We start from the raw sequence: 89,507 nt of genomic DNA, 5'->3' as shown, positions 1-89,507 counted from the left end.
GGCTCCTGGACCCCCCAGGCCGCCACCGAGGCCAACCCCTTCGCCGGCAAGGCCAACAGCGGCGCCACCTGGACCAACGACATCAGCCACGGCGAACTGATCCGCACCAGCGCCGACCAGACCATGACCGTCGACCCCTGCAACCTGCAACTGCTCTACCAGGGCCGCAGCCCCAGCTCCGGCGGCGACTACGGCCTGCTGCCCTACCGCCCCGGCCTGCTGACCCTCCAGCGCTGACACCCCAGCGGCTGACACCCCAGCGCTGACATCTCGACGCTGACGGCGTGGCCCCGGGCCCGGCTCCTTCCCGGCCGGGCCCGGGGCCACCGGGCGAACCGGGCCCTGGGCACGAGGTCTGGGAGCATCGACGTGCCCAGGGCCCTACGACCGCCCTGGCACGCGCGCCGCCGCCCCGCGTCCCGTGGCTAGACTGCCGCCATGACCGCGGAGTCGTCCCCCCTCACCATCGCGCAGCTCGCCGAGCTGGCGGGCGTTTCCACCGCGACGGTCTCCAAGGTCGTGAACGGCCGTTCCGAGGTGTCCTCCCAGACCCGCGCCGCCGTGGAGGAGCTCATCCGCAGGCACGGCTACCGGCGCCAGCGCCGCCGCTCCACGCCGACCGCCCTGGTGGAGCTGGTCTTCCACGCGCTGGAAGGCGACTACCCGGCCGAGATCACCAAGGGCGTGGCGCGGGTCGCCCGCGAGCACGACCTCACGGTGGGGATAGCCGACCTGCACCGCGACCGCGCCGCCGCGGACACCTGGCTGGAGGGCGTGCTGCGGCGCCGCCCGAGCGGCGTGATCGCCGTGTTCTCCGGCCTGACCGAGACCCAGCACGAGCACCTCGCCCGCCGCGAGATCCCGCTGGTCCTGCTGGACCCGGCCGACGTCCCCGCCCGGGGCATCCCGTCGGTCGGCGCCGGCAACTGGAACGGCGGCCTCGCGGCCACCCGCCACCTCCTGGAGCTCGGCCACCGCCGCATCGCCATCATCACCGGGCCCGACTCCGCGCTGCCCAGCCGGGCCCGGCTCGACGGCTACCGCACGGCCCTCGACCTGGCCGGCGTGCCCGTCGCCCCGGAGCTGATCGACCGGGGCGACTTCCTCATCGAGGGCGGCCAGGCCGCGGCGCACCGGCTGCTGAGCCTGCCCGACCGGCCGACCGCGATCTTCGCCACCAACGACGGCCAGGCCGTCGGTGTCTACCACGCGGCCCGCCGGCTCGGCCTGCGCGTCCCCGACGACCTCAGCGTGGTCGGCTTCGACGACATGCCGTCGGTGCGCTGGACCATCCCCCCGCTGACCACCGTCCGCCAGCCCCTCACCGAGATGGCCGCCGCGGCGACCTCGATGCTGCTGACCCTGGCCCAGGGCGAGCCGCTGCCGCAGAGCCGCGTCGAGCTGGCCACCGAGCTCGTCGTCCGCGACAGCACCGCGCCTCCCCCGTAGCTCACCCCTTCAGGCTGCTCAGAGCGGCGGCGGGGTCGTCGGTGATCTCGATCACCCGGCGGGCGTCGTAGTTGCGGCTCACCCCGACCGAGGCGATGAGCTCGCGCGGGACGCGCACGTCGACGTACGCGCCATAGCGGATGCGCAGCTCCTCCGCGGTCACGACATGGGGCCGGGTGGCGGACGCCGCCCCGAGCGCCAGCACGAACAGGAGCTGGTAGACGTCGGCCGCCATGACGACGGCACGCAGGCCGGCCGTGGCGCCCGAGACCGCCAGCATCCCCTCCAGGGCGACGCCCTGCACGATCACGGCGAACGACAACATCAGCAGCAGCGGCCGCTGGCTCCTCGCGTACGCCAGGGCGGTACCGCCCGGCGGCACCCCGTCCTGGCGCCGCCTCACCCACAGGGCGAAGCCGGCCAGGTTCGTGCGCTCCGCTCTCATGAGCATGCGCACCGGGAGCGGCACCAGCGCGTCGGTGACCGTCCTCAGCGCCTCCCCCGGCGCGGCGCCGCCCTCGCGAGCGGCCCTGAACAGCCGGTAGGCGTGCAGGTGGCCCAGGGCGGACAGCGGCGCGACCACCGCCGCGGCCACCACCGCCGCAGGCGTGGGCGTCACTCCTCCCGCGACCATCGACAGGGCGGCGAGCAGGTCCAGGACCGCCACCGCCATCAGGCCGTCACGGGGAAGGCTGATCCGCATGCTCCGGTCCTTCCGTCGGAGGAGGGTCATGAAGATCATAGGCAGTGGTCGCCGCCCGCCACGCGGGGCACCCCTCGCAGGCCGTTCCTAGGGTTCGGAGACCTCCTGGAGGAGCGGGCGGAGGGCGGTACGCAGGTGGTCGAGGGCGCCGCGGTACAGCTGGGGGCCCACCGAGACCCGGGCCACGCCGATCGCCCGGAGCTCGTCCAGCGACCCGCGTCCCAGCGCGAGACCGGCGTTCACCGGCCCGCCCGCCTCGGCGACGATGGCCCGTAGGTCCTCCGGCCCGGCTCCGGCGGGGAACACGCAGTCGGCGCCGGCCGCCAGGTACGCCCCGGCCCTGCGGATCGCGTCGGCGCGCCTGCGGTCCCCGGGCAGCGGCGAGGTGGGGAAGAAGGAGTCGATCCGGGCGTTGACCACCAGCGGCACCCCGATCCGGCCGGCGGCCTCGCGCATCCGCGCGAGGTAGGCGGCACGGACGTCCACGTCGACGAGGCCGCCGTTGACGTGGTCGCTGTCCTCGATGTTGCAGCCTGCGGCGCCGATCCCGACCAGGAGCTGGACCAGCTCCTCCGGGGCCATCCCGTAACCGGCCTCGGCGTCCACCGTGACCGGCACGGCGACGGAGGCCGCGATGCGCCGGGCGACGAACATCATGTCCCCGATCGGGGCGCCCTCGCCGTCGTCGTGGCCCAGGGCGGCGGCGATCGCGTTGCTGGCGGTCGCGACCACCGGGAAACCCGCCTCGACGACGGCGCGGGCGCTGCCCACGTCCCAGGCGTTGGGCAGCACCAGCGGAGCGCCCGGGACGTGCAGCGCGCGCAGCAGCTCCGCCTTGTCCCTCAGGCCGGACCTGTCCGCCCGGTGTGTCGTGGCGGCCTCCACCGGCGGGGGCGCGGCGTGGCCGGCGCCGGGGATCACGGCGTTCTTGTCCTCGAGCGACGATCCGCTCATGTGCGTCCTCCAGAGGTGATGATCTTCTTCCAAGCCCGGCCGGACGGCCCGGCCGGGTCGCCGTCCCGATGTGCTCGGGCGATCCGTGGTCCTAGGCGCGATCCGTGGTCCTAGGCGCGGTCCGTGGTCCTAGGCGCGATCCGCGACCTCGGGCCGCGGGTTGCGGGGCGGGACCGGCGCCGGAGCGGCGCCCGGCCGGCCGGGCAGCACGAACCCGGCGATCAGCGCCCCGCCGGCCAGGACCGCGCTCAGGACGAGGGCGGCGGTGAAGCCGTCGGTGAACCGCTGCGGCGTGCCGAGGCCGCCCGCGGCGGAGAAGGCCGCCACCAGCGCGGCCACCCCGAACGCGCCGCCGAGCTGGCGGAGCGTGCTGTAGGCGCCGGAAGCCTTGCCCATGTCGGCCGGGGCGACGGCGCCGAGCACCGCGCTCTGCGTGGCGGGGATCCCGGCGGCGACGCCCGCGCCCGACAACACCAGCGGGAGGATCAGCTGCCGGTAGTCCCCGTGCGGCGACGCCACGGCGGCGATCCACAGCATGGCCCCTCCGTGCAGGACCATCCCGGCGACGAGGAAGGGCCGCTCGCCGAAACGGGAGATCAGCGCGCCCGCCAGCCGCGGGACCAGGACCGTCATGGCCCCCCACGGCATCAGCTGCAACCCCGCCACCAGCGGCCGGGAGCCGAGGCCGACCTGAAGGAACTGCGCCATGTAGTAGAGCGAGCCGAAGGTGGAGGCCCACAGCAGGAAGATCGCCACGTTCCCGGCGGAGAACGCGCGGGAGGCGAACAGGCGCATCGGCAACATCGGCTCGGCCCGCCGCCGCTCGACCACCACGAAGGCCACGACGAGCGCCACGCCCGCCACGAGCGGGACGGCTTCCGTCCTGACCAGCCCGAAGACCAGGGCGAACGCCGCCCCGGTGCCCAGCAGCAGGCCGGGCACGTCGATCCGGACCCGCGCGCCACGGCTCTCGCTCATCAGGCGCACGACCGCGAGGATCAGGACCGCGACGATCGGCACGTTCAGCCAGAAGATCCACCGCCAGGACAGCCCGTCCGCGATCGCGCCGCCCAGCAGCGGGCCGACCGGGACCGACGTGCCCACCACCGCGGTGAACGTCCCCAGAGCCCTGGCCCGCCCCTCGGGCGGGACGGCCCCGCCCAGCAGCGCCAGCGCCAGCGGCATCACCGCGGCCGCGCCCGCGCCCTGCACGGCACGGGCGGCGATCAGCCAGCCGGCGTCCGGCGCGAGCGCGCACCACACCGAGGCGGCGCCGAAGACCGCCAGCCCGACGGCGAACAGCCGCCTGCGGCCGAACCGGTCGCCCAGCGCGGACGCGGTCAGCATGAGGACCGCGAAACTCAGGGTGTAGGCGTTGACCATCCATTCGAGCTGCTCGCCGGAGGCGCCCAGCCCGGCCCTGATGGACGTCAGGGCGGTGGACACCACGGTCGCGTCCAGCCCGACCAGGAGCGCGGCCACGGACGTCAGCCCGAGGACCCATCGTGAGGTGCTTGTTCGGTTCATACCGGATCAGGACACCGGCCGGTCCAGGATCGGACCGTTCCTTCCGCGGGCCGGCTGGTGTCATAACAGGGAAAGAGGTGTCACAACAGGGAAGGATGGGGGCCACCTCGTGTCCGACATCGTCCAACCGCGCGTCGACGACGCGTTCGCCGAGCTCATCGAGCCTTACCGGAAGGAGCTGCGCCTGCACTGCTACCGCATCGTCGGCTCGCTCGCCGACGCCGACGACCTGGTGCAGGAGACCCTGCTCGCGGCCTGGCGCGGCCGGGAGAGCTTCGAAGGCCGCGCGTCGCTGCGCGGCTGGCTGTACCGGATCGCGACCAACCGCAGCCTGAACGCCCTGCGTGACCGGGCCCGCCGCCCCCAGGAGGCCGCCCGGCTGCCCGAGCCCACGCGGCTGGGCGAGCCGCTCTGGCTCGAACCGTACCCCGACAGCCTGCTGGAGGACGCGCTCACCGCGCCCCCAGGCCCCGAGGTCCGCTACGAGGAGCGCGAGAGCGTCAGCCTGGCGTTCACCGTCCTGCTCCAGCGCCTGCCGCCCCGCCAGCGGGCCGCCGTCGTGCTCTGCGACGTCCTCGGTTTCCGGCCGGGCGAGGCCGCGGAGATGCTGGACAGCACGCCCACCGCGGTGAAGGGGCTGCTGCAACGGGCCCGCGGCGCCCTGGAGACGAGCTGGGAAGGGGCTTCCGCGCCGCGCTCGCCCCGCGAGCGCGAGCTGGCGGGCCTGTTCGTCAACGCCCTGGAAGCCGGGGACATCGACGGGATCGTCTCGCTGCTGACCGACGACGCGTGGCTGACCATGCCGCCCGAGCCCTACGAGTACCAGGGTCCGGTCGCGATCGGCGACTTCCTGCGGTACACGCAGGACCGCCGGGGCGTCGCGCTGCGTGCCGTGCCCACGCGCGCCAACGGGCAACCGGCCTTCGGGTGTTACCTGCCGGTCCAGGAGGCCGCGATCGCCCGGGCGTACGGGCTGCTGGTGCTCACCACCACCGGGGAGGGGATCTCGGCGATCACGTGGTTCCGCGACTCGAGCATCTTCCCCTACTTCGGCCTGCCCCGGTCCCTGTGAGGAAGGACGGCCGCCGGCGGCTCCTCGCGGCGGGCCGGGGTCAGCCCCGCGTGACGGACGCGAGGAGCGCCAGCTTGTCGGCGCTGTCGGTGCCGGGGTCCGGGTGGAGGACGACGAGCGTCCGGCCCGGCGTGCCGCTGACGGCCAGCCGCTCCCGGTTCAGCCACAGGCTCCCGACCTGGGGGTGGTCGAGGTGCTTGGGGGTGCCGTGGCAGGTGTTGACGTCGTGGCGGGCCCAGAGCCGGCTGAAGAGCGGGCTGGCCAGGGAGAGCTCGCCGACCAGCTCGATGAACCGGGGGTCGTCCGTGTCGGTGCCGACCGACGCGCGGAAGCCGGCGACCATGCCCTGCGCGGCGTCCCGCCAGTCCGGGTAGAGGGCCTGCTCGGCGGGGTCGAGGAACACGTCCCGCAGGCGGTTGCGCCCCGCCGCGAGCCGCGGTGACAGGGCGGTCGCCGGCGCGTTGGCGGCGAGGACGTCGAAGTAGCGGCCCTCCACGTACGCGGGCAGCGCGAGCGTGCCGACGAGCTTGGCGACGCCCGGCGGGACGGTCTCCTTACGGGGCCGCCGCCGGCGCCGCCGGGGTTCTCCGGCTCCGAGGCGCAGCAGGTAGGCCGTGGCGTCGTCGTCGAGCCGCAGCACGCGGGCGAGGGATTCGAGGACCTGTGCCGAGGGATTGCGGTCGCGGCCCTGCTCCAGGCGCAGGTAGTAGTCGGCGCTGATGCCGGCGAGCATCGCGACCTCCTCCCGGCGCAGGCCCGGCACCCGCCGCACGCCCGTGGAGGGGATGCCGGCCTGCTCGGGGGTGACCAGCTCCCGGCGGGCGCGTACGTAGTCGCCGAGAAGGTTGGTCGCGCCGCTCAGGTCCCCGCTCATGCCCCCGCTCATGTCCCCACGGTAACCGGCGCGCCTTCGCCCGTGCCTGGTCCTGTCACCCCCAGGATCGCGGGGGCTCTGGCCCGGCCGGCGGGCGGGCGGGAACCTCGCTGCCGAGAGCGAGGAGTCACACATGTCAACATATTTGCTGGTACACGGGGCCTGGCACAGCGGGCAGTGCTGGGAGCGGGTGGTCCCGCCGCTGGCCTCGGCCGGGCACCGGGTGCTCGCGCCGTCACTGACCGGCTTCGGCGACAGGGCGCACCTGCTCGGCCCCGAGGTGGGACTGGACACGCACGTGGACGACGTCGTCGGCCTGATCACCGAGAAGGACCTCACCGACGTGATCCTGGTGGGCCACAGCTACGCCGGGCTGGTCGTCTCCTCGGCCGCCGAGCGCGTCCCCGGCCGCGTCGCCCAGCTGGTCTACCTCGACGCGATGGTCCCCGAGGACGGCGAGAACGCGCTGGACGTGCAGCCCGTGACGCAGGCCCTCATCGACCGCGCCGCCGGGTCCGGGACCGGCTGGCGGATCCCGCCGATGCCCGAGCTGCCGCCGCCCCTGGGCCTGTTCGGGGTCACAGAACCGGCGGACGTGGCCTGGCTGCGGGCGATGCTGTCCGACCAGCCGGTGCTCTGCTTCCAGCAGCGGGTCCGGCTGGCCGATCCGGCCGCACGGGCGATCCCGCGCGCGCACATCCACTGCGTCGGCGCCGTGCCGGAGGGCATCGAGCGGCGGCCGGTCCCGGCGACGCAGCCCAACGGCGACCCGTCGCGGGTGTGGGAGCTGGAGACGGGGCACGACTGCATGATCACCATGCCGGACGAGCTGGCCGAGCTGCTGCTCAAGCTCGCCTGACCCGCCGCCCGGGCGCGCGGGCGCGCGGGCCTGTGGGCGCGCGGGCCTGTGGGCGCGCGGGCCTGTGGGCGCGCGGGCGTGTGGGCGCCCGGACGCCCGGACGCCCGGACGCCCGGACGCCCGGGCGCGGGGTCTCGCCGGGAGGTGTCAGCCGACCACCGCGTCGTCGCCGGTGCCCACGCCGATGCCGGCCAGGCCGTCGCGCGTCCATCGCGGGGTGATGTCGGCCTCGAAGCGGTGCCGGTCCACGACGCGTCCCGTGCGGGCGTCGAGCTTGACGAGCGTCGTCGCGTCCTCGGCGACGTAGGTGTCCACGCCGTCCGTCAGCACGGTGCCGTCCCCCTCCCCGCTCAGGGCACGGCGCCAGGCGGTGCGGCCGTCGGCGATCCGGTAGGCGGCCACTTCGGTCCTCGATCGCACGGTCACCAGCTCGTCCGACACCCCCATCGCCTCCCCGTAGGGGTTGTCCCTGAGCCCCGCCGACGGGACGCGCCAGAGGACCTTCCCGTCCTGGACCCCGCGGACGACCAGAGCGCCGCCGTCGTCCACCGACGCCAGGCGGTCGGCGCCGAGCGCGACGTTCGCCTCCGCGCCCGCGCAGTCCTGGAAGACGAGCACGGTCTCGCCCGCGCTGCGGACCGAGCCGAGGACGGGGTCTCCTGTGCGGCAGGAAGCGGACGAGGCAGACGGGTGGGACCAGCGGGTCGTCCCCGTCCAGCCGTTCTCGTACCGCCAGGCCGTGGATCCGTCCGTGATCCGCTCTCCGAGCAGTCCTTCGCCACGCAGGCCCCACCACGAGCTCACCGCCACATCGCCGTATACCTCGGCCGCGAAGGAAGCTCTACCGACGACGTCGATCGACGGCGTCCCCCACCCCGCCGGACGCCAGGGATAGGAGGAGTCCCCCATCCGCGTCATGGTCTCGCCCGGCCGGCCGACGAGGGCGAGCAGCAGGAGGCTGACGACGGCGCAGGACACGAGATGGATCGACCGCATGAGCCCCAGCATGGCCCGCCGGCCGCCCGGACCGCCAGCGCGCAGGCCGCGAACCCGGCTCCCAGGAGGCTGGAGCCCGCCCAGCCCCAGGCGGCGAAGGCGGCGGTGGTGGCGGCCGCGCCGAGGGCGGAGCCGAGCGAGTAGAAGACCATGTAACCGCCGATGACGGCGCTGGTGCGCTCCGGGTACGCGGCGGTGAGCAGGTGCTGGTTGCTCACGTGGACGGCCTGCACGGCGAGGTCGAGCACCACGATCCCGGCGGCGAGGAGCCAGAGCGACCGCGGTAGCTGCGCGATCGCCGCCCACGACAGGACGAGCAGGGCGAGCGCGGCGCGGGTGACCCGGCTCGCGCGTCCCGCGTCCGCCCACCGCCCCGCGCGGGCCGCCCCGAGCGCGCCGGCGAGCCCCGCGAGGCCGAACAGCCCGATCTGGCTCTCGCCCAGCCGCCAGGGCGGGCCCGCCAGCGGCAGGGACAACCCACTCCACAAGCTTCCGAACGAGGCGAACAGGAAGAACGCGATGAGCCCGCGCGTCAGGAAGAGCCGCTGCCCGAGCAGCCCGCCGAGCGGGACGGCCACCACCCTCCGCCGGCCCGCCGGCGGGCGGGGGCGCTCCTCGGGCGCCAGGAAGGCCGGTACGAGGGCCGCGAACGCGAGGGACAGCACCGCGAGCACCGCGTAGACGCCGCGCCAGCCCCACACCTCGGCGAGCGCGCCGGTGACGACCCGCGCGCCCAGGATGCCGGCCACGACGCCCGAGGTCACCACGCCGATGGTCCGCCCGCGCTCGGCGGGCGGCGAGACCGACGCGGCGTAGGCCACCGCGGTCTGCACCACGACCGCGAACATCCCGGCCACCGCGAACCCCGCGAACGCCACCCACGCGACCGGCGCCGAGGCCACCAGGACCAGCCCCGACGCGGTGACCGCCAGGTGGGCGGCGATGAGCCTGCGCCGGTCGGCCACGTCGCCGAGCGGCACCAGCAGCACCAGCCCCGCCAGGTAGCCGAGCTGACCGGTGGCGACGATCCACCCGCTGAGCCGCGCCGGCACGCCGAGATCGCGCGCCATCGGCTCCAGCACCGGCTGCGCGGCGTAGACGCTCGCCACCGCCACCCCGCACACCACCGCCAGCAGCGCCCGCCGCCACGCGTCCATCGCACTCACCTCGATCAGTAGCAAATCGCAACCGTTTGACCGTACGGCATAATGGTTTCAATCCGCAACCGATCGGGAGGCGTCATGTCGCGCGGCACGAACCCCGGCTGGACCGACCCGGAGTGCCCAGTCGCCCGCACGCTCGACCTCGTCGGCGACAGGTGGAGCCTGCTCGTCGTCCGCGACGCGATGGACGGGGCGCGGTCGTTCAACGAGTTCCAGCGGCGCACCGGCATCGCCCGCAACATCCTCACCGACCGCCTGCGCAAGCTGGTCGCCCACGGGCTCCTCGCCCAGCGCACCGCGCCCTCGGGCCGCCGCCGGGAGTACGTGCTCACCGACGCCGGCCGCGACCTCTTCCCCGTCATCCTCACCCTGCGCCAATGGGGCGAGCGGCACGCCTTCGACCCCGGCGAGGCCCACTCCGTCCTCGTCGACAGGAACGGCGTCCCGGTGCCGGCCCTCGCGCCGACCGGCGCCGACGGCACCCGCCTCGACACCGACACCACCCGCGTGCGCAGGCCCGCGGGCCAGCCCCAGGACCCTGATCTTCAGGCTTCCTGAAGGTACGGTAGGAATGTGGTCATGAGACTCTCCCAGATCCCCGTCCCGGGCTCCCCGGCCGCCACCGCCGCGCGCGAGGTGGCCGCCGCCTACTGCCCTCCCTCGCTGTACAACCACTCGGTCCGCTCCTACCTGTGGGCCGCCGCGTACGGGGCCGAGCACGGCATCGCCTTCGACGAGGAGCTGCTGTACGTGGCCGCGGTGCTGCACGACCTCGGGCTGGTGAAGGAGTTCGACAGCCACGCGGTGCCGTTCGAGGAGGCGGGCGGCCACGTGGCCTGGGTGTTCGCGGCCGGGGCCGGCTGGCCGGTCGAGCGGCGCGAGCGCGTGGCGCAGGTGATCGTGCGCCACATGTGGGACGCCGTGGACGTGGCCGAGGACCCCGAGGGGCACCTGCTGGAGCTGTCCACCGGCATCGACATCTCCGGGCGCCGGGCCGAGGAGATCCCCGCGGGCCTGCGGGCCGAGGTGCTGGAGGCGTATCCCCGGCTGGGCCTCGCCGCCGAGTTCGCCGCCTGCTTCGAGAGCCAGGCCGCCCGGAAGCCGGACGGCCGCGCCGCCCGGTCCGTCCGCGCCGGGCTCGCCGCCCGCCTCGCCGCCAACCCGCTCGAAACCGACAGCCCACTCGAAACCGCCGGCCCGCTCGAAACCGGCAGCCCGCTCGAAACCGACAGCCCGCTCGAAGCCGACAGCCCGCTCGAAGCCGGCGGCGGGGGCGTGCCGCGGCCGGGGAAGGAGCTCTCCTGACCGCGGATGCGCGAGGGCGTGTTCGAGGAGCAGCGGCCCCGGCTGTCCGCCCTGGCCTACCGGCTGCTCGGCTCGGCCGCCGAGATGGGCCTGCAGGCGGGCGACGCGGTGGCCGAGCTGGTGTCCGGACGGGACCCGCGGCCGGCGTGCGGTAGCGTCGCATTCGTCGCCGGCTTGTCGGACGCGGAATCGGAGGTGATCACGGTGCATCGGATCTTGTGACAGCCCCAATCCGGGGCTTCACGGAGCCGAAAGGTGACCGTATGAGCAAGACCGACAAGACCCGGCCCTGGTGGGTGCGGATGGCCGACGCGCCGATGGTGACCTGCGTGCCCGAGCACGATCACCGCTTCGGGCCGTGCACGCTGCCCGACGAGATCACCGCCGACAGCGCGTCCGTCAACCGGCGGACGAGCGGCTGCCACTGGCGCGCCACCGCCTCCTACGTGTTCGACTGTGGTGGCGTCGGCGGGGGCCGGGAGTGGTACCGCTTCCGGCGCCAGGACCGCCGCCGCAGCCGTCACCAGGCGCGCCGGGAACTGCGTGCCTGGCTCACCGCTCGCGGCGAGGGCTGAGGGAACAGGGAAGAGGAGCTACCGCCGGACCGCACGGGTCAGGCGGTCTCCCGCTCCGTCGATCTCCCCGGCGCCCCGCTGTCCCGGTGTCAGTGGCCGGCCGCCTGGAGCCGGTGCTCCTCCTCGGCGGTCCGCACGTCGTACGCGGAGCGGGCGGTGGAGATCTCCTGCTGGTGGTCCTCCGTCCAGAGCACCAGCGACTTGATCACCTCGTGCAGCGAGATGCCGAGCGGGGTCAGCGCGTACTCCACCCGGGGCGGCACCGTCGGATAGACGGTCCGATTGATCAGCCCGTCCCGCTCCAGGTGGCGCAGGGTGACCGTGAGCATGCGCTGGCTCACGCCGTCCACGGTGCGGCGCAGCTCGGAGAAGCGCATGGTCCTGCGGTCGAGGAGGGCGATCACCAGCAGCGACCACTTGTCGGCGACGCGGTCGAGGATCTGCCGCACGTCGCAGTCGGCCCGGACGTCCCACTGCCTGGCCTCGTCCTCGTCGGTCCCCGTGCACTGGCCCGGTGCCCTTGATGTGCCGTCTTCCATAGCTCCCAATGGTGACGCACGATTCCTTCGTTACCAAACAGAACCAGCCGTGCGGCACCGTCCGACGGGATGGCCACCCTGCCGGAGAAGCCCGCACCCGCCTCCGCCGCGCCCCCCCGGCCGGTCCGTACGACCCGCTGTCCGGCCTGGTCGTCGGCGGTTCCCGTGCGGTAACCCGGTGCCTTTGAAGTGCCTTCTTCCCTAGCTCTTCACGGTGACGCAAGATTCCTTCGTTACCAAACGGAACCATTGGAGAGCTCCTGTGTCGACCACCGTCCCATCCCCCGCTACCTCGCTGCGCCTGACACCACGGGCGTGGGGGATGTTGTTCGTCCTGTGCGGGGCGATCTTCCTGGAGGGCATCAACGTCGCCATGCTCAACGTGGCGCTGCCCGCCATCCGGGCCGACCTCGGCCTGTCCACCGGCGAGCTGCAATGGGTGATCAGCGCCTACGTCCTGGGCTACGGCGGGTTCATGCTGGTCGGCGGCCGGGCGGCCGACCTGTTCGGCCGCCGCCGCATGTTCCTGGCCTGGCTGGCGGTCTTCCTCGTCGTCTCGGCGCTGGGCGGCATGGCCGGCGAGGGCTGGACGCTCATCGCCGCCCGCTTCGTGGCCGGCGTCGCCGCGGCGGTCATGACCCCGGCCGGACTGTCGATCATCACCACCGGCTTCGCGGAAGGGCCGCAGCGCAACCAGGCGCTGCTGATCTACTCCGGCACCGCGGCGGGCGGCTTCTCCCTCGGGCTGGTGCTCGGCGGCCTGCTGGCGGCCGTGAACTGGCGGCTGGTGCTCTTCGCGCCCGCCGTCCTGGCGCTGGTCATCCTCGTGCTGGCCGTGCCGCTGATCCCCGCCACCCCGCGCGAACGCTCCCACGACCGGCACGTGGACGTGCTCGGCGCGGTCACCATCACCGCCGCCATCATGCTGCTGGTGCTCGGCGTCGAGCGGGCCTCCCATACGAGCGCCGGCTGGACGGCCGCCACCATCGCCGCGGGGCTCGTCCTCATCGCCCTGTTCGTCGTGATCGAGCGCAGGTCCGCCGCTCCGCTCCTGCGACTGGGCCTCCTGCGCTCGGCGCCCCTGGTCCGGGCGAACCTGGCCGGCCTGCTGTTCGCCGGGGCGTTCTTCGGCTTCCAGTTCATCGCGGTCCTCTACCTGCAGGAGCTGCGCGGCTGGAGCTCGCTGCAGACCAGCCTGGCCATGCTGGCCGTCGGCGCGGACGCCGTCCTCGCCCCGACCCTCACCCCCCGGCTGGTCAACCGGTTCGGCAACGCGAAGGTCATCCTGGCGGGGCTGCTCCTGGCCGTGCTGTCCTACGCGCTGTTCCTGCCCATCGCCGCGGACACCGTCTACCTCGCCATGTTCCCCACCATGATCATCCTCGGGGTGGCGTTCGCCCTCGCCTACGGGCCGCTGACCATCGTCGCCACCGACGGCGTGGCGGAGAGCGAGCAGGGGGTGGCCGGCGGGCTGCTGTACACCTCCTTCCAGTTCGGCGCCGCGCTCGGGCTCGCCGCCAGCACCGCCGTCATCGTCGCCACGACGGCCGGCGCCACCGCGGCCGGCATGCTCGACGGCTATCGCGCCGCCCTGGCCGTGCCCATCGCCGCCGCCGTCCTGGCCGCCGCCGTCAGCGCCCTCGGCCTGCGGAAGGAGCCGGTCCGATGAGCGCCGTCACGGTGAGGTCCTTCGCGGAGATCGAGCGGGAGTTCAACACCTTCATCGGCGCCATCGGGTACGCCACCATGGTCACCGTCGATGCCAGGAACCGCCCCCGCACCCGCGTCCTCATCCCCGTCTGGGAGAGCGTGGACGGGCGGCCGCTCGGCTGGCTGGCCACCTACCGGACCCCCGTCAAGGCGGCCCACCTGGCCGGCAACCCGCACACCTCCTTCTCCTACTGGAGACCGGGCAACAACTCGGTCGCCATCGACGCCGTGGCCACCTGGGCCGCCGAGCCGGAGGTCAAGAGCCACGTCTGGGAGCTGTACCGCGCCACCAGCCCGCGCGGGGCCGGCTACGACCTCGGCAACTTCTGGCGCTCGCCCGCCGACCCCAAGCTGCACGTCCTCCGCCTCGACCCCTGGCGCGTGCAGGTGATCCGCGGCATGGACCTGCGCAGCCGGATCTGGACGGCCCCGCGCGAGTGAGACCGGCCCCGGTACGGTGACGCGGGGGCCGGGCGGGCAGGGCCCCTCCGTCATGGTCCGGGCCGGGCGGACTGCTGCAGGCGCAGCGCGAGCCGCGTGCGATCGCGCAGCCCGTACTTGCGCAGCAGGCTCGTGACGTGGTTCTTGACCGTGCCCTCGGCGATGAGCAGCCGCTCGGCGATCTGCTTGTTCGTGGCCCCCGTCCCGATCAGCCGGGCCACCTGCGCCTCCCTGGCCGACAGTTGCTCCGGCTCCGGCGGCTCGCCGTACGGCACCGGCGCGGCCGTACGGCGGAGCTCGGCGACCAGCCGGGCGGCTATCGGGGAGGCCAGCACCGTCTCGCCCCGCCCCGCCCGCCGGATGGCCTCCACCAGCTCCTCCGGGGTGCAGTCCTTGAGCAGGTACCCCACGGCGCCGGCCCGCAACGCGCCGAAGACGTAGCCGTCCTCGTCGAAGGTGCTGAGCACGAGGGAGGCCACCGCCGGATGGCGGGCCGACAACGAGGCGATCAGCTCGACGCCGTCCATCCGCGGCATCCGCGCGTCCACCAGCGCCACGTCCGGACGGCACCGCCCGGCCACCCGCAGGGCCTCGTGCCCGTCGGCGGCCTCGCCCACGACCTCGATGCCGTCCTCGATCTCCAGCATCTTGCGCAGCCCCTGGCGGATGAGCTCCTGGTCGTCGGCCAGCAGAACCCGCACCGTCCTCATGTGTCCGTCCTCACGAGTCCGTCCTCACGAGTCCGCGCTCACGAGTCCGCCTCCACGCCGACCGGCAGCTCCGCGCGTACCTCGAACCCGCCGCCCGCGCGGTCGCCCGCGACGAGGGTGCCGCCCACCGCCCGGGCCCGCTCGGCGAGCGAGCTGAGGCCGAAGCCGCCGCGCGCCTCGCGGTCGCGGCCCCCTCCGTCGTCGGCGACCGTCAGGACCACCCGGCCGCCGAGGAAGGCGAGGCGGCCCTGTACCCGGCGGGCGCCGGCGTGCCGGACCGCGTTGGCCAGCCCCTCCTGCAGCACCCGGTACAGCACCAGCTCCACCTCGGGGTGCAGCGGCACCTCCTCGCCCACCACCTCGAAGGAGACCCCGAGACCCGTGCCGTCGAACGAGGACGCCAGCTGCTGCAGCGCCGTGCTGCCGACATGCGCGTCGAGCGCCAGCGGGCGCAACGCCCGGACCCAGCGCCGGGCCTCGGTCAGCGCCTGGCGCGTGAGGTCCTTGGCCTGGCGCACCTCGTCCCAGGCGGCCTCCGGGCGCCGGTCGCGGAACCGCTCGGCGTTCTCCAGGCACATCTTGATCACCGTCAGGTGGTGGCCGAGGGAGTCGTGCATCTCCGCGCCCATCCGCGCCCGCTCCCGCGCGACCGTCAGCTCCCTGATCCGGGCCAGCAGCCGCTGCGCCTCCTCACGCCTGCGCCGTGCCTCCAGCACAGCGGAGGTCATGCCCAGGACGAAGACGGCGAACACCACGATGGCCACGGTCTGCTCGACGGCGTCGAGGATCCCCTGCCCGTACAGCTTCACGACCGAGACGAACACCGTGCAGCACAGGAAGCCGATGATCAGCGCGGCCGTCCGCACGCCGTGGACGAACGCCAGGTGGGCCACGGCGATGAGGGTGAGCAGCTGGTGGATCTCGTCCGAGCCGGCCGGGCCCAGGGTCAACGTCGCCACCACGAACACCACGCCCGCCCACCCCCGCCACCCGCGGGCGGGCCGCCACGGCAGCACCGGCCACAACGCGCCCACCAGGGCCAGGTTGACGCCGAACAGCGCGCCCTGCACGGCGGAGGGCGCGGGGGTGCCGAGCCGCGCGAGATAGGCCGTCGCGGTGGCCGCGAGCACCACCCAGAACACGACGCTCAGCAGGGGCGGCGCCCCAGTGCCACGCGACCCGGCCAGGAAGGGCGAGACAGACGGACCGGACATCGGGCGGGGCATCGGGCGGGGCATCGGGCGGGGCGACACGGTGTGACCCTAGCCTTCCCGCGCCGCCGCCGTGATCCTCCCCGAGACCCATGACGAACGTCATGCCAGGTTCCTGCCACGGACCGATGCCCGGCGACGGCCGGCTTCCTACCGTGGCGTCATGAAAGCCACCCATCCGGTCCTGGCCGTGTCGGTCACCGTCGCCGCCACGTTCGCGCAGGTGATCATCGGTACCGCCCCCGTGGTGCTGCTGCTCGACCAGGATCACGCCCTGTACCGGCCCCTCGGCATGATCGGCATCACGCTGGCCTCGCTCGGGCTGGTCCATCTCATCCGCCGCTTCCTCACCCGCCGGCCGTGGCGGGGCGTGGGCCTGACCATGTCCTGGCGCGCTCCGCTCCAGCTCCTGACGGGCACGCTCGTCGGCGTGGCCGCGGCCTCCGCCGCGAGCGCCCTGTCGGTGGCGCTCGGCGTGACCTCCTGGCAGCCCTGGGAATCGGTCGCGCCGGAGCTGGCGTACCTGCCGCTCTCGATCGCCTTCGCCCTGCTCAGCCAGGCGTTCCCGGAGGAGCTGCTGTGGCGGGGGCACCTGTTCGACACACTCTCCGCCCGGCTGGCGCCGGCGACGGTGCTGGCCGTGGTCTCGGTGGGCTTCGGCGCCCTGCACATCCTCTCCCAGAGCCCGGCCGACACCCCCGTCGAGCGCGGGCTGTACGTGCTCCAGGCGACCGCGCTCGGCTTCGCCTGCACGGCGGCACGAGTCCGGACCGGCGCCTTGTGGATGGCGGTGGGGGTGCACACCGGCCTACACGTCAACGGGATGGTGCTGCCCACCCAGACCACCGGCTACGGGACGCAGCTGCTCATCGTGACCGCCACGTTCGGCGTCACCGGCCTGCTCCTCCTGGGCGGCCGGCGGCGGAGCGTCATGGCAGCCGCCGGCGACGCGCCGTCCAGGGACCGGAGCACCCCTTCCGGCCGGCCTGCCTCCGACGGCATTGTTTCGCCGCCTGACCAGGGGTGCCGAACAATCCCGCCGCCGCCACGATCCTGATGACGGACGACGCCGCGCCGGCCTCGTCCCCCTTCCGACGAGAGGACGCGCCCCATGCGAAGAATGATCACCCTTCTGGCCGGCACCACGCTGGCCGGCAGCCTCCTGGCGGCCCCGGCACAGGCGGCTCCCTCACAGGCGGCTCCCTCACAGGCGGCCACCGGATCGGTCGCCGCCGGATCGGTCGTCGAGCTGAGGAACGTGGCCACCGGCATGTGCCTGGCCATCGGCCGCGGCGAGGCGCGCAAGGGCAAGTCCGCCATCCAGTGGCCCTGCATCCACAGCCCGGCGCAACGATGGGTGATGTCGTCCGAGGGATACCTGGTCAACATGGCGACCGGCATGTGCCTGGCCATCGGCCGCGGCGAGGCGCGCAAGGGCAGGCCCGCCATCCAGTGGCCGTGCAACGGCGGGTGGGCGCAGCGCTGGAAGCCGAAGCGGATGTTCCGGGTCAGGGGCGTCCCGGAGGACGAGTTCCGGGCGTACCACTTCATGAACGGCGCGACCCAGATGTGCCTGGCCATCGGCCGCGGCGAGGCACGCAAGGGCAAGTCCGCCATCCAGTGGCCGTGCAACAAGGCGGCGAGCGCGCAGGCCTGGCGGATCACCAAGATCGGCTAGCGTCCCGCCCGGTCCTGATGAAGGCCGGCCTGCCCGGACCCCTTACGGCCCTGACCGTGAGGCAAGGCCAAGAGCACCCATAAGGCAGGTTCCTCGCCTCCACCTCAGGAAATAACTCATTGTAGCGAGTCGATAACTCCAGGCGACCAGGGAGGAGGCGTCGGACCTTGTCCCCCGGCACCCCCGACGACCACTGGCACCTGGTCGCGCGCCGACATGGTCGTGACCGGCGCCGAGGGCGCCACCCTCACGTACGCCGCCGATCCCGGCGAAACGGGGCTGCGGCCCGGCGCCTCCACGGGCCGGGCCGTCCATCTCGGCCTCCGGCCGGGCGGCGGCGGGCGAAGCCCGGTCGGCGGGTTCCGCTTCTCCGGCCGCGACCGCAGGACCGGGATCACGCCCGTGGTCCGGGAATGACCCCGCGGGGCAGCGGCTCCCCCGCCGTCAACGGGCACGGCGTGCCGGCCGAGGTCGCCGCGCCGCCCATCGGCACCTGGCGCTGCCGCGACGACGGCCTGTACCGCGAGATCCAGGCGCTCCGGGCGCAGGTGCGGCCCTTCGAGGCCCATCCGCCCCGCGCGCCGGCCGGCGGGGAACGGCCACCGGCCTGACTGTCCCCGCCAGGAGGCGGGCCGATGGGCGCGCCCGCCGTTTCCAGAGCCGGCGGCCGCCATCGGCCCGCCGATCCGCCCGCGACCGCGGATCGGGCGGCTCACCCGATGGTGCACGAGCCGGCCTTGGAGGACCCGTCCCACGGCGGCCGTCGCCGAGGACGCGGACACCACCGCGACGGGCGCGCGTACCCGGCTCATCCGCGACGGGGAGAGGCGGATCCGGCTCCCGCAGGGCAGCCCGGGGACCGTTACCGGGGACAGGCGGACGTTCACTCTGGAAGCCGAGCCCGTGCGGCCAGGGCGGCGGAGCGCGGACGGCGCGGGGTCCGGGCGGCGGCGTCACAGGGGCGCGTACCGCGCCGCGTACTCCCGGGACGGCGGGATCGGCGTGATCACGTCCACCAGGACGCCGTTCGGGTCGGCGACGATGAAGTGGCGCTGGCCGAAGTCCTCGTCGCGCAGCGCCAGCTCCGGCCTCAGCCCCTCGCGGACGACCAGCCGCTCCCACTCGGCGTCGACGTCGGCGACCTCGAAGTTGATCAGCAGCCCCGCCACCGGCCGGCGGTGGGCGGCGGGCAGCGTCGGGTGCTCGTGGTCGAGCAGGGCCAGCTCGTACGGCCCGCGCCGCAGGCTCACGTACCAGTCGGCCTCGAAGGCCACCTCGTAACCGAACAACCGGACGTAGAAATCCTTCGAGGCCGCCAGGTCGGCCGTGCACACCACCGGGTACACGCTGCTCAGCTCCATGCGCTCCGCCTCCTCCTCCGCAGTTCACATACCGACGGTATGCGAGGGTACGCTATTTGAGATACCATCGGTATGTCAAAGGGGACACGGTGACGAGGACGGGGACCAGGACGGAGCAGAAGGAGCGCACCCGCCGCACCCTGCTCGCCACGGGCAGGCGCCTGTTCGCGACCAGGGGCTATGCCGGGGTGGGGGTGGCGGAGATCGTCCGCGAGTCCGGCGTCACCAAAGGCGCCCTCTACCACCACTTCAGCGGCGGCAAGACCGACCTCTTCCGGGCCGTGCTGGAGGACGTGCACCGCGAGGTGGCCGGCCGGGTGGCCGCGGCGGCCGAGGCGGAGGGCGACCCGTGGGCGCGGCTCAAGGCGGGGTGCGCGGCGTTCGTCGCGGCCGGCGCCGACCCGGAGGTGCAGCGGATCATGCTGATCGACGGCCCCGCGGTGCTCGGCTGGAACGAGTGGCGCGCGCTCGACGAGGCCGCCGCCTTCCAGCACCTGACCGAGGCCCTGTCCGCCCTGGTCGCGGACGGCACCATCCCCGCCCAGCCGGTCGCGCCGCTGGCCCGCCTGCTGTCGGGGGCGATGAACGAGGCCGCGCTGTGGCTGGCGCAGTCCGCCCCGGCCGACCTGGCGGGCACTCAGGCGGCGCTGTCCCGCCTCCTCGACGCGCTACGCGCCTGACCGAACACCCTCCCCACCGGCGCGCGCGGCCCCGGCTTCCGCGCCGGTCCGCGCGAGCAGGCGCAGCGCGTCCGCCGAGCCGGGGTCGTTCGGGGTGTAGACCTCCAGCCGGTGATCGGGACTGTCGGGCTGCAACCAGACCTGGTAGTCGACGCTCAGGGCGCCGACCGTGGGATGGCGCAGGTGCATCGTCCCGACGGTGCAGTCGGAGACCTCCCCGGCGGCCCACATCCCGGTGAACTCGTCGCTGCGCATCGTGAGCTCGCCGATCAGCTCCGCCAGGCGCGCGTCGGTGGGGAACCGGCCCGCGGTGAGCCGGAGGTAGGCGACGTGGATGCGGGCCAGCTCCTCCCAGTTGCGGTGCAGGTCGCGGGTGAGCGGGTCCAGGAAGAACATCCGCGGCACGGACGGGCGGCCGTCCGGCCGCCAGGGCGCGTCGAAGGGAAGGTGCTCGGCGAACAGCGCGTGACCCGTGCGGTTCCACGCCAGCACGTCGCCCCGGCGGCCGAGAACCAGCGCCGGGGTCGAGTCCGCCAGGTTCTCCAGGAGCGCGAGCACCCGGGGGTGGGGCTCCTCCACGGGCGGCGCGGACAGGCGCGGGCTGGCCGGCCGCCTGGCCAGGTTGTGCAGGTGGGCGGTCTCCACCGGGTCCAGCCGCAACACCCGGGCCAGGGCGTCGAGCACCTGCGCGGAGGCGGTGCCCGCCTGGTCCTGCTCCAGCCGCGTGTAGTAGCCGGCGCTCACCCCCGCCAGGTGGGCCAGCTCCTCGCGGCGCAGGCCGGGAACCCGGCGCGCGGTCCCGAAGGTACGCAGCCCGGCCTGCTCGGGCGTGATCCGGTCGCGGCGGCTCTTCAGAAATGCCCCAAGTCCTTCCACGGCTTCGAGCGTAAGGCGCGCCGCACGCGCGTGGGTGCACCTGTCAGGTGCACCCACGGCAGGGGGATGGCTCGATGGGCCCGTCCCGGTGGAGGGTCGGCACCATGTCTCGACAGCTCACGTATCAGGCGCCGGGCCTGCGTGCCTGGCTCGGCCTGCTGGTGGTCCTGGGGCCCGTCCTGCTGGTCTCCATGGACGGATCGATCCTGTTCCTGGCGATGCCGCGGATCAGCCGGGCCCTCACGCCTACCGCCGACCAGGCCCTGTGGATCCTCGACGTCTACGGCTTCGCCGTCGGCTCGCTGCTGATCGCCTTCGGCAACGTCGGCGACCGGTACGGCAGACTGCGGCTGCTGATGACCGGCGCGGCGGTGTTCGGGGCCGGCTCGGCGGCGGCGGCGTTCGCCCCGGGCCCGGAGCTGCTGATCGTCGCCCGCGCGCTGATGGGGGTGGCGGGCGCGACCCTGCTGCCGTCGGGGCTGGCGGTGCTCAGCGAGCTGTTCCCCGATCCGCGGCTGCGGGCCCGGGCCATCGGTGTCTTCGCCGCCACGTTCGCGGCGGGGTTCGCGATCGGGCCGGTGGCCGGTGGCGTCCTGCTGGAGCGGTTCTGGTGGGGCGCGGTCTTCCTGATCAACCTGCCGGTGGTCGGGCTGTTCCTGGTTCTGGCGCCGTTCCTCCTCAGGGAGGTGCGCGCGGCCCGCGCGGGCCGGATCGACGTGCCCAGCGTGGTGAGCTCGGCGGCCGGGCTGCTGCTCGCGGTCTACGCGCTCAAGCGCGCCGCCGCCGAGGGGCCGGAGCCGGTCCCGCTGCTGCTGGGGGCCGTGGGGGCGGCTCTGCTGGCGTGGTTCGTCCTCAGGCAGCGGAGCCTGCCGCACCCGCTGATCGACCTCTCGCTCTTCCGCGACCGGGTGTTCGCGGTGTCGGTCGTCACCGGGCTGCTGCCCCTGGCGGCGTGGTCGGCGACGGCCTACCTGGCGGGCGTCTACCTGCAGTCCGTCCTCGGCCTGCCGGTCCTGGACGCGGCGCTGCTCGCGCTGCCGGGCGCCGCCGTGCTGACCGTCACCTGCGTCGTCACGCCCTTCGTGGTGGACAGGATCGGGAAGCGGGCGGCCCTCGTCACCTGCCACCTGTCCATCGCGGGCGGCCTGCTCCTGCTGCTCCCCGCGTCGGCCGCGGCCGGCGGGGCCGGCTGGTACGTCGCCTCCACGGTCGTCACCGGCGTCGGCTACGGCATCTGCTTCAGCGTCGTCGCCGACACCGCCGTGGGCGCGGTCCCCCCGGACCGGGCCGGCGCGGCGGGCGCCATCGCCGAGACCAGCAACGAGATCGGCAACGCCCTCGGCATCGCGCTCCTGGGCTCGCTGGCCGTCGTGGTGTTCCGGCTGTGGGGACCGGACGCGGCCCCCACGCTGGAGGAGACCCTCCAGCTCCCGGCTCTCGCGCCCGCGGTCGCGGCCGAGGCGAGGGCGGCCTTCGTCACGGGCCTGCACGCGGTCGCCGTGGTGGCGGGCTCGCTCCACCTGGCGCTGGGCCTGCTCGCCCTCCGCCTGCTCCCCCGGCCGCGCGCGGCGGGTCAGCGGTCATGACCGCCGTACGGGGTCCCGCCGCGCGGGCCGGGATCACCTCGTCAGTGGCGCTGCTTCTCGTAGGCGTCGATGGCCTTGCCCAGCTTGGCGAACTTCTCGGTGAACCAGACGTTCTCGGCGCCCGACGTCGGGCGGTCGGCGTCGACGTACTGGTAGCCGAGGTTGGAGAAGACGGCGACGACGTAGCTGCGGCCGCCCTTGCCGGACAGGGCCTTGACGATGCCCGCCTCGGCGCCGGAGTTGTTGACCCAGCCGTTCTTGTGGGCGTACGTCACCTCGGCCGCGCTGTCGCAGGGCCGCACGTCGTGACCGTAGGAGATCCCCTGGCCGGGGATGGTCACGGTGCCGTCGGCGGCGATCCAGCGCGGCGGCGTGAGCTGCGGGATGCCCTGGGCGGGATAGCTCGCGCCGCACCAGTTGGTGGTGGATAGGGCGATGTTCATGCCCTGCTCGGCCAGCTTGCCCGTGAAGAACGCGCGGGAGGCGGGGCTCAGGGCGGCGGCGGTGACCGCCGTGCCGGCGGGCGTGCGCCAGAGGACGCCCTGGCCGCCGTTGACCAGCATGAGCAGCTTGGCCGTGTCCAGAGAGGTCATGGTGACCGGGTTGCCCCAGCGGGCGCCGTTGGCCGGGTTGGTGTTCTTCAGCTGCAACGTCTCCAGGCCCAGGTCCTGGAAGGTCTGGTTGAGCCCGTCGACCGCGCCGCGGTCGTGCAGCAGCTTGACCAGGGCGCAGGTGGCGGCGTTGGAGGACCAGGTGAGCGAGGCGTCGAGGTAGTCGCGGACGGTGTCGCTGCCGGCCGGGCCGCACAGCGAGCTGACCGTCGTCGGCTGGTAGTCATAGGTGTCGTCGAGGGCCAGCTCGCCCCGGTCCACCAGGCGCAGCACGCCGAAGGCCACCATCAGCTTCAGCACGGACGCCGGGTAGGGGGACATGAAGTCGAGGGGGGCGTTCTCGCGGCCGGGGAGGATGTCGATGGTGCCCTGCGCCTTGTTGGCGTACCAGCCGGCGTCGTCCCACTGCCGCCAGCGCACGGCGGTGGTGTGCAGGTCGCGGTCCACCGGGACGATCTTCCCGTCGGGGTACTGCGGGCTCATCAGCACGGTGCCGGAGGAGACGGGCCGGCCGAGCCGGTCGAGCTCGATGACGGTCAGGTCGATCTGCGGCTGCTGCGCGATCGGCTCGGCCGCGGCGGCCGCGGCACGCAGCTCGGCCTGCTTCGGCGGCGGCGCCGCCTCCTTCTCGACGTCGCCGGCCCGCAGCGCGTTCAGCTCGGCCGCGGTCGCCGGCGGGGCGGTGTCGAGGACCTGCTCGAACGCTAACCGGTCGAGGGTCTGCCGCAGGTGCCGCGCGAGGCCGGTGCCCTCCTCGGCGGCGGCCGCCGGGGAGGGCGCGGCGAGACCGCTCAGCAGGACGACGCCGGCGGCCATGCCACCAAGGATCTGACTACGTCTCCGATTTCTTGTAAAGATCACTTGCCCACCTTAGCCAGCGCGGGTATCCGCGGCGCGGCTCGCGGGCGGGTGGCATGGATCACACTTCGACCGCGGTCAGCGCGGTGATGGCCGGCGGCTTCGTGGCAGGGCCCCTCCTGGACGGGCGGACGTGCGGACGGCCGCGGCGCCGGACGCGAGGGCCGTGCTCGCCGCGACGGCCGACCGGCTGGCCGCCCGCCCGGAAGCAGATCATCATCGACCTGTGACGCGGGCGGGCCCCTGAGCCGGGGCCCCGCCCGCGCGGGTCAGGCGCCGGCGCTGTCGAGGCGGCCGAGCTGCTGATCGGTGAGCTTGACGTCGAGGGCCGGCAGCGCCGCCTCGTACTGCTGGAGGGTGCGCGGCCCGATCAGCGGCACGATCGTCGGCGAGGTCTGGTGCATCAGCCAGGCGAGGACCAGCGCGTTCGGGGTCACGCCGACCTCGGCGGCCACCTCGGCGACCGCGGCCAGCCGGGCCTCGGCATCCGGCCCCTGGTACGGGTTCATCGCCGCGTGGCCCTGCCGCTTGGCCGGATCGTCGTAGATGCCCTTGAGGATCGGGGAGTACGCCACGAGGGTCAGGTCGTCGTGCGTCTCCAGGTAGTCGAGCTGCTCGTCGTCCACGATGGAGAGGTGCCGGAGCCCGGCGCGGCGCCGCAGGTAGGAGTGCTGCTGCTGGAGCGCGACCGGCGCCGGCCAGCCGTGCTCGGCGCACAGCCGCCGGATCCGCTCCAGCCGCCAGGTACGCACGTTGGACCAGCCGATGTAGCGGACCTTGCCCGCCTGGACGATGCCGGCCAGCGCCTCCAGCGTCTCCTCCAGCGGCGTGGCCCGGTCGTCCACGTGCACGTAGTACAGGTCGACGTGGTCGGTGCCGAGCCGGCGCAGGCTGCCGTCGATCGCGTCCCGCAGCGTCTTCGCCCCGGCCCCGACGAAGTTCCGGTACGCGGCGTCCCAGTCGGGCCGGCCGTCGGCCCAGACCGCGTCCAGGTCGCGGACGACGGCGCTGCCCTTGGTGGCCAGGAACACCTGGTCCCGGCGCCCGGTCCTGGCCAGCCAGCGGCCGATCAGTTCCTCGCTCTCCCCGCCGTGGCTGCCCTGGTTCTCCCACCAGCAGTAGCAGTCGGCGGTGTCCAGGAAGGTGCCGCCGGCCTCCGCGTACCGGTCCAGAATCGTGACGGCCTCGTCCTCCGGCGTGACGGTGCCCATGATCATGCAACCCAGGGCGAGCTGGCTGACCTGCTCGCCGGTGCGGCCAAGCTGCACGGTCCTCACGTGTCTTCTCCTGTCGTCGGTGGTGTTCAGCCCACGCCGCCGACGCTAGGAGGTGGAGCGCGCTCCAGGTCAAGGCGGCCCGCCCGAACGTCCGGACGTCACCGGCCCGGGGGCGGAGGCCGCCGGATCGCGGCGACGTCGAGCTCCAGCGTCACCGTCCTGCTGACCAGGCCGGCGGCGGCGGACCAGTTCACGCCCCAGTCCTTGCGGTCGATCGTGGCGCGGCCCGTGAAGAGGACCCGCGGGCCGCTCGCCGGGCCGGGCTCGACGCCGGCCAGTTCGAGGTCCACGGTGACCGGGCGGGTCACGCCGCGCATGGTCAGGTCGCCGGTGAGCGCGAAGGCGGTCCCGCCGGTCCGCCGCACCTGGCCGGAGGTGAAGGTGATGACGGGGTGGCTGCCCAGGGCGAGGTACTTGCCGCGCAGGTGCGCGTCGCGCCTGGGGTTGCCGGTCCGGATGCTGCCGGCCTGGATGGTGAGCTCGACGCGCGACCTGGACGGGTCGGCGCCGTCGAGGTGCGCGCCTCCCTCGAACGCGTCGAACCGGCCGCGTACCTCGGGGCCGATGGTGTGCCGGGCGACGAAGCCGATCCGGCTGCGGGCCGGGTCGAGGACGTAGTCGCCGGTCAGGTCGCCGGGCAGGTCGCCGGGCATGGTCGAATCGTCGGACACGGTCATGTCCCGATCAGAGCTCCGGACCGGCGGCCGACGGCGAGCCCGCGAGCGGAGTGGTGTCGAGGTACCGGATCTCGTAGACGCGCTCGGCGAACCTCCAGCCCTCGGGGGTACGCCGGTAGCGGTCGTGGTAGAGGGCGTGGTTGAGGTACGAGCCGCCGTCACGCAACCGGCCGAACTCCTGGACGTAGGACCGGCCGCTCGCGGTGTCGCCGTCGAGCTGGACGGTGCCGGGATGGACGTTCTGCACGAAGAACTCCCAGAGCCCCTGCCCCCACTCGACCCCGGCGCGGATCGCGCCGCGCCCGACGAACTCCCTGTCGATGTGCGGCCAGCGCATGACGCCGTCCGGGGTGAACAACGATTCGACGCGATCGAAGTCGCGCATCATCACCGCGTCGGTGAGTTCGCCGCGCAACGCCTCGATCTCGACACGATCGGCGATCACCTGCATGTCACTCATCGGTCTTTCCCGCCTTGTCGATGGATGTCCTGGCCGGTCCAGCTTCCAGGCGGCTCAGCGGTGGAACAATGGAGGATTCACCGGGCCATCCATAACATGGGGGTTATCAGTGGAGCTGAGGGACATCGAGATCTTCCTGACGCTCGCCGAGGAGCTGCACTTCGGCCGCACCGCCGAACGGCTCCACGTGTCCCAGGCCCGCGTCAGCCAGGCGATCAGCAAGCAGGAGCGCCGCCTCGGCGTGGCGCTGTTCGACCGCACCAGCCGGCAGGTGGCCCTGACCCCGATCGGCCGGCGCCTCCGCGAGGACCTGCGACAGGCCTACGACCTGCTCCAGGAGGGCCTCGCCCGCGCGGAGGCGGCCGGCCTGGCCGCCGCCCGGACCGTGCGGCTGGGCGTCTTCGGCCACGCCGGACACGTGCTCCGCCCCCTCGTCGAGGCGTTCCGCGCCCGGCACGGCGGCGAGATCCAGTTCAGCGAGGTCACCGGCGGCAATCCGTTCGCCGCGCTGCGTGCCGGGGAGGCCGACGCGCACGCGCTGTGGCTGCCGGTGGCCGAGCCCGACCTCACGGTCGGTCCCACCGTGCTCGTCAGCGGGCGGGTGCTGGCGGTGGCCGCCGGCCATCCGCTGGCCGGCCGCGGCAGCGCGTCCCTGGAGGACCTGGCCGACAACCACGTGGTCGATCTCGGCCCCGGTGCGCCCGAGTACTGGGTGGCGTCCATGGCCCCCACCCGCACGCCGCTCGGCCGCCGCGTCCCGCGCGGGCCCGCCGCGCGCACGTTCCACGAGATCATGGCCCTGGTCGCGGCGGGGCAGTGCGTCCACCCGCTGGGCGAGATCGCGGCCCGCTACAACAGCCCGCCCGGCATCGTCTTCCTGCCGCTCCGCGACGCCCCGGCGCTGCACTTCGCCCTGGTGTGGCGGTCGAATACCGACAATCCCGCCCTGCGCGCCCTGGTCAGGACCGCCGCCGCCCTCGGCCCGGTCACCCTGGACCGGGCTTCGTGATCATGCGGCCTCGCCGCGGGCGATGAAGAGGCTCATGCCGGTGAAGTCGAGGGTGACGTTGTAGGGCTTGTAGAAGCAGTGGAAGAAGGCGGCCGGCACGTCGAACCCCAAGGCGGCGAGCTCGGCCTGCGGGTGGTTCTCGCAGTAGATCCCCCTGGCGACGGCGTCACCGAGCCGGAGCTCCTTCGGGTAGCAGGGATAGGTGACGGCCGGATGGCTGTGGGCGAACGTGCCGATCGGGCGGTCGTAGTCGGTACGGATCCCCAGCCGCTCGGCCGTGTCCCCGAACACGACCGCGGCCGACTCGCCCCTGCCGCCCAGGTTCACGCCCACCACGCGCGAGCCGGAGCCGGCGACGCTGCCCCTGCTGTGAAGGTACTGCTCGCGGGCCAGCCACAGCGGCAGGGGCTCGGCGCCCGCCCGCGCGGCGGCGGCGCGCGCCTCGCCGGCCGCCTCGGGGGTGCGGCGGCGCAGGATCAGCGAGCGGCCCGCGTAGTCGAAGGTGGTCAGCAGGTGGTAGAAGACCCACGTGCCGATCATGCCGTCGCTGTCGGTGTCGACGTCCCCGCCCGCCTCCGTCGCCGACCAGCCCACGGGGACGTTGCGCAGCTCGATGCCGCCCAGCCTGAAGGACTCCAGGATCCCGTAGTGCGCCCAGATCGTCCCGCCCTCGAAGTCGATCTTCTGGCTGGCGACCGGGCTCAGGCCCGCCTCCCTGGCCACCGTGGAGGTCAGGCCCAGGTTCGGGGCGCCGGTGTAGAAGGTGAAGCGCTTCGGCGGCCCGCCGTTGACCGACACCTCCACCAGCGGCATCGGGTCCACCTGCAGCCAGGGCAGCCGCGCGGTGTCGCCGTGCACCTGGTACGCCTCGCCGCGGACCGCCGCGAACCACCTGGCGTAGGCGTCCTCGCCGGCCGCCCGCCAGTGCGGCACGGACCGGGCGAACTCGTCCTGCCGGATGTAGCAGTCGGCCAGGAGGTGGTGGGCGTCCTTGTCGCCGGGGGCCAGCTCGATGGCCTTTTTGAGGTACCTCTCCGCGTCGGGGAACCGGTTGGCCAGCAGCGCCACGTAGCCGCGCTGGCGCGCCGCGCGCGCGTTGGCGGGGTCCGTCCGCAGGATCTCCTCGTACGCGCGGCCGGCCTGCTCGAACCTCCCGGCCCTGAACAGCGCGTCCGCCTCACCGCCGCCGGACAGCGCCCTGGCCGCCCCGCCCAGCAGCGGCGCGGCCGCGGCCGCCCCGGCCAGCACCGCGGCGCCCCGCACCACCGAACGCCGGTCCCATTCCCCGTCGCGTGCCAATGCCTTCTCCTTCGCCTGGTCGCCCTCGCCGGCGGTCCGGCCGCCGACCCCCACCACTGTCGGGCAGCGGTGTCCCCGCACCGTCCGCGCCGCGTCATGGTCGTGTCACGGCCGGCGCGGGGGGCGTCCCGGCGCGAGGCGGCGTCAGATGTGGTCCTTGCTCGCGTTCCAGTTGCAGATGGGATAGCTGGAGCCGTGGACGGAGCTGAAGTTGGCGACGGACATCCACCCGTACGTGCGGGTGCCCTTGACCCGCCCGTACACCCACAGGTTGCCGTGGTTGTTCTTCCGCCAGCAGTTGAAGTAGAGCACCTGGCCCCTGTACATGCGCCTGACGTTGCAATCGTTGATCTTGGGCTTGTTCTTGAGGTTGAACGACCCCTTCATCACGCCGTAGCCGTCGTCCAGGTTCGGGCCCCGCTCCGGGATCGAGATGCACGGGTCGGCGGCCTGGACGGTCTGGGCGGCCTGGGCGGCAGGGGCGCTGGTCAGGGCCAGCCCTGCGACCGCGCCGACGGTGGCGAGCACCGCCGCGGCCCTGCTCGCCGGGCGCACCCGCGAGGGGGAGCCCACCTCGGAGGTGCCGGCAACGGTGGTCTTGGTCGGACGTACCCGCATGGCTGTCGCTTCCTTTCGCGAGATCGACGGGCACCGTGTCGCACGGTGCGCCGGTGACGCTAGGCCGCGCGGGTTGAGACCGTGTTGAGGATCTGTTGGGTCAGGCGGGCGGGGGTTGCCTGAGCCCCTGGAGCAGGAGGCCGATCAGCCGGCGGGGGTTGTAGCGCGGTTCGCTGTCGCCGCCGATGCACAGGTTGCCGATGCCGCGCATCAGCTCGTAGGGCTGGATGCCCGGCCTGATGTCGCCGGCCTCGGCCGCGGCGTCGAGCAGGCGCCCGCACACGGGCTCCAGGCGCTCCAGGAAGTAGGTGTGCAGGGCGGCGAAGCGGCTGCTGTCGGACTGCAGGGCGTCGGCGAGCCCGTGCTTGGTGACCAGGAAGTCCGCGAACAGGTCGACCCACTGGCGGAGCGCCTCGAACGGGGAGCCGGCACTGGCCAGCAGGTCGGGCCCGGCCTTCGCGCACGCCTCGATCTGGTGGCGGTAGACGGCGGTGATCAGGTCGGCCCGGGTCGGGAAGTGCCGGTAGATCGTCCCCATCCCGACGCCCGCCCTGGCCGCGATCTGGCGGATCGGCGCGTCGACGCCCGAGGTGACGAAGACCTCGGCGGCGGCGGCGAGCAGCGCCTGCTGGTTGCGCACCGCGTCGGCCCGCTTGGTGCGGGCCGGCGTCCTGCCTGGTGGGGTCTCGGCGGGCACAGGGGTCCTCTCGTCCGCGGTTGACAAAACGGAACAACGATCCGAATATAAGTGGAGCAACGTTCCGCTCAGATTAGCCGAGCCGGGACGCGCCCGCCAATCCGCCTGCCGCCACCCGGCCACCGCCGGCCCGCGGCACGGCCGCAGAAGGGAATCCCCTCACATCATGAGCGCCTCCACCGACACCGCCCCCGCGCCGGTCCTGTCGTACGCCCCCGTCGTCCTGCCCGTGCCCGGACGCCCCGTGGACCTCCAGGTCCGCGTCTCGGTGCCCGCGACCGGCACCGGCCTGCCCGTCGTCCTGCTCTCCCACGGGCACGGCGGCAGCAACAACCTCTCCTCGATGAACGGGTACGCTCCCATCGCCAACCTCTGGGCGGCGGCCGGGTTCGCCGTCCTCCAGCCCACCCACCTCAGCTCCCGCACCCTCGCCGGCCGCCTGGCCGGCGCGCCCGGAGCCCCCTTCTTCTGGCGCTCGCGCGCCGAGGACATGAGCCACCTCCTGGACCGGCTCGGCGAGATCGAGAAGGCTGTGCCGCGGCTCGCCGGGCGCCTCGACCACGGCAAGGTCGCGGTCGCCGGGCACTCGCTCGGCGGCCACACCGCCGCCCTGCTGCTCGGCGCCCGGATCACCGATCCCGACACCGGGCAGGAGGCGAGCCTCGTCGAGCCCCGGATCACGGCCGGCGTGCTGCTGGCCGCGCCGGGCAGGGGCGGCGACATCCTCAACGGGTGGATGGCCGAGCAGGTGCCGTTCTTCCACACCACCGACTTCTCCACGATGACCACGCCCGCGCTCGTGGTCGCCGGCGACCAGGACGACTCCCGGCACTTCACCGACGTCGGCCCCGGCTGGCACGCCGACCCCTACCACCTCGCCCCCGCCCCCAAGACCCTGCTCACGCTGTTCGGCGCCGACCACCTCCTCGGCGGCATCAGCGGCTACGACGCCAAGGAGGCCCCCGACGACGACCCGGCGATGGTCGCGGCCCTCGGCCGCCTCACCGCGGCCTACCTGCGCAGCCGGTTCGAGCCCGGCGACGGCTCCTGGCAGGCGGCCTGCCGGGAGCTGACGCAGGGGAACGACCCGGTGGGACGCGTCGAGTCCAAGTAACCCGCCGCGCGACGGGGCGGGGACACGGGGCGGGGGTACGCGGCACGCACGGCCGCACGCACGGCCGCACGCACGGCCGCACGCACGGCCTCAGGCGTCGCCGCCGGTGGCTTCCAGCATCTCCGCGAAGCGCCGGCCCGGCGCCGGGTCGATGCCGAAGCGCTCGGCGTAGCGTTCGTGGATCTCCCTCCACGGCTCGCTCGCGTCCCGTTCGGAGAGGTGCCGGCCGGCGAGGTGCTGCTCGAGCCGCGCGAGATAGGTGTGCCAGCCGGTCGCCACCTGCGCCGCGAGCGCGCGGTCGCCGAAGACGTGGGTGAAGACCAGCCGGCAGCCGCCCTCACGGGCCGAGAGCTCGAAGCTGTACTGCTCGCCGCCGAAGGTCCAGGCCAGCCGGTGGGGCGCGGCGACCTCCGTCACCTCGCCGGTCGCGCCGTAGGCGTCGAGGATCTCGCCCTCGGCCGGCGTCCACTCGACGGCCGCGGGAAACCAGCGCTCCAGTTCCGCCGGCGTGCTGATCGCCCGCCACACGCGTTCGACCGAATGGGAGAGCGTGCGCTCGAAGCGCAGTGCCGGGCGGCCGTCGATCGTCTCCAGGGTGCCCTCGGTCATGGGTTCTCGTCCAGGTGCCGTTCGAGGGTGTCGAGGGTCCGCGACCAGAGCACGCGGTAGGGCGCGAGCCACTGGTCGACGTCGGCGAGGGGGCCCGGGCGCAGCGCGTACAGGCGGCGCTTGCCGTCCGCGCGCACCGCGACGAGCCCGGCCTCGCGCAGCACCTTGAGGTGCTTGGACACCCCGGGCTGGCTGAGGTCGAGCCGCTCCACCAGGTCGCCGGCGGAGCGCTCGCCGTCACGCAGCAGGTCGAGAATCTGCCTGCGGTGCGGCTCGGCCAGAGCAGCGAAGGCACTCATGCCTTTACATTACCATGCGGCAATATGATCTGCGCCGGCCCCGGGCGATCATTCCTGGCCGGCGCTCAGGGCCTCCGCGAAGCGCCGGCCCGGTGCCGGATCGACGCCGAAACGCTCGGCGTAGCGTTCGTGCGTCTCCGCCCACCCCTGGTGCGCCTCCTCTTCGGACAGGTGCCCGCCGGCGAGGTGGCGGTCGAGCCGCGAGAGGTAGGTGTGCCATCCGGTGGCCGTCTGCGCCGCGAGCGCGCGGTCGTCGATGACGTGGGTGAAGACCAACCGGCAACCGCCTTCCTGGGCGGCCAGGTCGAAGCTGTGCGGCTGGCCGGCGTAGGTCCACGCGAGGCGGTGGGGCGCGTCGGCCTCCGTCACCTCCAGGGTCTCGCCGTAGGACTCGAAGGTCTCGCCCGCCGCCGGCGTCCAGTCGACGGCCGCGGGCATCCAGCGCTCCAGCTCCGCCGGCACGCTGACCGCCCGCCACACGCGCTCGACCGGGTAGGCGAGCACGCGCTCGAAGCGCAGCGCCGGGCGGCCGTCGATCGTCTCCAGCGTTCCATAGGTCATGGGTTCTCCTTCAGGCGTCGTTCGAGGGCGTCGAGGGCCCCGGCCGGAACGGAGTTCATATTGCCATATGGAAATATGACCTGTAAACCGGGCCGATCTCCAGCACGGTCCCCCGGCGTCCGCGCGAGTCGCCGGGCGCCGGACGGCGCCCCCGCCGTGGACGCCGTTACCGTCGTCCGGCGGGCGTTCGCCGTTCTTTGATTCCACCGCCCCCTTTCGGGAGAAGAGGGCGGTGGAATCACAGGGAAGGCGCGGGTCGGCCCCACAGCCCCCTCCAGAATCCGCCGGGCCACCTGCGCTTCCCGCCTCTACCGTCTCCGACGGCCAGGCGGGGGCGGAAGGCTCAATTGTTCCTGGGAACGGTTTTCCCGGAATCATCGCCGCCCTGATGCCATCATTCGACGACATGGACGAGCACAGCCCGCACCTCGCCTCCCCGAAAGGATTGCTGGCCGACTTTCTCGCAGCCCGGCGCGCCGCGGTCACCGCCGCCGAGCACGGCCTGCCCGAGCCGGTCCACCCCCGGCGGGTCCCCGGGCTGCGCCGGGAGGAGGTCGCCCAGCTCGCCGGCATCAGCACCGACTACTACAGCCGGCTGGAGCAGGGCCGCGTCCGCACCGCCTCCCGCTCCGTCCTGGCCGCCATCGGCCGCGCCCTGCTGCTGAACGACGACCAGCAACGGCACCTGTTCCACCTCGCCGACCCCGCCACGTCGGGGCGGCCGGACGCGGCCGTCCAGCGGGTGTCCCCGCAAACGCTGCGGCTGCTGGCCAACCTCGTCGACACCCCCGCCCTGGTGCTCGGCCGCTACCTGGACATCCTGGCCTGGAACCGGCTCGGCGCCGCCCTGCTCGGCGACCTGGCCGCCCTGCCGCCCGAGCACCGCAACTACGTCCGCATGATCTTCCTCGACCCGCACGTCCGGGCCATGCAGACCGACTGGCCCGCCCGCGCCCGCGAGGCCGTCTCCAGCCTGCGGATGGCCGCCGGCGCCTACCAGGACCAGTCCCGCCTGCAGGAGCTGGTCGGCGAGCTGTCCGTGCACGACCTCGACTTCCGCACCTGGTGGGGCCAGCACCTGGTCACGGTCCTCCCCTTCGGCCACAGCCAGGTCCACCACCCCGCCGCCGGAACGTTCAGCCTCGACTGGCAGGCGCTGGCCAGCGTCGACGACCAGGAGCAGATCATCGTGCTCGTCACCGCGCCGGCGGGCGGTCCTGACCACGCCGCCCTACGCCGGCTCGCCTCGTGGGCCGGCGAGCAGGACCTGCGGCCGAGCCATCCGGCCGGCGGCTGAGCAGTGGACCGGTCGCCGCCTGCGCGAGTGGCCCCCGCTTGACGGACAGGGGCACGATGGCGGGGAAGACCACGAAGGAGACGGGCATGGATCACGGCGAGAGCCACGCGGGCGTACTTTCCGGACGGGGCGCGGTGGTGACGGGCGGGTCCCGCGGGATCGGCAGGGCCGTCGTGGAGCGGCTGGCCGCCGACGGGGCCGAGGTGGTCTTCAGCTATCGCCGCGAGGCCGAGGCCGCGACGCGGGTGGCCAAGGAGACCGGGGCGCACGCCGTCCAGGCCGACGTGGGCAGCAGGGAGGATCTCCAGCGGTTGTTCGCCGAGGCCGAGGCGCGGCTGCCCGGGCTGGACATCCTGGTCAGCAACGCCGTGCAGGACCTCGGCCGGAAACCCATGACCGAGATCAGCGACGACGAGTACGAGCGGGTGTTCGCCGTCAACGCCCGCTCGGTCTTCCTGGCCCTGCAGTGGGCGGGCCGGGTGATGCGCGACAACGGCCGGATCATCACCATCTCCACCCTCAACACCGCGCTCCCGGTGGCGACGCTCGCCCTCTACCAGGGCAGCAAGGCGGCGGCCGAGCAGTTCACCAAGGTGGCGGCCAGAGAGCTGGGCGGGCGGGGCATCACCGCCAACACCGTCTCCCCCGGCACCACCGACACGGACCTGCTGCACGCGACCAATTCCCCCGAAGCGCTGCAGCGGGTCATCCCGTTCACGGCGCTCGGAAGGCTGGGCCGTCCCGACGACATCGCCGCCGTGGTGGCCTTCCTGGCGGGGCCGGACGGACGCTGGGTCACCGGCCAGAACCTCCTGGCCACCGGCGGAATGATCATTTAGCCGCGCCCGCCCGAGCCGGGGCTGAGCTTCCGCCACATGATCGAAGCCTCCCGGCGCAGTGTGTGCGTCGTGATCCACGGCCCTTCGGCGGCCGGCAAGTCCACGCTCGCGGTGTTCGCCACGGCGTGGAGCCGGCTCGTGGCACGGCACCCCGCACTCGCCGCCCGCCTCTGAGAGACGTCGGCACGAGAGCGGACAACTTTCACCGGTGTGCCACAGTCAAACAAACGTGACGAAGACGATGATCGGCTCCACCCTCCTCGCCGGCATGCTGCTGGCCTCCGGTGCCACCGCCGCGTCGGCGCAGGCCGCCGCCGCCCCGACGCTCGGCCCCTACGGGTACGGCTCCGTGAAGCTCGGCATGACCGCCAAGCAGGCCGCGGCGACGGGGAAGGTGGTGAAGAAGCTGTCGGGCGGCGAAGGCTGCTCCGGCTGGGACCTGAAGAAGTTCGCGACCCCCAAGGACGCGGTCGGCATCTACATCTCGCCGCGTGTCGGGCTGGCCGCCATCTTCGCCGCGAAGGGGATGAGGACGCCGGAGGGCATCCGGATCGGCTCCACCGCCAAGCAGGTGAAGGCCGCCTATCCCAAGATCAAGAAGGACTTCCACGGCTACTACGTGATCACGGTCCCCGGCAACAAGAAGGCGTACTACAGCTTCGGCGTCACGCGTGGCAAGGTCACCGAGTACGGCATCGCCCTCAAGAAGCAGGACTGCTTCAACTAGACCGCGTCCTGCCCGGCGTGGCCGGCGCCCGGGCCCCGCGCGGGGCCCGGCGCCTCTTCCTGGGTCAGCTCGCGGCGCGGTCGCCGAGCGGGCGGCGGCGCAGGGCGGGGTCGGCCAGCGGGGCGGGGCTCCAGAGGCCGACGGGTTGGTAGACGTTGGTGCCCGGCGGCACCAGCTCGTCGATCCGGTCGAGCACGGCGTCGTCGAGCACCAGCGAGGCGCCCTTCAGCAGGCCCTCCAGCTGCTCCATCGTGCGCGGCCCGAGGATGACCGAGGTGACCGCCGGGTGGGCGGCGGCGAAGGCCACGGCCAGCTCCGGCAGCGTGCGGCCGAGCTCGTCGGCGAGCTTCACCAGCTCCTCGACGACCTCCAGCTTGGCCGCGTTGACCGGGACGGACGGGTCGAACCGGTCGGGCGCCAGCGCGGGGCGGCCCCGCGACAGGTCGATCTCCTGCCCCTTGCGGTAACGGCCGGTCAGGAAGCCCCAGCCCAGCGGGCTGTAGGTGAGCACGCCCATGCCGAGCCGCTGCGCCGTGGGCAGGACGTCGCCCTCGATGCCGCGGGCCAGGATGTTGTACGGCGGCTGCTCGGTGCGGAAGCGGTACAGGCCGCGCTGCCGGGCCACGTGGTAGGCCTCGACCGTCTCGTGCGCCGGGAAGGCCGAGCTGCCGAACGCCCGGATCTTGCCCTGCCGCACCAGGTCGGTCAGCGCGGAGAGGGTCTCCTCGATGTCGGTGCGGTGGTCGGGGCGGTGGATCTGGTAGAGGTCGATCCAGTCGGTACGCAGCCGCCTGAGGCTCTCCTCGACCTCGCGCACGATCCAGCGCCGCGAGTTGCCGCCCCGGTTGGGCCCCTCCCCCATCGGGAAGTGCACCTTGGTCGCCAGCACCACCTCGTCCCGCCGGCCCCGCAGCGCCTTGCCCACGATCTCCTCGGTCTCGCCCGCCGAGTACATGTCGGCGGTGTCGACGAAGTTGATCCCCCGGTCGAGGGCGGTGTGGATGATGCGGATGCTGTCGTCGTGGTCGGGGTTGCCTGCCGCGCCGAACATCATGGTGCCGAGGCAGTAGGCGCTGACCTCGATGCCGGTGCCGCCGAGGATGCGATATCTCATAGGTCGGAACCGTAGAACCTAGAGCCGACTCTAAGGCAAACTGAGCCGCATGTCGGGTCTGAGCATCGGCCAGGTCGCCGAGCGCACCGGGCTCAGCGTCCACACGCTCCGGTTCTACGAGCGGGAGGGGCTGCTGGCCCAGCCGGTACGCCGGGGAGCCGCGGGGCACCGGGTCTACGAGGAGGACGACGTCGACTGGCTGGGCGTGTGCGTGCGGCTGCGGGCCTCCGGCATGCCCCTGCCCGACATCCGGCGCTACACCGAGCTGGTCAGGGCGGGCCAGGGCAACGAGGCGGAGCGGCTGGAGGTGCTGCGTGAGCACCGGGAGCGGGTGCTCGCCCGGATGCGGGAGCTCGACGAGTCCCTCAAGCTGATCACCCACAAGGTGGCCGTCTACGAGGGCCGCCTGGGCCTGCGGGACGAGGTCCCCGACTGCGCGCCTTGACCGGCCCGGGTGTCACTTCCCCGCCGTGCCGGGACTCCCCTTGGCGGACTCCTGGTAGAGGTCGGCGTAGGTGCGGGAGTCCCTGATCAGGCCGTCGGCGAAGGCGGCGACGTCGTCGCCGATCAGCTCCAGGACCCCCTTGCCGGCCGCGACGCCCTCCTCGAAGAAGTCGACGATCCCCGACAGCAGGGTCCCGTCGGCCAGCCCGACCGGCCCGACCTTGAAGTAGTACCTCTGGATCTCCTTGTAGACGATCTGGTAGTCGGGCGGGAGCGTCCTGACCCGCGCCACGTGCGCCCGCCACTGCCTCTTGCCCTCGATCATGTCGTGGATGCCCACCTCAGCCTCCCAGCCGGCTCAGTTTCCTCGCGACGTTCCTGTTCAGCTGCTCGCGCCACCGGTCGCGGTAGTTCCGCGCCCCCACCTCGCCGGCCAGCGCCGCGCAGAAGCCCGCGATGTCGTCACCCAGCACCTCGCGTACGTCCTGCCCGTCGGACGCCGTCTCCTCGAGCAGCCCCAGGGCGCCGTCGAGGATCGGCATCAGGTTGCGGCCGGTGAAGTCCCCGTAGAGGGAGAGGTGGCCCTTGATCTGCTCCCACGCCTCCCGGTAGCCGGGCGGCAGCGCCGCGGCGCGGGCCTCGAACGCCTTCCACTCCCTGGTGAGGTCGCTGCCGGTGATGGTCTCCCAGAAGCTCATCTCCCGCCCTCCTTGAGCTTGTCGATCCGTGATGAGACGTACTCCCATTTGGCCCAGAACGTCGCGAGCTCCGCGCGTCCCGCGTCGTTGAGCGTGTAGAACTTGCGCGGCGGGCCCATCCCGGACGGCCGTTTCGTCACCTCGACGAGCCCGTTCTTCTCCAGCCGCAGCAGGATGGTGTACACCGTGCCTTCGACGACGTCGGCGAAGCCGAGGTCGTTCAGCCGGCGCGTGATGGCGTACCCGTAGGTCTCCTCGCTGCCGATGATCTGGAGCACGCAGCCTTCCAGCGTGCCCTTCAGCATCTCCGTCAGGTTGTCCATCGTGGGTCCTCTTCCACCCTCCCCAGTACTTCGTAGCACCGAGTACTGCTACACAGTATCACAGAGTAGCGGCGCGGGGAACCGGGCGGAAGTGCCGGGCCGTCGCCTCGTCGGCCGGGTAGTACAGCTCCACGGCGATCTCGTCGAGCGTGAGGTCGAAGGCCGCGCCGAACGTGGTGACCGTGGTGATGAGGGACAGCTCGGCCCCGCGGTGGCGGATCCGGATCGGCAGGGCGACGTCGGCGGGATCGGGCACGGGCATCTCCCGCTCCCCCTCGCGCCCCGCGCCGCCGTACGCCTGGAGCTCCTCGTGGAGGGCGTGCAGCTCGGGATCGCCCGCCCGCGCCGCCTGGCGGGCCAGCCGGGGCAGCAGGAAGGCGCGGACCTGCGCGAGGTTGAGCAGCCTGGGGGCCAGCCCGCCCGGATGCAGGCCCAGCCGCATCATGTTGAGGGGCGGCCCCAGCAGCGCGGCGTCCACGCCCTCCAGGAACACCTCCAGGCCCGCGTTGGCGAGCACCACGTTCCACCGGCGGTCCACCACCAGCGCCGGGTACGGCTCGTGCGCGCGCAGGACCTGGCCCAGCACCGCCCGGGCGCCGGCCAGGTCCGGGTCCTGCAGCGGGCGTTCCCGGAAGACGGGGGCGTGCCCGGCGGCGGTCAGCAGCCGGTTGCGCTCGCGCAGCGGCACGCCGAGGTGCTCGGCCAGGTGCAGCACCATGGCGCTGCTCGGGATCGTCCGCCCGGTCTCCACGAAGCTGACGTGCCGGGCCGACACCCCCGCCTGGAGGGCCAGGTCGAGCTGGCTGAGCCCGCGCGCGTGCCGCCACGCGCGCAGCAGCTCGCCCACCGGTCGATCATGACGCATGCCCGAGTATCGCCCGCGCCCGGCGCCCGCCGCCATTACATGCCATGTAATCGACAGCGCGCCCGCCGCGGGGCGAGGCTGCCGTGCATGAACGACAACGGCATCGCCGCACGCAACAGGCAGCTCGTCGAGAGCCACTTCCCCGCCTTCGCGGCCGGGGACATCGAGGCGCTGCGCGACCTGTTCCACGAGGACTTCGTCGAGCACAGCCCCGGCAACCCGTCGGGACGGGACGCCTTCCTCGCCTTCATGGCGGCCTCCCCCGTCACGAAGGCGAAGATGGACCTGAAAAGGGTCATCGCGGACGACGAGTACGTCGTGCTGCACTACCACCTGCTCCCGCCCGGGGACGAGCGCGGCGTCGCGATCGTCGACATCCTGCGCCTGGCCGACGGGAAGATCGTCGAGCACTGGGACGTGAAGCAACCGGTGCCCGGCCCCGAGGAGGTCCCGCACGGCATGTTCTGACGCGCCGTCCCCCGGCCGGCCCGGCCGGCGCTCGTCGCCCCGCGACGAGAACGGCGAGAACGCGGCGGCCCCTGGCGGACGTCATCGTCCGGCGAGCCGCCAGAGCGACGTCACCTCCGCGGAGCGGGCGGCGTGGAGGGGATCGGCGGTGTCCCCGGCGCGCGGATGCCGCGGCCTGGTGTCGATCCTGCCCGCCACGCGCAGGCCCGCCGCCTCGATGCCGGACAGCAGCTCGCCGCGCGTCCTGAGCCCGAGGCGCTCGGCCAGGTCCGACAGGACGAGCCACCCCTCGCCCCCCGGCCGCAGGTGCGCGGCGAGCCCGGCCAGGAAGTCGCGGAGCATGGCGCCGCCCGGGTCGTAGACGCCCAGCTCCAGGGCGGAGGTGGGCCTGGCCGGGAGCCAGGGCGGGTTGCAGACGACGAGGTCCGCGCGCCCTCCGGGGAACAGGCCGGGGCCCTCGACGTCGATGCGCCCGGCCAGGCCCAGCCGGCGGACGTTCTCACGCGCGCAGGCCAGGGCACGCGGGCTGATGTCGGTGGCCACGACGCGGCCGACGCCCCGGCGGGCCAGGACGGCGGCGAGCACCCCCGTCCCCGTGCCGAGGTCGAACGCGGTGCCCCCGCGCCGCGCCCCCGGGGGAAGCGGCGCGTGCGCGACGAGATCGACGTACTCGCCCCTGACCGGGGAGAACACGCCGTAGTGCGGGTGGACGCGCGCGCCCAGGGCCGGCACCTCCACGCCCTTGACCCGCCACTGGTGCGCGCCGATCGCGCCCAGCAGCCCGGTGAGCGGGACGAGCGTCGGCCCGGACGGCGGGCCGTACGCCTCCACGCACGCCCGGCGCACGTCGGGGGCCCGGCGCAGGTCCAGGCGGTAACCGTCCTCCAGCAGGACGAGCAGCCTGCCCAGCACGCGGGCGCGGTGGCCGCGGGCGCGGCGGTACTGGTGGAAGGCGTCCGCCGGGCCGTCGCCCGGCCGGGGAGGCTTCCTGGCGACGCGGCGGTCCATCGCGCGCAGGAGGCGGCGCGCGCCGGGGAAGTCGCCCCGCCACAACAGGGCCGTGCCCTCGCAGGCCAGGCGGTAGGCGGTGTCGGCTCTCATACGGTCGTCGGCGGGGACGACCCGGCGGGGCGGCGGGGCCGCGCTCTCGGCAGGCCAGCGGGCGGAGCGGGGAACGCCGGCCTCGGTCCAGCGGATCGTGGTGGGCACCACGGACGTACTCCTCGTGATCGAACGTGCGGGGGCACGAAGAGCACTTCGACGAGGAGCGGGAAGAGAGCGCCCGTGCCGTGGCACGGGCGCCGGTCGGGGCAGGTGGGGCTACCGCTCCCGCGCCGAAGCGCGCGAGGGGACGTCGCCGAGAACCATGCCGAGCGTCACGACCAGCCCTTTCCGACAGGCCGGCCTTCCAGAAGGACCAGCCCTTTCCGACAGGCCGGCCTTCCAGAGGACCGGCCCTTTCCGACCGGCCGGCCTTCCAGAGGACCGGCCCTTTCCGACAGGTGACGCCAAGGCTCGCACGATCTCCGCCCGCGGGCAAACCGGCCCGGCTGGGCGCCGACGTGCGCGCCCGCGCGAACACCGCTAAAGTCGTGCGCTCGCCGATCTTCCGTGCCCGTCCCCGTGACCACGCTGCTCGGCGGAGCCCGGAGAGGCGGCGGTTCAGCAGGAGGAGGCGGGTGTCCAGCCAGAGCAGAGGACGGCCGGGCTGGCTGCACGTCGGCGCGCTCGAACACCGCCTCCACCGCGCCTGGGACCCCGGCACGTTCCCGCCCGCCGAGATCCTGCTGTCGATCATGACCCTGTCCGCGATCCCCCGGGCGCTGGGCACCCGCCTGGCCGCCCACCTCGCCGGCGGCATCGTGGTCGGGCCGGGAGCGGTGCCGGACTTACCCGGCTTCGAGGAGCTGCGCGGCGTCCCGCTGCCGCTCCAGCAGGGCGCCTGGGAGCGCAGCGCCGGCGTGTACGACCCCAACCGGCGCCGGATCGGGGTCGGCAGCGTCCCGTCCCCCTCGGTGAGCGTGGCCGGGCACGAGATCGGGCACGCCACCGACCACCTGGACGCCATGCCCTCGCGCGGCCCGTTCTGGCGGCGGCTGCACGCCGCGCACGCCCCTGGCCTGGCGCCGCCCTACCGGCACGACCCCGGCGAGCTGTTCGCCGAGGCGTTCGCCTGCACGCTCGTCCGCAGGGCCCGGCGCCTGATCCGGCTGTTCGGCGGCGACGAGCACGCCGCCCAGCAGGCCTACACCTGGCTGGCGGGCCGCTACCAGATCGGCTGAGCCGGGCGGGAGCGGCGCGCTATGCTGGCAGGGGAAGTGATGCCCGCGACGGAAGGGACACAGCTCATGACGGCGATCATGCTGACCAGCGGTGTCCTCCGCGTCCCGGTCACCACGCGGCTGCCCGACGGCACCCGGGTCGACGGCACCCGCGACATCACCCCCGGCGCCCCCGACTACGACGCCTGGCTCCCCCACGCCGTGCCCGAGGAGTCCGCCTGGCACGGCGACCCCGACGACGAGACCATCCTGGCCCGCTGGCGCGCCGCCGCCAGCGCCTGACCCGCCGCTCGCGGCGTCAGGGGCAGCGGACGACCATTCCCGCGTAGGACAGGTTGCCGCCGAAGCCGAAGAGGAGCATCGGGGCGCCCGCCGGCACCTCGCCCCGCTCCAGCAGCTTGGCCAGCGCCAGCGGCACGCTCGCCGCCGAGGTGTTGCCCGACTCCGCCACGTCCCGCGCCACGATCGCGTTGACCGCGCCCAGCTTCTCCGCGAGGGGTTCGATGATGCGCAGGTTCGCCTGGTGCAGGACCACCGCCGCCAGCTCCTCCGGGCGCACGCCGCCGCGCTCGCACGCCTGCCGGGCGATGCCGGGCAGCCGGGTGGTGGCCCAGCGGTAGACGCTCTGGCCGTCCTGGGAGAAGCGCGCCGGGGTGCCCTCGATGCGTACGGCCCCGCCCAGCTCCGGCGCCGAGCCCCACACGACCGGCCCGATGCCGGGCCGCTCCGCCGCGCTCACCACGGCCGCGCCCGCGCCGTCGCCGGTGAGCACGCACGTGGTCCGGTCGGTCCAGTCGGTCACCGCGGTCATCTTGTCCGCCCCGACGACCAGCGCGTTCGTGGCGGCGCCCGCGCGGACGGCGTGGTCGGCCTGGGCCAGGGCGTGGGTGAAGCCCGAGCACGAGACGCCGAGGTCCATCAGGGCGGCCGCGGGCACGCCGAGCCGGGCGGCGACGCGGGAGGCGACGTTCGGGGCGCGCTCGGTCTGGGTGCAGGTGGCGACCAGGACGAGGTCGATGTCGGAGGGCGCCAGCCCGCTGCCGGCCAGCGCCTTGGCGGCGGCCTGCGTGGCCAGGTCCGCCACGCTCTCGCCGTCCGCGGCCACGTGCCGGGTACGGATGCCGACCCGGCGGCTGATCCACTCGTCGCTGGTGTCGACGATGGCCGCCAGATCGTCGTTCGTGAGGATCCGGGCCGGCTGGTAGTGGCCGGTGGCGACAAGGCGTGATCCGTTCATGGCCGGACTATAGCAACCGATCGTTCGGACGCTAATTGGGCCCGGGCCGTGGCGGGCGGGCGCTAACCTGATCGCATGAGCCCGCGCAGATCCGTTGCCGAGGCGCTCGGGACGCGGGCGGCCATCCTCGACCGCTCGGTCGCCATCGCCTCCGTGGAGGGGCTCGAAGGGCTGACCATCGGCCGCCTCGCCGCCGAGCTGGGCATGAGCAAGTCGGGCGTGCTCGGGCACTTCGGCTCGAAGGAGACGCTGCAACTCGCCGTCCTCGACCGGGCCGGGCAGATCTTCCGCGCCGAGGTCTGGGAGCCCGCCCTGCCCGCCGCGCCGGGGCTGGCCCGGCTGCGGGTGCTCTGCGAGGCGTGGATCTCCTACCTGGAGCGCGGGGTCTTCCCCGGCGGCTGCTTCTTCGTGGCCGCGGCGCACGAGTTCGACGGCCGCCCGGGAGCGGTGCGGGACGCGGTCGAGGCCAGGTTCGACGCCTGGCGAGGACGGCTGGCCAAGGAGACGCGGCGGGCCGTGGCGGCGGGCGAGCTGCCCGCGGGCACCGACCCCGACCAGGTGGTGTTCGAGCTGCTGGGCGCGGTCATGGCGCTCAACCACGCCCTCCAGCTCCACGGCGACCACCGCGCCGCCGCGCACGCCCGCCACGCCGTACGGGCCCGCCTCGGAGCCTGAGCCACCGGACGCCCGGCCGCGGACGGGATCAGGCGCGGGCGGGATCAGGCGCGGGCGGGATCAGTCGCGGACGACTTCCACCCAGTAGCGGCCGTCGCCGTCGCGGTGGGCGCCGTGGATGTCGGTGGCCAGGTCGGGAAAGGCCCGGTCGAAGCTCTCCAGGGCCCGCAGGTAGGTCATCAGCGGGCCGTCGGCCGGGCCGGTCGCCTCGCCGGGCATCAGCATGGGGATGCCGGGCGGGGTGACCACCACGGTGGCCGCGGCGACGCGGCCGGGCAGCCCGGACAGCGGGACCCGCTCGGTGCGGGCGCGGATCATCGCCTGGTAGCAGGCGGCCGGGGTGAGGACGGGCTCGGGCAGCGCGGTGAAGACCTGGTCGAGCAGGGTGCCCACCTGCGACTCGCGCAGCGTGCGATGGACCTCGGTGCAGAACTCCGGCAGCGAGACCCCGGGCGGCCCGAAGCCGGGCAGCACGTCGGCCAGGGCCTTGTCGCCGTCGTAGGCGTTCTTGAAGTCGGTCAGCGCGTCGATCAGGGTGCCCCACTTGCCCTTGGTGATGCCCATCGAGAACAGCACCAGCAGCGTGTGGTCGCCGGTCTTCTCCACCACGATGCCGCGCCGTTGCAGGTAGGCGGCCACGACCCGGGCCGGGATGCCCCACTCCAGGGTGCCCCGGGCGGCGTCCGCGCCCGGGCAGGTGATCGTCACCTTGATCGGGTCGAGCAGGGCGTAGCCCTCGCTCATGCCGTCGAAGCCGTGCCAGGCGGCCCCGGGCTCCAGGGTCCAGCAGCGCGGCTCGGCGCACAGCAGCGCCGGGTCGGCGTCGGCGAAGGGCACCTCCCGGCCGGTGTGCGGGTCGGTGACGGCGGGCGGCTGCCACAGGCCGAAGAACCACTCGGGCCGGTGGCCGTCGTCGCGGACGCGGGCGGCCAGCCTGGTCATCGCCTGGCGGAACCGGACCGCCTCGACGATCGCCTCGCCGGTCAGGAAGGGGCCCGACGGGCCGTCCATCATCGCCGCCGCCACGTCGAGCGAGGCGATCATCGGGTACAGCGGCGAGGTCGAGGCGTGCATGAGGTAGGTCTCGTTGAGGGCGTCGTAGTGGACCGGCGCCCGCGGCGACGGGCGCACGTGCAACATCGCCGCCTGGGACAGCGCGGCCAGCAGCTTGTGCGTCGACTGCGTGGCGAACACCGTGGGCCGCCCGGTGCCGGGCAGCGTGTGCTCGTCGACCGCCATGGCGTAGCGGCGCGCGTACAGCGGGTTGAACCGGCCGTAGGCGAACCACGCCTCGTCGAAGTGCACCCGCGGCACGCCGGCGCCCAGCAGCTCGGCGACGCGCACCGCGTCGTAGCAGACCCCGTCGTAGGTGGAGTTGGTGACGACCGCGTACGTCGGCTCGCCGGCCGCCAGCGGGTGGGCGGCCACGCGCGCCCGGACGGCGGAGGACTCCAGCGCGGCGGCCGGGATCGGCCCGGCCAGCCCGAGCCCGTTGCGCTCGGGCACCAGGTAGACGGGCCGGGCCCCGCTGATGGCCAGCGCGTGCTGGATCGACTTGTGGCAGTTGCGATCGACCAGGACGGTGTCGTCGCGGGCGATCGCGTGGTGGCCGACGATGCGGTTGGCGGTGGAGTTGCCGTTGACCACGAAGAACGTGCGCTCGGCGCCGAAGACGCGGGCGGCGTTGTGCTCGGCCTCCCCGATGGGGCCGGTGTGGTCGAGCGGCGAGCCCAGCTCGGCGACGGAGATCGACAGGTCGGTGCGCAGCAGCCGCTCGCCGTAGAAGTCGAAGAACGCCCGGCCGACGGGGGACTTCAGGAACGCCACGCCGCCCGCGTGCGCCGGGGTGTGCCAGGAGTAGTGGTGGTGGTCCTCCAGGTGGCGCAGCGCGCGGAAGAACGGCGGCAGGATCGCGTCGGTGTACTGCTCGGCCGCGTGCGCGATGCGCCCGGCGATGAACTGCGGGGTGTCCTCCAGCGGGAAGACGTAGCCCTGGATGACCTCGTACACCCACAGGGGCAGCTCCTGGTCCTGGGTGATCAGGAAGACCGGCAGGCCGCGGAAGCGCCTGGCCACCGCGCCCAGCAGGTCTTCGGCGCCGGGGACGTCCCAGGCGGCCAGGATCGCCGCGAGCGAGGCGTCGGAGCCGACCACGGCCAGGGCGTCGGCCGTGCGGTGGGTCCAGCGCACCTGGAGCCCGAGCTCGTCCATCGCCGTGCACACCCGGCGGATCTGCTCGGCGAGCGCCGAGTCGGCGTCGGGGTGTTCGGTGACGGCGGCCAGGACCGTTCGCTCCATGCGGCACTCCGGGGTCGGTCGAGGGAAGGCTGCCTCGGGGCGGGCGCCGCTCCGATCGTAACGCAAAGGAGCGGCAAAGGCACGCAAAGTGATAGTCGCTTGTCGGAGGTCCCTTGAGAGCTCCCGCGCGGCGCCGCCGGTTGACCTTGACACGGTGACAAGGTCTTCACTGCTGCCGAGGAGGTGGTCCGGATGACCACGCTGAACCAGGACGCGGACCTGGACCGGATGTTCCGGGCATTGGAGGACGGCAGCTCGTCGGTACGGCTGCGGGCGGCGCTGGCGGCGGGCACGGCCCCCGACCCGCGCCTCGTCGACAAGCTCGTCGAGCGGTGCGCGGTCGAGCCCGAGTTCCAGGTGCGCGACATGCTCACCTGGGCGCTCACCCGCCATCCGGCGTCGATGACCGTCCCGAGGCTCGTCGGCGAGCTGCGCTCGGAGCGCGCGCAGGCCCGCAGCCAGGCGTTGCACACGCTGTCCAAGATCGGGGACCGGCGGGCCTGGCCGGAGCTCACCCGGGAGCTGCTGACCGACGCCGACGACGAGGTGGCCAGGACCGCCTGGCGGACGGCGGTCGCGCTCGTGCCGGAGGGCGGCGAGCCCGAGCTGGCCGGGGTGCTGGTGACCCAGCTCGGGCGCGGCGGGCGCGAGGTCCAGCTCAGCCTCAGCCGGGCGCTGGTCACGCTCGGTGAGATGATCGTGCCGGCCCTGCGCGTCGCCGCGGCCGACCGCGACCCGCGCGTACGCCGGCACGCGACCGCCACGGAGCTGCTGCTGCGCGACCCGGACGCCGGGTTCGCGTTCGCGGTCGAGGAGGCGAAGCGCGTTATGGCCCTGGGCGTCGACAAGGAGGAGTGACCGGCGGTGTTGATCGGCGAGGTGGCGCGGCGGTCCGGGGTCAGCGCCCGCATGCTCCGGCACTACGAAGCGCTCGGCCTGGTGCGGCCGACGGGCCGCACCGGGTCCGGCTACCGGGAGTACTCCGGCGAGGACGTCCGGCGGATCTTCCACGTCGAGAGCCTGCGCTCGCTGGGGATGTCGCTGCGCGAGGTCAAGCGCGCGCTGGACGATCCCGGCTTCGCGCCCGCGCAGCTCGTCGGCGACCTCGTCCGCCAGACGCAGGAACGCATCGCCGCCGAGACCGAGCTGCTCACCCGGCTGCGCCGGATCGGCGCCGCGGAGCCGGCGGGCTGGGAGGACGTGCTCCGGGTCGTCGCGCTCCTGCAGGGACTGGGGGCCAAGAGCGCCGGCCGGCGCCAGCGCGCGGCCCTGTCCTCGGCCGGGGAGGTGCCGGTGGAGGCGCTGGTCGAGGCCGTGCTGAACGAGGCGGACCCCCACGTCGCCGGAGCCCTCCGGTGGGCTCTGGCGCGCGCGGGCGACGACGGCGCGGCGGCGGCGCTGCTGGCGGCGGGCCTCGGCTCGCCGGCGGCCGAGGTGCGCGAGCGCGCCGTCCGTGCCCTCGCCGAGCTGCCGGGCGGGCCGGCGTCCTGGCCGCTGCGGGACGCCCTGACCCATCCCGACGCCACGGTCCGCGGGCACGCGGCCCTGGCCCTCGGGGCCCGCGGGGTGGCCGACGCGATCCCGGCGCTCATCGACCTGGTCGCCGCCGGGGCCAACGACGTGGACGCCGCCGACGCGCTGGGCGTGCTGGCCGGCGATCCCGCGCTGGCGGACCGGATCGTCGCCGGGCTCGCCGGCCGCCTCGCCGGCGACGCCGCGGAGCCGCCCGCCCGCTCGCGGCTGGCGCAGGCGCTCGCCGGCATCCCGGGCGCCGCGGCGTCACGGGCCCTCGCCGAGCTGGCGCACGACGAGGACCGCGCCGTCGCGCTCGTCGCGGCGTACGTCCTCGGCACCCGTGACGAACGGTGACGGATCCATGACCGCGACGTGCTCCCGTCTTGACCCCCGGCCGGCCGTTCCATACGTTCCGAGCGAGCGCGGTGGACGACGGCACGCCCGGAGGCGGCTATGGAAGACCAGCCCGGCACCAGTCAGACCTGGCCCGACCTGCCCCCGGGCCCCTACGGCACCCTCTCCCCCGACATCCCCCGCCGGCACGCCGAGGCGCCGATGGAGCCCGCCACGCTGCCCAGCGGCGACCGCGTCCCCATGATCGTCCGGTACGCGGACGTCCGCGCCCTGCTCATGTCACCCGCCACCAGCCGCAACCTGCGCCTGCCCGGCCTGCCCCGCCTGGTCCGGGGCCCGTTCCTGGACGACGACCCCGCGTCGCTGCTCAACCAGGACCCGCCCGAGCACACCCGCTGCCGCCGGATCACGCACGGCACGTTCACCCCCAGGAACATCGAGCGCTGGCGCTCGCGCGCCGCCGCCATCGCCGATGAGCTGATCGGCGCGGCCGGCCCGGAGTTCGACCTGGTCGCCGACTACGCGCTGCCGCTGCCCGCCCGCGTGATCTGCGAGATGCTGGGCGTCCCGACCGAGCGTTACGTGCAGTTCCTCGGCTGGACGGAGCTGTTCCTGACCACCAGCGAGGAGCGCAACGAGGCCAGGATCGAGGGCATGGCCGCGTTCCTCGACTACACCAGGGAGCTGATCGAGCAGCACCGGGCCGAGCCCGGCGACGACCTGATCGACCTGCTCGTCGCGGCCCGCGACGGCGGCGACGGGCTCAGCGAGGACGAGCTGGTCACCCTGGTGTTCACCCTGATCCTGGCCGGCCACGAGACCACCGCATCCATGATCATCCGGGGCGCGTTCAGGCTGCTGTGCCACCCCGACCAGTACGCCGAGCTCGTCGCCCGCCCCGAGCTGCTGGAGCCGGCCGTGGAGGAGATCCTGCGCCACGAGGGCCCCGGCAGCAACGGCATGCTGCGGCGCATCACCGCCGACGTCGAGCTCTCCGCCGGTCCCGTGCCCGCCGGCAGCGTCGTCCTGCCCAACCTCTTCGCCGCCGACCACGACCCTGCGGTGTACGAGGACCCGCTGCGGTTCGACATCCACCGCTTCGCCGGCGCCCCGCCCGCCCCGCACCTGGCCTTCGGCCACGGCCCGCACTTCTGCCTGGGCTCGCACCTGGCCAGGATGGAGCTTCAGGAGGCCTTCCGCGCCCTGGTGACCCGGCTGCCGGGGCTGGCGGCGCGGGAGGACCTGGCGGCCGTGCGGTGGACCGAGGCCGCCTTCGTCCACCGCCCGGTCCGGCTCCTGGTCAAGGCCGGTCGAGGGGCCGGTTGAGGGGCCGGTCGAGGGGCCGGTTGAGCGGGCCGGTCGAGGGCGGGCCGGCTCAGGGCAGGAGCTCGCGCAGCACCTCGTCCACCGGGCTCGCGCCGACGCCGAGGACCTTCTCCGTCTCGCCGGAATCGACGATCATGGGCCACCCCGGCTTGAACAGCACTTCGTGCAGCTCCGCCCAGAACGGGTCCGTCAGCGAGAGCAGGGTCAGGTCCCGCTCGGTGAGCCGCTCCATCCGCGGTTCCGGCGCCCCCGCGAGCGCGGCCAGCCGCCCGGCCAGCTCGCGCACCGACAGGGTCACGGCGGGCACGTGCCACGCCCTCCCGTACGCCTCCTCGTGGCGCGCGGCGGCGACCAGCGTGCGGGCGGTGTCACCGGCCGCCGAGTACGCGTGCGGCACGTCCAGCTCCTGCGGCACCAGCGCGAGCCGCCCGGCCAGCACGGGCCCCTGCACCATGAGGCTGAACAGCGAGTAGGTGCCCGCGCCGTAGAGCTGGGCGGCGCGCACCTCGGTGACCCGCACCCCCGAGGAGGCGGCCTCCTCCCACATCCGGGCCCTGGTCCGCCCCTTGGGGCCGGTCGCGGCCAGCGGCAGATCGGGCGTGAGCGGGCCGTCCACCGGGCCGTAGGCGTACAGGTTGCCGAGCATCACGTAGGCGGCCCCGGTCCGCCGCACCGCCGTGAGCAGCGACGCCGACAGCGCTGGGAACCGTTCCGGCCAGGCGTGGTACGGCGGCGCGGCCGTGGTGAACACCGTGCCGGCCCCCTCGGCCAGCTCGCTCAGCCGATCGGCGTCGGCCGCGTCCGCCGCCACCCTCTCGACGAGCGGGTGCTCCGGCCCGCCGCCGCTGCGGCTGATCATCCGTACCCGCTCGCCGTCCTCGGCCAGCAGCAGGGCGGTCCTCGACGCGGTGGCCCCGCGTCCCACGATCACTTGGAAGGTCATGGCGACCACTGTGCCGATCCGCCGCGAGGTGAGATAGTGGCCGGAATGCCAACTATCCGGAAGATCTGGCCATGCACCGTATCGCCGTAGTCGTCGTGCCGCCCGTGCTGAGCTTCGACGTCTCGATCCCCTTCATGGTGTTCGGCAGCGTCCCGCAGTACGACGTGCGCGTCTGCACGGCGCGGCCCGGCCCGATGTCCACCGTCAACGGCCCCGACGTGCTCGTGGCGGACGGCCTGGAGGCGACGGCGGACGCGGACACCGTGATCGCCGTCGGCAGCGGCGGCGAGCCGGCTCCCCCGGCGGTCCTCGACGCCCTCGGCAGGGCCGCGGCGCGGGGAAAGCGCATCGCCTCGCTCTGCACGGGCGCGTTCGTCCTGGCCCAGGCCGGCCTGCTCGACGGCCGCCGGGCCACCACGCACTGGGGCCTCGCCGGCGACCTCGCCGCGCGCTTCCCGTCCGTGGACGTCCGTCCCGACGTGCTCTTCGTCGAGGACGGCGGCGTCTACACCTCGGCGGGCGCCGCGGCCGCCATCGACCTGTGCCTGCACCTGGTCAGGCTCGACCACGGGGCGGCGGTGGCCAACACGGCCGCCCGGCTCACGGTCGTCTCCCCCGTACGTCCGGGCGGCCAGGCCCAGTTCATCGAGACCCCGCTGCCTCCCGAGCGCGGCACCTCGCTCGCCGCCACCCGCGCCTGGGCCCTGGAGCACCTCGACCGCCCGCTCGCCCTGTCCGACCTGGCCCGGCACGCCGGGATCAGCGTCCGCACCCTGACCAGGCGCTTCCACGCCGAAACCGGCCAGAGCCCCCTCCAGTGGCTGCTGCACCGCCGTATCGACCGGGCCAGGGAGCTGCTGGAGACCACCGAGCTGCCGATGGACCTGGTGGCGGAGCGCAGCGGCCTCGGCAGCCCGGACTCGCTCCGCAAGCACCTGGTGAGCCGGGTGGGCCTCACCCCCACGGCCTACCGCGCCGGCTTCACCCGCGTACGCACGCCATGAGGCCGTCGGGCCCGCCCGGGATGGTCACCCGGGCGGGCCCGTCCCGGCGTTCTACGATTTACACGTTCGCCGGCCCGCGTTGAAACCGGCGGTGAAGCCGATGTCGTATGCCTCGTCGTCGGATATTCTTCCGCTCTGGCGGGGCCGGCCGCATTTCACGCCGGTCTCGAATCCGTCGGAGTAACCGTTCGCGCAGATTCTCTTCTGCTTCTTCTTGAGGCTTTTGCAGACGGGCGGCACGGCCCCCGTGGCCGCCGTGACGTGAATGTCCGGGCCGCTCACCTGCGCCGGGATGATCGAGGCCTGCGAGGTCCCGGTTGACCCGAGCACGAGAGCGGCGATGAGCGGACCGGTCAGGAGCAGAGTTCTTCCGTGCATCTTCGTCTCCCTTCTCATGAAGACGAACCTTCGGGAATTTCTCTTCCTTCGAGAACGCGCGCCGTCCCCGGCGACGCGTTCTGTCATCGTACGTGCATTCACCGGCCCGGCCAGGGGGCTTGCTCCACCATGAACGCACTTTTGCTTACCGGCGGCACGTCCTCGAAAGCTTGACCGGCGCGCGGGCGTATCAGCGGCCGTGTCAGCACAGCGACGGCCCGCCGTCAGGGCGGCCGGAGACGGTGGAGCCATGAACGACGCAGCCACTGCCCGTTCCGCCGGTTTCCGCACCACCCCTGAAGGAGCACCCGCCATGTCCACCACCCTCATCGACCAGGACCGTCCCGAGCTGCGCGCGATCATGCGGGAGATGGTCGAGTCCGGCTTCGTCGGCGTGACGCTGCGCGTCCACGACGAGCGCGGCACGTGGACCGCCGCCGCCGGACTGGCCGAGCTGAACGGGACCACCGAACCGCCGATCGACGGGCACGTCAGGATCGGCAGCAACACCAAGACCTTCATCGCCACCGCCGTGCTGCGCCTGGTGGCCGAGGGCCGGATCGAGCTGGACGCACCCGTCGCCGGCCACCTGCCCGAGTTCGGGCTGGACGAGCGGATCACGGTGCGGATGCTGCTGCAGCACACCAGCGGCATCTTCAACTTCACCGGCGAGTACTACGAGGACGGCACGTTCGTGCCGGGCACCCCCGCCACCCCCTCGGGCAAGCCCTGGGCCGACGGCCGCTTCACCACCTACCGGCCCGAGGAACTGGTGAAGCTGGCGCTGTCCAAGCCGGCCCGCTTCGAGCCGGGCACCGACTGGAGCTACGCCAACACCAACTACGTGCTGGCCCGGCTGCTGATCGAGAAGGTCACCGGCCGCCCGCTCGCCCAGGAGATGCACCGGCTGATCCTGGGCCCGCTCGGCCTGACCGGCACCTGCCAGCCCACCGCCGAGAGCGACCTGCCCGCCCCGCACGCCCACGCCTACTACCGCTACCAGGAGCCCGGCGGCCAGGAGACGGTGCTCGACGTCACCGAGCACAACCCGTCCTGGATCTCCAGCGGCGGCGACATGATCTCCACCACCCGCGACCTGCACACCTTCGTCACCGCCCTGCTGGGCGGCGAGCTGCTGCCCGCCGAGCTGCTGGCCCAGATGTGCACCCCGGAGAGCAAGGCCGGCTACGGGCTGGGCGTGTTCGTCCAGCCGGCCCCCGGCGGCGGCACCCTCATCACCCACAACGGCGGCATCGCCGGCCACGCCGCGCTGATGTACGCCACCCCCGACGGCCGCACCACCCTGACCGCCGCGCTGAACTACGTCGACGACCCCGCCATGTCGATGGGCGCGGCCTTCCAGCAGGCCACCCAGCGCCTCGTCACCGAGGTCTTCGGCCGCTGAGGACGCGGGCTCAGCCCTGCCGGGGCGGGGAGAAACGCTCGACGGCCTCGCTCAGCACCTCGCTGAACGTCCCGCTGCCCGTGTGGCCCGAGTCCTCCACCACGTGCAGCCGGGCGTCCGGCCAGACCAGGGCCAGCTCCCAGGCGGTGCGGATCGGGCTGCCCATGTCGAGGCGGCCGTGGACCAGGGCGCCGGGGATGCCGGCCAGCCGCCCGGCGTCACGCAGCAGCGCGCCCTCCTCCAGCCAGGCGGCGTTGGCGAAGTAGTGGGCGCAGATGCGGGTCATGGCCATGACGGCGTCGGCGGGCCGGTCGCTGTAGGCGTTGGGCTTGCCGTTGGCCTCCTGCGAGATGACCGCGTCCTCCCAGGTGATCCAGTCCTGGGCCGCCTTCTCGCGTACCTTCGGGTCGGGGTCGGCCAGCAGCCGCGAGTACGCCGACAGAACTCCGAACACGTCCCCGTCGCGGTCGGCCTCGGGCACGCCCCGCACGAACCGCTCCTGCGCCTCGGGGAAGAACCTGCCGACGCCCCGGTAGAGCCAGTCGATCTCGGAGCGGCGGGTCATCGTGACGGCGGGGATGACGATCTCCGACACCCGCTCGGGATGGGTCTCGGCGTAGGCCAGGATCAGCGTCGAGCCCCACGACCCGCCGTACAGCAGCCACCTGTCGATGCCGAGGTGCTCGCGCAGCCGCTCCATGTCGGCGATCAGGTGGTGGGTGGTGTTGTGGGTGAGGTCGGTGGCCGGGTCGGCGGCGTGCGGGCGGCTGCGGCCGCAGTTGCGCTGGTCGAACAGGACGGTGCGGAACCGTTCCGGGTCGAACCTGCGGCGGGCGCCGGTCGAGCAGCCCGACCCCGGCCCGCCGTGCACCACCACGGCGGGCTTGCCGTCCGGATTGCCGCAGACCTCCCAGTAGATGAGGTTGCCGGCGCCGACGTCGAGCATGCCGTGCTCGTACGGTTCTGTCGAGGGATACACCAGGGGGTCCTCTCCGCGAGGTGACGGCGCTTCGACAAGCGGGGTTGTTATCGTAGCGCTGTTATATTAGTGCTGTGACATCTCCGGACCCCACCGCGACGCCTGATCCCTGGCGCTCCCTGCACGAGCTTCTGGCCGCGATGGACGCCGAGATCGAGCGGGTCTACCTCGAACGCGGCCTCAAGGGGGTGCGGCCGCGGTTCGCCTATCCGCTGATCAGGCTCGCTCACATCGGGCCCCTGACCATCCGCGAGCTCGCCGAGTCCCTGGGCCGCTCGCACTCCGCGATCAGCCAGACCGTCGCCGCCATGCGCAAGGAGGGCCTGGTCACCTCCGAACCGGGACCCGACGCCCGCACCCGGCGGATCGACCTGACCGAGCGCGGCCGGGCGCTGGTGCCGTTCCTGGAGGCGGAGTGGCGCGCCACCCACGAGACGGTCGCCGAGCTGGACGGCGAGCTGCCGTACGCGATGACCGCCGTGGTCGAGGACGCGCGGCGGGCGCTGGAGCGCCGGTCGATGGGGCAGCGGATCCTCGACCACCTCGTGGAGCCGCCGCGCCCGGGACAAGCCGTTCCCTACCAGGTAGGGTGCGGGTATGGCGCAAAAGTTCTCCATGAGCCTTCCTGACGAGGTGTACGAGCTCGTCAAGGAGATGGCGGAAAAGGAAGGCACCACCCTCTCCGGCTACCTCGCCTCCCTGGCCAAGGAGCGCGCCGACGCCGACCGGGCCTCGCGCGAGCGGCTCGCCCGCCTCACCGCCAAGGACCGCGCGGCCGACCCCGAGGGCTACGACCGCCGCAAGGCGGAGATGCGCGAGCGCATGCACGCCGCCCAGCGGGCCGCGACGGAGAAGAAGGCCGGCCTCGCGTGATCGCCGGATACGTCGCCGACCTCACCGCCATCGTGCGGCTGCTGGCCGGCGACGAGGAAGGCGCGGACGCCCGGACCGCTCTTGAGGTGCTGACCGAGGACGGGCACGCCCTGCTCCTGCCGGTCACCGCGTTCGCCCAGGCGGCGATCGTCGCCGACCCGGATCCCGCGCAGCTCATGTGGCTGTTCGGCTTCCGCTCCTGCGTCATCGACAACCTGACCCGGCAGGAGATCTTCCGCGTCGTCCGCCAGGCCAGGCACGCGCCACGCCCCCTGGAGGTGCCCCTTCACCAGGCCCACACGGCCCACCTGGCGCTGGAGCGCGGCTGGCCGGTCCTCACGGGGGACGCCGCGAGCTGGGCAGGTTACGGCCACCTGGAGTTCTTCCAGGTGTAGGGCCGGGCAGGCGCCCGCCGGGACGCGAGGCTCCGGGCGGGGTCACGGACTCGCCGTACGGAGCGGTGTCCAGGGCGGCGTCCAGGGCGGTGTCCAGGTGCCCGAGGCGTCGCGGCCGGTCGTCGTGGTGGCGAGGTGGGCGCGCAGGGTGGCCAGCGCGGGGTGGGGGTTGTCGCGATGCCACAGGAGCGAGTGCGGGTAGACGGGCGTCGGGCCGGTCACCGGGACGCGGCGCAGACCGTGACCGGCGGGCCAGACCAGGCGGGTCCGCGCGCCCATGAACGTGGCCAGGGCCGGGGTGTCGGCGATGGTGTCGAGGAGCGCGTCGGAGCCGAAGTTGGGGCCGGTGGCCTCGATGGAGAGGCCGAACTCGGCGACGAGGCCGTCGTAGTAGGCGGCCCACTCGGTGCCGGGGACGATGCCGGGCATCCAGACCCGGTGCCCCGCGAGCCGGGCGAGGCTCACCGACCGGGCGCCCGCCAGCGCGTGGCCGGGGCCGATGAGAAACTGGAGCTCCTCGTCGAGCACCCGGGCGTGCGCGATGTCCTCGGGGAGGGGCCGGCCGGGCACGCCGACGGCGCGGAAGGAGGCGTCGATCGTCCCGGACCGGAGGGCGGCGACGGCCTTGTCCATGTCGAACAGCATCACCACGTCCAGCTCGACCTCGGGGTGCGCGTGGTGGAAGGCGCGCATCAGGCCCGACTGGGCGCTGCGCGAGGTGAGCACGTCCACGCGCAGCGGGCGGCTGCCGGCGCGTACGGACGCGACCGCGCGCTCGGCGGCGCGCAGCAGCTCGCGGGCGTGCGGCAGGAACGCCTGCCCATCGATGGTGAGCCGGGCGCCGCGCGGGGTGCGGGTGAACAGCCGCACCCCCAGCTCGCGCTCCAGCACGGCGATGCGCTTGGAGGCGGCCTGCTGGGTGATCGCCAGCTCGGCGGCGGCCTCCTGGAACTGCCCCGCGTCGGCGGCGGCGACGAAGGTGCGCACGGTGTCGAGGTCCATGCGGACACCCTAGGGACACAACGATCGGTTGTGCGGTAGCGGCCTCGCGGTTGTTTGATCCGCTAGTAGGGCTCGCGCTTTGATGCATGCGGTCAAGCGTCGGTTGTGCGGGCGGGGGCGAGCGGCATGAGGAGCGGGCGGCGGCTGGGGCGGCTGGGACGGCGGTTCGGGTGGCTCTGGGCCGCGTACGGGACCAGCGCGCTCGGCACGTGGCTGGCCTTCGGCGCGTTCCCGCTGATCGCGATCCAGGTGCTGCACGCCGGGCCGGCGGAGGTCGCGGCGCTGTCCTCCGTGGGGGCGGCGGCGGGCGCGGCCGTGGCGGTGCCGCTCGGCCCGTGGGTCGAGTTCCGCCGCAAGCGGCCGGTGCTGATCGCGGCGGACCTGGTGCGGTTCGCGGCGCTGCTGACGGTGCCGGTCGCGTTCGCGCTCGGCGTGCTCACCTTCGTCCAGCTCCTGCTGGTCTCGGTCGTGGTCGCGGCGGCCGACATCACCTTCCGCGCCGCCTCCGGCGCGTACCTGAAGGCGCTGCTGCCGGCCGGGGACCTGCTGGTGGCCAACGCCAGGTTCGAGTCCACGACCTGGACGACCACGATCGTCGGGCCGCCGCTGGGCGGCGCCGCGATCGGGCTGCTCGGCCCGGTGGCGACGGTGGTGGCCGACGCGGCCAGCTACCTGCTCTCGGCCCTCGGCATCCGCGCGATGGGCGGCCGGGAACCGCGGCCGGAGCGGCCGGAGCGGCCCGAGGGCACGCGCGTGCGGGCCGGCGACCTGTTCGACGGCTGGCGCTCCATCCTCGCCGACGCGACGCTGCGCCCGCTGTTCCTCAACACCGCCCTGTTCAACGGCCTGGTGATGGCCGCCGACGCGCTGCTGGCCGTCCTGATGCTCGGCCGGCTCGGGTTCGCGCCGTGGCAGTACGGCCTGGCCTTCGCCGTGCCCGCGGCCGGCGGGCTGCTCGGCTCGCGGCTGGCCAGGCCGCTCACCGCCCGGTTCGGGCAGTACCGGGTCCTGGTCGCGTCCGGGGTGCTGCGCGCGGTCTGGCCCGCGGGCCTGGCGTTCGCGGGGCCGGGCACCGGGGGGCTGCTGCTGGTGATGGGCGTCGAGTTCGGGCTCATCCTCTGCTGCGGGATCTTCAACCCGGTCTGCGCCACCTACCGCCTCCAGCTCACCCCGGCCGGCCGGGTCACCCGTACGCTGTCCGCCTGGTCGGTGACGACCAAGGCCGCGACCGCGCTGCTGACCGCCGTCTGGGGCGTGCTGGGCGGCCTGCTCGGCCCGCGCGCGGCCATCGGCCTGGCCGGCGTGCTCCTGCTGGCGACCCCGCTGCTGCTCCCCCGCCGCCCGGCCGCCCCCGTTCCCGGCGTGCCGGAACACCCTCGTTACCCCCAGGAGAGAAGATGACCGACCCGACCCCTCCGGAGCTGGACCCCCGCGCGACCGCGCTGCTCGTCCTGGACTGCCAGCGGGCGACGCTGGCCGCGCTCCCCGAGCCGGCCGGCGCCGAGGCGCTGGTCGCCCGGGTGGCCGGCGCCGTGGCCGAGCTGCGCGCGCACGGCGCCGCCGTCGCCCACGTACGGGTCGGCTTCACCGAAGCCGACTGGGCGGCCACCCCGCCGGGCAACAGGACCTTCTCCGCCGTCGCCCGGCGGCGCCTGCTGCACCACGCCGACCCCGGCACCGCCTTCCACCCCCGGCTCGTCCCCGGGCCCGGCGACCTCACCGCCCGCAAGACCCGGCTCGGCGCGCTGTCCACCACCGGCCTGGACCGGCGGCTGCGGGAGCGTGCGATCACCACCCTGGTCGTCGCCGGCCTCACCACCAGCGGCGCCGTGCTGTCCACCGTCACCGACGCCGCCGACCGCGACTACCGGCTCTACGTCCTGTCCGACGGCGTCGCCGACCCGGACCCGGGGACCCACCGGGCCCTGATGGCCGGCGTGCTCCCCCGGCTGGCCCACCTCGTGGACACCGCCGCGCTGCGCTCGCTCCTGCCGGCCGATCGGGGCCGAGCCGGCCAGGTGCTCCCGGGCTCCCGGAGATGAGCCGCCGCGCGCCCATGCGCTGGGCCTGGCGCGGCGCCGCCTCCTGGACGCCCGGTTTGGCGGTCTCGGGCGTGTCGGTGAGGGTGGGCGTCCCCGCCACCCGGAGGCCGGCACCCGGGTGACGGGGAACCGGCGGCGCCCTTCTCAGCCGAGGTGGTCCCGCAGCGGCAAGGAACGGCTCGGGTGGCGCAGCTTGCCCATCGTCTTGGCCTCGATCTGGCGGATGCGTTCCCGGGTGACCCCGTAGACCTTGCCGATCTCGTCCAGGGTCTTCGGCTCGGCGCCGGTCAGGCCGTAGCGCAGCGCGATGACGCCGGCCTCCCGCTCGGTGAGGCCGTCCAGGATCGCGCGGAGCTGGTCGCGCAGCAGCTGATGCTCCACGGCGTCGGTGGGGTCACCGGCTCCGGTGTCCTGGATGAGGTCGCCCAGCTCGGTGTCGCCCTCGTCGCCGAGCTGGAGGCTGAGGGAGACGGGCTCGCGCGCGTAGCCGCGGATCTCCTCGACCTTCTCGGCGGTCAGCTCCACGCGCGGCGCGATCTCCTCGTCCGAGGGCTCGCGGCCGAGCTCCTGGAACAGCTCGCGCCGCGCCCGCGCCACCTTGTTGATCAGCTCGGTCATGTGGACGGGGACGCGGATCGTCCGGGACTGGTCGGCCAGCGCCCGGCCGATGGCCTGCTTGATCCACCAGGTGGCGTACGTGGAGAACTTCAGCCCCCGCCGGTGGTCGAACTTCTCCACCGCCCGGATCAGCCCCATGTTCCCCTCCTGCACCAGGTCCAGGAGGGGCAGGCCGCGTCCGAGGTGGCGCTTGGCGAGCGAGACGACCAGGCGCAGGTTGGCCTCGACCATCCGGTCCTTGGCCAGGCGGCCGTCGGCGGCGATCCACTCCAGGTCGGACCGGTCCTGCGGGGACAGGGTGCCGCGCTCGCGGTCGAGGCGCTCCTGGGCGAACAGGCCGGCCTCGATGCGCTCGCCGAGCGCCACCTCCTGCTGGGCGTCGAGCAGCCGGATCCTGCCGATTCGCCTGAGGTAGTCGGCGACCTGGTCGGTGCTCGCGGTCATGGTGGTGGCTGCCAAGGGGACCCTCCCGGGGTGGGTGGACGAGCGGTGGGCTGCGATGGTGCCGGTCGGCCCGGCCGGGCTCGGGATCAGGGCGCGGAACGCCGCGGGACGGCGGTGGTGGGGACGGCGGGCGGCTCGATCTGGATCGGCTCTCGCACGGGCCTCCTTTCGTCTGGACGATTTTTACAACAGTGGTAAGATTATGTCGAAGGCAGGCAACCGTCAAGAGGAAATTTATGTCGGACGTAAAAATCTTCGGCCTGCGGGAGCTGAAGAAGCGGGAGACCCGCCAGGAGATCTCCAACCAGGCCACCCGCCTGTTCATCGAGCGCGGCTTCGAGGACACCACGATCGCCGAGATCGCCGAGGCCGCGCGGGTGGCCAAGAAGACCGTCACGAACTACTTCCCGCGCAAGGAGGACCTGGCCTTCGACCACCACGAGGACTTCGTGGCCGCCCTGGCCCGCATCGTGGCGGGCAGGTCACCGGGCGAGTCGGCCCACGCCGCGCTCAAGAGGGCCTACCTGGAGGCCGCCGGCCGGCAGGACCCGATGCTCGGCTTCACCCACGACGGGTTCGGGCAGATGATCGCGCAGTCGCCGACGCTCGTGGCGCGCCTGCGCGAGCTGCTGGAGCAGCAGGAGGAAGCGCTCGCCCGCACGCTGGCGGCGGAGACCGGCGACCAGGGGACGCGGCCCCGGATGGCGGCGGCACACCTGGCCGCCCCCTACCGGGTCCTGCTCCACCGGATCATGGAGCTCACGCTGGAGGGGGTGGACGACGCGCGGATCGCCGAGACGGTGAGCGAGTCCGCGCGCGAGGCGTTCGACCTCATGGAGCCGTCGCTCGGCGGCTACGCGGTCCGGTGAGGACCGGCGCCAGCACCGCGCGGGCGGCCGCGAGGATCAGCTCGTCGATCGCCGGTGGCGGCGGATGCCCCGCCAGCAGGTGACGCCGGACCGCGCCGTAGGGGATGTCCACCACGGCGAAGGTCAACCTGTCCCCGGTGAGCCCGGGGTGCCGGGCGACGAAGGAGTCCACGGCGTCCGCGAGCCGGCCGTCCAGCGTGTCGAGGTCCTCCCCCAGCTCGGCGGGCCACGTGGCGGCCAGCTCCCGCCGGCGGTGCAGCAGCAGCAACGCGGCCTCGGCCGGATGGTCGCGGCACCACCTCGGCGTGTGCAGGGCCGCCGCCTCGGCGTCGCCGGCGGCCAGGGCGGTCACGAAGCCGCGCTGGAAGTCGTGGGCGGTGCGCGTCCACAGGGTGGCCAGCAGGAGATCGTGCGATCCGAACCGGTGGTACAACGACCCGATCGGCGCGCCGAGCCGGGCGGCGATGGCGGTCATCGTGGCGGCGGCGGGCCCGCCCTCGGCCGTGATGGCCAGGGCCGCGTCCAGGATCTGGTCCCGGCTGAACTTCGGCGATCTTCCCACTGGCTGCCTTCCCGTGTAATAGTGGCACCATTCTAGAATAATTCCTCACAAAAGGGGTGGCGGGTATGGCATCCGAGGTCATCGAGGGCTTCTACCGGGCGGCCCAGCTCGCGGACGGCGCCGCGATCCTGGACCTCCTCCATCCGCGGTTCGAGGCCCATACCGCGCCGGGCATGCCCTGCGGCGCCGGCGGCGCCTTCCACGGGCCGCGGGACGCGCTCGTCCGGGTCTGGGGCGCGGTCTTCGCCGCCTACGACACCGCGCCCTACGCCGAGACCTGGCACGAGACCACCGACGGGATCACGGTGGTCACCGGGCACTACCGGGGCACGGCCCGAGCCACCGGCCGGACGTACGAGGCGGAGTTCGTCCACCTGTGGCGGGTCACCGACGGGCGCATCTCCTGGCTGCACCAGTACACCGACACCGCCCGCTGGCCCGATCCCCTCGCCCCGGCGACCGGGAGCGGTCACGACAAGCGGTAGATCCGGCCGGCCCACACCCAGACCCCGCGCCCGTCGGCCGTGGGACCCATCTCGTCCAGCAGTTCCAGCCCCCGTGGCGCCGTGATCCGCTGCCAGCCGCCCGCGCGGAGCACCACCTCGGGCCGGCGGTCGGAGCCGAACCACACCGCGCCCGAGGCATCGGTGGCCACGTGCTCCAGCCGGGCCGGCTCGACCGGCAGGTCCACCCGCCGCCACCGCTCGCCGTCCCAGTGCAGGGCGAAGGTCCTGAGCGTGCCGTACACGTGGCCCACGCACTTGGCGGCGTGCGAGCGGACCTCGGCCGATGCCCAGACGCCGCCGGCGGCGTCGGCCGCCCAGTCGGTGATCTCCACGGCGGGCGCGGTCCATCTGGTGCCGCAGGCGCCGGACATGCCGCCCTTGGGGGTGGGCGGCAGGTTCTCGGCGGGGAGCGCGGTCGGCGTCCACTGGCCGCCGTCCCAGTGCATCGGGGTACGGCGGTCGCCGCTCAGCGCCCAGACGTCGTCGCCGCCCGCGGCCAGCAGCCGTACGGCGGCGTGCGGCGTGTCCTGGCGATGCCACCTCGCGCCGTCCCAGCGCCAGGCCCGCTTGCCCGTGCCCGCGACCCACACCTCGCCGTCGGCGGCCACGGCGGCGTCCACCAGGCGGCCGGCCGAACGGATCGGGTGGTCCTTCCAGCGGGTCCCGGAGATCCGCCAGGCGTGGATCGTCCCGCCCTTGCCGGCGAACGCCCAGGAGCGGCTGATCTCGGCGTTCTTCGCGCCCGCGAAGGCGGCCGGAGCGGTCATGGTGCGCCAGGTCCGGCCGGTCCAGCGCGTGACGCGCCAGACCGGGCGCTTCTCCCAGTCGAGCGCGATCGCCAGGCCGCCGTCGATCTCATGATCCTTCGTCAGGAAGGCGGGGCTGTCGGACGTGGTCCTCTCCCACTTCGGGGCCGGGGCGACGGCAAGGGACAACGCGAGCACGACATTGAGGATCATGGTCCCTATTGTGGGCGCACAAGGACCGGCTCTTCCGGCGAAACGGGCGAACGCTCCCGTGCGGGCGCCGGTTCAGCGGCGTCGCGGTGGAGCCCGGTGGAGCCGGCGCGCGATCGGACGGCACTTCGAAAACCGGTACCCGTCGCCGCGCGTCCGGTCACGGCGCGGCCCGTCACGGCGCGTCCGGTCACGGCGCGGCCCGTCGCCTTGGAGGGGGGCGCCGTCCGCGCGAACCCGCCGGAGGGTCGGCCCTCGCCCTCCGGGGACCGGAGATGGCGTCGAGCCGGGCGGGTGGGCGGGGACCAGCGCAGTCGGGAGGCCGTCGTCAGCCGGACGCGGCCCGGCTGGAACCGCCGTTCGCGGAACCGCCGTTCACGGGGCCGCCGTTCACGGGGCCGCCGTTCACGGGGCCGCCGTTCACGGGGCCGCCGTTCACGGGGCCGCCGTTCACGGGGCCGCCGTTCACGGGGCCGTCATCCGTGGAGCCGTCGTTCGCAGAGCCGTCGCCGGGGAGATCACCGATCTCCCCGGCGGCCGCGGCCGCGACGGCGGCCAGGGCCTGGCCGGTGTTGTCGTGCAGGTGTACGCGCTCGCCCAGCCGGGTGATCGTGACCAGGCGGGCGGGCGGGCCGTTCAGGGCGGCCAGGTGGATGGCGCCACCGTGTCGCTCGGCGACGGTGAAGGCTTCCAGCAGGACCCGCAGGCCCATGCTGTCCATGAAGGTGACCGCGGCCATGTCGAAGATCAGGTGATCGTCGGGCCGCCGGCGGACCTGGGCGATGAAGCGGTGCAGGCCCGGAGCGCTGGCCAGGTCGATCTCCCCGGCCAGGGTGATCACGGTCGCGCCTGGATGGTGTTCGTGGTGCGTGAGGAGCGGAGGCATGGGATCTCGCATGAAGTCCCTTCTGTAGTGAGCGGCACAGGCAGTCGCCTGTGGTCGGATTTCCTCCCAGCCTAGAGGCCGGAAATGATCCTTACCGGATATGAGGGCAGGTGGTGTGCCGGATTCCCAGCGGGGCGACAAAAGCGGCGCCCGTTCCGTTCTCCGGCGGCGGCGTCACCGCGTCGAACCAGGGCCGCGGCCCCGGCGATGGGCTGTCGAGCAGCACCGCCCGGTCCGGCCAAGTGGTGGCGATCCCAGGGTATCCAGTTCTCGGGATGCCCGTGGTGTTCGGTCACCCTGCTCCCCCATGCCGCCGGGCCAGGCGGCCGCCGCCTCAGGCCCGCCCGCGACTCACCGACCCTCGCGCCCGTGCTGCCCGCACTCGCCGATCCGGTGCGCCTGGAGCCCGTACGGCGCGCCCGGGAAACCGGGCTCGACCGGTGCCGCCCTCGCCGAGGGCCTGGACGTGCCGAAGTCCTCCAACCACTGGCGCGTCACACGCGAGGCCGGGCTGATCAGCACGGCCGTGGACGGCGGCACCACCGGATCCGGCCACGCGCCGGCGACCTGAGTGGCCGTTTCCCGGGCCCGCTCGACGTGACCCCGCCCTTGGCCGGGGCCGGCGCCAGGGCCGCGGCCGGGACGGCGGGCGGCGGTCCCGCCCGAAGCGACTCAGCGACCGTAGCGACCAGGCTCCGGACATAGACGACCGTGCCGCCTCCCTGCCCTCTCTCGACGGCACGAGCGGACCGGCCAGTCGCTACAGTCGCTGCGGACCAGCCGTACGACCACCTGCGAGCGCAGCCTCCGCTCCCCTGCCACCGCGCCCGCTCCCACCGACCCCGTACCCACCGACCCCGTACCCACCGACCCCGTACCCTCCGCGAGCCGTGGCGTCGGCGGCAGCCGCCCGGCCTCCGCGCGTGGCCGGGGCGGCGCGCTTCTCAGCCGTCCTCGCGCGCCGCCCCGTCCAGAAGCTTCCCGAGGTCGCGGAGCCTGCGGGCGCCCTCGGCCAGGTCCTCGGCGGCGGACCGGCGTACGTCGGCCACGCTCGCGCCCAGGGCCCGTGACGCGGGCAGGTCGCCGAAGATCGACGGATCGACGGGCGGGAGCGCCCGCGCCAGGGTCTCCAGCGCCTGTGCCACGGCCCGGCTCTCCTGCCCGCTCACGTGCCGGGACCGCTGACCCATCGGAACCCCCTCCAAGCGACCCTGTCCGGCGGAACGCCGTTCCGGGCCTCCTCACCGCCCGCCGAGCCATTCGACCACGTGGACGCGGCCGGCGAATCCGTCGATCGACTGGCCTCGGTCCGGGTTCTCAGAGCTCCCGGTACGGGCACCGCACGACGCCCGCCGGACGCCGGGGAGCGCGACCCCGCGCTTATCCTGCAAGCATGATCGACCTTCCGCGAGATCTACCGACAGTCGAGCGGCACGTGGTCCGTCTGGTCGTCCGCGACACGGCCGGCCGCATCCTGCTCTTCCACACCAAGGACCCGACCATCCCCGAGAAGGGCACCTGGTGGGAGCTGCCGGGCGGCGGCATCGACCCCGGGGAGACGTACGTGGAGACGGCCGTCCGCGAGCTGCTGGAGGAGACCGGCATCCGCGTGACGGCCTCCCAGGTGGGCCGCCCGACCTGGACCCGCGACGCGAGCTTCCCCTACCGGAGGACCCGCCTGCTTCAACACGAGGTGGTGGCTCCGGTGCAGCTCGACCTCGCGGCGCCCGCCGTCGACGGCTCGGCGCGCGTCGGTTTCGAGGACGAGGACTACTTCGACTTCCGCTGGTGGCCCGTCGCCGAGGTACAGGCCAGTACCGGCCTGTTCTATCCGCGCAGCCTGCCGGCGAACCTCGGGCCCTTCCTGGCCGGCGAGACGATCGACGAGCCCCTTGAGCTGTGGCTGTAGGAAGGCCCGGCCGACGCCGGTCGCGACGCCGAGGCAGCCGGCCGCCCCCACGGACGCTCACCCCGGCCCTGCCGCTCCACCACACGTTCTGGTTGACTGTGCGGATGAACGAGGCGTACACGACCGAGGATCTCACCAGCGCTCTGCGCGAGGCGGAGCGGCGCTTGCAAGCGGCGCAACTGGCGGGCGACGCCGACGCCCTCGACGATCTGCTCGACGACCGGCTGATCTACACCGGAGGCCCGGACGGCGCCCGCTACTCCAAGCAGGACGATCTGGAGATCCAGCGATCGCGCAGGCAGAAGCTCTCGAAGGTCGAGGAGGAGGACCTGGTCGTCCTCGTTGACGGGCACACCGGCGTGACGTGGTTCCGGGGCGCGCTGGAGGGCACCTTCGACGACGTGCCTTTCGCCGCCCGCCTCAACTTCACCCGGACCTGGATCCACCTTCCGGGCTCAGGCTGGCGGGTGATCGCCGCCCACGCCAGCCCCGCCTGAACGCCTGCGGGGTCCGGCCTCCTCAACGCTCCTGACGAAAGATGATCGCGACGCCCAGCGCGGCATCGGCGGGCACGAACACGTCCTCGGGGCCGGTGCGGACGACCGGCACGCCGTTGTCGCGCAGGAGCTCTTCGGCGATCGGAAGATCGCGTACGGCCACCGCGTAGGCGACGAAGGCAGGCAGGACCGCAGGGCGCTCGCCGGGCAGCAGGTCGGTCAGCGCCGAGGCGGTGACGACGGTGACGCCCGCCCGGTCGAAACGCGCCGTCCGGCCAGGTCGCGCCGGGCCGAAGTATGCCTCGTAGCGTCGCTCCCACTCGGGCAACGCCGGGTCGGCCACGCACAACACGCATTCGACCAGGCCCGTGGCGCCGTTGGGATGGTCGGCGTGCTGCTGCCGGTGCCGGGGCGCCTCGGCCGGCGTGTTCTCCGCGAACCCGATCCTGCCTTCCGGCACGCGTCCAGGCGGCAGGCGAGGGTCGGTGATCTCCAGGTAGCGGGCGGGCTCCATGCGGGTCCCCGTGGGGGTCTCGACGGGCCGCTGGATGTCGTGGACGCCACCGTGGCCGACGCCATCGGCCGTCAGCCGGTCGGCCACGCGGTCGATGTCGGGCGTGTCGACGATCATGATGTGCACGCCTTGGAAGCGCCGCAGAAAGGACACGATGTTGGCCGCGGTGGCGCGGACGGCAGCCCTCAGCCCCGGCAGCTTGTCGTCGGGCACCCGCAACGGGATCGGGCGCGCGTCGCCGGGCAGGCGGTCGGCGTCATCGATGACGGCCACCAGCTCGACGAAACCGCGCGGGAAGTACACGTGGGTGTTGGCCACTCCGAACGGCTGCGCGGGGCCTCCCGGCGTGACCGGCAGGACAGGATAGGCGGGGGCGGCCACGGTGAAGCCGAGTCGCCGGTAACGCTCCATCGCCTGGTCCAGGTCCCGTACGACGTGGCCGACGTGGTGCAGGCCGGTGACATCCTGGCCCATGACGGGCACCTCCGGATCCTCTGCTTAAGAGCCGACTCCTTTATGAGAGTACGCTCCCATTTCAGGATCCGACAGCCCTTCCTGCGCGGACGGAAGCGGATCGCACGGGCGCGGTCGGACCGTCACCACCGCCGAGCAGGCACGGACATCCCGATTACCCGCTACGCGATACGCGGGGTCCGTCCCGGGGGTCCGTCCCGGGGGTCCGGACGCGGCCGGTGCGCGCGCCGTCGAGAGGCACGCGCACCGGGAACGCGTGACGGAGCCGCCCCGTCATCCCCGTGACGAGAAGGTCAGATCGTCGGCCGGCGTCTCCTCGGGCCCGTCGGTGTCACCGTCGTCGAGCAGGTACGCCTCCACCGCCACCGACACCAGGGTGGACAGGTGCTCGGCGGCGGTGTCGGCCACGAGATCGTTGAGTACGGCCAGCTCGGCGGGCCGGAACTGCACGGGCCACAACACGCGGCGGGTGCCGGGCCGGGACTTCGAGCGCAGGTTCCGGCGGGGCGGGAACCGGGAGCCGTTGGGACGGCTGACCTCAAGCCGGGCTCTGACCAGGAACCCCAGCATGTCCTGCTGCAGGAAGTGGTCGATGGCGTCCATGGCGAGCTGCGCGTACTCGATGCCCTCGGCACGGCTCATCGCCCGCGCCCGCTCCTTGGCGGCGGGCGTGATGTAGATGCTGACCTGCTCGGGGGTCTGGTAGGCCAGGGACGCGTCGGCGGCTTCGGCAGCGGGCCGCGCCTTGGGCCGTGCTCGGGGCTGCCGCTTGGGCTGCGCCGCCGGCCGCGTGGCGGCGGCACGGGGCGGTGCCTGCTCGGCGGGCACGGACGGGCCCGCCTGCGGAGCAGGCACCCGTGCCGGTGCCGGTTCTGCGTCATCGCGCCGTCGTTCCTCCACGGGAGGCCCGACCTGGACGACGGCGGTCCGTGCGGGCAGCGGCTGCCCGTCCTGGGAAGCGCCATCCGTACCCGTCACAACCGGAGCAGCGGCGGGAACCGGCCGGGCCGCCACAGGCTGCTCAGTCCCGGGATGTCCGCTCGCCGGACGCTCGGGGACCGGGCGCTGCATCGGCATTGGACCGGCCGGACGCTGGGGCGCCGCCTCGGGCGACCTGGTGGCAGCGACCGGCGCATCGGGAGACGCGAGCGCACTCGCGGAGGCTGGTGCGCCAGCGAGAGCCTGCGCACTCGTAGACGGCAGCACACTCGCGGGAGCCGGTGCAACCATAGACGCCGGTGCGCTCGCGGAAGTCACCGGCATCGCAGGTCCAGCCACCGCGACCGCATCACGGGATGCCGGCTTCGATGCCGGCTTCGATGCCGGCTCGGGCTTCGACGCCGACTCCGGTTCAGATATCGACTCCGGCTCAGATGCCGGCTTCGGCTCAGGGGCCGGTTGCGCTGCGGGGGCGCTGGCCACCAGGCTGGACAGACCGGTCTGCCCGCGCTTCCCACGTGCCCGGGTCATGCCTCCCAGCTTGGGCTGCGGAGGTTTGTCCTCGAAGAAATCGCTGGTCACGCGTACGCCTCCGCTTCCAGTTCCAGCGCTCGCTTGATGATCTCAGCGGTGGCCTCCTCCATCTCGATGGCGGAGGTCTCGGCCGACTCGCTGCTGAGCGTAAGTTGATGCTGCTTGGCGTGCTTCTTCCAGTCGGGACCGGCGGTCAGGTCGGCCAGCTCGGCGAAGACCCGGCCGTGCTTGCGGCACTGGTCGGCGACGTTGACGGCACGCGTGATCACCGTCTGGAAGATCGGGATGCCCGAGTCGCCGAGCACCTCGGCGATCTCGCGCCGCTTCTTGGCCAGGAACCCGATCTCCTTGATGCCGATCACCTCCCCCGACTCGTCCTTGATCTTCCGCAGGTGCTGCCGGTCGAACCCGAACAGCAGCACGCCCAAGGGCGTCAGGGACGGGTTGAGCGGGCCGGCCACGTCGAAGACGTCGCTGACGCCCTCGAGCCCCTGGATGGCCCCTTGGTCGAAGCAGACGGGGATGAGCACGTACTCGGCCGCGACGGCGGCGAGGTGTTGCAGGTCGGCGATGTTCGGCGGGCAGTCGATCATGATCCACTCGTAGTCGGCGGAGATGTCGGCGAGGGCCTGAGCCAGGCTCAGCAGGATCTCCCTGCGGGGATCGATGGACCGGGTGCCGATCATCGACGCCGTGATCCTCTTCAGCATCTTCCCGCCGGGCACCACATCAAGCTGGGGACGTACATCGCGGATGATGCGCAACTCCCCTGATCCCTCGACCACGTCGATGACGCTCTGCCCCTCGTCGTCGCCGGGCTTGCCCTGGTGACCCAGATCGAGCCCGAGGTTGCCCTGCGGGTCGAGGTCGATCGCGAGCACTCGTTTGGCGGACCCGGCGGCGTGCAGAGCCGCCGCAAGCTGGGCAGTGATGTTGGCGGTGGTGGTGGTCTTGCCGGCCCCGCCCTTGTTGTTCAACACGATGATCACGCGCCTGAGCTTTGGACGGATCTGCTCGATGATCTGCTGTGTGGACAACACCTGGGCCGAGGCTGTGCTCTGGGGGAAGGCCATGGATCTGCTCTCCTGTGCATGCCGGTTACTGAACGGAAGGCCCTTCCGTTGGGCGATGAGCGAAGCGGCAGGTGGCCCGACTTCGGAGACGGAACTTCCTCCCCTTATCTAGCAGAACGCTTCCTCCGCCGTCACTCTTCTCACAGGTGTGTCGCCAGAATCACTTGCGTGAGGTCCTTGCGCATCGTCTCACGGTTCTATCCCCTGCGGGTGCGTTCCTCTCTTCGCGCAACCTGTCGTCCGGGTTGGGTAGCTACCGCACGGTGCTCTTGCTGCTCCCCAGAGTTGTTACGTGCTGCGCCCCTCGTTTGGCCTGTTGCCCTATTGCTCTTTGTACCTAGCACTACCCCTTTCACTTCCCTACCGGCGAGACGATTTGCAGACCTGATGCTACACATAGTCAATGGACGATTGATGTGCCTGTTCTACAAACTATTGACAGCCCTTCTGCAGACCTATCAGAACACATATCTACCTTCCTATCGCAGATTATTTTTGCTGCACTATTCTACGAACTCTCGTAAGACCTATCGAAGCACCTATTAGTCGTGACGACCAGGGACGATGCAGCGATCATGGGCCCCCACCACGAGGACATGCATCTTCTGGGAAGCCCTGATGAACCTATCTCCCTGCTCCCGAGCGCAGGAGACGGCAATAACCATGACATAAATCAGTACGTTATCGCCTACTAGACCTCGCAGGGAGAGGAGGGCCACCACCTATTCCGGCAGTGCGACAAACAGAGCCACAGAAGCTTGTATGTCATCCCACAGAGCCGGTCGTCCAGCACACCAGAGAGCACAGTGGGCTCACGACCACGCGGCATCCGGACGCGACAACGACGTACGAACGCCTCCGAGACGCAGCGGTCCACCCCGCAGTTTTGCCCCGTCCCGGTCCCCTATCGCCATCGACCTCCGTGATCCGGCGCTCGGCAAGCGGTGCGTGGCGCCCCTTCCGAACCGCGTACACAGGCCCCGCCAAGCTTCATGACGCGACACGAGGCCGCGTACACGACGCCCCTTCCGCTCACCTACTACCGGTGCGTGTGACGCCGAAAGGTCGATCGGCCACGCCACCGGCGCTCCTCACTCGTCACCGAAGCGGGCCCGATGCTGGTCGGCGACGAGCCGCGCCACGCGCGGCACCAGTTCTCCCGCTTCCTCGCGGAACCGCGCGTAGCGGTCCTCGTTCAGCTCGTCCACGATTTCCCCGAGCCACCAGCCGATCTCGCGCAGCGTGGAGTAGTGCTCGGGAGTCAGGGGCCAGCGCATCCGACGGACCGCGCGCCGCAGCTCGATGATGCTCTCCGCGAGTTCGTCGTCGATGAGATGGTCCAGGCGCGCACGGCACTTCACCAGGTCGGCCGCCGCCTCCCACAAGGCCAGCCCGTGCCGGTCGTACCATTGGGCCTCGGCGGACGCCGGCCGCGAGGCGGCCTGGGACAGCCGGTGGGCCCGTTCGTGCCGCTCGTTGCGGCCGAGTCCGAGCTGCGCCGCCCGATGGCGCAGGATGCGATGTTCGACCGCCTGCCGCGTGCGGACATTAAGAGGGGGAGCCATGCGGATGAGGGCCACCTGCTTGGCGCGGCCCAGCTCCAGCAGCCCGTGCTCCAGCCGCTCCGCTTCCTCGGGCCGGTGAGCACAGTAGACCCTGATGTACGCCAGCACCCACAGGCCGTCGATCACGTCACCGACCAGCACCCAGTCCGGCACCCGCTGGCAGGACAGCACGTGGCGCACCACCGAGAGCGGGTTCTCGCCCGGATCGCTGCGAAGCAGGCCGTCCAGATCGGGGTCGCGTACTTGCCGCCGTCGCTCTACGATGGCATCAATGGCGTCCTGACCTGCGGTTTTGCTGACTCTCGGGATCGCTTGGCGCGGCATGTCAATATTGTATTGACGTCAGTGATCAAGAAAAAGTGCTCCAGAGGTCCCTTCGACACTGTCTGGCGCGCTTGCAGATGTCAGAACGGCACGGGAGATGTCAGAGAACTTGGCAGCAGGCCATCGGAGATGTCAGTAAGCGCGTGTGCGACAGGAGGTTCGGTCCGGATGGCGGCGGTTCGGCGCCGGCGGCCGGCGTTGGTGGTGGCATCGACGTACGGCGAGTCGTTCGCGTCGTGGGTGGATCGGATGGCCCTGCGGAACGGATGTCCGCCGAGGGCGATGCAGTGAGAGGTTCTCTCCAACTCCGGACCCTCCGAACGAGTCAACCGTTGTGACCGGAGGCGGGCGAGAACCTGTCGCAGCGATCCGGTGAGAGGGCGATCGCCTCGTCGTCTCTGCGTGAGCGGCCTGATCCTCGCCGCTGACAGTGAATCTCTATGCTCGTGGCATGGACACGGCGGAGACCGTCCCCGACGCCTGGCGGCCTGGGCGGGCGGTGGCGATCGTGCCGGCGGTCGTCGCGGCCCTCGCGACCGTATGGGCGACGAGCGTTCCAGGTTGGTACCTGATGGGGCTGGCGTTGATCGCCAATATCTGGGTCTTCATCGGTCTCATATGGCTGCTCACGTTGGGTCGCATGCTGTTCAGGCGTGAACCTTTAGCGCGCTTGCGTCGCGAATGGCCGGTGTGGTCATTGCCGCCCCTGATCGTTCTGCTGGTTTGCGGCCTGCTATACGTGGGTGCGCCCTTGGAGGCGCGCTTCGCCCTGTCACGCCCCGCCCTCGACGGCCGCGCCCGGGCCATCTCACACGGAGCGCCGCTGCCCGCAGACGACGAATGGATAGGGCTGTTCCCGGTCGGACGGGCTGAGAGGATCCCTGGCGGAGTGCGTTTCGCCATCGACGGCACCGGGTTTCTCGGTACTACCGGATTCGCCTGGAGCCCTGAGGCCGAGCCGCCCGAGCCCGAGGGCGAGGATCTCTACGAACACTGGCACGGCCCCTGGTACCTCTGGAGTGAGTCCGAGTAGGGAGCCTCTCATCCGGGCAGCGATCGCCCTGATCATCTGGCTCCACACCTGATCGCAGAAACAGTCCTTAATCCCCCATTGCGGTCGGCGGCCCCCGATAACCGCCTGAACCTCGAATCTTCCCTCCGCACGCACCCGACTGCTCTGGGCCCACATCCCGGCCCAGAGCAGTTTCTTCACGACAGGGATATCTCGTCTCTTGAACCCTGGCATCGCGACACGCAGACCCACACCAACGCAATGCGAGGCCAGCGTCGTCGACGCCGAAGATCGAGTGAGCTTTGAAGGCACCCTCTGGGCACGTTCGTGACAGTTGATCTTCGGCTGGAAACTGTCATCGTCGATGACGCAAACACCGGTATTTGGACGAGCATCAAAGTGACAGTGCCCAGGTTGGGAGCAGCTCTCACTGTCATCTTTCCTGCGTCCAGACGTCGACACTCAGGACGATCTCTCAGAGACCGTTGCTCCAGGTGGAGCGGGGGGAGTCGTAGAGGTGGGGAGCGCTGGTGTCGGGGGAGGAGGTAGGAGGGGGTTCGGGGCGAGTGCCATCGGATGATGGTCTTTGAGGGTGGAGATGGCGATGGGGAGGCTCAGGGGCCACGGTCGGGAGAGGTCGAGCCGCGCGAGCGGGCCGGGGAGCAGCGCGATCAGCGGGCCCGGGAGTGGGACCGTGTGGCGACCGGCCGTGATGAGGTCGCCGAGCCGCGCGATCGATCAGTCGGCCGAGGACCGGGATCAGCAGGCCGGCGAGCGAGGACACGACACCGGCCGCAGGCGGGAGACGGGAGACGCGGGACGAGGACGACCGGCGCGCGCACAACCTGCTGTGGGCGGCCGAGCGACGTGACCAGGCGGCCGAGCGACGCGATCGCGCGGCCGCCGAGCGGCAGCGCCGCCTGAGTCGCCACGGCGGCGAGGTGGCTCACGAGCTGCGGATGCTGGACGGCGAGCGAAGGCTCGCGGCGACCGAGTGGGCCCGGGGGGTGGCAGGAGCGGGCCGAACTCCGGAGCCTGCTGCAGCGCGGATGCGCGAGGAGCGGCTGGCCGTCGACCGGGATCTGCAACGGGAGCAGGGCGACGCCGACGACGACCGGCAGGACAGCGCGGCGCATCGGCACGCCGCTGCGCGCGATCGCGGGGCCAGCGGGCGGGACCGGTTCAGCGCGGCGCAGGACCGGCTGAGGGCGCGTACCGACCGGGAGATCGCCTTCGCCAGGCTCACCCGGACACGTATCAGGTTCGGCCGGAGTCAGCGGCGGGAGGACGGGGCGTAGGGACCGGCGTTCCTCCTGGCCCACCCGCATGGGCCAAGTCGCATGGGCCAAGTCGCATGGGCCAAGTCGCATGGGCCAAGTCGCACGGGCCAAGTCGCACGGGCCAAGTCGCACGGGCCAAGTCGCACGGGCCAAGTCGCACGGGCCAAGTCGCACGGGCCAAGTCGCACGGGGCAAGTCGCACGGGGCCGAGGTTACGGTGCGAGGGGAGCGCGGCCTTCCACGAGCGGGGGCTCCACGCGGGCGACCGACAAGGTGAGCCGGCGGTCGGGGGAGCGCCCGAGGTCATCGCAGGCTCTCGTTACGGCGGGCGCTCCACACGACCAGCCCGGCGGCCAGGACAAGGCCCCCAGCCAGGCCCAGGATGCCCTGGAGCGGCAGGGCGTCGACGATCGTGCCGCCCGCCAGCGCGCCGAGACCGATCGAGAGGTTGAACACCGCCACCCACAGAGCGGACGCCTCCTCGACCGCTCGCGGCGCGACCCTGATCATCCAGGTCTGGAGGCTCGTGGAGACCCCGCCGTACGCCAGGCCCCAGACCACGAGCAGCACCACCCCGCCCGGGCCCGTGAGCCCCGCCACGGAGTACAGCAGCACGGTCGCTCCCAGGGCGGCGGCGATGGACAGGACGGTGCGGTGGAGCCTCCTGGAGACGGCGGCGCCCGCGACGAAGTTCCCCGCGATGCCCGCCACGCCGAACCCGAACAGCAGCGGCCCGACGAACCGCTCGTCGATGCCGGACAGGTCCCGCAGCACGGGGCCGATGAACGTGTAGGCCGAGAAGTGGCCGGTCACGATCAGGAAGGTCGCCAGGATGCCGACCCGGACGCCCCGGTCGCGGAGCTGGCCGGCCAGCCGTCGCAGTCCGACGGGCCGGGCCGCCGCCAGCGGTGGCAGCACGGCCAGCAGCGCGACGAGTACGGCCAGCGCGAGGGCGCTCAGCGCGCCGAACGCGATCCGCCAGTTCGCCAGCCCGCCGATCATCGTGCCGATGGGGACGCCGAAGACGTTCGCGGCCCCGACCCCGCCGAAGATGATCGCGGTGGCCCGCGGCACGAGCGAGGCCGGCACGAGCCGGACGGCCAGGCCGCCGGCGATGGCCCAGAACCCGCCGATGGCCACCCCGACCAGCACGCGGGCAGCGATCAGGGACGGATAGCCAGGGGCCAGGGCGGAGGCCAGGTTGGCGAGCGTCATGAGTGCCATCAGCGCGACGAGCAGGAGCCTGCGGTCCATCCTGCCGACGAGCAGCGGCACCACCGGCGCCGCGACGGCGGCGACGACGCTGGGGACCGTGACCATCAGCCCGGCCGCGCCCTCCGACACCGACAGCGCCGATCCGATGGGCGTGAGCAGCCCGATGGGCAGCTGCTCCGCTGTGACCAGGAGAAACGTGCCGAAGGCCACGGCGGACACCGCGGCCCAGCGACTTCTCGGTGACGTGTCCCGCTCGCTCAGGGCCGGGTCGGTCGCTCTCATGGTGAATCCCCCTCACTAATTCGGGAGCGATCGCTCCCATATGGCGGCACACCCTAATACGGAAGCGATCGCTCCACAACTTGGCTAAGGTAGGGGCATGGCACGTCCCAGGGAATTCGACGAGCAGGACGTGGTCGCCAAGGCGACCCGCCTGTTCTGGTGCCGCGGCTACAACGCCACGTCCGTCCGCGATCTGGGCACCGAGCTCGACCTCAAGCAGAGCAGCCTGTACCGGACGTTCAACGACAAGCACACGCTGTTCCTGCGGGCGTTGGACCACTACCGGGTGACCGAGTCCGCTCAGGCCGAGGAGCGACTGAACGCCCCCGGCTCCAGCCTCCAGATCCTGCGGAAGTGGCTGGTCTGGATGGTCCACCACGAGGCCGGCCGCGGCTGTTTCGTCGTCAACACGGCCACCGAGCTCGGCGCCACCGACCCGGCGGTCCAGGAGAGGACGGAGGCCGCGTTCGAGGGCACCAGGAGGACCCTCGCGGCGCTCCTGCGCCGCGGCGTCCGCGACGGCGAGCTGCCCGCCACGCTGGACGTCGAGGCCGCGGCGGAGTCGCTCTTCACGACGGTGCTCGGGCTGCGCGTACGCGAACGCGCCGGGCACGACGCCCAGCGGCTGGCCACGGCGATCGACTTCACGATCAGGATGCTCGCGGGGCCTGCCGCCTGACCGGCATCGCCGGGTCGCCGAGTGGCCGGCGACCCAAGCGACCGGAGCGACCCAAGCGACCGGCCGCCCATGACGGCACCGCCGACACCGCCGTCCACGGTGCCGGCGCGGGCGGCGATGTCCGCGCGGGCGGCGCGGGCGGCGTCAGAACTGCCAGACGTCGTCGCGCAGCAGCTCCACCTCGCCGCCGCCGCGTTCGAGACCGACGACCGTCACCTCCGGGCCGCCCACCATGAAGTCCACGTGCACCTGGGACGTGTTCACGCCCGCGGCGTCGAGGCGCGCGGGGTCGTCGGAGCGCAGGTGCGGCGGGACCCCGGGCGGGAGGCCAGCTCCCCAGGCCAGGTGGCACGTGGCGTTCTCGTCCAGCAGGGTCTCCAGGTACGTGATGCCGGACCGCCCCACCCGGGAGGAGCCGTCGACCAGGGCGAGCTCGCCGAGCCTGGCGGCTCCCGCGTCGCTCGCCTGATGGGTCCGCACGACCTCCGCGCCGCTGCTCGCCCGCACCTGCCGCACCGTGCCGCCCGCGAAGGACAGCTCCAGGTCGCGGATGACGGTCCCGCCGAGCGACAGCGGTCGGGTGGCGCGTACGACGCCGTCCACCCTCCGGTAGTCGGGCGTGGTGAACACCTCCTCCGTCGGCAGGTTGGCCTGAAACTCCCGCCCGCGGACGTCCCGCAGCCTGGCCGCCATCCAGTGGGCGTCGGGCAGCAGCCCGATCGTCAGATCCGTGCCCGGCCCCTCGAACCGCACGGCGTCGAGCCGCATCCGGGTCAGCTCGCGCGCGCGTCCCAGCAGCTCGTCGATGCGCTGCTGCCAGGCCGCCCGGGGATCGGGCTCGTCCAGGCGCAGGATGCGGCGCAGGTGCCGCCACAGCCGCTCCTGGTCGGGCTCGCCGAACACGGCCCGCGCCCACTCCGGCGTGGCGTACGGGACGAGGGTCCAGCGGACGAGGTTGTCGAGCTGCAGCCGCTGCCGGGAGGACAGGTACGGCATGCGGTCGAGGGCGGCCCGGTGCGGGTCCTCCCCGGCGAGCAGGTCGGGGGCGGCCGCGCCGCGCACGGTGATCAGGACGCCGCCGTGGCGTTCGAGCTCGTGGTTGCGGGCGTCGAGCCAGGAGGGGACCTCGCCGAGCGTGGCGGGGTCGGCGTGCCGCACGCGGGCGCGCTTGGCGTAGGGGTCGAAGTACCAGATGTCGACGTAACGCGCCCCTCGGGCGTAGGCCGCCTCGGCCAGGGCGCGGGCCAGCGGCGCGTGCTCGATCTCGGCGTTGACCAGCACCAGGTCGTCGGGCAGCACGGGGGCGGCGACGTCCAGCACCACGTCGGCGTAACCGGACAGTTCAGCGGGGGGAAGGGTCATGAACGGCTCCTCGGCCGGGGTCACGGTGGATGGGCAGGAACAGCAGGGCGCCCCCGGCCGCGACGGCCGCCGCGGAGGCGAAACCGCCGGGAAGGCCGGCGCTCTGGGTGAGCGCGCCGAGAGCGGGGGCGGCACAGAGGAAACCGAGGTCGAAGAAGGCCGTCGTGGTGGCCACGGCGGCGCCGCGCTCGGCGGCGGCCAGGCCGGTCACCGCGGTCTTGAGGAAGGCGGGCAGCCCGAGCCCCTGCCCGGCGCCGATCACGGCCGCCGCCCACAGCGCCGCGCCCGCCGAGGCTCCGGCCGCCAGCAGGATCAGGCCCGCCGCCGTGAGCACCAACGAGGCGAGAGCGAGGCGGGGCGCGGCGACCTCGGCAGTCAGCCGGCCGCCGCCCAGGCGCACCGCCATGAGCACGCACCCGTAGAGGAGGAAGTGCGGGCCGGCGTCCGTTCCGCCCACCGCCAGGACGTGCAGCGGGAGGAAACCGGTGAAGGCCGTGTATCCCCATACCGAGGCCAGGTAGCCGAGCCCCGGCCGGATGCCGGCGCGGTGCACCAGCCTCCCGCGGGCGGGCGCGACCGGGCCCGCGTCGAGCAGCAGGCACGAGACCGCGGCGACCGCGGCCGCCGCCGCGGCGAGCGCCCACACGGCGGCGAAACCCGCGGCTGCCTGGACGAGCTCCGCCACCACCGGCCCGGCCAGCAGCCCGGCGTTGACCGCGGCGGAGAAGCGGTCGATCGCCCGGCCCGGTCGCTCCTGGTCGCTGGCGAGGGCGGCCAGGCCCACGTAGAGCAGGGCCTCGCCCACCCCGGCGAGGGCCCGGCAGCAGAGGAACGCCGGCAGCGAGCCCGAGGCGAGCAGGCCGAGGCACGTGGCGGCCAGGATCGCCGCGCCGGCGCAGGAGGCCGCCCTGCGCCCGGCCCGGTCGGCGAGCCGGCCGGCGAAGGGGCGGGCCAGCACGCCGGCCGCGGCGGTGACCGCCAGCGAGAGGCCCACCACGCCCGTCTGCTGGCCCAGCGGGCCGACCACGTACTTCGGGATCGCCGGGATGAGCAGGCCGATGGACAGGAATCCGGCGCCCGTGCAGGCGAGCAGGCGGCCGGTCATCGCCCGTCGTCGAGTTCCAGCAGCAGCGCGGTCATGCTGACCTTGACGCGATCGCCGCTGCGGGGCGGCCCCGCCTTGCCGTGCATCAGGGACACCGCCTGGTCGAGCAGGGCGACGACCTCTTCCCACACCGGGCGGTCGAGCCACACCTCGGCGTCCATCGACAGGCGCTGGCGGCGGGTCTGGGCCAGGCGGCGGGCCAGGTCGGTGCTCAGGGCCTGGTGCAGGAGCTGCCTGCCTTCCGAGCGGTCCAGCCGCGCGCCGCTGCTCGGGTCGTAGCGGTAGCGCCGTCGGGGACGGCCCTTGCCGCCCTGGGGCGGCTGCTCGCCGACCTCCTCCAGGAAGCCTGCCTTGGCGAGCTGCCTCAGGTGGTAGCTGGCGGAGGCGTGGGCGATGCCCAGCTCCTCGGCGACCTCGGTCGCTGACATCGACGTGCCGGTGAGCAAGGACACGATGCGGATGCGCAGCGGGTTGGCCAGGGCGCGCAGGGGGACCATGTCGTCCCGGTTTTCCCAAGACACGTTGGGATTATGACATCCCCAACAAGTCTTGGGAAAGGGGATGACAGAAGGTGGCCGGAGCGTTTCGAGACGCCGGGATCACCAGAGGAAAGCGACTGAAGCGACTCTGCTCAGTACTTATGACGTCCACAACACTGAACGCTTAACGGCGGCATATAGTCGACCAGCAGTCGCTTCGGTCGCTGGCTCTGGCCGTCCAGGCCCTCTGAACTGCGGCGATGGGGAGAGACTGAAGCGACCGACGGTGTGGCGCGGTCAGTCGCTGGTCGCGCCACGGGCCTTGAGTCGCTGCTCCGGGCGAGGTCAAAGGTCCTTTTTGCCCGCACTGCGGGTCCGTCCCTCTGCCGGGTCCAGCGATCGTGGCGGCCGGAGCGACTGAAGCTACGGTCGCTTTCCAGCGACTGGGACGGCGGGCAGCGACTGAAGGGCCGCCCCCCGTGTCCCGCCCTCGCCGGCCGCGAGCGTGACCGCCCGGCGACCGGGGGATGCAGGCCCGATGCCCTGAACGAAGGGTGATGACGACCTATCTGGGCCTTCAGTCGCTTGGGTCGCTGCTCGCGTGGGTCGTCCTGTTACGGCCTGGTGCGGCGGGCAGGCCCTCGCCGCTCAGGCACCCCGCACCTGCGGGCCGGCAGGACGAACAGCGCGGGCAGGGCGCGCAGGGCGCCGGGGTCGCCGCTCGCCGAGGCGGTGCCGCTCTCCAGGGCGCCGCCGAGGGTGACCTTGCCCGCGGTGACGTCGCGGAAGGTCCGCTCGTCCGTGGTGATGACCGCGTCGGGGTACTGGGCCGGTCCGTGGACGGTATCCAGCGTCCCGTCGTGGACGCGGGTGTGGAAGGTCTCGTCGCCCACCCGGAACTCGTAGGTCACCCGGAGCCCCGCGGCGGCCTCGGGCTGGAAGCAGACGTGCAGGCCGAGCACGGCCCAGCCGGGATGGAACGCCTCCTCATCGCGAGGGTCCTCCATCGCCCACTTCAGCCCCCAGCGGGCCAGGCTCAGCACCACCGGGCCCAGCTCCTCGCCGGCCGGGGTCAGCGCGTAGGCCGGGGTGCGGGCCGGCGGGGGGAGCGTGATCCTGCGGACCAGCCCCTGGCTCTCCATGTTCCTCATCCTGGCCGACAGCAGGCCGGTGCCCAGCCCGCGCAGGTTGCGCTGCAGGTCGCTGAAGCGTTTCGGGCCGGTGAGCAGCTCCCGGATCAGGAGCAACGTCCAGCGCTCGCCGACGATGTCGAGGGTGCGCGCGGTGGCGCAGTACTGGTTGTAGCTCCGTTCCACATCATTATGTTAAACCTCGGACTTCTTCTTTTCGTGGTCGTGGATGTGGACGTGCGACGCCCACGCCGGGCACCGCCCCGCATTACGACGAGTATCGTAATAAGCGTGAACGAGACGTGGCTGCCGCAGCCGGACCTGGCCGCCATCGACGTGGGCGACCTGCTGCGCGTGCTGGCCGATCCGGTGCGGCTGCGGATCGTCCGCGCCCTCGACGAGGCCGGCGAGTCCACCTGCAGCGCGCTCGACGTGCCGGTGAAGGTCTCGACCGTCTCCCATCACCTGAAGGTGCTGCGCGAGGCCGGCGTGGTCGCCACCCGCCTGGTGGGCACCGCCAAGCCCAGCAGGCTGCGTACGGCCGATCTGGAGGCGCGTTTCCCGGGCCTGCTGACCGCGATCCTCGCCGCGGCCCCGGCCGTCCCGCCCGCCGGGCCCCTGGCCGGCCCCCCTGTCACCGGCGACTCTCCCGGCCGGGGCCGGAAGCCGAGGTGAAACTCCGCTGTCGTGCCGTCCCACGGCTTTCTCGCGCCACGCGCCGGCCATCCCCCGCAAGCCCCGCAAGGTCCGCTAGCCTGTTGTGCCATGTTCAGGGCTTGGTCGCTTCAGTCGCTCGGCACCGCCGCGCGACGGCGCCCGGCGAGCACATCGGACCAGCGACTGACCACCCCAGCCGCGCGAGGAGAAGGGACCCCGTGAACCTGCACGCCCCTCTCGCGGAGATCGGCCCCCGGTCCTGGCGATCCACCCCGTCGCTCGAGATCGCCCGATGGTGCGCGGGCCAAGGCTGGCCCGTCCATCCGCTGGCCCCCGGCCGCAAGACCCCGGCGCGCAACTGCGAGCGCTGCCAGGAGGCCCGCCACGCCACCGACGGCTGCGCCTGCCTGGCCGAGGGCCGCTGGTGCCACGGCTTCCACGCGGCGACCCTCGACCCGGAGCGCATCAGCGACTGGTGGCAGGCGCACCCCGGCTTCGGGGTCGGCGTCGCCTGCGGCCCCGCCCGCCTCGTCGTCATCGACATCGACGCTCACCCCACCCCCGTGCCCGACCGCGACCGGCTGCTGCCCGGCATCCCCATAGACGACCGGGTCGACCTGGCCGGGCTCGCCACCGGCTTCGACACCCTCGCCCTGCTGGCCGCCCTGCGAGGCGAGGTCAGCCCCGCCGCCGACAGCACGACACTACGGGTGCGCACTCCTTCCGGAGGCCTGCATGTCTGGTACCGCGCGGAACCCGGCCACACCTTCCTGTGCTCCACGGGCTCCAGCGCCGGGCGCGCTCTCGCCTGGCAGGTGGACGTCCGCGCGCACGGCGGCTACATCGTCGCCCCGGGCACCCGCACCAAGGACGGCGCCTACACCCCCGTGGAGGGGCCCCGCGTCCCCGCGCCGCTGCCCGGATGGCTCGCCCAGGAGCTCGCCCGCACCGGGCACGTGCCGGCCCCCGCGCACGACGGGCGGCACGAGTCCCCGGTCCCGCCGCGCGCCCGCCAGGCCGTCCTGGGGGCGGGCGGCACGCACCAGCCCGCCGAGCGCCTGATGCGCCGTCTCCTGGCCGACGTCGAGGACTGCGCCGCCGTCCCGCAGGGAGCCGGTTTCACCGCCAAGCTCAACCGCGCCGCCTACACGGCCGGAGGTCTCGTCGCGGGGGGCTACCTGTCCGCCGGCGAGGCCGAGGCCCAGCTGACCTCGGCCGCCCGGCAGGCCCGTCCCGAGCAGGAGAGCCGGTCGGCCAGGATCATCGCCAGCGGGATGGCCCGAGGTGCCGCTCGGCCGCTCTACCTGCGGGAACGCGTATGACGCCCGGATCCTCCTCGGGCGGCTTCAACGCCGAGGCCGCCGCGCAGCAGATGCTGGAGCTGGCTGAGCTTCCTCCGGCCGCACCGAAGCCTGCTCCCAAGGCCGCTCCGAAGGACACCGCCACTTCGGCGGCCGGTTCCGCCACGGCGGCGCCGGCCGCGGCCGTCAGCAGCGACGGGTTGCTGCCCGAGTCGCTGACCGACCGCGGCAACGCCAAGCTGTTCGTGCAGATGTACGGCCGCGACTTCAAGCACGTGCCCGGCCTCGGCTGGTACCGATGGGCCGAGTACCGCTGGGTCCCCGACGAGAGCGACGCGGTGCTGTGGGCGGCCGGCGAGATGGCCGACCAGCTGGCCCACTTCGACCGCTACCACCGCTACTCCGCCGCCGACCTGCGCCGCCACAAGAAGCGGGCGCTGTCCACCTCCGGCATCCACGCCATGCTGGTCCAGGCCAAGGCCGCGCCGGGAATGGCGCTCAGCGCGGCCTCGCTCGACGCCGACCCGTACTCCCTGTGCACCCCGGCCGGCGTGGTCGACCTGCGTACCGGCCTGATCACCCCACCCGACCCGGAGCGGCACCTGCACTCCCGCTCCACCACGCTGGCCCCCCGGCACGGGCCGATCCCGCGCTGGCAGCAGTTCCTCACCGACACCTTCGGCGACGACGCCGAGGGCAAGGAGACCATCGACTTCCTGCACCTGCTGCTGGGCTACTCCATCTCCGGGGACGTCGGCGCGCAGGTGCTGCCGTTCCTGTTCGGCGTCGGCAAGAACGGCAAGTCGGTGCTGCTGGAGGTCATGCTGCAACTGCTCGGCGACTACGCCGACGCGGCCCCTCCGGGGTTCCTCATGGCCAAGTCCTTCGACGGCCACCCCACCGACCTGGCCGAGCTGCACGGCCGCCGCGTCATCGTCTGCTCCGAGCTCAAGCCGGGCGACCGCTTCGACGAGGCGCGGGTCAAGCTCCTCACCGGCGGCGACAAGATCAAAGCGCGGAGGATGCGCCAGGACTTCTTCAGCTTCGATCCCACGCACCACCTGTGGCTCCTGGGCAACCACCGGCCCGAGGTGACCACCGGAGGCTTCGCCTTCTGGCGGCGGCTGCGGCTGATCCCGTTCGAACGCGTGGTCTCGGAGGAACATAAGATTGACAACCTGGCACGCATCCTGGTGGATGAGGAGGGGCCCGGAATCCTCGCTTGGCTGGTGGACGGAGCCCGCCGCTACCTAGCGGGAGAGAAAGACTTGTCCGGTCCCCAACGGGTACGTCTAGCGACTGACGCCTACGAAGCAACGGAGGATGTGGTGGGGCGGTTCATCGGAGATGCCTGCATACTCGAAGGAGGGCTGCGTGCCGAGCAGACGAGCCTGTACGCGGCCTACACGAAATGGTGCAGTTCCGAGGGTGCCACTCCCGTCTCGGCGCGAAACTTCGCCGCGCGCATCCGGGACACACTGAGGATGACATCGCCGAAGGATATGGTTCTGTCCAACTCACGCAAGTACTACCCGGGCATCGGCCTGCGCTCGGAGTTCCAGGGTGAGGAGCCGAGGCGATGAGCCTGATCAACGAATCCAGTCTCTGCCACGAGATCGAGCTGGTGTGGCTGGAGGACATCGACGGGCTCGACTACGTGCGCCAGAGCCTCGACCGGCTGCCCACCCGGCGCGGCAAGCCCGCCTACCACCGCGACGGCCGCATGGTCGGCTACGCGATCCTCGGGCGCACCGCCAAGGCGGCCCCCGCGTCGGGCACCTTCCACCGCCGGGTGTTCTGGCTCGCCCCGCACGACCGCGACACCCTGCCCGACGGGGAGTACAGCACCGGGGCGCCGCTGGAGTCCGTCGACCCCCGCACGCTGGCCCCGGGCAAGCCCGGCCACAAGACCGAGCGCTCCGAGGGCGGCCCCGCCTCGCCCGCGATGGTCGCCCTGGGCATCACCCTGCCCAAGGCCTGAGCCCGAACCCCGGACGGCGGTGCCGTCCGGGCCGGCCGCCGGCGCGGCACGCTCCGCGCCGGCGGGCCCCGATGCGTGCCGCCGGTGGGCGCGGGCTTGATCACATCCACCTGCAAGACCGGCCCAACCCGGTCACAAGGGCGCGCTCCTAGCTTCGCCGCTGGAACCTCCGACTTCCACGAAGGAGACGACAGCGTGCGATCGGCAGTGACATGGACGACAAAGGTGGCGAGCGTCCTCATCGCGACGGTGACGGTGGCCGCCGCGGCCCCTCCCGCATCAGCGGCACCGGATCCGGCGTCCCGGGACCCGTACCTGACGTCCGGCGTGCAGGCCGGCATTCAGCGGCAGGACGTCCTGGTCGCTGCGGCCGACCAGATCAGGGCCGTGGTGGTGGAGGGCGACGGCTACGCGGGCATCGAGCTCGCCGGTGACCGGGTGGTCCTGTGGTGGAAGGGCGAGCTGCCCGAGCCGGTCAGGGCCGCCGTCCGCCAGGCCGGGGAGACCGCCCCGGTGGAGGTGCGCCCCGCCAGGCACTCCGAGCGCGAGCTGCGGGAGGCCTCCGAACGGCTCTGGTCGGTCGCGGGCGTGCAGCGGGGCGGCCGCGTCCACGCCGTCAGGCTTCCCTTCGACGGCAGCGGCCTCGCGGCGGCGGTCGAGGAGGAGGACGCCGCCGCCGTCCGCCAGTCGCTGCCGGACGTCGGCGTGCCGGTCGAGGTGATCGCGCAGGAACCGATGCGCCTGCAGTCCCGGTGCGACGACGACATCCCCTGGTACGGCGGCCTGGCGATCCGCAACGACACCTTCGTGGGCGGCGGCGCCTGCGGCGGCGACGCGAACCGCTCGTACCATTGCACCGGCGGATACCCGGTGTACCTCGACTCGGCCCGCTACCTGCTGACGGCCGGCCACTGCGGCGCCCCGGGCGACTGGTTCAGCGACGGCGCCGGCCAGTCCATCGGCATCGCCGAGCGGGAGAACGTCGCCCATGACCTCCTGCTGATCAGGATGACCGGGCTCGTCAGCACGGGCAAGGGCAACGGCCGGATCTGGGACGGCGTCCCCGGCGTCAACGACTTCACCAAGCCGGTGGCCGGCTGGGGCTTCACCTACAAGAACCAGTCGCTGTGCGTCTCCGGCGCCACCTCGGGAGCCTCGTGCAACCACGTCGTGGACTACAAGTACGGCGAGATCTGCGGCAAGGACATCTACGGCAACTCCGAGTGTTACACCAACATGGTCTCGGCCAAGCGCCCGCTCGGCAGCACGACGAACGGCGACAGCGGCGGGCCGGTCTTCGAGCTGACCGGTGCCGGCAGCCAGGTGCGGGCCATGGGCTCCTGCACCGGCCGCATCCTGAAGACCTCCCTGTTCAGCAAGAGCGAGTGGACGCTGTTCCAGGAGTTCGCCACCGCCGTGCGTGACTTCCCCGGCCTCGAACCGGCCCTCGGGGTCACCGGGGATCCCGTGTAGGCCGCGGCTCAGGCGCCGGTGCCCCGGGCGCCCCTGACCCGGGCACCGGCGTCCTGCGCTCCCGTGACGTGGGCTCCCGTGCCCTGCGCTCCCGTGACGTGGGCGCGAATGGCGGCGGCGCCGGATTCGGCGAGCCAGTCGGCGAGGGTGCGCAGGCCGGGGTGGATGACGCGCAGGGCCTCGATGTCGGCGTGCCAGCGGTGACCGGCCTCCCAGCGCTTCTTGGTCTCGGCGATCTCCGGGGCGAGCCGGGCGGTCTCGTCGTCGGTGAGCTGCTCGTAGCGGATCGGCAGGCCGGTGGCCGCGCTGATCGCGGCGGCGGCCTCCACCGGGGTCGGCTCGTCCCCGGCCAGTTCCAGGGTGCGCCCGGCGAACCGGGCCGGGTCGGCGAAGGCGAGCGCGGCGAACTCGGCGATGTCCTCCAGCGCGATGACCTGCATGGGCTCGTGCGGCGGGAAGAGGTGCCGGTGCACGCCGTCAGGGGAGATGCCGTCGATGCCGGTGATCGCGGCGCCGAGGTAGTTCGTCATGAACCGCACCGGGCGCAGCACCGTGGGCAGTGACACGTGGTCGTGCAGGTACTTCTCGACGAGTACCTTGCCCTGCGCGCCCCGCGACGGGGCCGTGGTGGAGGCGACGGTGCTGAAGACGACCTGCTCGATCCCGGCCTTGGCCGCCGCGTCGATCAGCGCCCGGGCGCGGGCCATCTCGAGTTCCGGCTGCGATCCGGCCGGGCCGAAGGACACCGGCGGCACGCCGAAGACGGCGGCGGCGCCGTCGAGGGCGGGCGGCAGGCTCGCCGGGTCGTCGAAGTCGCCGCGGACGAGCTCGGCACCGGCGGCGGCCAGCCCGGTGGCGGCCGGCGCGGCCGGATCGCGTACCAGCGCCCGGACCCGCAGGCCCGCGGCGAGCAGCCGCCGGGCGGTGGCGCCGCCCTGCTTGCCGGTGGCGCCGGTGACGAGGATCGGGGCGTCGATGCCCGCAGGGGTCGCGGGGGTCGCAGGGGTCATGGTGTCCTCCGGAATCGTGGGGGATACTGGTTCGGTCCGGAATGCTCCACCCGTTTCGCCGCCGCAGACAAGGATTTCGTGACATGACAGCAGTGCCGGTCGCCGCGCCTGCCGGGCGTGCCGACGCCCGCCGCAACCGGGAGCTCGTGCTGCGCACGGCGATGCGGGTCTTCGCCGAGGAGGGGACGGAAGCCTCCCTCGGCCGCATCGCGCAGCGCGCCGGGGTCGGCGCCGGTACGGTCTACCGGCACTTCCCGAGCAAGGACATCCTGCTGGAGGCGGTGCTCACCGAGCAGCTCGACGCGCTGGTGGCCGCCGCCGACCGCTGGCGCGCCCGGGCCGCTCCCGGCGACGCCCTGTTCGGCTTCCTGCTGGAGGTCGTCGAGAGCTCGATGGGACGCCGGCACGTGTGCGACGCGCTCACCGGCGACCGGAGCTGGCCGCGAGCCGTGCTGGCCGCCGGGGCACGGCGGTTCCGCGAGGCCCTGGAGCGCCTGCTGCACGACGCGCGGCAGGCAGGCGTGGTGCGCGCCGACGTGCGGGTGGAAGACCTGTCGGCGCTGACCGCCGGCGGCGTCGCCCTGCGTGCCGCGCACCGGGACCAGGCCCGCGGTGCCTGGCTGGTGCGGCTGCTGCTGGACGGGCTGCGGGCCCGTACTGTCACGAAACCCGGATCGTTCCGTGACGACTCCCCGCCGTCGCGTCACGAAACCCCCGTCCTCCGGCAGTGCGAGCAGTGCGGGGCGCCGCTGCCGGCACGGGCCACCGGACGGCCACCCCGCTACTGCGGCCCGGCCTGCCGCCAGCGTGCCCATCGGCGCCGGCTCGCCGGGTAGCGGCGGCCTCCCGGCGAGCTTGCCGCTGCCGCGCGGATCAAGGAGAGCCGCAGCGGGGCGGCCGGCCGTCACCTTGGCAGGACGCGGGTGCGTTTTGGCAGGAAGGCGCTGGTCCCGCCGGCGAGGAACCGGCATCATGGCAGCTCTTCGCCCGGCACCGGCGGTCACCCGCCGCCGCGCGACGGGAAGGGCACCGCATGCTTGAGGGGGCGTGATGACGAGGCGGATGCGCGCGGCGCTGGGACTGATCCTGCTGCCCGCGCTGGCGGCCGGCTGCGGCACCGGGGTCACAGCGGGGACGGAGAACCCTCCGGCGCGGGCAGCCACGTCCGGAAGCCTCCCGTCGAGCGCGAGCGCGAGCAGGAGCGCGAGGCCCGCCACCGGCGCCCCCTTGCTGAAGGCTCCCGCCCGCCCGTGCCGGACCCTGAACGCGCGCACCCGGGCACGCATCGGCATGCCCAAGACCCGCAAGGACGAGCACGACACCTTCGACGTCACCTGTCACTGGACCAACGACCCCGGCGACAACCCGCCGTTCACCTTCCGGGACCTCAAGGTCACCTACGACGCCGGGATCGAGGGCGTCATGTCCCTCGCCGACCAGGAGAGGGCCTTCGAGCGGAAGAGGCGTGACGACTACCGTCAGCCCAGCCTCTTCGGCGGTGCCCCCTCGGTGAAGGGGACGATCAAGCAGGTCGGGTCCGTGTCGGCGGGAAAGGACTTCGACGAGGGCTACTACGTCTACTTCGTCTACCGGATCGGCGAGGCCCGCCGGGGCGAGGGCCGCGCGGTCATCCGCAAGCGCAACGTGCTCATCACGATCAGCGTCAGCGGCTCCGACGTCCCGGGCCGGTCGATGCGCGAGAGCAAGCCGCTGCCGAACGCCGCCGCGCAGCGCGTCCTGGACGCCGTGGCCGACCCGCTCACAGCGGCCGTCTCGTGACCGAGGGGTCGTGACCGGGGGCCGTGACTGAGGGGCCGTGACTGAGGGGCCGTGACTGAGGGGCCGGGCGTGCCGCCGGTTTCACGAGATCCGGTGAACCCGGTGCGGAGTCGTTGTAAGCTCCGATCTTCGCGAAGTCGATCTTCGTACCCCCAGGAGGCGAACCCGTGGGCTCTGGCAGGAGACCGCTGATGGCGACGTTGCTGGCCACCGCCGTGCTGGCCATCACCGCGGCGTGCGGCGGCGACGGCGCGGACGGCACCCGGCTGCGGTTCTTCTACTGGGGCAGCGAGGCGCGCCACAGGATGACGGAAGAGGCGATCAGGAAGTTCGAGGAGAAGCATCCCGGCATCGACGTCGTGGGGGAGTTCTCCGGCTTCGGCGGCTACTACGAGGCGCTGGCCACCAAGGTCGCCGCCGACCAGGCGCCCGACGTCATCACGATCGAGATCCGCGGCCTGCGCGAGTACGCCGAGCGCGGCACGCTGGCCGACCTGGCGGGCGTGGTCGACACCGCCGACCTCGACGCCAAGGTGCTGGCCACCGGCAGCATCGGCGGCAGGCAGTACGCCATCCCCACGGGGGTCAACGCCTGGTCGCTCGTCGTGGACCCGGCGGCGTTCGGAAAGGCGGGGCGGAAACTGCCGGACGACACCAGGTGGACCTGGGACGAGTACGCCGCCCTGGCCGCGGCGATCACCGCCAGGACCGGCGGCCGGGTGTACGGCGCGCAGCAGGCGTTCAATCCGGCGTTCCTCCAGATCTTCGCCGCCCAGCGCGGCGAGCGCTTCTACGAGGGCAACAGGATCGGCGTCTCGCCCGGGACGCTGAAGGCGTGGTGGGCCCTGCAACGCAGGCTGATCGACACCAAGGGCTCTCCCGGCGTCGCCAGGACCGTGGAGCTGGCCGGGCAGGGCGTGGACCGGTCGCTGTTCGCCACCGGCAACGGCGCGATGGGCATGTGGTGGAGCAACGAGCTCGGCGCGATCAGCAAGGCGTCGGGCGGCAAGCAGGTCGGCCTGCTGCGCATGCCGAAGGCGCGCGACGCCGCCTCGGGCGGCATGTTCCTGCAGCCCGCGATGTTCTACACCGCGTCGGCGAGGTCCCCGCACCGGGCGGAGGCGGCCGCGTTCATCGACTTCATGGTCAATGACCCGGACGCGGGCGGGATCATCCTCAGCGACCGCGGCCTGCCGGCCAACTCCAAGGTGCTGGCGGCGGTCACCGGAAGGCTTCCCGAGGTGGACAGGAAGACCGTCGCGTTCCTGAAGGAGATCGAGGGCGAGCTCACGGACCCGCCCTCCGCGCCGCCGAAGCTGGCCAGCGCCATGGAGGACATCCTCACGCGGTACACGCACGAGGTGCTGTTCGGCCGGATGAGCCCCGGCGCCGCCGCCCAGAAGTTCATCACGGAGGCCGACGCCTCGATCGCCGGATGAGGGAGGCGGTCCTCGGAGGCGCCGCCGGGGCCGCCCCGCCCGGGGCGCGAGCCGCGCCCGCGGGCACACTGCTCCCATGGACAAGCAGAACGGCTCCCCGGCCATCCGCCCGGGCACGGCCGGTGACATCCCCGCGGTTCTCGCCATGTTCGACAGCGCCGTGGCCTGGCTGGCCCGTCACGGGCGTACCGGCCAGTGGGGGGGACAGGCCCTTCACCGGCGATCCGCGCCGCACCGAGCAGGCGACCCCTGGGCCGCCGCCGAGGCGCTCGCCCGGGGGGTAGGGCTGCTGCGCGTCGACTGCTACGCCGGCGACGACGGCCGCCTGGTCGCCTACTACGAGAGCTGCGGCTTCACCAGGGTGGCCCCCTTCCGGGTCAAGGACTGGCCGGGCATGCTCCTGCAGCGCCGCCTGTGACCTCCGCCTTCGGTCCCGGCGGCCGCCCGGCCCGGCCCGGGACGGAGACAGGGACGGGGGTGGGCTGCGTTCCGGCGGCCGGCCGGCGGCGCCCGGTCAGGCGGGCCACGACGGGCTGGCCGAGCACGATGCCCGTGAAGGCCAGCGCGAGCCCGGCCGCCTGCCGCGCCGTGAGCCCCTCGCCGGCGATCATCGTGCCGAGCAGGACGCCGGTCACCGGGTTGAGCAGGCCGACCAGGCCCACCGTGGCGGCGGGCAGGTGGCGGAGGCCGGCGAACCAGGCGGCGAAGGCCAGAGCCGTGGCGATCACGGTCACGTAGCCGAACCCCAGCACGACGGGCCCGGTCACCGCCGGCGGCGGGCCCTCCACGGCCACGGCGAACGGCAGCAGGAC

General features: G+C 73.1%; 103 protein-coding genes (1 of these 103 running past the window's edge). 54 read left to right on the top strand and 49 right to left on the bottom strand.

Going from position 1 to position 89,507, the window contains the following annotated elements; all coding sequences use genetic code 11:
* On the top strand, positions 1 to 237 hold a 237-nt coding region (locus AB0H75_RS30290; protein ID WP_367802052.1), incomplete at its 5' end, for a non-reducing end alpha-L-arabinofuranosidase family hydrolase.
* A 201-nt stretch (positions 238 to 438) separates the two neighbouring features.
* Positions 439 to 1,449, top strand: a complete 1,011-nt coding sequence (locus tag AB0H75_RS30285; protein WP_367802050.1) for a LacI family DNA-binding transcriptional regulator — start codon at positions 439 to 441, stop codon at positions 1,447 to 1,449.
* Between the two features lies 1 nt (position 1,450).
* Here AB0H75_RS30285 and AB0H75_RS30280 read toward each other — a convergent pair whose 3' ends face one another.
* The 3 genes from AB0H75_RS30280 to AB0H75_RS30270 form a co-directional block, all read right to left on the bottom strand.
* Positions 1,451 to 2,152 (bottom strand): hypothetical protein, encoded by a 702-nt coding sequence (locus tag AB0H75_RS30280; RefSeq protein ID WP_367802047.1) that lies wholly within the window; start codon positions 2,150 to 2,152, stop codon positions 1,451 to 1,453.
* Positions 2,153 to 2,239: 87 nt separating this feature from the next.
* Positions 2,240 to 3,106 carry an isocitrate lyase/phosphoenolpyruvate mutase family protein gene (locus AB0H75_RS30275; RefSeq protein ID WP_367802045.1) on the bottom strand — a complete coding sequence of 289 codons (867 nt, stop codon included), beginning with the start codon at positions 3,104 to 3,106 and terminating at the stop codon, positions 2,240 to 2,242.
* A gap of 129 nt (positions 3,107 to 3,235) precedes the next feature.
* Positions 3,236 to 4,633 (bottom strand): MFS transporter, encoded by a 1,398-nt coding sequence (locus AB0H75_RS30270; RefSeq protein ID WP_367802043.1) that lies wholly within the window; start codon positions 4,631 to 4,633, stop codon positions 3,236 to 3,238.
* A gap of 109 nt (positions 4,634 to 4,742) precedes the next feature.
* On the opposite strand from AB0H75_RS30270, the gene AB0H75_RS30265 reads away from it, so the two are divergent.
* Positions 4,743 to 5,705, top strand: coding sequence for an RNA polymerase subunit sigma-70 (locus AB0H75_RS30265; protein WP_367802042.1), 963 nt, complete (start codon positions 4,743 to 4,745; stop codon positions 5,703 to 5,705).
* 40 nt (positions 5,706 to 5,745) lie between these two features.
* Here the strand turns inward: AB0H75_RS30265 and AB0H75_RS30260 are convergent, their stop codons facing one another.
* Entirely contained in the window at positions 5,746 to 6,591 is an 846-nt protein-coding gene (locus AB0H75_RS30260) for a helix-turn-helix domain-containing protein (RefSeq protein WP_367802040.1), read from the bottom strand.
* Between the two features lie 121 nt (positions 6,592 to 6,712).
* Here AB0H75_RS30260 and AB0H75_RS30255 point away from each other — a divergent pair, with 121 nt between their 5' ends.
* Positions 6,713 to 7,438, top strand: a complete 726-nt coding sequence (locus AB0H75_RS30255) for an alpha/beta fold hydrolase (protein WP_367802038.1) — start codon at positions 6,713 to 6,715, stop codon at positions 7,436 to 7,438.
* 147 nt (positions 7,439 to 7,585) lie between these two features.
* On the opposite strand, the gene AB0H75_RS30250 is transcribed toward AB0H75_RS30255, so the two are convergent.
* A complete protein-coding gene (locus tag AB0H75_RS30250; RefSeq protein WP_367802036.1) occupies positions 7,586 to 8,434 on the bottom strand; it encodes a PQQ-binding-like beta-propeller repeat protein in 849 nt (282 codons plus the stop codon).
* Positions 8,353 to 9,591 carry an MFS transporter gene (locus AB0H75_RS30245; RefSeq protein WP_367802034.1) on the bottom strand — a complete coding sequence of 413 codons (1,239 nt, stop codon included), beginning with the start codon at positions 9,589 to 9,591 and terminating at the stop codon, positions 8,353 to 8,355. The genes AB0H75_RS30250 and AB0H75_RS30245 overlap by 82 nt, the downstream gene beginning before the upstream one ends.
* A gap of 84 nt (positions 9,592 to 9,675) precedes the next feature.
* On the opposite strand from AB0H75_RS30245, the gene AB0H75_RS30240 reads away from it, so the two are divergent.
* The 4 genes from AB0H75_RS30240 to AB0H75_RS30225 are packed head-to-tail and all read left to right on the top strand — an operon-like array spanning position 9,676 to position 11,477.
* Positions 9,676 to 10,155 carry a winged helix-turn-helix transcriptional regulator gene (locus AB0H75_RS30240; protein ID WP_367802032.1) on the top strand — a complete coding sequence of 160 codons (480 nt, stop codon included), beginning with the start codon at positions 9,676 to 9,678 and terminating at the stop codon, positions 10,153 to 10,155.
* 21 nt (positions 10,156 to 10,176) lie between these two features.
* On the top strand, positions 10,177 to 10,902 hold the full coding sequence (locus tag AB0H75_RS30235; protein WP_367802030.1) for an HD domain-containing protein: 726 nt from the start codon (positions 10,177 to 10,179) through the stop codon (positions 10,900 to 10,902).
* A gap of 6 nt (positions 10,903 to 10,908) precedes the next feature.
* Complete coding sequence (locus AB0H75_RS30230) at positions 10,909 to 11,124, top strand: hypothetical protein (RefSeq protein WP_367802028.1); 216 nt, start codon at positions 10,909 to 10,911, stop codon at positions 11,122 to 11,124.
* Positions 11,125 to 11,165: 41 nt separating this feature from the next.
* Positions 11,166 to 11,477: a hypothetical protein gene (locus AB0H75_RS30225; protein ID WP_367802026.1), complete on the top strand. Its 312-nt coding sequence runs from the start codon at positions 11,166 to 11,168 to the stop codon at positions 11,475 to 11,477.
* Between the two features lie 89 nt (positions 11,478 to 11,566).
* On the opposite strand, the gene AB0H75_RS30220 is transcribed toward AB0H75_RS30225, so the two are convergent.
* Positions 11,567 to 12,016: a winged helix-turn-helix transcriptional regulator gene (locus AB0H75_RS30220; RefSeq protein ID WP_367802024.1), complete on the bottom strand. Its 450-nt coding sequence runs from the start codon at positions 12,014 to 12,016 to the stop codon at positions 11,567 to 11,569.
* A gap of 262 nt (positions 12,017 to 12,278) precedes the next feature.
* On the opposite strand from AB0H75_RS30220, the gene AB0H75_RS30215 reads away from it, so the two are divergent.
* Together AB0H75_RS30215 and AB0H75_RS30210 are read left to right on the top strand one after the other, a co-directional pair.
* Positions 12,279 to 13,685 carry an MFS transporter gene (locus AB0H75_RS30215; protein ID WP_367802022.1) on the top strand — a complete coding sequence of 469 codons (1,407 nt, stop codon included), beginning with the start codon at positions 12,279 to 12,281 and terminating at the stop codon, positions 13,683 to 13,685.
* Positions 13,682 to 14,167: a pyridoxamine 5'-phosphate oxidase family protein gene (locus AB0H75_RS30210; protein WP_367802020.1), complete on the top strand. Its 486-nt coding sequence runs from the start codon at positions 13,682 to 13,684 to the stop codon at positions 14,165 to 14,167. Before AB0H75_RS30215 ends, AB0H75_RS30210 begins: the two co-directional genes overlap by 4 nt.
* A 50-nt stretch (positions 14,168 to 14,217) precedes the next feature.
* Here the strand turns inward: AB0H75_RS30210 and AB0H75_RS30205 are convergent, their stop codons facing one another.
* Together AB0H75_RS30205 and AB0H75_RS30200 are read right to left on the bottom strand one after the other, a co-directional pair.
* Positions 14,218 to 14,877, bottom strand: coding sequence for a response regulator (locus AB0H75_RS30205; protein WP_367802019.1), 660 nt, complete (start codon positions 14,875 to 14,877; stop codon positions 14,218 to 14,220).
* Between the two features lie 38 nt (positions 14,878 to 14,915).
* Positions 14,916 to 16,091 (bottom strand): sensor histidine kinase, encoded by a 1,176-nt coding sequence (locus AB0H75_RS30200; RefSeq protein ID WP_367802018.1) that lies wholly within the window; start codon positions 16,089 to 16,091, stop codon positions 14,916 to 14,918.
* 160 nt (positions 16,092 to 16,251) lie between these two features.
* On the opposite strand from AB0H75_RS30200, the gene AB0H75_RS30195 reads away from it, so the two are divergent.
* The 4 genes from AB0H75_RS30195 to AB0H75_RS30180 all read left to right on the top strand — a co-directional run bounded on the left by AB0H75_RS30195 (position 16,252) and on the right by AB0H75_RS30180 (position 18,377).
* Positions 16,252 to 17,145, top strand: a complete 894-nt coding sequence (locus tag AB0H75_RS30195) for a lysostaphin resistance A-like protein (protein ID WP_367802016.1) — start codon at positions 16,252 to 16,254, stop codon at positions 17,143 to 17,145.
* 54 nt (positions 17,146 to 17,199) lie between these two features.
* Positions 17,200 to 17,766 (top strand): RICIN domain-containing protein, encoded by a 567-nt coding sequence (locus AB0H75_RS30190; protein WP_367802014.1) that lies wholly within the window; start codon positions 17,200 to 17,202, stop codon positions 17,764 to 17,766.
* A gap of 216 nt (positions 17,767 to 17,982) precedes the next feature.
* A complete protein-coding gene (locus AB0H75_RS30185; protein ID WP_367802012.1) occupies positions 17,983 to 18,183 on the top strand; it encodes a hypothetical protein in 201 nt (66 codons plus the stop codon).
* A complete protein-coding gene (locus AB0H75_RS30180; protein WP_367802010.1) occupies positions 18,180 to 18,377 on the top strand; it encodes a hypothetical protein in 198 nt (65 codons plus the stop codon). Before AB0H75_RS30185 ends, AB0H75_RS30180 begins: the two co-directional genes overlap by 4 nt.
* Before the next feature lie 342 nt (positions 18,378 to 18,719).
* Here the strand turns inward: AB0H75_RS30180 and AB0H75_RS30175 are convergent, their stop codons facing one another.
* On the bottom strand, positions 18,720 to 19,127 hold the full coding sequence (locus AB0H75_RS30175) for a VOC family protein (protein ID WP_367802008.1): 408 nt from the start codon (positions 19,125 to 19,127) through the stop codon (positions 18,720 to 18,722).
* A gap of 89 nt (positions 19,128 to 19,216) precedes the next feature.
* Here AB0H75_RS30175 and AB0H75_RS30170 point away from each other — a divergent pair, with 89 nt between their 5' ends.
* Positions 19,217 to 19,807: a TetR/AcrR family transcriptional regulator gene (locus AB0H75_RS30170; protein WP_367802006.1), complete on the top strand. Its 591-nt coding sequence runs from the start codon at positions 19,217 to 19,219 to the stop codon at positions 19,805 to 19,807.
* Here AB0H75_RS30170 and AB0H75_RS30165 read toward each other — a convergent pair.
* On the bottom strand, positions 19,796 to 20,683 hold the full coding sequence (locus AB0H75_RS30165; protein ID WP_367802005.1) for a helix-turn-helix transcriptional regulator: 888 nt from the start codon (positions 20,681 to 20,683) through the stop codon (positions 19,796 to 19,798). The two genes, AB0H75_RS30170 and AB0H75_RS30165, sit on opposite strands and share 12 nt — an antisense overlap.
* A gap of 104 nt (positions 20,684 to 20,787) precedes the next feature.
* On the opposite strand from AB0H75_RS30165, the gene AB0H75_RS30160 reads away from it, so the two are divergent.
* Positions 20,788 to 22,269, top strand: coding sequence for an MFS transporter (locus AB0H75_RS30160; protein WP_367802003.1), 1,482 nt, complete (start codon positions 20,788 to 20,790; stop codon positions 22,267 to 22,269).
* Between the two features lie 41 nt (positions 22,270 to 22,310).
* Here the strand turns inward: AB0H75_RS30160 and AB0H75_RS30155 are convergent, their stop codons facing one another.
* From AB0H75_RS30155 to AB0H75_RS30140, 4 genes are all read right to left on the bottom strand, one after another.
* A complete protein-coding gene (locus AB0H75_RS30155) occupies positions 22,311 to 23,696 on the bottom strand; it encodes a serine hydrolase (RefSeq protein ID WP_367802001.1) in 1,386 nt (461 codons plus the stop codon).
* A 311-nt stretch (positions 23,697 to 24,007) separates the two neighbouring features.
* Positions 24,008 to 25,015, bottom strand: a complete 1,008-nt coding sequence (locus tag AB0H75_RS30150) for an aldo/keto reductase (RefSeq protein ID WP_367801999.1) — start codon at positions 25,013 to 25,015, stop codon at positions 24,008 to 24,010.
* A 98-nt stretch (positions 25,016 to 25,113) separates the two neighbouring features.
* Complete coding sequence (locus tag AB0H75_RS30145; protein WP_367801997.1) at positions 25,114 to 25,692, bottom strand: YceI family protein; 579 nt, start codon at positions 25,690 to 25,692, stop codon at positions 25,114 to 25,116.
* Positions 25,693 to 25,699: 7 nt separating this feature from the next.
* Positions 25,700 to 26,152 carry a nuclear transport factor 2 family protein gene (locus AB0H75_RS30140; RefSeq protein WP_367801995.1) on the bottom strand — a complete coding sequence of 151 codons (453 nt, stop codon included), beginning with the start codon at positions 26,150 to 26,152 and terminating at the stop codon, positions 25,700 to 25,702.
* A gap of 109 nt (positions 26,153 to 26,261) precedes the next feature.
* On the opposite strand from AB0H75_RS30140, the gene AB0H75_RS30135 reads away from it, so the two are divergent.
* Positions 26,262 to 27,161: a LysR family transcriptional regulator gene (locus AB0H75_RS30135; protein ID WP_367801993.1), complete on the top strand. Its 900-nt coding sequence runs from the start codon at positions 26,262 to 26,264 to the stop codon at positions 27,159 to 27,161.
* On the opposite strand, the gene AB0H75_RS30130 is transcribed toward AB0H75_RS30135, so the two are convergent.
* The 3 genes from AB0H75_RS30130 to AB0H75_RS30120 form a co-directional block, all read right to left on the bottom strand.
* On the bottom strand, positions 27,162 to 28,460 hold the full coding sequence (locus tag AB0H75_RS30130) for an aspartyl protease family protein (RefSeq protein WP_367801991.1): 1,299 nt from the start codon (positions 28,458 to 28,460) through the stop codon (positions 27,162 to 27,164). It abuts the gene before it with no gap.
* A gap of 144 nt (positions 28,461 to 28,604) precedes the next feature.
* Positions 28,605 to 29,078 carry a hypothetical protein gene (locus AB0H75_RS30125; RefSeq protein ID WP_367801989.1) on the bottom strand — a complete coding sequence of 158 codons (474 nt, stop codon included), beginning with the start codon at positions 29,076 to 29,078 and terminating at the stop codon, positions 28,605 to 28,607.
* 100 nt (positions 29,079 to 29,178) lie between these two features.
* On the bottom strand, positions 29,179 to 29,775 hold the full coding sequence (locus AB0H75_RS30120; RefSeq protein ID WP_367801987.1) for a TetR/AcrR family transcriptional regulator: 597 nt from the start codon (positions 29,773 to 29,775) through the stop codon (positions 29,179 to 29,181).
* Between the two features lie 166 nt (positions 29,776 to 29,941).
* Here AB0H75_RS30120 and AB0H75_RS30115 point away from each other — a divergent pair, with 166 nt between their 5' ends.
* Positions 29,942 to 30,889, top strand: coding sequence for an alpha/beta hydrolase family protein (locus tag AB0H75_RS30115; protein WP_367801985.1), 948 nt, complete (start codon positions 29,942 to 29,944; stop codon positions 30,887 to 30,889).
* A 90-nt stretch (positions 30,890 to 30,979) separates the two neighbouring features.
* Here the strand turns inward: AB0H75_RS30115 and AB0H75_RS30110 are convergent, their stop codons facing one another.
* Genes AB0H75_RS30110 through AB0H75_RS30100 form a run of 3 tightly spaced genes read right to left on the bottom strand, consistent with a single transcriptional unit; the run spans position 30,980 to position 32,358 of the window.
* Positions 30,980 to 31,498: an SRPBCC domain-containing protein gene (locus AB0H75_RS30110; RefSeq protein ID WP_367801983.1), complete on the bottom strand. Its 519-nt coding sequence runs from the start codon at positions 31,496 to 31,498 to the stop codon at positions 30,980 to 30,982.
* Positions 31,495 to 31,797 carry an ArsR/SmtB family transcription factor gene (locus AB0H75_RS30105; protein WP_367801981.1) on the bottom strand — a complete coding sequence of 101 codons (303 nt, stop codon included), beginning with the start codon at positions 31,795 to 31,797 and terminating at the stop codon, positions 31,495 to 31,497. The genes AB0H75_RS30110 and AB0H75_RS30105 overlap by 4 nt, the downstream gene beginning before the upstream one ends.
* Positions 31,798 to 31,845: 48 nt before the next feature.
* Positions 31,846 to 32,358 carry an SRPBCC domain-containing protein gene (locus tag AB0H75_RS30100; RefSeq protein ID WP_367801979.1) on the bottom strand — a complete coding sequence of 171 codons (513 nt, stop codon included), beginning with the start codon at positions 32,356 to 32,358 and terminating at the stop codon, positions 31,846 to 31,848.
* A gap of 388 nt (positions 32,359 to 32,746) precedes the next feature.
* Between AB0H75_RS30100 and AB0H75_RS30095 the strand changes: the two genes are divergently transcribed.
* The 4 genes from AB0H75_RS30095 to AB0H75_RS30080 all read left to right on the top strand — a co-directional run bounded on the left by AB0H75_RS30095 (position 32,747) and on the right by AB0H75_RS30080 (position 35,221).
* The gene (locus AB0H75_RS30095; RefSeq protein ID WP_367801977.1) at positions 32,747 to 33,655 is read left to right on the top strand and encodes a helix-turn-helix domain-containing protein; all 909 of its coding nucleotides are present in this window, start codon (positions 32,747 to 32,749) and stop codon (positions 33,653 to 33,655) included.
* Positions 33,656 to 33,741: 86 nt separating this feature from the next.
* Positions 33,742 to 34,494, top strand: coding sequence for an SDR family oxidoreductase (locus AB0H75_RS30090; RefSeq protein ID WP_367801974.1), 753 nt, complete (start codon positions 33,742 to 33,744; stop codon positions 34,492 to 34,494).
* Between the two features lie 36 nt (positions 34,495 to 34,530).
* The gene (locus AB0H75_RS30085; protein ID WP_367801972.1) at positions 34,531 to 34,668 is read left to right on the top strand and encodes a hypothetical protein; all 138 of its coding nucleotides are present in this window, start codon (positions 34,531 to 34,533) and stop codon (positions 34,666 to 34,668) included.
* Positions 34,669 to 34,723: 55 nt separating this feature from the next.
* Entirely contained in the window at positions 34,724 to 35,221 is a 498-nt protein-coding gene (locus AB0H75_RS30080) for a hypothetical protein (RefSeq protein ID WP_367801970.1), read from the top strand.
* Positions 35,222 to 35,285: 64 nt separating this feature from the next.
* On the opposite strand, the gene AB0H75_RS30075 is transcribed toward AB0H75_RS30080, so the two are convergent.
* Positions 35,286 to 36,335: an aldo/keto reductase gene (locus AB0H75_RS30075; RefSeq protein WP_367801968.1), complete on the bottom strand. Its 1,050-nt coding sequence runs from the start codon at positions 36,333 to 36,335 to the stop codon at positions 35,286 to 35,288.
* A gap of 49 nt (positions 36,336 to 36,384) precedes the next feature.
* Between AB0H75_RS30075 and AB0H75_RS30070 the strand changes: the two genes are divergently transcribed.
* Complete coding sequence (locus AB0H75_RS30070; RefSeq protein WP_367801966.1) at positions 36,385 to 36,780, top strand: MerR family transcriptional regulator; 396 nt, start codon at positions 36,385 to 36,387, stop codon at positions 36,778 to 36,780.
* A gap of 12 nt (positions 36,781 to 36,792) precedes the next feature.
* Here the strand turns inward: AB0H75_RS30070 and AB0H75_RS30065 are convergent, their stop codons facing one another.
* From AB0H75_RS30065 to AB0H75_RS30050, 4 genes are read right to left on the bottom strand one after another with little or no spacing between them, the layout of a single operon-like run.
* On the bottom strand, positions 36,793 to 37,119 hold the full coding sequence (locus AB0H75_RS30065) for a DUF1048 domain-containing protein (protein WP_367801964.1): 327 nt from the start codon (positions 37,117 to 37,119) through the stop codon (positions 36,793 to 36,795).
* 1 nt (position 37,120) lies between these two features.
* On the bottom strand, positions 37,121 to 37,477 hold the full coding sequence (locus AB0H75_RS30060) for a DUF1048 domain-containing protein (protein WP_367801962.1): 357 nt from the start codon (positions 37,475 to 37,477) through the stop codon (positions 37,121 to 37,123).
* Positions 37,474 to 37,800: a PadR family transcriptional regulator gene (locus AB0H75_RS30055; protein ID WP_367801960.1), complete on the bottom strand. Its 327-nt coding sequence runs from the start codon at positions 37,798 to 37,800 to the stop codon at positions 37,474 to 37,476. The genes AB0H75_RS30060 and AB0H75_RS30055 overlap by 4 nt, the downstream gene beginning before the upstream one ends.
* A gap of 58 nt (positions 37,801 to 37,858) precedes the next feature.
* The gene (locus AB0H75_RS30050; RefSeq protein ID WP_367801959.1) at positions 37,859 to 38,665 is read right to left on the bottom strand and encodes a helix-turn-helix domain-containing protein; all 807 of its coding nucleotides are present in this window, start codon (positions 38,663 to 38,665) and stop codon (positions 37,859 to 37,861) included.
* Positions 38,666 to 38,752: 87 nt separating this feature from the next.
* Here AB0H75_RS30050 and AB0H75_RS30045 point away from each other — a divergent pair, with 87 nt between their 5' ends.
* Positions 38,753 to 39,133: a nuclear transport factor 2 family protein gene (locus tag AB0H75_RS30045; RefSeq protein WP_367801957.1), complete on the top strand. Its 381-nt coding sequence runs from the start codon at positions 38,753 to 38,755 to the stop codon at positions 39,131 to 39,133.
* Positions 39,134 to 39,214: 81 nt separating this feature from the next.
* Here the strand turns inward: AB0H75_RS30045 and AB0H75_RS30040 are convergent, their stop codons facing one another.
* The gene (locus AB0H75_RS30040; RefSeq protein WP_367801955.1) at positions 39,215 to 40,345 is read right to left on the bottom strand and encodes a methyltransferase; all 1,131 of its coding nucleotides are present in this window, start codon (positions 40,343 to 40,345) and stop codon (positions 39,215 to 39,217) included.
* Between the two features lie 467 nt (positions 40,346 to 40,812).
* On the opposite strand from AB0H75_RS30040, the gene AB0H75_RS30035 reads away from it, so the two are divergent.
* Together AB0H75_RS30035 and AB0H75_RS30030 are read left to right on the top strand one after the other, a co-directional pair.
* Positions 40,813 to 41,415: a hypothetical protein gene (locus tag AB0H75_RS30035; RefSeq protein WP_367801953.1), complete on the top strand. Its 603-nt coding sequence runs from the start codon at positions 40,813 to 40,815 to the stop codon at positions 41,413 to 41,415.
* A gap of 66 nt (positions 41,416 to 41,481) precedes the next feature.
* Positions 41,482 to 41,697, top strand: a complete 216-nt coding sequence (locus AB0H75_RS30030) for a hypothetical protein (RefSeq protein ID WP_367801951.1) — start codon at positions 41,482 to 41,484, stop codon at positions 41,695 to 41,697.
* Between the two features lie 16 nt (positions 41,698 to 41,713).
* On the opposite strand, the gene AB0H75_RS30025 is transcribed toward AB0H75_RS30030, so the two are convergent.
* Positions 41,714 to 42,652 (bottom strand): beta-ketoacyl-ACP synthase III, encoded by a 939-nt coding sequence (locus AB0H75_RS30025; RefSeq protein ID WP_367801949.1) that lies wholly within the window; start codon positions 42,650 to 42,652, stop codon positions 41,714 to 41,716.
* Between the two features lie 75 nt (positions 42,653 to 42,727).
* On the opposite strand from AB0H75_RS30025, the gene AB0H75_RS30020 reads away from it, so the two are divergent.
* Entirely contained in the window at positions 42,728 to 43,327 is a 600-nt protein-coding gene (locus tag AB0H75_RS30020) for a TetR/AcrR family transcriptional regulator (protein ID WP_367801947.1), read from the top strand.
* Between the two features lie 60 nt (positions 43,328 to 43,387).
* On the opposite strand, the gene AB0H75_RS30015 is transcribed toward AB0H75_RS30020, so the two are convergent.
* Positions 43,388 to 45,625: an Orn/Lys/Arg decarboxylase N-terminal domain-containing protein gene (locus AB0H75_RS30015; RefSeq protein ID WP_367801945.1), complete on the bottom strand. Its 2,238-nt coding sequence runs from the start codon at positions 45,623 to 45,625 to the stop codon at positions 43,388 to 43,390.
* A gap of 192 nt (positions 45,626 to 45,817) precedes the next feature.
* Here AB0H75_RS30015 and AB0H75_RS30010 point away from each other — a divergent pair, with 192 nt between their 5' ends.
* The 3 genes from AB0H75_RS30010 to AB0H75_RS30000 all read left to right on the top strand — a co-directional run bounded on the left by AB0H75_RS30010 (position 45,818) and on the right by AB0H75_RS30000 (position 48,820).
* Positions 45,818 to 46,483, top strand: a complete 666-nt coding sequence (locus tag AB0H75_RS30010) for a HEAT repeat domain-containing protein (protein WP_367801943.1) — start codon at positions 45,818 to 45,820, stop codon at positions 46,481 to 46,483.
* A 6-nt stretch (positions 46,484 to 46,489) separates the two neighbouring features.
* A complete protein-coding gene (locus tag AB0H75_RS30005; RefSeq protein WP_367801941.1) occupies positions 46,490 to 47,494 on the top strand; it encodes a MerR family transcriptional regulator in 1,005 nt (334 codons plus the stop codon).
* A 99-nt stretch (positions 47,495 to 47,593) separates the two neighbouring features.
* Entirely contained in the window at positions 47,594 to 48,820 is a 1,227-nt protein-coding gene (locus AB0H75_RS30000; RefSeq protein ID WP_367801939.1) for a cytochrome P450, read from the top strand.
* Positions 48,821 to 48,869: 49 nt separating this feature from the next.
* Here AB0H75_RS30000 and AB0H75_RS29995 read toward each other — a convergent pair whose 3' ends face one another.
* The gene (locus AB0H75_RS29995) at positions 48,870 to 49,763 is read right to left on the bottom strand and encodes an NAD-dependent epimerase (protein ID WP_367801937.1); all 894 of its coding nucleotides are present in this window, start codon (positions 49,761 to 49,763) and stop codon (positions 48,870 to 48,872) included.
* Between the two features lie 71 nt (positions 49,764 to 49,834).
* Between AB0H75_RS29995 and AB0H75_RS29990 the strand changes: the two genes are divergently transcribed.
* Positions 49,835 to 50,767, top strand: coding sequence for a GlxA family transcriptional regulator (locus tag AB0H75_RS29990; RefSeq protein WP_367801935.1), 933 nt, complete (start codon positions 49,835 to 49,837; stop codon positions 50,765 to 50,767).
* 51 nt (positions 50,768 to 50,818) lie between these two features.
* Here AB0H75_RS29990 and AB0H75_RS29985 read toward each other — a convergent pair whose 3' ends face one another.
* Positions 50,819 to 51,163 (bottom strand): hypothetical protein, encoded by a 345-nt coding sequence (locus AB0H75_RS29985; RefSeq protein WP_367801933.1) that lies wholly within the window; start codon positions 51,161 to 51,163, stop codon positions 50,819 to 50,821.
* A gap of 295 nt (positions 51,164 to 51,458) precedes the next feature.
* Here AB0H75_RS29985 and AB0H75_RS29980 point away from each other — a divergent pair, with 295 nt between their 5' ends.
* Positions 51,459 to 52,550, top strand: coding sequence for a serine hydrolase domain-containing protein (locus AB0H75_RS29980; protein ID WP_367801932.1), 1,092 nt, complete (start codon positions 51,459 to 51,461; stop codon positions 52,548 to 52,550).
* A 10-nt stretch (positions 52,551 to 52,560) separates the two neighbouring features.
* Here AB0H75_RS29980 and pip read toward each other — a convergent pair whose 3' ends face one another.
* Complete coding sequence (gene pip, locus AB0H75_RS29975) at positions 52,561 to 53,529, bottom strand: prolyl aminopeptidase (RefSeq protein WP_367801930.1); 969 nt, start codon at positions 53,527 to 53,529, stop codon at positions 52,561 to 52,563.
* 74 nt (positions 53,530 to 53,603) lie between these two features.
* Between pip and AB0H75_RS29970 the strand changes: the two genes are divergently transcribed.
* From AB0H75_RS29970 to AB0H75_RS29960, 3 genes are read left to right on the top strand one after another with little or no spacing between them, the layout of a single operon-like run.
* On the top strand, positions 53,604 to 54,158 hold the full coding sequence (locus tag AB0H75_RS29970; RefSeq protein WP_367801928.1) for a MarR family winged helix-turn-helix transcriptional regulator: 555 nt from the start codon (positions 53,604 to 53,606) through the stop codon (positions 54,156 to 54,158).
* The gene (locus AB0H75_RS29965) at positions 54,145 to 54,402 is read left to right on the top strand and encodes a hypothetical protein (RefSeq protein WP_367801926.1); all 258 of its coding nucleotides are present in this window, start codon (positions 54,145 to 54,147) and stop codon (positions 54,400 to 54,402) included. Before AB0H75_RS29970 ends, AB0H75_RS29965 begins: the two co-directional genes overlap by 14 nt.
* Positions 54,399 to 54,797 carry a hypothetical protein gene (locus tag AB0H75_RS29960; protein ID WP_367801924.1) on the top strand — a complete coding sequence of 133 codons (399 nt, stop codon included), beginning with the start codon at positions 54,399 to 54,401 and terminating at the stop codon, positions 54,795 to 54,797. Before AB0H75_RS29965 ends, AB0H75_RS29960 begins: the two co-directional genes overlap by 4 nt.
* Before the next feature lie 42 nt (positions 54,798 to 54,839).
* On the opposite strand, the gene AB0H75_RS29955 is transcribed toward AB0H75_RS29960, so the two are convergent.
* On the bottom strand, positions 54,840 to 55,799 hold the full coding sequence (locus AB0H75_RS29955; RefSeq protein WP_367801922.1) for a LysR family transcriptional regulator: 960 nt from the start codon (positions 55,797 to 55,799) through the stop codon (positions 54,840 to 54,842).
* A gap of 126 nt (positions 55,800 to 55,925) precedes the next feature.
* Between AB0H75_RS29955 and AB0H75_RS29950 the strand changes: the two genes are divergently transcribed.
* Together AB0H75_RS29950 and AB0H75_RS29945 are read left to right on the top strand one after the other, a co-directional pair.
* A complete protein-coding gene (locus AB0H75_RS29950; protein ID WP_367801920.1) occupies positions 55,926 to 57,200 on the top strand; it encodes an MFS transporter in 1,275 nt (424 codons plus the stop codon).
* The gene (locus AB0H75_RS29945) at positions 57,197 to 57,841 is read left to right on the top strand and encodes a cysteine hydrolase family protein (protein WP_367801918.1); all 645 of its coding nucleotides are present in this window, start codon (positions 57,197 to 57,199) and stop codon (positions 57,839 to 57,841) included. The genes AB0H75_RS29950 and AB0H75_RS29945 overlap by 4 nt, the downstream gene beginning before the upstream one ends.
* A 144-nt stretch (positions 57,842 to 57,985) precedes the next feature.
* Here the strand turns inward: AB0H75_RS29945 and AB0H75_RS29940 are convergent, their stop codons facing one another.
* Positions 57,986 to 58,918 (bottom strand): RNA polymerase sigma factor, encoded by a 933-nt coding sequence (locus tag AB0H75_RS29940; RefSeq protein ID WP_367801916.1) that lies wholly within the window; start codon positions 58,916 to 58,918, stop codon positions 57,986 to 57,988.
* Positions 58,919 to 59,139: 221 nt separating this feature from the next.
* Between AB0H75_RS29940 and AB0H75_RS29935 the strand changes: the two genes are divergently transcribed.
* The gene (locus AB0H75_RS29935; protein ID WP_367801914.1) at positions 59,140 to 59,772 is read left to right on the top strand and encodes a TetR/AcrR family transcriptional regulator; all 633 of its coding nucleotides are present in this window, start codon (positions 59,140 to 59,142) and stop codon (positions 59,770 to 59,772) included.
* On the opposite strand, the gene AB0H75_RS29930 is transcribed toward AB0H75_RS29935, so the two are convergent.
* Positions 59,735 to 60,334, bottom strand: coding sequence for a TetR family transcriptional regulator (locus tag AB0H75_RS29930; protein WP_367801912.1), 600 nt, complete (start codon positions 60,332 to 60,334; stop codon positions 59,735 to 59,737). The genes AB0H75_RS29935 and AB0H75_RS29930 overlap by 38 nt on opposite strands.
* 65 nt (positions 60,335 to 60,399) lie before the next feature.
* Between AB0H75_RS29930 and AB0H75_RS29925 the strand changes: the two genes are divergently transcribed.
* Positions 60,400 to 60,819 (top strand): nuclear transport factor 2 family protein, encoded by a 420-nt coding sequence (locus AB0H75_RS29925; protein ID WP_367801910.1) that lies wholly within the window; start codon positions 60,400 to 60,402, stop codon positions 60,817 to 60,819.
* Here AB0H75_RS29925 and AB0H75_RS29920 read toward each other — a convergent pair.
* Together AB0H75_RS29920 and AB0H75_RS29915 are read right to left on the bottom strand one after the other, a co-directional pair.
* Positions 60,804 to 61,799: a hypothetical protein gene (locus AB0H75_RS29920; protein WP_367801908.1), complete on the bottom strand. Its 996-nt coding sequence runs from the start codon at positions 61,797 to 61,799 to the stop codon at positions 60,804 to 60,806. The genes AB0H75_RS29925 and AB0H75_RS29920 overlap by 16 nt on opposite strands.
* Positions 61,800 to 62,124: 325 nt before the next feature.
* Complete coding sequence (locus AB0H75_RS29915; protein ID WP_367801906.1) at positions 62,125 to 62,694, bottom strand: STAS domain-containing protein; 570 nt, start codon at positions 62,692 to 62,694, stop codon at positions 62,125 to 62,127.
* 295 nt (positions 62,695 to 62,989) lie between these two features.
* Here AB0H75_RS29915 and AB0H75_RS29910 point away from each other — a divergent pair, with 295 nt between their 5' ends.
* Positions 62,990 to 63,253 carry a hypothetical protein gene (locus AB0H75_RS29910; RefSeq protein WP_367801904.1) on the top strand — a complete coding sequence of 88 codons (264 nt, stop codon included), beginning with the start codon at positions 62,990 to 62,992 and terminating at the stop codon, positions 63,251 to 63,253.
* A gap of 373 nt (positions 63,254 to 63,626) precedes the next feature.
* On the opposite strand, the gene AB0H75_RS29905 is transcribed toward AB0H75_RS29910, so the two are convergent.
* On the bottom strand, positions 63,627 to 63,872 hold the full coding sequence (locus tag AB0H75_RS29905; protein ID WP_367801903.1) for a hypothetical protein: 246 nt from the start codon (positions 63,870 to 63,872) through the stop codon (positions 63,627 to 63,629).
* 203 nt (positions 63,873 to 64,075) lie between these two features.
* Between AB0H75_RS29905 and AB0H75_RS29900 the strand changes: the two genes are divergently transcribed.
* A complete protein-coding gene (locus AB0H75_RS29900; RefSeq protein ID WP_367801901.1) occupies positions 64,076 to 64,591 on the top strand; it encodes an NUDIX hydrolase in 516 nt (171 codons plus the stop codon).
* A gap of 104 nt (positions 64,592 to 64,695) precedes the next feature.
* Positions 64,696 to 65,088 (top strand): nuclear transport factor 2 family protein, encoded by a 393-nt coding sequence (locus tag AB0H75_RS29895; protein WP_367801899.1) that lies wholly within the window; start codon positions 64,696 to 64,698, stop codon positions 65,086 to 65,088.
* A 22-nt stretch (positions 65,089 to 65,110) separates the two neighbouring features.
* On the opposite strand, the gene AB0H75_RS29890 is transcribed toward AB0H75_RS29895, so the two are convergent.
* The 4 genes from AB0H75_RS29890 to AB0H75_RS29875 all read right to left on the bottom strand — a co-directional run bounded on the left by AB0H75_RS29890 (position 65,111) and on the right by AB0H75_RS29875 (position 70,511).
* Positions 65,111 to 66,076, bottom strand: coding sequence for a VOC family protein (locus AB0H75_RS29890; protein WP_367801898.1), 966 nt, complete (start codon positions 66,074 to 66,076; stop codon positions 65,111 to 65,113).
* Positions 66,077 to 66,349: 273 nt separating this feature from the next.
* Positions 66,350 to 66,931, bottom strand: coding sequence for a hypothetical protein (locus tag AB0H75_RS29885; RefSeq protein ID WP_367801896.1), 582 nt, complete (start codon positions 66,929 to 66,931; stop codon positions 66,350 to 66,352).
* Between the two features lie 662 nt (positions 66,932 to 67,593).
* Positions 67,594 to 68,622 carry a ParA family protein gene (locus tag AB0H75_RS29880; protein WP_367801894.1) on the bottom strand — a complete coding sequence of 343 codons (1,029 nt, stop codon included), beginning with the start codon at positions 68,620 to 68,622 and terminating at the stop codon, positions 67,594 to 67,596.
* A gap of 1,091 nt (positions 68,623 to 69,713) precedes the next feature.
* Positions 69,714 to 70,511 carry a hypothetical protein gene (locus AB0H75_RS29875; RefSeq protein WP_367801892.1) on the bottom strand — a complete coding sequence of 266 codons (798 nt, stop codon included), beginning with the start codon at positions 70,509 to 70,511 and terminating at the stop codon, positions 69,714 to 69,716.
* Between the two features lie 451 nt (positions 70,512 to 70,962).
* Here AB0H75_RS29875 and AB0H75_RS29870 point away from each other — a divergent pair, with 451 nt between their 5' ends.
* Positions 70,963 to 71,544: a hypothetical protein gene (locus AB0H75_RS29870; protein ID WP_367801890.1), complete on the top strand. Its 582-nt coding sequence runs from the start codon at positions 70,963 to 70,965 to the stop codon at positions 71,542 to 71,544.
* Positions 71,545 to 72,464: 920 nt separating this feature from the next.
* Complete coding sequence (locus tag AB0H75_RS29865) at positions 72,465 to 72,821, top strand: hypothetical protein (protein WP_367801888.1); 357 nt, start codon at positions 72,465 to 72,467, stop codon at positions 72,819 to 72,821.
* A gap of 285 nt (positions 72,822 to 73,106) precedes the next feature.
* Here AB0H75_RS29865 and AB0H75_RS29860 read toward each other — a convergent pair whose 3' ends face one another.
* A complete protein-coding gene (locus tag AB0H75_RS29860; RefSeq protein ID WP_367801886.1) occupies positions 73,107 to 74,300 on the bottom strand; it encodes an MFS transporter in 1,194 nt (397 codons plus the stop codon).
* 97 nt (positions 74,301 to 74,397) lie between these two features.
* Between AB0H75_RS29860 and AB0H75_RS29855 the strand changes: the two genes are divergently transcribed.
* A complete protein-coding gene (locus AB0H75_RS29855) occupies positions 74,398 to 74,979 on the top strand; it encodes a TetR/AcrR family transcriptional regulator (protein ID WP_367801884.1) in 582 nt (193 codons plus the stop codon).
* A gap of 144 nt (positions 74,980 to 75,123) precedes the next feature.
* Here AB0H75_RS29855 and AB0H75_RS29850 read toward each other — a convergent pair whose 3' ends face one another.
* The 4 genes from AB0H75_RS29850 to AB0H75_RS29835 form a co-directional block, all read right to left on the bottom strand.
* Positions 75,124 to 76,341 carry an aminopeptidase gene (locus AB0H75_RS29850; RefSeq protein WP_367801882.1) on the bottom strand — a complete coding sequence of 406 codons (1,218 nt, stop codon included), beginning with the start codon at positions 76,339 to 76,341 and terminating at the stop codon, positions 75,124 to 75,126.
* Positions 76,322 to 77,446, bottom strand: coding sequence for an MFS transporter (locus AB0H75_RS29845; protein ID WP_367801880.1), 1,125 nt, complete (start codon positions 77,444 to 77,446; stop codon positions 76,322 to 76,324). Before AB0H75_RS29845 ends, AB0H75_RS29850 begins: the two co-directional genes overlap by 20 nt.
* Positions 77,443 to 77,967, bottom strand: a complete 525-nt coding sequence (locus tag AB0H75_RS29840; RefSeq protein WP_367801878.1) for an ArsR/SmtB family transcription factor — start codon at positions 77,965 to 77,967, stop codon at positions 77,443 to 77,445. The genes AB0H75_RS29845 and AB0H75_RS29840 overlap by 4 nt, the downstream gene beginning before the upstream one ends.
* A 572-nt stretch (positions 77,968 to 78,539) precedes the next feature.
* Positions 78,540 to 79,241, bottom strand: a complete 702-nt coding sequence (locus tag AB0H75_RS29835; protein ID WP_367801876.1) for a winged helix-turn-helix transcriptional regulator — start codon at positions 79,239 to 79,241, stop codon at positions 78,540 to 78,542.
* Positions 79,242 to 79,346: 105 nt separating this feature from the next.
* On the opposite strand from AB0H75_RS29835, the gene AB0H75_RS29830 reads away from it, so the two are divergent.
* From AB0H75_RS29830 to AB0H75_RS29810, 5 genes are all read left to right on the top strand, one after another.
* A complete protein-coding gene (locus tag AB0H75_RS29830) occupies positions 79,347 to 79,730 on the top strand; it encodes an ArsR/SmtB family transcription factor (RefSeq protein ID WP_367801874.1) in 384 nt (127 codons plus the stop codon).
* 200 nt (positions 79,731 to 79,930) lie between these two features.
* On the top strand, positions 79,931 to 81,034 hold the full coding sequence (locus AB0H75_RS29825) for a bifunctional DNA primase/polymerase (RefSeq protein ID WP_367801872.1): 1,104 nt from the start codon (positions 79,931 to 79,933) through the stop codon (positions 81,032 to 81,034).
* Positions 81,031 to 82,596, top strand: coding sequence for a phage/plasmid primase, P4 family (locus AB0H75_RS29820; protein ID WP_367801870.1), 1,566 nt, complete (start codon positions 81,031 to 81,033; stop codon positions 82,594 to 82,596). The genes AB0H75_RS29825 and AB0H75_RS29820 overlap by 4 nt, the downstream gene beginning before the upstream one ends.
* Positions 82,593 to 82,994, top strand: a complete 402-nt coding sequence (locus AB0H75_RS29815) for a DUF6009 family protein (RefSeq protein WP_367801868.1) — start codon at positions 82,593 to 82,595, stop codon at positions 82,992 to 82,994. The genes AB0H75_RS29820 and AB0H75_RS29815 overlap by 4 nt, the downstream gene beginning before the upstream one ends.
* A 195-nt stretch (positions 82,995 to 83,189) precedes the next feature.
* Complete coding sequence (locus AB0H75_RS29810) at positions 83,190 to 84,467, top strand: hypothetical protein (protein ID WP_367801866.1); 1,278 nt, start codon at positions 83,190 to 83,192, stop codon at positions 84,465 to 84,467.
* 8 nt (positions 84,468 to 84,475) lie between these two features.
* On the opposite strand, the gene AB0H75_RS29805 is transcribed toward AB0H75_RS29810, so the two are convergent.
* Positions 84,476 to 85,477, bottom strand: a complete 1,002-nt coding sequence (locus tag AB0H75_RS29805; RefSeq protein WP_367801864.1) for an NmrA family NAD(P)-binding protein — start codon at positions 85,475 to 85,477, stop codon at positions 84,476 to 84,478.
* A gap of 83 nt (positions 85,478 to 85,560) precedes the next feature.
* On the opposite strand from AB0H75_RS29805, the gene AB0H75_RS29800 reads away from it, so the two are divergent.
* The 4 genes from AB0H75_RS29800 (at position 85,561) to AB0H75_RS29785 (ending at position 89,113) form a co-directional block, all read left to right on the top strand.
* Positions 85,561 to 86,313, top strand: coding sequence for a TetR/AcrR family transcriptional regulator (locus AB0H75_RS29800; RefSeq protein WP_367801862.1), 753 nt, complete (start codon positions 85,561 to 85,563; stop codon positions 86,311 to 86,313).
* 214 nt (positions 86,314 to 86,527) lie between these two features.
* Positions 86,528 to 87,256: a DUF3558 family protein gene (locus AB0H75_RS29795; RefSeq protein ID WP_367801861.1), complete on the top strand. Its 729-nt coding sequence runs from the start codon at positions 86,528 to 86,530 to the stop codon at positions 87,254 to 87,256.
* Between the two features lie 191 nt (positions 87,257 to 87,447).
* Entirely contained in the window at positions 87,448 to 88,695 is a 1,248-nt protein-coding gene (locus tag AB0H75_RS29790; RefSeq protein WP_367801859.1) for an ABC transporter substrate-binding protein, read from the top strand.
* A 76-nt stretch (positions 88,696 to 88,771) separates the two neighbouring features.
* Entirely contained in the window at positions 88,772 to 89,113 is a 342-nt protein-coding gene (locus tag AB0H75_RS29785; protein ID WP_367801857.1) for a hypothetical protein, read from the top strand.
* Here AB0H75_RS29785 and AB0H75_RS29780 read toward each other — a convergent pair.
* On the bottom strand, positions 89,073 to 89,507 hold the end of the coding sequence (locus AB0H75_RS29780) for a DMT family transporter (RefSeq protein ID WP_367801855.1). It continues 555 nt past the right edge of the window; only the last 435 of its 990 coding nucleotides appear in the window; the start codon falls outside the window, past its right edge; its stop codon occupies positions 89,073 to 89,075. The genes AB0H75_RS29785 and AB0H75_RS29780 overlap by 41 nt on opposite strands.

Origin of the sequence: Nonomuraea sp. NPDC050783 (assembly GCF_040802095.1) — a bacterium.
Taxonomy (GTDB): domain Bacteria; phylum Actinomycetota; class Actinomycetes; order Streptosporangiales; family Streptosporangiaceae; genus Nonomuraea.
This window is presented reverse-complemented; position numbering and strand designations above follow the sequence as displayed.

Excerpts from the sequence above, each read along its gene's own strand:
- AB0H75_RS30075 (WP_367801968.1), bottom strand. The coding sequence starts at position 36,335 with ATGAGATATCGCATCCTCGGCGGCACCGGCATCGAGGTCAGCGCCTAC.
- AB0H75_RS29875 (WP_367801892.1), bottom strand. The coding sequence starts at position 70,511 with ATGCCGCGCCAAGCGATCCCGAGAGTCAGCAAAACCGCAGGTCAGGAC.
- AB0H75_RS29945 (WP_367801918.1), top strand. The coding sequence starts at position 57,197 with ATGACCGACCCGACCCCTCCGGAGCTGGACCCCCGCGCGACCGCGCTG.
- AB0H75_RS30110 (WP_367801983.1), bottom strand. The coding sequence starts at position 31,498 with ATGACCGAGGGCACCCTGGAGACGATCGACGGCCGCCCGGCACTGCGC.
- AB0H75_RS29935 (WP_367801914.1), top strand. The coding sequence starts at position 59,140 with ATGTCGGACGTAAAAATCTTCGGCCTGCGGGAGCTGAAGAAGCGGGAG.
- AB0H75_RS30020 (WP_367801947.1), top strand. The coding sequence starts at position 42,728 with ATGAGCCCGCGCAGATCCGTTGCCGAGGCGCTCGGGACGCGGGCGGCC.
- AB0H75_RS29805 (WP_367801864.1), bottom strand. The coding sequence starts at position 85,477 with ATGACCCCTGCGACCCCCGCGACCCCTGCGGGCATCGACGCCCCGATC.
- AB0H75_RS29980 (WP_367801932.1), top strand. The coding sequence starts at position 51,459 with ATGTCCACCACCCTCATCGACCAGGACCGTCCCGAGCTGCGCGCGATC.
- AB0H75_RS30045 (WP_367801957.1), top strand. The coding sequence starts at position 38,753 with ATGAACGACAACGGCATCGCCGCACGCAACAGGCAGCTCGTCGAGAGC.
- AB0H75_RS29890 (WP_367801898.1), bottom strand. The coding sequence starts at position 66,076 with ATGGGCCAGGATGTCACCGGCCTGCACCACGTCGGCCACGTCGTACGG.
- AB0H75_RS30115 (WP_367801985.1), top strand. The coding sequence starts at position 29,942 with ATGAGCGCCTCCACCGACACCGCCCCCGCGCCGGTCCTGTCGTACGCC.
- AB0H75_RS30030 (WP_367801951.1), top strand. The coding sequence starts at position 41,482 with ATGACGGCGATCATGCTGACCAGCGGTGTCCTCCGCGTCCCGGTCACC.
- AB0H75_RS30085 (WP_367801972.1), top strand. The coding sequence starts at position 34,531 with ATGATCGAAGCCTCCCGGCGCAGTGTGTGCGTCGTGATCCACGGCCCT.
- AB0H75_RS30015 (WP_367801945.1), bottom strand. The coding sequence starts at position 45,625 with ATGGAGCGAACGGTCCTGGCCGCCGTCACCGAACACCCCGACGCCGAC.
- AB0H75_RS30235 (WP_367802030.1), top strand. The coding sequence starts at position 10,177 with ATGAGACTCTCCCAGATCCCCGTCCCGGGCTCCCCGGCCGCCACCGCC.
- AB0H75_RS29790 (WP_367801859.1), top strand. The coding sequence starts at position 87,448 with ATGGCGACGTTGCTGGCCACCGCCGTGCTGGCCATCACCGCGGCGTGC.
- AB0H75_RS29900 (WP_367801901.1), top strand. The coding sequence starts at position 64,076 with ATGATCGACCTTCCGCGAGATCTACCGACAGTCGAGCGGCACGTGGTC.
- AB0H75_RS29925 (WP_367801910.1), top strand. The coding sequence starts at position 60,400 with ATGGCATCCGAGGTCATCGAGGGCTTCTACCGGGCGGCCCAGCTCGCG.
- AB0H75_RS30190 (WP_367802014.1), top strand. The coding sequence starts at position 17,200 with ATGCGAAGAATGATCACCCTTCTGGCCGGCACCACGCTGGCCGGCAGC.
- AB0H75_RS29800 (WP_367801862.1), top strand. The coding sequence starts at position 85,561 with ATGACAGCAGTGCCGGTCGCCGCGCCTGCCGGGCGTGCCGACGCCCGC.
- AB0H75_RS29985 (WP_367801933.1), bottom strand. The coding sequence starts at position 51,163 with ATGAGAAGGGAGACGAAGATGCACGGAAGAACTCTGCTCCTGACCGGT.
- AB0H75_RS30180 (WP_367802010.1), top strand. The coding sequence starts at position 18,180 with ATGACCCCGCGGGGCAGCGGCTCCCCCGCCGTCAACGGGCACGGCGTG.
- AB0H75_RS30095 (WP_367801977.1), top strand. The coding sequence starts at position 32,747 with ATGCCATCATTCGACGACATGGACGAGCACAGCCCGCACCTCGCCTCC.
- AB0H75_RS30210 (WP_367802020.1), top strand. The coding sequence starts at position 13,682 with ATGAGCGCCGTCACGGTGAGGTCCTTCGCGGAGATCGAGCGGGAGTTC.
- AB0H75_RS30205 (WP_367802019.1), bottom strand. The coding sequence starts at position 14,877 with ATGAGGACGGTGCGGGTTCTGCTGGCCGACGACCAGGAGCTCATCCGC.
- AB0H75_RS30060 (WP_367801962.1), bottom strand. The coding sequence starts at position 37,477 with ATGAGCTTCTGGGAGACCATCACCGGCAGCGACCTCACCAGGGAGTGG.
- AB0H75_RS29910 (WP_367801904.1), top strand. The coding sequence starts at position 62,990 with ATGCCGCCGGGCCAGGCGGCCGCCGCCTCAGGCCCGCCCGCGACTCAC.
- AB0H75_RS30240 (WP_367802032.1), top strand. The coding sequence starts at position 9,676 with ATGTCGCGCGGCACGAACCCCGGCTGGACCGACCCGGAGTGCCCAGTC.
- AB0H75_RS30270 (WP_367802043.1), bottom strand. The coding sequence starts at position 4,633 with ATGAACCGAACAAGCACCTCACGATGGGTCCTCGGGCTGACGTCCGTG.
- AB0H75_RS30010 (WP_367801943.1), top strand. The coding sequence starts at position 45,818 with ATGACCACGCTGAACCAGGACGCGGACCTGGACCGGATGTTCCGGGCA.
- AB0H75_RS29815 (WP_367801868.1), top strand. The coding sequence starts at position 82,593 with ATGAGCCTGATCAACGAATCCAGTCTCTGCCACGAGATCGAGCTGGTG.
- AB0H75_RS30175 (WP_367802008.1), bottom strand. The coding sequence starts at position 19,127 with ATGGAGCTGAGCAGCGTGTACCCGGTGGTGTGCACGGCCGACCTGGCG.
- AB0H75_RS30145 (WP_367801997.1), bottom strand. The coding sequence starts at position 25,692 with ATGACCGTGTCCGACGATTCGACCATGCCCGGCGACCTGCCCGGCGAC.
- AB0H75_RS30275 (WP_367802045.1), bottom strand. The coding sequence starts at position 3,106 with ATGAGCGGATCGTCGCTCGAGGACAAGAACGCCGTGATCCCCGGCGCC.
- AB0H75_RS30250 (WP_367802036.1), bottom strand. The coding sequence starts at position 8,434 with ATGCGGTCGATCCATCTCGTGTCCTGCGCCGTCGTCAGCCTCCTGCTG.
- AB0H75_RS29870 (WP_367801890.1), top strand. The coding sequence starts at position 70,963 with ATGGACACGGCGGAGACCGTCCCCGACGCCTGGCGGCCTGGGCGGGCG.
- AB0H75_RS30225 (WP_367802026.1), top strand. The coding sequence starts at position 11,166 with ATGAGCAAGACCGACAAGACCCGGCCCTGGTGGGTGCGGATGGCCGAC.
- AB0H75_RS30160 (WP_367802003.1), top strand. The coding sequence starts at position 20,788 with ATGTCTCGACAGCTCACGTATCAGGCGCCGGGCCTGCGTGCCTGGCTC.
- AB0H75_RS30055 (WP_367801960.1), bottom strand. The coding sequence starts at position 37,800 with ATGGACAACCTGACGGAGATGCTGAAGGGCACGCTGGAAGGCTGCGTG.
- AB0H75_RS29785 (WP_367801857.1), top strand. The coding sequence starts at position 88,772 with ATGGACAAGCAGAACGGCTCCCCGGCCATCCGCCCGGGCACGGCCGGT.
- AB0H75_RS29965 (WP_367801926.1), top strand. The coding sequence starts at position 54,145 with ATGAGCCTTCCTGACGAGGTGTACGAGCTCGTCAAGGAGATGGCGGAA.
- AB0H75_RS30070 (WP_367801966.1), top strand. The coding sequence starts at position 36,385 with ATGTCGGGTCTGAGCATCGGCCAGGTCGCCGAGCGCACCGGGCTCAGC.
- AB0H75_RS30260 (WP_367802040.1), bottom strand. The coding sequence starts at position 6,591 with ATGAGCGGGGGCATGAGCGGGGACCTGAGCGGCGCGACCAACCTTCTC.
- AB0H75_RS30125 (WP_367801989.1), bottom strand. The coding sequence starts at position 29,078 with ATGCGGGTACGTCCGACCAAGACCACCGTTGCCGGCACCTCCGAGGTG.
- AB0H75_RS29995 (WP_367801937.1), bottom strand. The coding sequence starts at position 49,763 with ATGACCTTCCAAGTGATCGTGGGACGCGGGGCCACCGCGTCGAGGACC.
- AB0H75_RS29895 (WP_367801899.1), top strand. The coding sequence starts at position 64,696 with ATGAACGAGGCGTACACGACCGAGGATCTCACCAGCGCTCTGCGCGAG.
- AB0H75_RS30000 (WP_367801939.1), top strand. The coding sequence starts at position 47,594 with ATGGAAGACCAGCCCGGCACCAGTCAGACCTGGCCCGACCTGCCCCCG.
- AB0H75_RS30280 (WP_367802047.1), bottom strand. The coding sequence starts at position 2,152 with ATGCGGATCAGCCTTCCCCGTGACGGCCTGATGGCGGTGGCGGTCCTG.
- AB0H75_RS29915 (WP_367801906.1), bottom strand. The coding sequence starts at position 62,694 with ATGCGAGATCCCATGCCTCCGCTCCTCACGCACCACGAACACCATCCA.
- AB0H75_RS30140 (WP_367801995.1), bottom strand. The coding sequence starts at position 26,152 with ATGAGTGACATGCAGGTGATCGCCGATCGTGTCGAGATCGAGGCGTTG.
- AB0H75_RS29860 (WP_367801886.1), bottom strand. The coding sequence starts at position 74,300 with ATGAGAGCGACCGACCCGGCCCTGAGCGAGCGGGACACGTCACCGAGA.
- AB0H75_RS30090 (WP_367801974.1), top strand. The coding sequence starts at position 33,742 with ATGGATCACGGCGAGAGCCACGCGGGCGTACTTTCCGGACGGGGCGCG.
- AB0H75_RS30105 (WP_367801981.1), bottom strand. The coding sequence starts at position 31,797 with ATGAGTGCCTTCGCTGCTCTGGCCGAGCCGCACCGCAGGCAGATTCTC.
- AB0H75_RS29880 (WP_367801894.1), bottom strand. The coding sequence starts at position 68,622 with ATGGCCTTCCCCCAGAGCACAGCCTCGGCCCAGGTGTTGTCCACACAG.
- AB0H75_RS30155 (WP_367802001.1), bottom strand. The coding sequence starts at position 23,696 with ATGGCCGCCGGCGTCGTCCTGCTGAGCGGTCTCGCCGCGCCCTCCCCG.
- AB0H75_RS30230 (WP_367802028.1), top strand. The coding sequence starts at position 10,909 with ATGCGCGAGGGCGTGTTCGAGGAGCAGCGGCCCCGGCTGTCCGCCCTG.
- AB0H75_RS30025 (WP_367801949.1), bottom strand. The coding sequence starts at position 42,652 with ATGAACGGATCACGCCTTGTCGCCACCGGCCACTACCAGCCGGCCCGG.
- AB0H75_RS30255 (WP_367802038.1), top strand. The coding sequence starts at position 6,713 with ATGTCAACATATTTGCTGGTACACGGGGCCTGGCACAGCGGGCAGTGC.
- AB0H75_RS30185 (WP_367802012.1), top strand. The coding sequence starts at position 17,983 with ATGGTCGTGACCGGCGCCGAGGGCGCCACCCTCACGTACGCCGCCGAT.
- AB0H75_RS30200 (WP_367802018.1), bottom strand. The coding sequence starts at position 16,091 with ATGTCCGGTCCGTCTGTCTCGCCCTTCCTGGCCGGGTCGCGTGGCACT.
- AB0H75_RS30100 (WP_367801979.1), bottom strand. The coding sequence starts at position 32,358 with ATGACCTATGGAACGCTGGAGACGATCGACGGCCGCCCGGCGCTGCGC.
- AB0H75_RS29950 (WP_367801920.1), top strand. The coding sequence starts at position 55,926 with ATGAGGAGCGGGCGGCGGCTGGGGCGGCTGGGACGGCGGTTCGGGTGG.
- AB0H75_RS29820 (WP_367801870.1), top strand. The coding sequence starts at position 81,031 with ATGACGCCCGGATCCTCCTCGGGCGGCTTCAACGCCGAGGCCGCCGCG.
- AB0H75_RS29955 (WP_367801922.1), bottom strand. The coding sequence starts at position 55,799 with ATGGACCTCGACACCGTGCGCACCTTCGTCGCCGCCGCCGACGCGGGG.
- AB0H75_RS30245 (WP_367802034.1), bottom strand. The coding sequence starts at position 9,591 with ATGGACGCGTGGCGGCGGGCGCTGCTGGCGGTGGTGTGCGGGGTGGCG.
- AB0H75_RS29795 (WP_367801861.1), top strand. The coding sequence starts at position 86,528 with ATGACGAGGCGGATGCGCGCGGCGCTGGGACTGATCCTGCTGCCCGCG.
- AB0H75_RS30195 (WP_367802016.1), top strand. The coding sequence starts at position 16,252 with ATGAAAGCCACCCATCCGGTCCTGGCCGTGTCGGTCACCGTCGCCGCC.
- AB0H75_RS29920 (WP_367801908.1), bottom strand. The coding sequence starts at position 61,799 with ATGATCCTCAATGTCGTGCTCGCGTTGTCCCTTGCCGTCGCCCCGGCC.
- AB0H75_RS29850 (WP_367801882.1), bottom strand. The coding sequence starts at position 76,341 with ATGACCCTTCCCCCCGCTGAACTGTCCGGTTACGCCGACGTGGTGCTG.
- AB0H75_RS30285 (WP_367802050.1), top strand. The coding sequence starts at position 439 with ATGACCGCGGAGTCGTCCCCCCTCACCATCGCGCAGCTCGCCGAGCTG.
- AB0H75_RS30050 (WP_367801959.1), bottom strand. The coding sequence starts at position 38,665 with ATGCGTCATGATCGACCGGTGGGCGAGCTGCTGCGCGCGTGGCGGCAC.
- AB0H75_RS30220 (WP_367802024.1), bottom strand. The coding sequence starts at position 12,016 with ATGGAAGACGGCACATCAAGGGCACCGGGCCAGTGCACGGGGACCGAC.
- AB0H75_RS29990 (WP_367801935.1), top strand. The coding sequence starts at position 49,835 with ATGCACCGTATCGCCGTAGTCGTCGTGCCGCCCGTGCTGAGCTTCGAC.
- AB0H75_RS29855 (WP_367801884.1), top strand. The coding sequence starts at position 74,398 with ATGGCACGTCCCAGGGAATTCGACGAGCAGGACGTGGTCGCCAAGGCG.
- AB0H75_RS29845 (WP_367801880.1), bottom strand. The coding sequence starts at position 77,446 with ATGACCGGCCGCCTGCTCGCCTGCACGGGCGCCGGATTCCTGTCCATC.
- AB0H75_RS29905 (WP_367801903.1), bottom strand. The coding sequence starts at position 63,872 with ATGGGTCAGCGGTCCCGGCACGTGAGCGGGCAGGAGAGCCGGGCCGTG.